At 53.2% G+C, this 115,343-nt stretch carries 99 protein-coding genes, 1 other RNA gene, 1 pseudogene and 1 other annotated feature (1 of these 102 running past the window's edge); of the genes and pseudogenes, 90 read left to right on the top strand and 11 right to left on the bottom strand.

Annotation, left to right across the window (positions count from 1 at the left end; translation table 11 throughout):
* Together AC4G46_RS24610 and AC4G46_RS24605 are read left to right on the top strand one after the other, a co-directional pair.
* Positions 1 to 258: the 3' portion of an ABC transporter ATP-binding protein gene (locus AC4G46_RS24610; protein ID WP_491125020.1), read on the top strand. The gene continues 1,449 nt to the left of window position 1, outside the view; the window shows 258 of its 1,707 coding nt (coding positions 1,450–1,707); its start codon lies beyond the left edge, outside the window; its stop codon occupies positions 256 to 258.
* Complete coding sequence (locus tag AC4G46_RS24605) at positions 255 to 1,082, top strand: energy-coupling factor transporter transmembrane component T family protein (protein WP_491125019.1); 828 nt, start codon at positions 255 to 257, stop codon at positions 1,080 to 1,082. Before AC4G46_RS24610 ends, AC4G46_RS24605 begins: the two co-directional genes overlap by 4 nt.
* Before the next feature lie 95 nt (positions 1,083 to 1,177).
* Here the strand turns inward: AC4G46_RS24605 and AC4G46_RS24600 are convergent, their stop codons facing one another.
* Entirely contained in the window at positions 1,178 to 2,170 is a 993-nt protein-coding gene (locus AC4G46_RS24600; protein WP_491125018.1) for a Na/Pi cotransporter family protein, read from the bottom strand.
* Positions 2,171 to 2,268: 98 nt separating this feature from the next.
* On the opposite strand from AC4G46_RS24600, the gene AC4G46_RS24595 reads away from it, so the two are divergent.
* Positions 2,269 to 3,669 (top strand): class I SAM-dependent rRNA methyltransferase, encoded by a 1,401-nt coding sequence (locus tag AC4G46_RS24595; RefSeq protein WP_491125017.1) that lies wholly within the window; start codon positions 2,269 to 2,271, stop codon positions 3,667 to 3,669.
* 55 nt (positions 3,670 to 3,724) lie between these two features.
* On the opposite strand, the gene AC4G46_RS24590 is transcribed toward AC4G46_RS24595, so the two are convergent.
* Positions 3,725 to 3,880 carry a hypothetical protein gene (locus tag AC4G46_RS24590; protein ID WP_491125016.1) on the bottom strand — a complete coding sequence of 52 codons (156 nt, stop codon included), beginning with the start codon at positions 3,878 to 3,880 and terminating at the stop codon, positions 3,725 to 3,727.
* A gap of 58 nt (positions 3,881 to 3,938) precedes the next feature.
* Here AC4G46_RS24590 and AC4G46_RS24585 point away from each other — a divergent pair.
* The 22 genes and pseudogenes from AC4G46_RS24585 to AC4G46_RS24480 form a co-directional block, all read left to right on the top strand.
* Positions 3,939 to 5,306 (top strand): annotated as a pseudogene (locus tag AC4G46_RS24585) (IS1182 family transposase); the annotation flags it as partial.
* Between the two features lie 284 nt (positions 5,307 to 5,590).
* Positions 5,591 to 6,610 carry a helix-turn-helix transcriptional regulator gene (locus AC4G46_RS24580; protein WP_491125015.1) on the top strand — a complete coding sequence of 340 codons (1,020 nt, stop codon included), beginning with the start codon at positions 5,591 to 5,593 and terminating at the stop codon, positions 6,608 to 6,610.
* A gap of 200 nt (positions 6,611 to 6,810) precedes the next feature.
* Positions 6,811 to 8,604, top strand: coding sequence for an ABC transporter ATP-binding protein (locus tag AC4G46_RS24575; protein ID WP_491128971.1), 1,794 nt, complete (start codon positions 6,811 to 6,813; stop codon positions 8,602 to 8,604).
* Positions 8,588 to 10,327 carry an ABC transporter ATP-binding protein gene (locus tag AC4G46_RS24570; protein ID WP_491125014.1) on the top strand — a complete coding sequence of 580 codons (1,740 nt, stop codon included), beginning with the start codon at positions 8,588 to 8,590 and terminating at the stop codon, positions 10,325 to 10,327. The genes AC4G46_RS24575 and AC4G46_RS24570 overlap by 17 nt, the downstream gene beginning before the upstream one ends.
* Before the next feature lie 21 nt (positions 10,328 to 10,348).
* Positions 10,349 to 10,747: a hypothetical protein gene (locus AC4G46_RS24565; RefSeq protein ID WP_491125013.1), complete on the top strand. Its 399-nt coding sequence runs from the start codon at positions 10,349 to 10,351 to the stop codon at positions 10,745 to 10,747.
* A gap of 211 nt (positions 10,748 to 10,958) precedes the next feature.
* Entirely contained in the window at positions 10,959 to 14,477 is a 3,519-nt protein-coding gene (addB, locus tag AC4G46_RS24560) for a helicase-exonuclease AddAB subunit AddB (RefSeq protein ID WP_491125012.1), read from the top strand.
* Positions 14,474 to 18,565: a helicase-exonuclease AddAB subunit AddA gene (addA, locus tag AC4G46_RS24555; RefSeq protein WP_491125011.1), complete on the top strand. Its 4,092-nt coding sequence runs from the start codon at positions 14,474 to 14,476 to the stop codon at positions 18,563 to 18,565. The genes addB and addA overlap by 4 nt, the downstream gene beginning before the upstream one ends.
* A gap of 66 nt (positions 18,566 to 18,631) precedes the next feature.
* Complete coding sequence (locus tag AC4G46_RS24550; protein WP_491125010.1) at positions 18,632 to 19,816, top strand: exonuclease SbcCD subunit D; 1,185 nt, start codon at positions 18,632 to 18,634, stop codon at positions 19,814 to 19,816.
* Position 19,817: 1 nt separating this feature from the next.
* The gene (locus AC4G46_RS24545; protein ID WP_491125009.1) at positions 19,818 to 23,234 is read left to right on the top strand and encodes an AAA family ATPase; all 3,417 of its coding nucleotides are present in this window, start codon (positions 19,818 to 19,820) and stop codon (positions 23,232 to 23,234) included.
* 1,158 nt (positions 23,235 to 24,392) lie between these two features.
* Positions 24,393 to 24,752, top strand: a complete 360-nt coding sequence (locus AC4G46_RS24540; RefSeq protein WP_491125008.1) for a histidine triad nucleotide-binding protein — start codon at positions 24,393 to 24,395, stop codon at positions 24,750 to 24,752.
* 139 nt (positions 24,753 to 24,891) lie between these two features.
* The gene (rpsU, locus tag AC4G46_RS24535; RefSeq protein ID WP_005547957.1) at positions 24,892 to 25,065 is read left to right on the top strand and encodes a 30S ribosomal protein S21; all 174 of its coding nucleotides are present in this window, start codon (positions 24,892 to 24,894) and stop codon (positions 25,063 to 25,065) included.
* Between the two features lie 15 nt (positions 25,066 to 25,080).
* Positions 25,081 to 25,524, top strand: a complete 444-nt coding sequence (locus AC4G46_RS24530; RefSeq protein ID WP_039876079.1) for a GatB/YqeY domain-containing protein — start codon at positions 25,081 to 25,083, stop codon at positions 25,522 to 25,524.
* Positions 25,525 to 25,872: 348 nt separating this feature from the next.
* A complete protein-coding gene (locus AC4G46_RS24525) occupies positions 25,873 to 27,195 on the top strand; it encodes an NfeD family protein (protein WP_491128970.1) in 1,323 nt (440 codons plus the stop codon).
* 52 nt (positions 27,196 to 27,247) lie between these two features.
* The gene (floA, locus tag AC4G46_RS24520) at positions 27,248 to 28,249 is read left to right on the top strand and encodes a flotillin-like protein FloA (RefSeq protein ID WP_068729313.1); all 1,002 of its coding nucleotides are present in this window, start codon (positions 27,248 to 27,250) and stop codon (positions 28,247 to 28,249) included.
* A 16-nt stretch (positions 28,250 to 28,265) separates the two neighbouring features.
* Positions 28,266 to 28,877 (top strand): YqfB family membrane protein, encoded by a 612-nt coding sequence (locus tag AC4G46_RS24515; RefSeq protein WP_491125007.1) that lies wholly within the window; start codon positions 28,266 to 28,268, stop codon positions 28,875 to 28,877.
* A gap of 224 nt (positions 28,878 to 29,101) precedes the next feature.
* Positions 29,102 to 29,395 carry a sporulation protein YqfC gene (gene yqfC / locus AC4G46_RS24510; protein WP_068729309.1) on the top strand — a complete coding sequence of 98 codons (294 nt, stop codon included), beginning with the start codon at positions 29,102 to 29,104 and terminating at the stop codon, positions 29,393 to 29,395.
* Positions 29,392 to 30,573 carry a sporulation protein YqfD gene (yqfD, locus tag AC4G46_RS24505; RefSeq protein ID WP_491125006.1) on the top strand — a complete coding sequence of 394 codons (1,182 nt, stop codon included), beginning with the start codon at positions 29,392 to 29,394 and terminating at the stop codon, positions 30,571 to 30,573. The genes yqfC and yqfD overlap by 4 nt, the downstream gene beginning before the upstream one ends.
* Positions 30,574 to 30,588: 15 nt before the next feature.
* On the top strand, positions 30,589 to 31,560 hold the full coding sequence (locus AC4G46_RS24500) for a PhoH family protein (RefSeq protein ID WP_277471147.1): 972 nt from the start codon (positions 30,589 to 30,591) through the stop codon (positions 31,558 to 31,560).
* A 17-nt stretch (positions 31,561 to 31,577) separates the two neighbouring features.
* Positions 31,578 to 33,839: an HD family phosphohydrolase gene (locus tag AC4G46_RS24495; RefSeq protein WP_491125005.1), complete on the top strand. Its 2,262-nt coding sequence runs from the start codon at positions 31,578 to 31,580 to the stop codon at positions 33,837 to 33,839.
* Positions 33,836 to 34,333, top strand: coding sequence for an rRNA maturation RNase YbeY (gene ybeY, locus AC4G46_RS24490; protein ID WP_491125004.1), 498 nt, complete (start codon positions 33,836 to 33,838; stop codon positions 34,331 to 34,333). The genes AC4G46_RS24495 and ybeY overlap by 4 nt, the downstream gene beginning before the upstream one ends.
* On the top strand, positions 34,333 to 34,728 hold the full coding sequence (locus AC4G46_RS24485) for a diacylglycerol kinase family protein (protein WP_491125003.1): 396 nt from the start codon (positions 34,333 to 34,335) through the stop codon (positions 34,726 to 34,728). Before ybeY ends, AC4G46_RS24485 begins: the two co-directional genes overlap by 1 nt.
* Positions 34,729 to 35,107: 379 nt before the next feature.
* Entirely contained in the window at positions 35,108 to 35,599 is a 492-nt protein-coding gene (locus tag AC4G46_RS24480) for a cytidine deaminase (RefSeq protein WP_491125002.1), read from the top strand.
* A gap of 331 nt (positions 35,600 to 35,930) precedes the next feature.
* On the opposite strand, the gene AC4G46_RS24475 is transcribed toward AC4G46_RS24480, so the two are convergent.
* Positions 35,931 to 36,056 carry a hypothetical protein gene (locus tag AC4G46_RS24475; protein ID WP_491125001.1) on the bottom strand — a complete coding sequence of 42 codons (126 nt, stop codon included), beginning with the start codon at positions 36,054 to 36,056 and terminating at the stop codon, positions 35,931 to 35,933.
* A 225-nt stretch (positions 36,057 to 36,281) separates the two neighbouring features.
* On the opposite strand from AC4G46_RS24475, the gene era reads away from it, so the two are divergent.
* The 12 genes from era to rnpB all read left to right on the top strand — a co-directional run bounded on the left by era (position 36,282) and on the right by rnpB (position 48,661).
* Positions 36,282 to 37,175: a GTPase Era gene (gene era / locus AC4G46_RS24470; RefSeq protein WP_491125000.1), complete on the top strand. Its 894-nt coding sequence runs from the start codon at positions 36,282 to 36,284 to the stop codon at positions 37,173 to 37,175.
* A 107-nt stretch (positions 37,176 to 37,282) separates the two neighbouring features.
* On the top strand, positions 37,283 to 37,426 hold the full coding sequence (locus AC4G46_RS24465; protein WP_491124999.1) for a YqzL family protein: 144 nt from the start codon (positions 37,283 to 37,285) through the stop codon (positions 37,424 to 37,426).
* Positions 37,427 to 37,462: 36 nt separating this feature from the next.
* Entirely contained in the window at positions 37,463 to 38,218 is a 756-nt protein-coding gene (gene recO / locus AC4G46_RS24460) for a DNA repair protein RecO (RefSeq protein ID WP_491124998.1), read from the top strand.
* Positions 38,219 to 38,681: 463 nt separating this feature from the next.
* Positions 38,682 to 39,569 (top strand): glycine--tRNA ligase subunit alpha, encoded by an 888-nt coding sequence (gene glyQ, locus AC4G46_RS24455; protein WP_491124997.1) that lies wholly within the window; start codon positions 38,682 to 38,684, stop codon positions 39,567 to 39,569.
* Positions 39,562 to 41,643 carry a glycine--tRNA ligase subunit beta gene (gene glyS, locus AC4G46_RS24450; RefSeq protein ID WP_491124996.1) on the top strand — a complete coding sequence of 694 codons (2,082 nt, stop codon included), beginning with the start codon at positions 39,562 to 39,564 and terminating at the stop codon, positions 41,641 to 41,643. The genes glyQ and glyS overlap by 8 nt, the downstream gene beginning before the upstream one ends.
* 262 nt (positions 41,644 to 41,905) lie before the next feature.
* Positions 41,906 to 42,373 (top strand): YaiI/YqxD family protein, encoded by a 468-nt coding sequence (locus tag AC4G46_RS24445; RefSeq protein WP_491124995.1) that lies wholly within the window; start codon positions 41,906 to 41,908, stop codon positions 42,371 to 42,373.
* Positions 42,374 to 42,413: 40 nt separating this feature from the next.
* Positions 42,414 to 44,234: a DNA primase gene (dnaG, locus tag AC4G46_RS24440; RefSeq protein WP_491124994.1), complete on the top strand. Its 1,821-nt coding sequence runs from the start codon at positions 42,414 to 42,416 to the stop codon at positions 44,232 to 44,234.
* 40 nt (positions 44,235 to 44,274) lie between these two features.
* A complete protein-coding gene (rpoD, locus tag AC4G46_RS24435) occupies positions 44,275 to 45,408 on the top strand; it encodes an RNA polymerase sigma factor RpoD (RefSeq protein ID WP_068729286.1) in 1,134 nt (377 codons plus the stop codon).
* A gap of 93 nt (positions 45,409 to 45,501) precedes the next feature.
* A complete protein-coding gene (locus AC4G46_RS24430; protein WP_491124993.1) occupies positions 45,502 to 46,326 on the top strand; it encodes a hypothetical protein in 825 nt (274 codons plus the stop codon).
* Positions 46,323 to 47,099 carry a tRNA (adenine(22)-N(1))-methyltransferase gene (locus AC4G46_RS24425; RefSeq protein ID WP_491124992.1) on the top strand — a complete coding sequence of 259 codons (777 nt, stop codon included), beginning with the start codon at positions 46,323 to 46,325 and terminating at the stop codon, positions 47,097 to 47,099. The genes AC4G46_RS24430 and AC4G46_RS24425 overlap by 4 nt, the downstream gene beginning before the upstream one ends.
* On the top strand, positions 47,075 to 48,190 hold the full coding sequence (locus tag AC4G46_RS24420; RefSeq protein WP_491124991.1) for a Nif3-like dinuclear metal center hexameric protein: 1,116 nt from the start codon (positions 47,075 to 47,077) through the stop codon (positions 48,188 to 48,190). The genes AC4G46_RS24425 and AC4G46_RS24420 overlap by 25 nt, the downstream gene beginning before the upstream one ends.
* Positions 48,191 to 48,252: 62 nt before the next feature.
* Positions 48,253 to 48,661: RNase P RNA component class A (rnpB, locus tag AC4G46_RS24415), an RNA gene on the top strand.
* A gap of 391 nt (positions 48,662 to 49,052) precedes the next feature.
* On the opposite strand, the gene AC4G46_RS24410 is transcribed toward rnpB, so the two are convergent.
* Positions 49,053 to 49,592, bottom strand: a complete 540-nt coding sequence (locus AC4G46_RS24410; protein WP_491124990.1) for a hypothetical protein — start codon at positions 49,590 to 49,592, stop codon at positions 49,053 to 49,055.
* 24 nt (positions 49,593 to 49,616) lie between these two features.
* Positions 49,617 to 50,846 carry an aminotransferase-like domain-containing protein gene (locus tag AC4G46_RS24405; protein ID WP_491124989.1) on the bottom strand — a complete coding sequence of 410 codons (1,230 nt, stop codon included), beginning with the start codon at positions 50,844 to 50,846 and terminating at the stop codon, positions 49,617 to 49,619.
* Between the two features lie 93 nt (positions 50,847 to 50,939).
* On the opposite strand from AC4G46_RS24405, the gene pdxR reads away from it, so the two are divergent.
* Entirely contained in the window at positions 50,940 to 52,385 is a 1,446-nt protein-coding gene (gene pdxR / locus AC4G46_RS24400; RefSeq protein ID WP_491124988.1) for a MocR-like pyridoxine biosynthesis transcription factor PdxR, read from the top strand.
* 54 nt (positions 52,386 to 52,439) lie between these two features.
* Here pdxR and AC4G46_RS24395 read toward each other — a convergent pair whose 3' ends face one another.
* Positions 52,440 to 54,335, bottom strand: a complete 1,896-nt coding sequence (locus AC4G46_RS24395) for a S8 family peptidase (RefSeq protein WP_491124987.1) — start codon at positions 54,333 to 54,335, stop codon at positions 52,440 to 52,442.
* Positions 54,336 to 54,679: 344 nt separating this feature from the next.
* On the opposite strand from AC4G46_RS24395, the gene AC4G46_RS24390 reads away from it, so the two are divergent.
* From AC4G46_RS24390 to AC4G46_RS24335, 12 genes are all read left to right on the top strand, one after another.
* Entirely contained in the window at positions 54,680 to 55,177 is a 498-nt protein-coding gene (locus AC4G46_RS24390; RefSeq protein ID WP_068726411.1) for a YpuI family protein, read from the top strand.
* 233 nt (positions 55,178 to 55,410) lie between these two features.
* Positions 55,411 to 55,635 carry a DUF1540 domain-containing protein gene (locus tag AC4G46_RS24385; RefSeq protein ID WP_491124986.1) on the top strand — a complete coding sequence of 75 codons (225 nt, stop codon included), beginning with the start codon at positions 55,411 to 55,413 and terminating at the stop codon, positions 55,633 to 55,635.
* A gap of 11 nt (positions 55,636 to 55,646) precedes the next feature.
* Positions 55,647 to 56,054 (top strand): hypothetical protein, encoded by a 408-nt coding sequence (locus tag AC4G46_RS24380; RefSeq protein WP_491124985.1) that lies wholly within the window; start codon positions 55,647 to 55,649, stop codon positions 56,052 to 56,054.
* Positions 56,055 to 56,250: 196 nt separating this feature from the next.
* The gene (locus AC4G46_RS24375) at positions 56,251 to 56,961 is read left to right on the top strand and encodes a lytic transglycosylase domain-containing protein (RefSeq protein WP_491124984.1); all 711 of its coding nucleotides are present in this window, start codon (positions 56,251 to 56,253) and stop codon (positions 56,959 to 56,961) included.
* A gap of 167 nt (positions 56,962 to 57,128) precedes the next feature.
* Entirely contained in the window at positions 57,129 to 58,280 is a 1,152-nt protein-coding gene (locus AC4G46_RS24370; protein ID WP_491124983.1) for a cysteine desulfurase family protein, read from the top strand.
* Between the two features lie 3 nt (positions 58,281 to 58,283).
* Positions 58,284 to 59,570, top strand: a complete 1,287-nt coding sequence (gene thiI, locus AC4G46_RS24365) for a tRNA uracil 4-sulfurtransferase ThiI (RefSeq protein ID WP_491124982.1) — start codon at positions 58,284 to 58,286, stop codon at positions 59,568 to 59,570.
* 101 nt (positions 59,571 to 59,671) lie between these two features.
* Positions 59,672 to 60,334, top strand: coding sequence for a TerC family protein (locus AC4G46_RS24360; RefSeq protein ID WP_491124981.1), 663 nt, complete (start codon positions 59,672 to 59,674; stop codon positions 60,332 to 60,334).
* 187 nt (positions 60,335 to 60,521) lie between these two features.
* Positions 60,522 to 61,034, top strand: coding sequence for a hypothetical protein (locus tag AC4G46_RS24355; RefSeq protein ID WP_491124980.1), 513 nt, complete (start codon positions 60,522 to 60,524; stop codon positions 61,032 to 61,034).
* A gap of 205 nt (positions 61,035 to 61,239) precedes the next feature.
* Positions 61,240 to 63,084, top strand: a complete 1,845-nt coding sequence (typA, locus tag AC4G46_RS24350; protein ID WP_491124979.1) for a translational GTPase TypA — start codon at positions 61,240 to 61,242, stop codon at positions 63,082 to 63,084.
* Positions 63,085 to 63,222: 138 nt separating this feature from the next.
* The gene (locus tag AC4G46_RS24345; RefSeq protein WP_068726396.1) at positions 63,223 to 63,519 is read left to right on the top strand and encodes a YlaH-like family protein; all 297 of its coding nucleotides are present in this window, start codon (positions 63,223 to 63,225) and stop codon (positions 63,517 to 63,519) included.
* 82 nt (positions 63,520 to 63,601) lie between these two features.
* Complete coding sequence (locus AC4G46_RS24340; RefSeq protein WP_491124978.1) at positions 63,602 to 64,681, top strand: LCP family protein; 1,080 nt, start codon at positions 63,602 to 63,604, stop codon at positions 64,679 to 64,681.
* 99 nt (positions 64,682 to 64,780) lie between these two features.
* Positions 64,781 to 65,236, top strand: a complete 456-nt coding sequence (locus AC4G46_RS24335; protein WP_491124977.1) for a PNPOx family protein — start codon at positions 64,781 to 64,783, stop codon at positions 65,234 to 65,236.
* A 67-nt stretch (positions 65,237 to 65,303) separates the two neighbouring features.
* On the opposite strand, the gene AC4G46_RS24330 is transcribed toward AC4G46_RS24335, so the two are convergent.
* A complete protein-coding gene (locus AC4G46_RS24330) occupies positions 65,304 to 65,885 on the bottom strand; it encodes a YhcN/YlaJ family sporulation lipoprotein (protein WP_491124976.1) in 582 nt (193 codons plus the stop codon).
* Between the two features lie 104 nt (positions 65,886 to 65,989).
* Between AC4G46_RS24330 and AC4G46_RS24325 the strand changes: the two genes are divergently transcribed.
* A complete protein-coding gene (locus tag AC4G46_RS24325) occupies positions 65,990 to 67,321 on the top strand; it encodes a PhoH family protein (RefSeq protein WP_068726393.1) in 1,332 nt (443 codons plus the stop codon).
* Positions 67,322 to 67,712: 391 nt separating this feature from the next.
* A complete protein-coding gene (locus tag AC4G46_RS24320; protein ID WP_491124975.1) occupies positions 67,713 to 68,957 on the top strand; it encodes an ABC transporter substrate-binding protein in 1,245 nt (414 codons plus the stop codon).
* On the opposite strand, the gene AC4G46_RS24315 is transcribed toward AC4G46_RS24320, so the two are convergent.
* Both AC4G46_RS24315 and AC4G46_RS24310 read right to left on the bottom strand, forming a co-directional pair.
* Positions 68,949 to 70,079, bottom strand: a complete 1,131-nt coding sequence (locus AC4G46_RS24315; protein ID WP_491124974.1) for a coiled-coil domain-containing protein — start codon at positions 70,077 to 70,079, stop codon at positions 68,949 to 68,951. The two genes, AC4G46_RS24320 and AC4G46_RS24315, sit on opposite strands and share 9 nt — an antisense overlap.
* A 220-nt stretch (positions 70,080 to 70,299) precedes the next feature.
* Positions 70,300 to 70,536, bottom strand: a complete 237-nt coding sequence (locus tag AC4G46_RS24310) for a DUF2626 domain-containing protein (protein WP_068726388.1) — start codon at positions 70,534 to 70,536, stop codon at positions 70,300 to 70,302.
* A 338-nt stretch (positions 70,537 to 70,874) separates the two neighbouring features.
* Here AC4G46_RS24310 and AC4G46_RS24305 point away from each other — a divergent pair, with 338 nt between their 5' ends.
* The 7 genes from AC4G46_RS24305 to AC4G46_RS24275 all read left to right on the top strand — a co-directional run bounded on the left by AC4G46_RS24305 (position 70,875) and on the right by AC4G46_RS24275 (position 77,016).
* Positions 70,875 to 71,525: an RsfA family transcriptional regulator gene (locus tag AC4G46_RS24305; RefSeq protein ID WP_491124973.1), complete on the top strand. Its 651-nt coding sequence runs from the start codon at positions 70,875 to 70,877 to the stop codon at positions 71,523 to 71,525.
* Positions 71,526 to 71,554: 29 nt separating this feature from the next.
* Positions 71,555 to 71,683: a hypothetical protein gene (locus tag AC4G46_RS24300; RefSeq protein WP_491124972.1), complete on the top strand. Its 129-nt coding sequence runs from the start codon at positions 71,555 to 71,557 to the stop codon at positions 71,681 to 71,683.
* 6 nt (positions 71,684 to 71,689) lie between these two features.
* Complete coding sequence (locus AC4G46_RS24295) at positions 71,690 to 72,664, top strand: ketopantoate reductase family protein (RefSeq protein ID WP_491124971.1); 975 nt, start codon at positions 71,690 to 71,692, stop codon at positions 72,662 to 72,664.
* 6 nt (positions 72,665 to 72,670) lie between these two features.
* Positions 72,671 to 73,057, top strand: a complete 387-nt coding sequence (locus AC4G46_RS24290; protein WP_491124970.1) for a DUF3397 domain-containing protein — start codon at positions 72,671 to 72,673, stop codon at positions 73,055 to 73,057.
* A 150-nt stretch (positions 73,058 to 73,207) separates the two neighbouring features.
* Entirely contained in the window at positions 73,208 to 74,920 is a 1,713-nt protein-coding gene (locus AC4G46_RS24285) for a peptide ABC transporter substrate-binding protein (protein ID WP_491124969.1), read from the top strand.
* Positions 74,921 to 75,136: 216 nt separating this feature from the next.
* A complete protein-coding gene (locus AC4G46_RS24280) occupies positions 75,137 to 76,069 on the top strand; it encodes an ABC transporter permease (protein WP_068726379.1) in 933 nt (310 codons plus the stop codon).
* 2 nt (positions 76,070 to 76,071) lie between these two features.
* Positions 76,072 to 77,016, top strand: a complete 945-nt coding sequence (locus AC4G46_RS24275) for an ABC transporter permease (protein WP_277471108.1) — start codon at positions 76,072 to 76,074, stop codon at positions 77,014 to 77,016.
* A 301-nt stretch (positions 77,017 to 77,317) separates the two neighbouring features.
* Here the strand turns inward: AC4G46_RS24275 and AC4G46_RS24270 are convergent, their stop codons facing one another.
* Positions 77,318 to 77,485 (bottom strand): hypothetical protein, encoded by a 168-nt coding sequence (locus AC4G46_RS24270; protein ID WP_491124968.1) that lies wholly within the window; start codon positions 77,483 to 77,485, stop codon positions 77,318 to 77,320.
* 26 nt (positions 77,486 to 77,511) lie between these two features.
* Between AC4G46_RS24270 and AC4G46_RS24265 the strand changes: the two genes are divergently transcribed.
* The 31 genes from AC4G46_RS24265 to AC4G46_RS24115 all read left to right on the top strand — a co-directional run bounded on the left by AC4G46_RS24265 (position 77,512) and on the right by AC4G46_RS24115 (position 114,404).
* Positions 77,512 to 78,432, top strand: a complete 921-nt coding sequence (locus AC4G46_RS24265; protein ID WP_491124967.1) for an ABC transporter ATP-binding protein — start codon at positions 77,512 to 77,514, stop codon at positions 78,430 to 78,432.
* 167 nt (positions 78,433 to 78,599) lie between these two features.
* Entirely contained in the window at positions 78,600 to 80,231 is a 1,632-nt protein-coding gene (bshC, locus tag AC4G46_RS24260) for a bacillithiol biosynthesis cysteine-adding enzyme BshC (protein ID WP_491124966.1), read from the top strand.
* A gap of 37 nt (positions 80,232 to 80,268) precedes the next feature.
* Entirely contained in the window at positions 80,269 to 81,540 is a 1,272-nt protein-coding gene (locus tag AC4G46_RS24255) for an adenosylhomocysteinase (protein ID WP_491124965.1), read from the top strand.
* Between the two features lie 424 nt (positions 81,541 to 81,964).
* A complete protein-coding gene (gene mraZ / locus AC4G46_RS24250; RefSeq protein ID WP_068726372.1) occupies positions 81,965 to 82,402 on the top strand; it encodes a division/cell wall cluster transcriptional repressor MraZ in 438 nt (145 codons plus the stop codon).
* 41 nt (positions 82,403 to 82,443) lie between these two features.
* A complete protein-coding gene (rsmH, locus tag AC4G46_RS24245; RefSeq protein WP_090712281.1) occupies positions 82,444 to 83,397 on the top strand; it encodes a 16S rRNA (cytosine(1402)-N(4))-methyltransferase RsmH in 954 nt (317 codons plus the stop codon).
* Between the two features lie 27 nt (positions 83,398 to 83,424).
* The gene (locus tag AC4G46_RS24240; RefSeq protein ID WP_491124964.1) at positions 83,425 to 83,820 is read left to right on the top strand and encodes a hypothetical protein; all 396 of its coding nucleotides are present in this window, start codon (positions 83,425 to 83,427) and stop codon (positions 83,818 to 83,820) included.
* Positions 83,821 to 83,863: 43 nt separating this feature from the next.
* The gene (locus tag AC4G46_RS24235; protein WP_491124963.1) at positions 83,864 to 86,086 is read left to right on the top strand and encodes a penicillin-binding transpeptidase domain-containing protein; all 2,223 of its coding nucleotides are present in this window, start codon (positions 83,864 to 83,866) and stop codon (positions 86,084 to 86,086) included.
* A gap of 142 nt (positions 86,087 to 86,228) precedes the next feature.
* Positions 86,229 to 88,154: a stage V sporulation protein D gene (locus AC4G46_RS24230; RefSeq protein ID WP_491124962.1), complete on the top strand. Its 1,926-nt coding sequence runs from the start codon at positions 86,229 to 86,231 to the stop codon at positions 88,152 to 88,154.
* A gap of 51 nt (positions 88,155 to 88,205) precedes the next feature.
* Positions 88,206 to 89,693, top strand: coding sequence for a UDP-N-acetylmuramoyl-L-alanyl-D-glutamate--2,6-diaminopimelate ligase (locus AC4G46_RS24225; RefSeq protein ID WP_491124961.1), 1,488 nt, complete (start codon positions 88,206 to 88,208; stop codon positions 89,691 to 89,693).
* Positions 89,690 to 91,096: a UDP-N-acetylmuramoyl-tripeptide--D-alanyl-D-alanine ligase gene (locus tag AC4G46_RS24220; protein ID WP_491124960.1), complete on the top strand. Its 1,407-nt coding sequence runs from the start codon at positions 89,690 to 89,692 to the stop codon at positions 91,094 to 91,096. The genes AC4G46_RS24225 and AC4G46_RS24220 overlap by 4 nt, the downstream gene beginning before the upstream one ends.
* Before the next feature lie 20 nt (positions 91,097 to 91,116).
* Positions 91,117 to 92,082, top strand: coding sequence for a phospho-N-acetylmuramoyl-pentapeptide-transferase (gene mraY / locus AC4G46_RS24215; protein WP_491124959.1), 966 nt, complete (start codon positions 91,117 to 91,119; stop codon positions 92,080 to 92,082).
* A 3-nt stretch (positions 92,083 to 92,085) separates the two neighbouring features.
* On the top strand, positions 92,086 to 93,504 hold the full coding sequence (murD, locus tag AC4G46_RS24210) for a UDP-N-acetylmuramoyl-L-alanine--D-glutamate ligase (protein WP_491124958.1): 1,419 nt from the start codon (positions 92,086 to 92,088) through the stop codon (positions 93,502 to 93,504).
* Between the two features lie 49 nt (positions 93,505 to 93,553).
* Positions 93,554 to 94,651: a stage V sporulation protein E gene (spoVE, locus tag AC4G46_RS24205; protein WP_491124957.1), complete on the top strand. Its 1,098-nt coding sequence runs from the start codon at positions 93,554 to 93,556 to the stop codon at positions 94,649 to 94,651.
* A gap of 5 nt (positions 94,652 to 94,656) precedes the next feature.
* On the top strand, positions 94,657 to 95,772 hold the full coding sequence (gene murG, locus AC4G46_RS24200) for an undecaprenyldiphospho-muramoylpentapeptide beta-N-acetylglucosaminyltransferase (RefSeq protein WP_491124956.1): 1,116 nt from the start codon (positions 94,657 to 94,659) through the stop codon (positions 95,770 to 95,772).
* Positions 95,773 to 95,994: 222 nt separating this feature from the next.
* Positions 95,995 to 97,278: a UDP-N-acetylglucosamine 1-carboxyvinyltransferase gene (murA, locus tag AC4G46_RS24195; protein WP_491124955.1), complete on the top strand. Its 1,284-nt coding sequence runs from the start codon at positions 95,995 to 95,997 to the stop codon at positions 97,276 to 97,278.
* Between the two features lie 64 nt (positions 97,279 to 97,342).
* Positions 97,343 to 98,098, top strand: coding sequence for a cell division protein FtsQ/DivIB (locus tag AC4G46_RS24190; RefSeq protein WP_491124954.1), 756 nt, complete (start codon positions 97,343 to 97,345; stop codon positions 98,096 to 98,098).
* A gap of 340 nt (positions 98,099 to 98,438) precedes the next feature.
* Complete coding sequence (gene ftsA, locus AC4G46_RS24185) at positions 98,439 to 99,704, top strand: cell division protein FtsA (RefSeq protein WP_221802360.1); 1,266 nt, start codon at positions 98,439 to 98,441, stop codon at positions 99,702 to 99,704.
* A gap of 64 nt (positions 99,705 to 99,768) precedes the next feature.
* Positions 99,769 to 100,890, top strand: a complete 1,122-nt coding sequence (ftsZ, locus tag AC4G46_RS24180; protein ID WP_068726354.1) for a cell division protein FtsZ — start codon at positions 99,769 to 99,771, stop codon at positions 100,888 to 100,890.
* A 118-nt stretch (positions 100,891 to 101,008) separates the two neighbouring features.
* On the top strand, positions 101,009 to 101,950 hold the full coding sequence (locus AC4G46_RS24175; protein WP_491124953.1) for an Rpn family recombination-promoting nuclease/putative transposase: 942 nt from the start codon (positions 101,009 to 101,011) through the stop codon (positions 101,948 to 101,950).
* Between the two features lie 210 nt (positions 101,951 to 102,160).
* Positions 102,161 to 103,108 carry a sigma-E processing peptidase SpoIIGA gene (spoIIGA, locus tag AC4G46_RS24170; RefSeq protein ID WP_491128969.1) on the top strand — a complete coding sequence of 316 codons (948 nt, stop codon included), beginning with the start codon at positions 102,161 to 102,163 and terminating at the stop codon, positions 103,106 to 103,108.
* A gap of 263 nt (positions 103,109 to 103,371) precedes the next feature.
* On the top strand, positions 103,372 to 104,094 hold the full coding sequence (gene sigE, locus AC4G46_RS24165; RefSeq protein WP_068726422.1) for an RNA polymerase sporulation sigma factor SigE: 723 nt from the start codon (positions 103,372 to 103,374) through the stop codon (positions 104,092 to 104,094).
* A gap of 76 nt (positions 104,095 to 104,170) precedes the next feature.
* Positions 104,171 to 104,953, top strand: coding sequence for an RNA polymerase sporulation sigma factor SigG (gene sigG, locus AC4G46_RS24160; protein ID WP_039875939.1), 783 nt, complete (start codon positions 104,171 to 104,173; stop codon positions 104,951 to 104,953).
* A 156-nt stretch (positions 104,954 to 105,109) separates the two neighbouring features.
* Complete coding sequence (locus AC4G46_RS24155) at positions 105,110 to 105,454, top strand: YlmC/YmxH family sporulation protein (protein WP_491124952.1); 345 nt, start codon at positions 105,110 to 105,112, stop codon at positions 105,452 to 105,454.
* 119 nt (positions 105,455 to 105,573) lie between these two features.
* The gene (gene pgeF, locus AC4G46_RS24150; protein WP_491124951.1) at positions 105,574 to 106,428 is read left to right on the top strand and encodes a peptidoglycan editing factor PgeF; all 855 of its coding nucleotides are present in this window, start codon (positions 105,574 to 105,576) and stop codon (positions 106,426 to 106,428) included.
* A 2-nt stretch (positions 106,429 to 106,430) separates the two neighbouring features.
* Positions 106,431 to 107,129 (top strand): YggS family pyridoxal phosphate-dependent enzyme, encoded by a 699-nt coding sequence (locus AC4G46_RS24145; protein ID WP_491124950.1) that lies wholly within the window; start codon positions 106,431 to 106,433, stop codon positions 107,127 to 107,129.
* Positions 107,129 to 107,572: a cell division protein SepF gene (locus AC4G46_RS24140; protein WP_068726348.1), complete on the top strand. Its 444-nt coding sequence runs from the start codon at positions 107,129 to 107,131 to the stop codon at positions 107,570 to 107,572. The genes AC4G46_RS24145 and AC4G46_RS24140 overlap by 1 nt, the downstream gene beginning before the upstream one ends.
* Positions 107,573 to 107,579: 7 nt before the next feature.
* Entirely contained in the window at positions 107,580 to 107,849 is a 270-nt protein-coding gene (locus AC4G46_RS24135; RefSeq protein ID WP_082708007.1) for a YggT family protein, read from the top strand.
* A 4-nt stretch (positions 107,850 to 107,853) separates the two neighbouring features.
* Positions 107,854 to 108,636 (top strand): YlmH family RNA-binding protein, encoded by a 783-nt coding sequence (locus AC4G46_RS24130; RefSeq protein ID WP_491128968.1) that lies wholly within the window; start codon positions 107,854 to 107,856, stop codon positions 108,634 to 108,636.
* Between the two features lie 265 nt (positions 108,637 to 108,901).
* Positions 108,902 to 109,387: a DivIVA domain-containing protein gene (locus AC4G46_RS24125; RefSeq protein WP_068726346.1), complete on the top strand. Its 486-nt coding sequence runs from the start codon at positions 108,902 to 108,904 to the stop codon at positions 109,385 to 109,387.
* 120 nt (positions 109,388 to 109,507) lie between these two features.
* Positions 109,508 to 109,785 (top strand) — a binding site (T-box leader).
* Between the two features lie 764 nt (positions 109,786 to 110,549).
* On the top strand, positions 110,550 to 113,642 hold the full coding sequence (ileS, locus tag AC4G46_RS24120) for an isoleucine--tRNA ligase (protein ID WP_491124949.1): 3,093 nt from the start codon (positions 110,550 to 110,552) through the stop codon (positions 113,640 to 113,642).
* Between the two features lie 420 nt (positions 113,643 to 114,062).
* Positions 114,063 to 114,404: a DUF5665 domain-containing protein gene (locus AC4G46_RS24115; RefSeq protein ID WP_491128967.1), complete on the top strand. Its 342-nt coding sequence runs from the start codon at positions 114,063 to 114,065 to the stop codon at positions 114,402 to 114,404.
* 37 nt (positions 114,405 to 114,441) lie between these two features.
* On the opposite strand, the gene AC4G46_RS24110 is transcribed toward AC4G46_RS24115, so the two are convergent.
* Complete coding sequence (locus AC4G46_RS24110) at positions 114,442 to 115,173, bottom strand: TraR/DksA C4-type zinc finger protein (RefSeq protein ID WP_491124948.1); 732 nt, start codon at positions 115,171 to 115,173, stop codon at positions 114,442 to 114,444.
* Positions 115,174 to 115,343: the final 170 nt, after the last annotated feature.

Raw genomic sequence — 115,343 nt, 5'->3', positions numbered from 1 at the left:
CGGGGAATCACGGTAATCATGATCACGCATGATATGCACCTGATGCTGGAGTATGCCCAGCGGGCGATTGTACTGGCGGACGGAAAGAAGGCGGGCGATGACCGGCCGGAACGGATTTTGACGGACCGTTCTATTGTAGAGAAGGCTAACCTGAGAGAAACCTCGCTCTATACGCTTGCGCTAAGGGCGGGAGTACGCCAGCCGCAGGAGCTGGTCCGCACGTTTATCGCTTTTGACCGGGGGGTGCGCCGCGGATGAGAGCCAGAATGCTGACCTATACGAAGCAGGACTCGCCGGTTCACCGTCTGAGCGGAGCAGCCAAGCTGATTGTGTTCATTGTCTGGTCGCTGTCGGCCATGATTACTTACGATACAAGATGCCTGGTTGTCATGCTGCTCATCAGTCTGGTCCTGTTCAAAGTTTCAAAAGTGAGGTTTCAGGACTACGCTTTTGTGCTGTATTTTATCCTGTTCTTTTTTCTGCTTAATCATCTGGCGATTTTTCTGTTCTCTCCTCTGGAGGGTACAAGGATTTACGGCACCCGTCACGATCTGTTTCACTTGGCCGGACGGTATACCGTTACAGCTGAACAGCTGTTCTACCAGCTTAATATCGCACTGAAGTATGCCGTAGTCATCCCGGTAGCGCTGCTGTTTCTGCTGACGACAGATCCGAGCGAATTTGCCGCATCGCTGAACCGGATCGGGGTTAACTACAAAATCGCTTATTCGGTGTCGCTTGCGCTGCGTTATATTCCCGATATTCAGCGGGATTACGAGAATATCTCCTTTTCAGCACAGGCCAGGGGCATTGATCTTTCCCGCAAGGAGAAGCTGCCCCGGCGTCTCAAAAATATCGTATCCATTCTGTTGCCGCTGATCCTGTCGAGCATTGAGCGGATCGAGAAAATCAGCACAGCGATGGAGCTGCGCGGCTTCGGCAGCGGCCGGAAGCGGACGTGGTACATGGGCCGCCCCTTTACGGGCAGGGACTATATTGCTTTGGGTCTGATGCTGTCGCTGGCTGCGGCAGCGCTGATCATTACATTTTATGACGGCTCAAGATTCTACAGCATCTTCTAAATGTAAAGAATAGATTAGTATCACAGGGCAGATTGAAGTATAATAGTACAGCGATTCTCCCGGTTAAGGAGAACCGCTGCGCGGGCTGGGACAGATCAAATGCGGCTGAGCCGCTGCTCTACTCTGGACCAGAGCGGCAGATAGCACAGCGGCAGCACGGCCAGTGAGCATACGACGTTAAAGATCGTCTGGGCATGGGCAAGCTGGGAGGCGGGTCCGCCGCCGAACAGGGCGGACAGGTCCTGCAGCGGGCCGATGAACGGCAGGAACAGCACGGCGCCGCCGACGTTGAGCGCCACATGCGAGCCGGCGACGAACTTGCCGGAGGCTGAGCCGCCGATTGAAGCGATGACGGCGGTGACACAGGTGCCGACATTGGCGCCGAGCACAATGGCGATGCCGATTTCCGGCGGCATGGTGCCTGCGGACGCAAGGCCCATTGCCATCCCGATGACCGCAGCGCTGCTGTGCAGCATCGCGGTCAGGCAGGCCCCGGCGGCCAGCCCCCACAGGGCGCTGGTGGCCGCATGGTCCAGGAACCAGCGGAACATGCCGCTGGCTTCAAGCGCGTTGCCGACCGACTGCATGACGGCGATGCCCCACAGCACCAGGGCAAAGCCGGCCACTGCCAGGCTGATGAACTGGAGCGGGCCGGACACCTTGCGGCAGGCCTCGGCTGACCGCCAGGTGAAGGGCGGCAGCTCGCCGAAGATGACGGCTGCGGCCCACAGGCAGAGCGCCGCGGTGAATAGCGGCGCTGCTGCGGAGCTGATCTGCAGTCCGATCAGCTCCGTGGTCAGACAGGTGCCGATGTTGCTGCCCAGGATGATGCCCAGCGTGCGGGCATATGTGAGCAGCCCGGCATTGACCATGCCGATGGTCAGTACAGTCACGGCGGTGCTGCTCTGCAGCAGCGCCGACAGGAGGCTGCTGGCGATCAGGCCCTTCAGCGGCGTAGAGGTCGCTTTATGCAGGCTCCGCGTCAGCAGCGGGCCGGCGAGCTTCGCCAGCGCCGTCTCCATCAGCTTCATGCCGGCGAGAAATATAACAAGGCCGTATATGACAGGGAACAGCAGGTCACGGATCATAAGGACATGCTCCTTTGAACGGGGGTTGTACACCAATATATGAAAGCTATGCAGTGGACATGTATGAAATTAACAATAGGAACAGGGAGTTGAAGTCATTGGCATCGGTTATTCTGGAACGCGGCCGCAAAAAAAGACTGGAGCAGGGCCACCCGTGGGTGTTCGCCAGCGAGGTAGCTTCAGTGGACGGAGAGGCGCAGGCCGGCGGTTTGGTGGATGTGCTTAATCATCAGGGGAGATATCTGGCGACCGGATATTACAATCCGGCCTCGCAGATCCGGGTAAGAATTGTATCGGAGTCCCCGCTCGCCGGGATGGATACGGCATTTTTTGTAGAACGGTTTACAAGCTGCCTGCGGCACCGGGAACGGTTTCTGCCGGGAGCGGACGCATACCGATTCGTATACGGCGAGGCGGATTTTTTGCCGGGGCTGATTATCGACCGGTTCGGCGAGGTGCTGGTTGTGCAGCTGCTGACACTGGGCATGGACAAATGCCGGGACGCTATCGTGGAGGCGCTCGTACAGGTGATGGCACCGCAGGGCATTTATGAGCGCAGCGATGTTTCCGTCCGTGAGCTGGAAGGCCTGGAGCAGAGAACCGGCGTATTGTTCGGCGAATGCCCGCGCCATATTACAGTCACCGAGAACGGCCTGAAGGTGATCGTCGATATCGAAGAAGGCCAGAAGACCGGCTATTTCTTCGACCAGCGCGAGAACCGGGCATCGATCGCTCCGCTGATGAAGGGCTGGGGCGGTCGCAGCGGCATTACGCTGCAGGAAGTGGAGACGGAAGACGGATCTGTGCAGACCCTTCCGGTTAACAAAAGCGGCAAGCCGGTCACATTCCCTTACTGGGATGGCGCAACCGTGCTGGAGTGCTTCGCGCATACGGGCAGCTTCACGCTGCATGCCTGCAAATACGGCGCGAAAAAGGTGACCTGTCTTGACGTGTCCGCCCATGCGATCGAAAGCGCTAAAGCGAATGTCGAGATTAACGGATTTACAGACCGTGTAGAGTTTGTTGTGGACGATGCGTTTGCCTTCCTGCGCAATCAGGTAAAAGGGCTGGAGGAGCGCTCGGAGCGGGCCACCAGTAAAGCAGACGTTAATCCGGGCGGCAAGCCGGCAGCCAAGACAGACACAGCCAAGCCGATGACCGCCGGCGGCGGACGCACCTGGGATGTTGTCATCCTGGACCCTCCTGCTTTTGCCAAAACCAAAAGCGCAGTAGCGGGGGCCGTCCGCGGCTATAAGGACATCAATCTGCACGGCATGAAGCTGGTTAACGAGGGCGGCTATCTGGTGACTGCAAGCTGCTCGTACCATATGCAGCCGCAGCTGTTCCTGGACACCATCGCCGAAGCGGCCAAGGATGCCGGCAAGGTGCTGCGCCTGATCGAATGGCGGGCAGCCGGCAAGGACCACCCGCAGATTCTCGGCGTGGACGAGGGCCACTACCTGAAATTTGCCGTGTTCGAGGTGCGCAGCAAGAAATAATGAGCTGATGCGGCCAGCGCTGACTTCTGGCGCGCGCGTATAGGCGAATCAAAGGCTAAAGGACGAAATCAAAGGCACAAATGCCCTTGATTCCGGCTGCCGCGGGCAAAAGGGCGAAATCAAAGGCACAAATGCCCTTGATTCCAGCCGCCACGGGCAAAAGGGCGAAATCAAAGGCAAAAATCAGACTGTTGAAAAAGCAGACATTCACACGACACTGTGTTAATTCGGTATAATATAGGTAACTCTGGTGGAAAGCGCGGTGTCCTATGCTTAACGAAAAAGATCATGGCAATAGCGGCAGTTCTCAAATGGAATTGGTTTCTCTAGACCAATTGGTCCCTTCCGATCACCTTCTGCGTCAAATCGATAAGCACGTGGATTTTTCATTTATTACTGAAACGGTTCGTCCATTTTATGGCTCCGGTATGGGGAGACCCTCTATTCCAGCCATCCGTTTATTTAAAATGATGCTAATCGGCTACTTATTCGGCATCCGCTCGGAACGCCAGCTAGAAAAAGAGATTCATGTAAACCTGGCCTACCGCTGGTTTTTAGGTCTGTCCTTGACCGACCGGGTTCCCGACCATTCCACCATTAGCTGGAACCGGAATAACCGGTTTGAGGGAACCTCGGTTTTCCAGGATGTTTTTGACGAAGTTGTGCGGCTGGCGATCTCCCATCACATGATTGCCGGGCGTCTGCTCATTACCGATTCTACCCATATTCAGGCCAGTGCCAGTAATAATCGCTACACACTTGAGGTTCCAAACGAGTCGCCGCAATCCTATCTCCATGAGCTCGAACAAGCGGTTACGGAAAGCCGTAAGAATCACGGAAAAAAGCCTCTACCTCCTCAGTCAAAGGCGACTGAGGAGGCGGAAGGGAAGAAGCAAAAACGAAGTGTGACGGATCCGGAAAGCGGCTTTATGAAGCGTAAAGGTAAACCGGAGGGCTTTTTCTACTTGGACCACCGCACCGTTGACCACAAATTCAATATGATTACCGATGTCCATGTGACTGCAGGAAATGTGAATGATGCGACCGTCTATATGGAGCGTTTGAACCGGCAGCTGGCGACGTTTGGATTTGCAGACACGCTGGAGGCAATCGCCCTGGATTCCGGGTATATGGTGCCACATATTTGTAAACAAACGTCGTCCTGGATGACCGTGATTGCAGAGCGGAAAGGCCCGTCTAAACCCGGTTTTATTTCCAAAAAAGAGTTTGTTTTTGACTCGGAAAAAGAAGTCTATGTGTGTCCTGAAGGACAGTTGTTAACGTACCGGACCACCAGCCGGAATGGTTATGAAGAGTATGCCTCCCCTAAAACGTATTGCAACGCTTGTCCACGACTGCCCTATTGCACCGAAAACCAAAGCTGCCAGCGCGTCATCCGGCGGCATGTGTGGGAGAGCTACAAAGAGCAGGTGAGCCGAAATAAGAACAGCGCCGAAGGCGAAAAGCTCTACAAGTACCGCGCTCAAACCATTGAGCGTAGCTTTGCTGATGCCAAAAATCTGCATGGATACCGCCGATGCCGGATGCGGGGCAGAGATAAAGTACAAGAACAGGCACTAATGACCGCAATTGCTCAAAATCTAAAGAAGATAGCCCGGCATCTAGCCCAACAGGGGACTGTGCCTCTCCTTATGCACACAAATAAGAGTAACTTTTCTCCGTTTGCGTATTCTGCAAGCAGATACACGCTTTTTGCGGCTTAATAAGGGACTTTCTCAACGGTCTGAAAAATGCCCTTGATTCCGGCTCACCCCTGTAATAGGGCGGGACGCCGCAATATAGCTACATTCCAGAGAGTACCCCCCGGGTACTCTTTTTCTTTTGCAATCCTTTCATTCTTCAATTGATAATCATTCTCACTACATATATAATTAGCCCTAATTAATAGGGGGCGAACCATATGCTGAACCAAACTGACGGCCGCAGCAGCGGCCATGAAGTGATAGATGCGCACAAAACACTGGTCTGTGAAGGATTTCAATTTACGTACCATCTGGATGGGAGCCACTTCGAGATTATACCGCCGGAAGAGCTGGGGAGCGGAAGCTGCAAAAGCCTGCTGACCCAGGGGCATATCCAGATGACCGATTTTAACCTGATGTTCAACCGCGACATTGAGGCAAACGGCGAATTTAGGACCCCGCGGACGGAGCTGGTCTTTTGCCTGGGGGACGGGATTGAGTGGGGCACGACGCTTGCCGGGGACGCTTTTGCGGTGGAGCGGGATGAGGTGGTGCTGCTGCAGGGGGGCGGGAGGAGAGAGAATTGCCGGTATGTGCAGAATGCCCGCTACCGCTTCCTCAGCATCGACATGAGCCCGGAGCATTTTGGCCGGATGACGGAGGAGCTCAGCGGGGATGAACGGCTGTGTCTTTCGGGCGGCGGGGAGGTCTGGTTTGCCAGAAATAAAATCACACCCGCGATCCGCCAGATTCTGGCGCAGATTGCCGACTGTACGTATAGCGGCGGCGTGCGGAACCTGTATCTGGAAAGTAAAATGCTGGAGCTGTTCGCCGTCTATCTCAATGAGTCGCTCTATGAAGCGCAGCGGATTTCTCCGGGTGTCAAATTGTCGAAAGAAGACATCCAGAGTCTTCAACTGGCAAAAGAGCTGCTGCAGCGTGATTACGCCCAGCCGCCCACACTGGCTGGCCTGTCCCGCCTGATCTGCCTCAATGAATTCAAGCTCAAAAAAGGCTTCAAGGAAATGTTCGGCACAACCGTCCATGCCTATGTGATTGAGCAGCGGCTGGAGCATGCCAGACAGATGCTGGAGCAGGGCAGAATGAGTGTCAGCGAGGTGGCGGCGCAGGTCGGGTATGGAAATATAAGCCATTTTGCAGCGGCTTTCCGTAAAAAGTATGCAGCGAGTCCCGGGGAGTATGCGGTTTACAACCGTAGTAAATCCGCCCGGGGATAGAAGGCGATTTAACATGATCGATCAAACGAAGGCCGTGAAAGGCTCCTGATTTGAGCGTTAATGCTCCCGTAACGGGTAGAGGCAGGTGAGAAAGATCACCTACAATTGTTCACAGAGAATCATTCTCAATGCACGTTCGTTGTGTGTATTCCGGAGGAATGGGGGAAAAAGCTGTGAGCAAGACCAAAACCAAAACAGGCATGGCACGGCTGCTGGAGATTGCCGGCGAGAAAAAAGGGCTGCTGCTCTGCTCCGGCCTGCTCTCATCGGCCAGCGCTGTCCTGATGCTTGTACCTTTTATATCGGTATATTTCATACTCGCCGAGCTCTTGCGGCATGCCGCCGCTCCAGGCGGTGTGGACAGCAAGCTGATGATGACATGGGGAGTCACCGCGCTGTCGGCGCTTTTTCTGGGCCTGATTACTTCCTACGGCGGGATTATGTGCTCGCATCTGGCGGCCTTTCGCATCCAGTACAATTTACGCATCCGGATGACAGAGCATCTGGGCAGGCTGCCGCTGGGTTATCTGAACGGCACTTCCACCGGTGCTGTCAAAAAAAAACTGGAGCAGAACGTGGAAAAGGTGGAGAACTTTATCGCCCACCAGCTGCCTGATCTGATCAGCGCAGCCGTGACTACGGTGCTGATGATCGGCATCATGTTCTGGCTGAGTCCGCTGCTGGCTCTGGCCTGCCTGCTGCCGATCCTGCTGGGCTTTGCTGTTCAGGCCTCGCTGATGGTGGGCGGCAAAGGCCAGGACAGGGCCAAAGAGTATCATGGAGCGCTGGAGCAGATCAATACGTCTGCTGTACAGTATGTGCGGGGGATGCCTGCGGTCAAAGTGTTCGGCCAGACGGTGCACTCCTTCCGTAAATTTTATGCTGATATGCTCAACTACCGCGATAACTGTTTAGCTTTTACAGACCGTTTTCAGAATGGCTATATTGTCCTCAAAACGCTGCTGGCCTCAACGTTCGTCTTTATTCTGCCGGTGGGCATTCTGCTGCTGCGGCGGGAGCCGGATTCGCTGTCCGTAACACTGCTGCTGCTGTTCTTCCTGGTGATGGCGCCTGGCGTATCCGGTCCGCTCTACAAGCTGCTGATGCTGGCCTCCAGTACCCGTGACATTGGGGAGGGGGTCCGGCGGATGGATGACCTGCTGTCCCGCCAGCCTGTGCCGGAAACTACAGTGCCGCAGTCGCCCCGCAGCTATAACATTGAATTTGCCGGCGTGGGCTTCTCATACCATGAGAACGGGGAGGGAAGCGATGCGCTTAAGCAGATCTCTTTTGTGGCGGAGCAGGGGACGGTCACCGCGCTGGTCGGACCTTCAGGATCTGGTAAATCTACTGTTGCCAGCCTTGTCCCCCGGTTCTGGGATCCCCATTCAGGAGCGATCCTTATCGGGGGTGTGGATATCCGCGACATGGCCATCAGTGAACTCATGGATACCGTAGCCTTCGTGTTCCAGGAAACCTTTCTTTTCTACGATACTTTGTATGAAAATATCGCCGTAGGCAAGCCGGGTGCTACACAGGCCGAGGTCGAGGCTGCGGCGAGAGCGGCCCAATGCGACGATTTTATCACCCGGCTGCCTCAGGGCTATCAGACGCTGATCGGTGAAGGCGGCGTCTATCTGTCCGGCGGCGAGGAGCAGCGGGTTGCTGTGGCCCGGGCCATTCTCCGGAATGCGCCGGTGCTGGTGCTTGATGAGGCGACTGCTTTTGCCGATCCGGAAAATGAGCATAAAATGCAGCTGGCCCTGACCGAGCTGATGCGCGGCAAAACCGTGCTGGTCATCGCCCACCGGCTTGCGTCCATCCGTGAAGCGGAGCAGATTCTTGTGCTGCGGGACGGCGAAATCGCCGAGCGCGGCAAGCATGAAGAGCTGGTTGCGCAAAGCGGTCTCTATGCCGGAATGTGGCAGGCCTACCTTGGTACCGATGACTGGAAAATGGAGCGGGGAGGGGTGCAGCATGAAGGTACTGCGTAATATTACAGCCGGCAAGCCGGAGCAGCTGCTGAAGCCGGTGCTGTTTTCCCTGCTGAGCAATCTGGTAGCCGCCTTTCCGTTCGCGCTTGTCATTGAAGCGGTCCGGCTGATATTCGAGCCTTATGTCACGCCGGGGGCCGTGCTGCAGACGGAGCGGCTGTGGTGGCTATGTGCAGGTCTGGCTGCTACGGCAGTATTGATGTTCGTGAGTGAAATTCCGGCTTACCGCGCTGCTTACCGGGGCGCGTACAATGTAGCTGCCGAGGGCAGGGCTGAGCTGGCCGAGCATCTGCGCAAGCTGCCGCTCGGGTACCTGTACCGCCGTGATCCCGGTGATCTGGCCAATATGATGATGGGCGATTTCACGCTGGTAGAAACGGGGATCTCCCATCTGCTGCCGCAGCTTGCCGGGGCATTCGTCCTGCCGGTCTTCGCACTGGCCGGCATGCTGTTTCTGGACTGGCGCATGGCGCTCGCCATGTTCGCAGCGCTGCCGGTTGCCCTGCTGCTGATGCTGCTGTCTACCGGACTGCAGCGCAGACTCGGCAGCCAGCATATGCGGGCCAAGCTGAATGCCGCCAACCGGCTGCAGGAATATTTGAACGGCATCCGGGTTATGAAGGCGTACAATCTGACCGGTGAGCGGTTTGCCCGTCTGGATCTTGCCTTCCGCACACTGATGAAGGAGAGCATCCGGCTGGAGGGCATTTTCGGGCCGGTGGTTCTGACAGCGGTGGGGCTCTTACGTGCCGGGCTGCCGCTAATGGTTTATATCGGTGCCCAGCTCCTGCTGGGCGGAGAGCTCGGCGTCCTGCAATTTGCTGTATTCCTCATTGTAGGTACACGCATTTATGATCCGCTTACCGCCGCGCTGACCAATTACGCGGAGTTCCGTTATAACGAGCAGGCCGGGGAGCGGATCGTCAAGCTGCTGCAGGAGCCGGTCATGACCGGCGGTACGCAGCCGCTGCCGCAGGACAGTACGGTTAGTTTTAAAAATGTCTCTTTTGGCTACGGGGAGACGAGGGTGCTGAACAATTTGAGCTTTGTCCTGCCGCAAGGGTCTCTTACTGCTATTGTCGGGCCGTCCGGCAGCGGGAAGAGTACAGTTCTGCGTCTGATTTCCAGGTTTTACGATCCTGATCAGGGTGACGTATATCTGGGCGGCTGCAAGCTGAGCGGGATCGACCCCGAGCATCTGCTGAAGGCGGTGTCGGTTGTATTCCAGGACGTATACCTGTTCCAGGACACGATTGGCAACAATATCGCGTTCGGACGGCCTGGCGCATCACGGGAAGAGATTATCCGGGCTGCCACAACGGCGCGCTGCCACGATTTCATCAGCAGGCTGCCGCAGGGCTATGATACGCCGGTCGGCGAGGGAGGCAGCACGCTTTCCGGCGGGGAAAAGCAGCGCCTGTCGATCGCCCGGGCGATTCTGAAGGATGCGCCGATCGTCCTGCTGGATGAGGCGACGGCTTCGCTTGATCCGCAGAATGAAGCGGAAATCCAGAAGGCGATTGATTCGCTGATTGCAGGGCGGACAGTGATTGTCATTGCCCACCGCCTGAAGACGATCCGCGGTGCGGATAATATCATCGTGCTGGAGAACGGACAGGTCGCGCAGCAGGGCACACATAAGGAGCTGCTGGCTGCAGACGGGCTGTATGCCCGGCTGTGGAGGCTGCAGCAGAACACGGCCGGGTTCCGGATTTCATCTTGATTAAGTAAGGAGGACGACATAATGGCAATTTCTGCAGATGAATCCAAATGGCCGCTGGTTACGATTCATATGGGAGAGCAATTCGACCGGGATACGGTGAACGATTATATCGCTTATTGGGAGAAGCTGCTTGCGGATGGTTCGGCATTCGGGCTGATCATGATCCAGAAGGGGGAGCGCGGGGAACGGCCGGACCGCGAGGTTACGAAGCTGTACATGGACTGGTGCAAATCGCATAAGGAGCAGATTGCCCGCAGCTGCGGCGGAATCGCTGTTGTAACCGCCAGTTCCAAGCTGCTTGCCTTGTATAAACCGGTAACGGCCCTGTCCACCAAAAAAGTATATGGCTGCCCGGGCAATGTATTCTCCGGAGAAGCCGAGGCGCAGGAGTGGCTTAAAGTGCTGCTGCAAAAAAAATAGAGCAGTTTGGATGATGTCAAAACAAGGAGACAGCCGCAGGTATTGCGGCTGTTTTCTTTGCGTTCCTTACAGGTAAATATTGAGATTTGAAAACAATGGCAAACGTACGTTCTATTAAGAGATTTGCAGATATGCTATAATGTTGGGACGAATGAAACAAGGGTGCCGGGGTTTACGCACCCCATCTGCACCACGGAAGGAGTCTACTGCAATGACGGTGAACTTTTTGCTAGGCCGCTCGGGCAGCGGCAAAACTACGAAAATTTGGGAGGAAGTCTCCTCCCGGCTGGAATCAGCGCCGCTGGGCGCACCGCTGATTGTGCTTGTGCCGGAGCAAGGCTCGTTCAGTGCGGAACGGGGGCTGCTGAGTACGGCAAAAGCCAAGGGCAGCATCAGGGCCCAGACGCTCAGCTTCTCCCGGCTGGCTTACCGGGTGAAGCAGGAGACGGGAGGCAGCGCGGGGCTTCCGATCAGCGAGGAAGGCAAGAAAATGCTGCTCTACAAAATTATCAGCCGCCGCAAGGATGAGCTGAAGCTGTTCGGCGCCTCTGGTGACCGGCCCGGCTTCGTTGAACGGCTGAGCAGCCTGCATACTGAGCTGAAGCGCTGCTGCATCGGGACAAATGATTTGGAGGAGCAGCTGTCCAGAATGCGGGACTCTTCGGGCAGCCCGATTCTGGCCGGGAAGCTGGATGATCTGCAGCTTGTATTCAGCGACCTGGAGCAGTCAATGTCGGGATTATATATCGATGAAGAGGACCGGCTGGCCGAGCTGGCCGCCCATATTCCCGATTCTTCCTATATACGAGGCGCCGAAGTCTGGGTTGACGGCTTCCACGGCTTTACTCCCCAGGAATTCATGGTGCTGCGCGAGATTATGCTGCATGCCTCGAGGGTAACGGTGGCACTGACCCTGGACAACATTTATCCGCCGGGGCTTCAGCCGCATGAGCTGGAGCTCTTTCATCCGCCGGCTGTTACTTATATCAAGCTGCGCGGAATGGCGGAAGAGGCGGGGCTTGAGGTCTGGGATGAGCTGCTTGCTCCTCCTGTGCCGCCGCGGTTTGAAGACAGTCCCGTCCTTGCTCATCTGGAACGCAGCTATGGGCGCAGATGGAAGTGGGCCGGAGAAGCCGGTCAGGTTGGCAGGGAGCTGTCGGTAACGGCAGCCTCCTCCCGCAGGACGGAGGTTGAGGGCGCACTGCGGGAAATGCTCCGGCTGGCCCGCGAGGAAGGGGCCAGATACGGCGAAATGGCCGTATTTGTGCGGAATATCGGCGACTACGAGGCACTGGTTGCCCCGTTATTCGAAGACTACGGCATTCCTTTTTTCCTTGACCGCAAAGCAAGTGAGCTGCATCATCCGCTGGCGGAATTTATCCGCTCTGCGCTGGATACCGTGCGCCGGCGCTGGCGTTACGAGGATGTGTTCCGCTGTGTGAAGACCGATCTGCTGCTGCCGCTGGACGGCAGCATGACCCGTGAGGATATGGATCAGCTCGAGAACTATGTGCTGGCCTGCGGCATCCAGGGCTACCGCTGGACGAACGGTAAGCCGTGGAAGGGGATACCTAGTCTGTCGCTCGAAGGGGCGAGAGTTGTGGATGAGGCGCTGCTGGCGAAGATGGAAGCCTGCCGTGAAGCAATTACCGGGCCTCTCTATGCCTTTGAGAAGCGGGTCAAGCGGAGCCGTACCGGTCTTGAGCTGTGTACGGCCGTTTATCAGCTTCTGCAGGAAACGGATATCGCGCGCAAGCTGGAGCGGCGCAGTAGGGCAGCCCTTGAGCAGGGTGAGCCGGCGGCTGCCCGTGAGAACAGCCAGCTGTGGGATGCAGTGCTTGACCTGCTGGACCAGATTGCCGAAATGATGGGCGAAGAACGGCTGGAGTTTGAGTTGTTCGCCGGAGTGCTGGAAACCGGCCTTACCGAGCTCAGAATGGGGCTTGTTCCGCCGTCCCTCGATCAGGTGCTGGTCGGAACGATGGACCGGACCCGGACAACTGGCGTGAAATATGCCTTTTTGCTCGGCTTTAATGAAGGAGTTGTGCCTGCACAGTTCAAGGAGGACGGAATTCTCTCCGAAGGCGAGCGGCTGGTGCTGGAGAATGCCGGCATGGAGCTTGCGCCGGGAGCGGCGCGTAAGCTGCTGGACGAGCGTTTCCTGGTCTATAATGCGCTCACGACAGCCAGCTGCAGACTGTGGATCAGCTATGCGAGTGCGGATGATGAAGGCAAGGCACTGCTGCCTTCCGAGATTATCCGCCAGCTGCACATTATGTTCCCTGAGGGGTTGTCCGAGCATATCACGTCCGGGTTCCCTTCGGCGATCCAGCCGGATGATAGCGAAGGGGAAGCCCGGCATCTCGGCTTCATCGGCCAGCCTGAACAGACGCTGCGCATGCTGATTATGCAGCTGCGGCAATGGAAGCAAGGCGTTGACATACCCGGCATCTGGTGGGATGCCTACAACTGGTACATCAGCGGGGGCCGGGAACGCCGGTTGCCGCTCCTGCGTCTGCTCGGATCGCTGTTCTACCGCAACAGCGGGATTCCGCTGCGGCGGGAGACCAGCCTGCGGCTGTACGGCGGTTCAACGCTGCGGGGCAGCGTCTCGCGGATGGAGAAATTCGTGGCCTGCTCGTTTTCCCATTTTGCCTCGTACGGCTTAAGACTCAAGGAGCGCCAGCTCTACAAGCTCCAGGCACCGGATATCGGCCAGCTGTTCCATGCGGCACTGAGCGACATGGCCAAGCGTCTGCAGGATCAAGGGAAGGGCTGGGGCAGCCTGTCGGCCGAGGAATGCCGGAAGGAAGCGGGAGCGACGGTGGACAAGCTTGCCCCGCTGCTGCAGGGAGAAATCCTCATGAGCACCAAACGGTACGGATATATTTCCCGCAAGCTCAAGAATATTGTCGGGCGCGCCTCGATTATTCTCGGTGAGCATGCCCGCCGGGGCAGCTTTGAGCCGGCGGGGCTGGAGCTGGATTTTGGACCGGGCAAGGATCTGCCGCCGCTGATAATCAATCTGCCTAACGGCTGTGTGATGGAAGTAGTCGGCCGGATTGACCGGGTAGATAAAGCTGAAAGCGAGCAGGGCGTGCTGCTGCGGGTGATCGATTACAAATCAAGCCAGAAGGATCTGAAGCTGCATGAGGTGTATTACGGCTTGTCGCTGCAGATGCTGACCTATCTCGATGTGCTGCTTACCTATTCGGAGCAGTGGCTGGGCAGAGCGGCGCTTCCGGCCGGAACGTTATATTTTCACGTACATGATCCTTTGCTGACTTCACCGAACGGCCTTAACCGTGAACAGGCGGCGCAGGAGCTGCTCAAGCGGTTCAAAATGAAAGGGCTGCTGACTGCCGACCGTGAGGTAGTCTCGCTGATGGATACGACGCTGGATAAGGGGTATTCCTCCATTGTACCGGTGGCGCTAAAAAGTGACGGGAGCTTCTACAGCAGCGCATCCGTGGCTACACCTGAGCAGTGGGGACAGCTGCTGTCCTCAGTACGCAGCAATATTACAGAGATCGGGACGCGGATTACCGAAGGGGATGTGGCTATTCAGCCTTACCGGATTCAGCAGGAGACAGCTTGTACCTTCTGTTCATTCCGGCCGGTCTGCCAGTTCGATGAAGCGGTGGAAGGTAACGGCTATAACAATCTGGGCAAACCGGGCAAGGATGCCGTCTGGGAGCTGCTGTCGAATAAAGGAGGAGAGAAGCCGTGAGGATCAGAGCGGAAATAGAAGCGAAGCCGGAAGGCAGCTTCTGGAGTGACGACCAGTGGAGGGCGATCGCCGAAAGCGGTGACGATATACTGGTTGCGGCTGCGGCAGGGTCAGGCAAAACGGCAGTACTGGTAGAGCGGATTATCCGCAAAATCAGCCGTGCGGAAACCGGCTTTAGTGTGGACCGGCTGCTCGTCGCCACGTTCACTAAAGCAGCTGCATCGGAGATGCGCCAGCGGATCCGTGAGGCGCTGGAACAGAAGCTGGAGGAGGCGGAAGGCGCCGGAGGCGGGCAGAGCCCTGAGGTGGATCATCTGCGCCGCCAGCTCGCCCTGCTGGGCAGAGCTTCCATTACCACGCTGCATTCCTTTTGTCTGGAAGTCATCCGCAGATATTATCAGATCATCCCGATTGATCCGGGCTTCCGGATTCTGAATGAGCATGAAGCGGAAATGATGCGCCAGGAGCTGCTGGAAGAGCTGCTGGAGGAAAAATACGGGGAAATGAATGATGAAGAGGAAGACCCTGTATTTGTGCAGCTGGCAGACTGGTTCAGCGGGGAACGCAGCGATGATGCCGTGCATGCGCTAATACAGCGTCTGCATGACTTTTCGCGCAGTCATCCGTGGCCCGATCAGTGGCTGCGGGATACTGCGGCTGATTTTGCCCTGCCGGACACGGAGAGTCTGGGAGAGACCCCCTGGGTACAGAGCATTCTGGCTGAAGCGAAGCTGACGCTGGACGGAGCTGCCAGCCAGCTAATGCAGGCCAGAGAAATTGCCCTGCAGCCGGGCGGGCCTGCCCCGTATGCGGATAATCTGGCCGAGGATCTGGCCATGGTACACGGAATGCAGGAGGCTTTGGTCTCGCGGCCCTGGGCTGAGCTGTATGAGGTGTTTGTGGAAATCTATTTCGGCAAGCTGAAGGCCTGCCGGAAGGATTCGACAGATCCCGGGCTGCAGGAAATGGTCAAGGAACTGCGTGATAACGTGAAGAAGAGCCTGCTTGAGCTGCAGAAATCACTGTTCGGGCGTCCTGCAGAAGCTTTTCTGGCAGAGCTGCATGAGGCGGCTCCGCTGATGCATGAGCTGGAGGAGACTGTTATCGCCTTCGGTGAGCGTTACCGCCAGGAGAAGGCCGGCCGGGGGCTGGTCGACTTCAGTGATCTGGAGCATTACTGCCTGCAGATTCTGCGTCGTCCTGATTCACAGCCCGGCCATTCACTTCCCTCGGATGCGGCGGTGGAATACCGTGAGCAGTTCGATGAGGTGCTACTCGATGAATATCAGGATACGAACAGTGTGCAGGAGGAGATTGTCCGGCTGATCGCGCGCGAAGCGCCGGGCAACCGGTTCATGGTCGGCGACATGAAGCAGAGCATCTACCGGTTCCGGCTTGCCGAACCGGGGCTGTTCCTGGACAAATACAACAGCTTCAGCTCTGCAGGTGCAACGGAAGCAGGGGATGAGGCTGCTGCAGGCGCGGAAGACGGAGCCGCTGGCAGCGGCATGGTTATCGACTTGGCCCGCAATTTCCGCAGCCGGATGGAAGTCGTCAATGCCGTTAATATGGTGTTCCGGCAGATTATGGACAAGACGGTTGCGGAGATCAGTTATGATGAACGGGCAGAGCTGGTCTACGGAGCGAACTTTCCCGGAGCGGCCGAGAAGGGGCCGGATATTTCTTTTGCCCCTGAGCTGCTGCTGATCGACAAGGGAGCTTCCTCCGGAAGAGGGGCAGAAGAAGCCGGGGAAGACGGCGAGCTCCCGGCTCAGGAGAATGAGGCCATTGAGAGCGAAACGGCGCAGCTGGAAGCGCGGGCCATCGCCCGGCGCATCTCCCAGATGACCGGGATGACCGGCGGCGAGCCGCTGCTGATCTACGATAAGTCACAGAAGCTGATGCGTCCGGTCGTTTATGGGGACATCGTCATTCTGCTGCGCTCAGCGCGGATCTGGACACCGCTGATGATCGAAGAGCTGCGCCTGGAGGGCATCCCGGCCTTCGGAGATCAGAACAAAGGTTATTTTCAGGCTACCGAAGTGGAAATTGCCCTCTCGCTTCTACAGATTACAGATAACCCAAGCCAGGATATTCCACTGGCTGGTGTGCTCCGCTCGCCGGTTGTCGGCTTGACCGAGGAGGAGCTGGCTGCTGTTCGCCTGTGCAGCAACGGTACTTTTTATGATGCTCTCACAGCGGCAGCTGGAGAGCAAACCGCTGGTACCGGGACAGACTCGGATTTGGCTCAAGCCGAGATTGCGGCAGCACTGGAACAATCCGATTCTGCAGATTCCGGCGCGGATTCTGCAATACAGATTCAGCCGCAGCTGCGTGAGAAGCTGCAGCATTTCCTTAACCTGCTTGAGGGCTGGAGAGATGCCGCAAGGCAGGGCAGCCTGAGCACGCTGATATGGCGCATTTACGGGGAAAGCGGGTATCTGGAATGGGCCGGCGGTCTGCCGGGCGGCTTCCAGCGCCAGAACAATCTCAAAGCCCTGTATGACCGGGCAGTCCAGTTCGAAAATGATACCACGGCCCGCGGCCTGTTCCGCTTTCTCGTCTTTATCAACCGGCTCCGTGAAAACGGGGGTGACCTCGGGTTTGCCGCAGGAACCGGGGAAGAAACCGGCGGGGTAAATATCATGACGATCCATAAGTCCAAAGGTCTGGAATTCCCGGTTGTCTTCATCGCCGGGATGGCGAAGCAATTCAACCGCCAGGACCTGCATTCCCCGTTCCTGATGCATAAGGAGCTGGGCTTCGGCCCGCGGTTTGTGGAGCGGGAGACACGGGTCAGCTATCCGACCCTTCCGTATCTGGCAATCAACCGGCGCTCCCGGCTGGAGCTGCTGGCTGAGGAAATGCGTGTACTGTACGTAGCCTTAACCCGGCCGCGCGACAAAATGATTCTCGTCGGCACGCTGCGCGATGTGCCGCGCACCGTAACCGCCTGGGCAGGCACACAGAGCCGTGAGGAGCTGCTGCTTGCCGATCATCTGCTGGCCAGGGGCCGCAGCTATCTGGATTGGGTGGGCCCGGCGCTGATCCGTCATCCCGCCGCAGCCATTCTGCGCAAGCTGGCCGGTATTGAGGGAACGGGATCAACGGTGCTGCACGGCGACAGCTCCAACTGGAGTATTTCCGTGCATAATGCCGCTGCGTTAAGCTCAAGCACTCCTTTTGCCGCGGAAGACGATGCAGCCAAAAACGAAGAAAAGCGCCAGGTGCTCGAAGCACTGCGCAAAGGCAAGGCGGTAACCGCCTATTCCACAGCAGCAGCCGGGGAAATTGCCGGGAGACTCGAATGGCAGTATCCGCTGGCTGCAGCCTCCGCTATTCCGGCGAAGACATCGGTTACGGAGCTGAAATCGATGCTCTCGCTGCAGGATCAGCCTTCCTTTGATCTGCTGGAGGAACGGGCTGTAGCCGGCGGACGTAAAGGCCAGCCGGGCACAGCACAAGCTTCGCGTGCGGACAGCCTTCATCTTCGCCGTCCCAAATTCATGGAGAAGCGCGGCCTGACAGGTGCGGAGCGCGGTACCGCCTACCATACGGTAATGCAGCATGTTCCACTGGAAGGCCCGGTTGACCGTGCCGTGCTGGAAGCGACGCTGGCGCATCTTGCCAGGGTTGCCATCCTGAGCGGTGAGCAGGCTGAGGCGGTTGAACTGGATGAGGTGGAGGCTTTTTATAGAAGTGAACTGGGACGCAGACTGCTGGATGCCGAATGGAAGCAGAGAGAGCAGCCGTTCAGTTATATGGTTCCGGCCGCCGAGGCTTATGAAGGACTGGATTATTATGATCAGGCGGCAGCGGAGCCTCCGGTGGCAGGCGGGGGGGCGCTTGCAGAAGCCGTGCTGATCCAGGGGGTTATCGACTGTCTGTTCCGCGAGAACGGGCGGTTGATCCTGGTCGATTACAAGACAGATGCCGTGCTGGAGCATACAGGCGGGCTGGACGGGCTGAGGGAGAAATACCGTTTTCAGCTTGAGCTGTACAGCAAGGCGCTTCAGGATATTACAGGCGAGCCGGTCAGCGAGATCTGGCTGTACTTTTTTGACGGCGGGCATGCTGTAAGTCTCTAAGTCTATTAAATGAACTGACATATTAGATCAACGAATACCGCAGGTGGCGGGGAAAAGAGGGCGGAAATGCGCATATTGCATACAGGCGACTGGCACTTGGGCCGTACGCTGGAAGGCCGGAGCCGGCAGAAGGAGCAGGAGCAGTTCATTGACGAACTGGTGGAAATTGCCGACGCCGGTCAGGCGGATCTTATTTTGATGGCGGGGGATGTCTATGATTCGGTCAATCCTCCTGCGGCGGCGGAGCAGCTGTTCTATGATGCGGCTGCCAGGCTGACTGCGGGCGGCAGGCCGCTTGTGGTCATCTCGGGTAACCATGACCAGCCGGAACGTGTGGCGTCCGTCTCCCCGCTGGTGCGCAGACAGGGCATTACACTGGTTGGTATGCCTACTTCAGAGCCGGTAACGGTACATGCGGTGCGGACTGGCGAAATCGCCAAAATTGCTGCCCTCCCCTATCCCTCGGAAGCCCGTCTGGGCGAGCTGCTTGCCGGTGAGAGCGGGGAAGATGAGCTGCGGCTGGCATACAGTGCGAGAGTCGGCAGGCTGATGAAGCTGCTGGGCCGGGAGTTTACGCCGCAGACGGTAAATCTGGCGATGAGCCACATTTATGTGCTGGGCGGTGTGGAGAGTGATTCCGAGCGTCCGATTCAGGTCGGCGGCGCTTATACGGTAGATCCGTCTGCCTTGTCCTGCGGCGCCCAGTATACAGCGCTCGGGCATCTGCACCGCGCCCAGCGTGTTAAAGGCGAAGGGATGATCCGTTACAGCGGATCGCCGCTGGCCTACAGCTTTTCTGAAGCGGGTCAGGCCAAGTCTGTAACGATGGTGGATGTTGCCCCTGGAGGCGAGCCGGTGTTTGAGGAGATTTACCTCAGCTGCGGCCGTCCGCTGGTGAACTGGAAATCCTCCGGCGGGCTGCAGGAGGTCTACAGCTGGCTTGATGAGGGGCGTGACGCCAATGCTTTTATCGATCTGGAGCTGAGGCTGACGGAAGCGATGTCGCTGAATGATATCCAGCGTCTGCGCAAGGCGCGGGAAGGGATTATTCATATCCGACCGGTCTATCCGCAGATGGAGCTGGAGCTCGAACAGACTGCCCGTTCGCGCATGCCGGTCCAGGAGCTGTTCCGCAAATTTTACCAGCGGCAGACCGGCGGCGCGGAACCGGAGGATGAATTGATCCGGCTGTTCCTGGAGCTGGCGGAAGAAGAGGACCGGCGCCAGCCGGAGGAAGGGGAGGTGGGCTGACGTGAAGCCGATTCTATTAAAATTGTCCGGATTGCAGAGCTACAGGGAGCAGCAGGAGATAGATTTTTCCAGTCTGACCGAGACAGGACTGTTCGGGATTTTTGGCCCGACAGGCAGCGGCAAGTCCAGTCTGCTGGATGCCATAACGCTGGCGATGTACGGCAAGGTGGAGCGTGCGGTGAACGGTACGCAGGGAATCATGAACCATTCCGAGGATCAGCTTAGCGTAGCCTTCACCTTCGAGCTTGTCTCCTCGGCAGGTCCCCGCCGCTTCAGGGTGGAACGGAAATTCAAACGTACCGGCGAGCAGTCGATCAGCAATACGATCAGCCGTTTTATCGAACTGACGGAAGACGGCGATCATGTCCTGGCGGATAAGCTGGCTGATGTTACCCGCTGTGTGGAGGAGCATATCGGGCTCAAGATGGATGACTTTACCCGGGCGGTCGTGCTGCCCCAGGGCAAATTCGCCGAGTTCCTGTCGCTGCGGGGTGTCGACCGCAGACAGATGCTCCAGCGGCTGTTCCACCTGGAGCAGTACGGGGACCAGCTGGCGCTGAAGCTCAGCCGCAGGATCAAGGACAATGAGGCCGCGCTGCGGGCACTGGAGGCTGAGCAGCAGGGGCTTGGCAGCGCTGGCAAAGCGGATGTCGAAGCGGCGGAGGTCCGGCTGCAGGAAGCGGTTAGCCGCGCGGAGGAGTGCCGCAAGCTGCTGGAGGAAGCCCAGCAGCGCTCCGACCGCTTCGCGAAGATCCGCGAGCTGCAGGAGGAGCGCACCCGCCGCGAGGCCAAGCGGCAGGCGCTGCTTGCCCAGGAGGAAGGCATCCTCCTCCTGGAGCGTAAGCTCGGCCAGGCTGACGAGGCTGAGCAGCGGCTGCCTGTGCTGACCGCCTGGCGCAGCGCGGAAGCCGCCTGGAAGAGCCGGCTGGCCCGCGCGGAGGGCCAGGAGGTGAACGCCGCATCCGCTGAGCGGGAAGCGGCGGGGCTTGCCGCAGCCGAAGCTGCGGCGCAGGCTGCGCTGCTGGCGGAGGAGCCTGCGCTGCGCGAAGGCGCAGACACCTACCGCCGCGCGCTTGAGCTCGAAGCCGAGCTCGCCGGGCTGCGGCAGGAGCGCGCCGCTGTGCTGGAGCGCAGCGGGACCCTCTCCGGCGCGCTGGGCGCCGCGCAGGAGAAGATGGCCCGGGAGCGGGAGCTTTTGGCCCGCGGCCAAAAGAAGCAGCAGGAGCTGCAGCAGAGCCTGCTGCCGCTGGCGGTCCGCTCCCAGGAGCGGCAGTCTCTGCAGGAAGCCATGCAGAGACTGCAGGGGCTGCGCTCGGCCGAGACCCAGCGGGACTCGGCCGAGCGCGAGCGCCAGGGCCGCGCGGCGGTGCTCGCCGCGGCGCAGGCGCGCCTTGCCGCTGCCGAGGGCTGGCGGCAGGAGCTGGCGGCGCAGCGCAGCGGGCAGGTCGCCTCGGCGGCGCTGCACCTGGAGGACCTGCGGGCTGCGGAAGCCGCCGCAGGGGAAGCTGCCGTGCGCCTGGAGCAGCACGGCAGCGCGCTGGAGGCCGCGCTCAAAGAGCAGGAGGTTCACCGGCTCTCGCTGGCGCTCGCCGGCGAACTCCGTGACGGGCTGCCTTGCCCGGTCTGCGGCAGCGAGCATCATCCCGCGCCTGCGTCCGCCCAGGACGGCGGCGCGGAGGAAGAGCCTGCCGGCCGGCTTCAGCAGGTGCGCCAGCTGGCGAGACAGGCGCTCGATACACGCCACCTGCTGCACAGCCTGCTGGAACAGGACGGGGCCTGGCTCGAGCAGGTGTATGGCGCCGGCGTGGCGGACAGCACGGCTGCTGCGGGTCTGGAGCAGGCCGTTGCTGCTGTTGCACAGGCCGGGCAGACGCAGGCGGAAGCTCCGGATGCTGGTCTGCTTGCAGAGCTTGAGGCTAGACTGGCCTCCGGCAAGTCCCGCTCCGCAGCGCTGCGCAGCACTGCGGCCCGGTGGCAGCAGTCCATGCAGGAGCAGCAGCAGCTATGCCATAAGGAAGCAGCTGCCGTAGAGGCAGAGACAGCCTGGCTGCAGGGATTGGCCGCCAAAGCCGAGGAGCTGTCAGGCCAGTTAGCCGGACTGCGCGGAGAGTGGGCAGTGCTGTTCCCGGAACTGGCGGTGAACGAGGCGGAGGCCGCTTACCGGGCCATGCAGCTTAAGGACGAGCAGTCGGAAGAAATCCGGGGACGTCTGGAGATCAGCGTGAAATTCCTGGAGGACAAAAACGCCGCCGTTCAGGCGCTGCAGGAGGAAATTACCGGTCTGGACAAGGAGCTGGCACAGCTGCATGCCCAGCTGGAGGGCAAGGAAGCGCTGGAGCGCGAGAAGGCGCAGCGTCTGCAGCAGTGGACAGGCGGACGGGCCGCTGCCGAGCTGCTTGCTGATTGCGAGCGGCAGCTGCGCAGCCTGCAGGCTGCGCTAGAGAGCAGCAGGCTAAGCCACCGCCAGGCTGCCGAGAAGGCGCAGCATGAGCTGAAGGAAGCGGCCATTGCCCGCCAGGCGGCTGAATCGGCCCGCGAGCATTACACCGAAGCTGCTGCGCGCTGGGAAGAGAGCCTGCAGTCGTCTCCGTTTGCTTCAGCGGCCGAAATTGAAGCTGCAGCACTGCCGCCGGAAGAACGGACGGCGGCAGCCCTCCGTGTGCGGAGTCACCGTGAGGAGGAGGCTGAAGTGAACCTGCAGCTGCGGAGCATCGCCGATAAGCTGCAGGGTGAAGTGCTCAGCGACGAGGACTGGCTGGCCAGTCAGGCCGGGCTCAAGCAATGCAAGGAGGACGATGAGGAATCGCTGCGCAGCCGGGCCCGTGCCGAGCGCGATCTGGAGGATCTCCAGCAGCGCCATGTCCGCTGGATGGAGCTGGAGGAGCAGCGGGCCGGTCATGCGGCGCTGCAGGACCAGTTGTCCAAGCTGCAGACGGTGCTGCGCGGCAATGCCTTTGTCGAGTATATCGCCGAAGAGCAGCTGATGCAGGTCTGCCAGGCTGCTTCGCAGCGTCTGCGTTTTCTGTCCAAGCAGCGTTATGCGCTGGAGGTGGACTCCGGCGGCGGCTTTGTGATCCGCGATGACGGTAACGGCGGCGTCCGCCGTCCGGTTTCTACCTTGTCCGGCGGGGAGACGTTCCTGACCTCCCTGTCACTGGCGCTCGCCCTGTCGGCACAGATCCAGCTGCGCGGACAATACCCGCTGCAGTTCTTTTTCCTGGATGAAGGGTTCGGCACTCTGGATACAGAGCTGCTGGATACCGTAATCACTTCCCTGGAAAAGCTGCACAATGACCAGCTGTCGGTCGGCATTATCAGCCATGTTCCCGAGCTCCGGGCCAGGCTGCCGCGCAAGCTGATTGTCGTTCCTGCCGAGCAGGGGGGCGGGGGATCGCACATTCTTTTGGAAAAAATGTGAAACTTGGGGCTTGATGTGATGTCAATCACAGAGACACCATCATGCCCCTGTTATAATACAGCTAAGCCGACATCTTTTAGAAACACCTCGGCGGACGTATGACCGGGATGCACTCCTTTTCATACGTTCGCCGCCGAATCAGCCTTTCAGCTGATAGGGTGTTTCTTTTTTTTGTCTATTTTTATGTATCCATATTTATACATCTGGTTTTATGTACGTGAATGAAGAATTGCTGTGGTGTTTGACTGTACTGAGATAGCTGCACTTTGTTCAACAAAAAGCACCGGAATTCGTTGTCAGCGCCATATAGCTGTATTTAGTTCAACTAAAGCGGGCTAAATATCTAAATAGTTGTCCGGATACACTTAAAAAAGAAAATTGAAGAAAAAGCGTCGTTTCAGTTGTATAAAGTGTAGTCAGGTACAAAGTGAAATTTTAATGCATTGCTAACATGCCCCAGATTTTAACTAAAAGTTAACGAACTCATTCCAGCTGTTACTGATACAGTTTGATTTTGCCCCTTGCTGATGACTGTACTACAACACAGGAATATTGATACCCCGCTCATTTTTAACACCTGCCAATGCCCATGCGCTCATCACCACATACGTACACCCAGTTCTCACTACATTTCCGCCACAGCCGCAGCCATGCCCAATATTGTCTTCCCGCCTCTTGGCCGGTACCGGCCCGCCGTAAGTGCCTTTTTCTACTGTCAGCTATGTCCTAAACCCTTTCCCGTGTCCTGTACCTGCACCGTCCCTCAGCGAGGTTTCCATCCCCCTTAGCCACATTTCCCTTTTTTACAAATGGCCCTCCCGCCCCGGCTTTCGTATTCCGTAAAAATCCTGTATGATTAGACACATAAAAAACAATGGCGGGAAGGCCGGGCAATCGGTGGGGCAGACAGGCGATCTACGGGTCATATGTCTTTCCAGGCAGCAAGCTGCTGCGAAGAGCACCTAACATTTAGGCTTCACAAACCAGTTCAGCACCAGTATTAGGGCTTTTACGCTTTACAAAATCAGTTAGACTTTCGCTCTGCAAGTTAGTTCAGCGCTTTCGCTCCACACATTCGGTCCAGCGCTACGTAGCAAGTCTGATTCCGGAGCACACTTAGCAGTATCGCACCACAAAACGTTCAGGAGGAAGTGTTGTATGGAAACCGTTTTTAGCAAAATTATTGAGGGCACAATTCCTTCAAAAAAGGTGTTCGAGAACGAGCGGATTCTGGCGTTCCATGATATTCAGCCTGCGGCACCGGTGCATGTGCTGATTATTCCCAAGAAATTCATCTCCTCGATGAACGATGTTACGGCAGAGGATCTGCCGCTGATCGCCGAGATCCATGCTGTAGCCCAGCAGATTGCTGCCGAGCTCGGTGTCGCTGAAACAGGATACCGGCTGATTAACAACTGCGGACCGGACAGCGGACAAGCCGTTCCACACCTGCATTACCACCTGATTGGCGGTGCCAAGCTGGGCGCCCTCGTGGGCATATCTGATTCACACGCTTAGCGTATTATTCCAAATTCAGAATACCTGCCGGAAAAAAGAATAACACGAAGGTTGACACCTTATTTCGGTTTGACCTATAATGAAAGTTGATGAACCGTGTTATGCTCTTGGACGGTCTGGTCGGAGGGAGGGAAAACTGGTGTCTGAAACGAAAGTTCGTAAAAACGAGACAATTGATGCTGCACTTCGTCGCTTTAAACGTTCCATCGCTAAAGATGGTGTCTTGGCTGAGGTGAAGAAACGCAAGCATTATGAGAAGCCAAGCGTTAAGCGCAAGAAGAAGTCTGAGGCTGCTCGTAAGAGAAAGTTTTAGGAGGATTACCGAGTCATGAATCTTAGCGAACGATTGAACGAAGATATGAAGCAAGCGATGAAGAGTAAGGACAAGTTCACACTCTCCACCATTCGAATGGTTCGTTCTACGATAAATTATTCTGAAATAGAATTAAAGAGAACATTAGACGACAACGAAGTGCTTGATATCCTTAGTCGTGAAATCAAACAGCGCAAAGATGCCCTCCAAGAATTTGAATCAGCGGGTCGTGAAGAGCTTGCCGCGAATACGAAGGCAGAAATCGAGATTATCATTAAGTATCTTCCTGCGCAGCTTTCCGAAGAAGAAATTAAAGTAATTGTACAGCAGACCATCCAGGAAACCGGTGCTTCTTCGAAAAGTGATATGGGTAAGGTCATGAGCGCACTGATGCCTAAGGTCAAAGGTCGCGCCGATGGTAAACTTGTGAACCAGGCGGTTCTGCAATTTCTGCAATAATATAGCGCTAACACCCCTTTTTATAAGGGGTGTTTTTCGTTATATAAGGGACAAATGATAAGCATCTGCTTATCTTTGTCCCTTTTTCAAAATAAAAGAATTTATATGTTTTACGTTATCAATAATCCTTCTATTTCTCGCAGAAACAGGTACCGCCTTATCTGAAGGACGGCATAGCCGTTTCTACTTGTTGGGCTAAAAGCCGTCAGCCCGGTTAATGTTTTGAAACGGATTGACGGATAAAGGCGTACTAGGAGTATGAAATGGGTTATCATGAAGAGGGGAGGTTCTATTGTGAGCAGATTCAGGAAAGGGCTTGTTTCCTTTACCGCTGCTATTCTGCTGCTGATGCTGTGCATACCGGTACTGGCAGGTGCAGCCGCATCATCCGGGTCAACAGGCCGGCCGGCCGGAGAAGTCAAAAGCGGCCCTGTGTTTATCATTCCGGTTGAACATGAGATTGAACGCGGGCTGCAGAGCTTTCTGGAGCGCGGATTTGCAGAGGCGGCTAACTACGGGGCGGTTCTGATTGTACTGGAGATTGATACACCCGGGGGACTGGTGGATTCTGCAGAGCAGATTGGTTCACTGATCAGGGACAGCGACATTCCGGTTACAGCTTTTATTAAGGGCGACGCTGCATCGGCAGGCAGTTACATAGCGTTGAATGCAGACAACATTATTATGAAGCCCGGAAGCATGATCGGCGCGGCATCGCTCGTAGACAGGGAAGGGAACAGTGTGGATGACGCCAAAATCGTCTCTTACTGGAAATCCAAAATGGTCGGGGCAGCCATGCTCAACGGCCGTGATCCTGACATTGCTGCAGGAATGATGGATGTGAACCTGGTTGTGAACAAGCCTGAGCTTGGGGTGAATAAGGCGGCAGGGCAGATCATTGCGCTGACCAGCGACGAGGCGCTGAAGGCGGGCTATGCTGAGCATTTGGCGGCTACACCGGAGGAAGCCGTTACCTTGCTGGGCTACTCTAATGACGACATTTTTCACGTTAAGCAGACCGGGGCCGAGAAAGTGTCGCATTTTCTCACTAATCCGGTAGTCATGACGATTCTGCTCTTTATCGGGATTGCCGGGATTGTCATTGAACTGCTGGTACCGGGCTTCGGGGCTCCGGGCATCATCGGTACGCTGGCCTTTGCCCTGTATTTCTTCGGCAACTACGTGGCCGGCTTCGCCGGAGCGGAGACATGGCTGCTGTTCATTCTGGGGCTTGTCATGCTGGTGCTGGAGCTCTTTGTGCCAAGCTTCGGCATACTCGGCCTGCTTGGTTCAGTCTGTCTGATCGCAGGTGTTGTTCGTGCAGCCTTCAGCTACACCCACGCCCTGCTTAATCTCGGGATCGCATTTGCTGCTGCGGCGGTAGTCATTGCTGTCGTTGTGGTTACTTTTAAGGAACGCGGCATCTGGAACCGGTTCATTCTCCAGGAGAGTCTGACCAAAGAGGAGGGCTTTGTGCCTGCACTGGAACAGCTCAGCCTCATTGGTGCAGCGGGAATGAGCATTACTCCGCTCCGTCCTGCGGGAACAGCCATGATCGGCGGAGAACGGGTGGATGTGGTTACTGAAGGCAGCTTTATCAATCCTGACAGGCCGATAGCCGTGGTGAAGGTGGAAGGCGGCCGTGTGGTGGTAAAGGAAGCGGCGGAATGAGCTGCGAATGTAGAATGATTTTTAATTAAAGTAACGGAGGTTGGGAACAGGTATGGGCGAAGCATCTTTGATTCCTATTTTGCTGATTGCGGTTGTCGTGATCATTGTATTGAGTGTGTTCTTCAGCTTCTTCCCGGTTATGCTGTGGATTTCCGCATGGGCATCCGGTGTAAGAATCAGCATTATTACGCTGGTGGCGATGAGACTGCGCCGGGTAACGCCAAGCCGGATTGTTAATCCGCTGATCAAGGCTACCAAAGCCGGACTTGGTCTTAACATCAACCAGCTGGAAAGCCATTATCTCGCCGGCGGTAACGTGGACCGGGTTGTCAATGCGCTGATCGCGGCGCAGCGGGCCAATATTCCGCTTGAATTTACCCGTGCGGCGGCAATTGACCTGGCAGGGCGTGACGTGCTGCTGGCGGTGCAGATGAGTGTTAACCCGCGTGTCATTGAAACACCGATTGTAGCTGCAGTTGCCAGAAACGGGATTGAAGTTAAGGTAAAAGCCCGCGTGACTGTCCGCGCCAATATCGACCGGCTGGTCGGCGGTGCGGGTGAAGAAACCATTATTGCCCGTGTCGGCGAAGGGATTGTTACCACGGTAGGTTCCAGTAATTCGCATAAAGACGTACTGGAGAATCCGGATTCGATTTCCCGGACTGTTTTGTCCAAGGGGCTTGACTCCGGTACAGCCTTTGAAATTCTCTCCATTGATATTGCGGACGTCGATGTCGGCAAAAATATCGGCGCTTACCTGCAGACTGAGCAGGCCGAAGCGGATAAGCGCATCGCCCAGGCGAAAGCCGAGGAGCGCAGAGCGATGGCCGTTGCCCATGAGCAGGAGATGAAGGCTCGAGTTGTCGAAATGAAGGCGCTGGTTGTCGAATCCGAATCCCAGGTTCCGCTGGCTATGGCCGAAGCACTGCGCTCCGGACAGCTGGGTGTGATGGATTACATGAATCTCAAAAATATCGAGGCCGACACGCAGATGCGCGGATCGCTCGGTAAAGTGAACGACGGGGATGATCCGAACCGTCCGACCAATAAATAAGGGGATGTGAGATCCCATGGGCAGTCTGATTTATATTGCCGTGATTATTCTGATTGCAATCTTTACCAATGTGAATAAAGCGGCCAAGAATAAGAAAAAGCCTAACGCCCGGGGCGGAATGCCGACCTTTGGCGGGGGCGGGGATAACCCGCTGCGCCGGATTGAACGGCCGGACGCTGACGAAGATAAAGCACGTTCTTCTGGAACCGGCAGCGGCTTCCCTGCACCCGAAGGCAGCATGTCCTCCCGGGACAGCTCATCCTATGAGCGGCATGAGCATGAACTGGCCCCTGCCTGGGATGAGCCGCCGCAGATCCCGACTCCCGACTATGAGACGGGTGAGGGTATGTCCTACGAGCAGCCTGCGGATCAGGAGGACAGTGTGCAGGCCCGCACAGAACGGATGCAGCGTGAGCTGGAGCGCCTGCAGGCTGCATATGACGGGATGGCAGCCTATGGTCTTGAGAAAGCAGCAGACGGGCCATCAGCCGCCCGTGTGCAGGGCTCTGCTTCCTCCTCACTTACCGGCGGAGCTGCAGACAGCCGCCAGGCGCTGCGGAACGGGATCATCTGGGCGGAAATTCTCGGTCCGCCGCGTTCACGGCGGCCGCACTCAACGAGAAGATAGCAGCTTTACTGCAGCTGCCGTGTTGAGACGACCAGAACTGGATTACAGAGTATGCAATACAAGCCTTTGGAACCTTCTTGAAGGGTCCGGAGGCTTTTTGCGTTTTCAGCAGGCCTTGCGGAGGAACCGTAGCCGCATTCTCTAACCCTGTGTGAGTATTTCTCATAAAAGCCTGCAGCGCCGCATAAGGTGTAAAGAAGGCAGGAAGGGGGAGAAGTCTACATATGACCCGTATCGGCCGCAGGCTGCGGGGATGGACAAACGGGGTACTGGATCTTCCGCAGGATGTGCTGCAGGAGCTGCCCCGGATCACCCTGATCGGCAATAAGGAACTGTATATCGAGAACCACCGCGGTGTGCTGCATTTTTCGTCCGGCCAGCTTACCATCGCGTTAGCCAAGGGTTCGCTTGAAATCTCCGGGCAGGAGCTAATGATCCGCAATATCCTCGGCCAGGAGCTGGCTGTTGAAGGTATTATCGGGGAAATCAGATACAAGGGAAGCGAGGAGAAACCATGAAAGAGCCGCCTCTGTCATCACTGCGGGGGTTCGTTACACTGCATGTGACGGGACCTGCGGTGGAAAAGTTTATCAACGCCGTAACCGAAGCCGGCATCGTCATCTGGGAGGTGAAGCCTGCAGGCAGCGGCGCTTCCCTGAACCTGCTGCTGGACGACTTCTTCAGCCTCCGGCCGCTTTTAAAAAAGACAGGCTGCCGCATGCACGTCACTGCGAGGAGCGGCCTTCCTTTCCGGATGGCCAGGCTGTGGAGACGCAAGCTTTTTTCAGGAGGCATCCTGCTGTTCGGGGTAATGCTTCTGCTATTCTGCTCCATGGTCTGGACAGTCCGGATCGAAGGCAACCAGCGCATCGCCTCGGATGATCTGCTGGCTGCCGCCCGCCAGGAGGGGATTTATCCGTTTCAGTGGATCTGGCGCATGGACGAGCCGGACAAGCTCTCCAAAAGGCTGACCTCCCGCGTGCCGGGGCTTTCCTGGGTGGGGGTAGAACGGACAGGGACACGCATCACAATCCAGGTTGTCGAGGCAGACCAGCCGGAGAAGCGGCCCCTCCTGAGCCAGCGCCATCTGGTCAGCAGAACGGATGCGGTCGTTACCGGTATTTATGCTGAGCAGGGCCGGCCCGTGGTGGGCATCAATTCCCGGGTTAAAAAAGGACAGATCCTCATATCAGGGTCACTGGGTGATGAGGAAAATATAGAATATGTGGTAGCCAAGGGCGAAGTAAGGGGACTTGTCTGGCATGAATACAATATCGAGGTTCCGCTGAAGACGACAAGCAGCTCTTATACCGGGGAACGAAAAGACCGGACCTATCTTGTAATCGGAGACTGGGCAATACAGCTGTGGGGTTACGGTAAATCCGGCTTCAGCAAAACGCGCACACTCACGGAAAATAATATGTTATCCTGGCGCTCCCTTCAGCTGCCGCTGGGGGTTATGACGGAGAAGGAGCTGGAGATCAGCTATGCGTCTTCGGTGAAGACGGCGGAAGAGGCGAGGGAGGAAGGGATTGCCCGCGCAAAAAGCGATATTTTGGCCCGTTACGGCACGGACAGCACCATTAAAAGTCAAAAAATTTTGCATGAGAAGAAAGACAATGGTAAAGTTTATATGAAAGTGCTGTTTGAGGTGGAAGAGAGAATCGCGGAAGAACTTCCGATAGTAAACAACTGAGGAGAATGAGGCTACTTGTCAGAACAGACTGCAAGCATTCGTATATCTTTGCAAAATGCGGGAGAAGCGCAATCCCTGTTCGGCCCGCAGGATGGATTTCTGAAAATCATTGAAAGTGAAATTCCGGCAGTGATTGACTCGCGTGAAGCAGAAATTACAATACGCGGGGCGGAGCGCGAGGTGGACATGCTGGAGCAGCTGTTCAATGTGCTGCTGTCCCTGATCCGCAGCGGTTACATTCTCAGCGAGCGCGATGTCCAGTATGCAGTGGAGCTGGCCAAGGAGTTCCGTTCTGATCAGCTGCTGGACCTGTTCAAGGGCGAAATTACGACTACGTTCCGCGGTAAGCCAATCCGCGTCAAAACCATCGGCCAGAAGCATTATGTGACCACGATCAAGAAACGCGACATCGTCTTCGGTATCGGGCCTGCAGGAACGGGAAAAACCTACCTCGCTGTTGTGCTCGCCGTTGCTGCCCTCAAGGAGGGTTCCGTGAAGCGGATCGTGCTTACCCGGCCTGCTGTCGAAGCAGGTGAAAGCCTGGGCTTTCTGCCGGGCGATCTGCAGGAGAAGGTTGATCCGTATCTGCGCCCGCTCTACGATGCCCTGTACGACGTTATGGGGCCGGATCAGGTAGCTAAGGCGCTGGAGCGGGGACTGATTGAGATTGCACCGCTTGCCTATATGCGCGGGCGTACGCTGGATGATTCTTTTATTATCCTGGATGAAGCCCAGAATACGACCCCGGAACAGATGAAGATGTTTCTGACCCGGCTTGGCTTCGGCTCCAAGATGGTCATCACCGGTGATGTTACCCAGATTGACCTGCCGCGCGGCAAAAAATCGGGATTGATCGAAGCTAAGGCGATTTTATCCGGTATTGAGGAAATCGGTTTTGTATATTTTGCAGAACAGGATGTAGTAAGACATTCACTGGTGCAGAAAATTATCGTAGCCTATGACCGCTCTGCCGAAAACCTCGACTAACAAAGGGGACTGTCCTCATGGCTTCAAAGCAACCATCGAAACTAAGCGGATTCGTATACAGCAATACCGGATGGAAGTATAGCGCGGCGACGCGCTATGCTCTTTTCCTGTTCCTGGGGCTGGTCTTCTACTTCAGCCTCTCATCCGACCTGCTGCCGAAACGCTATGATATTAAAGTGAATACGACCAGCGCCAAGGAGATTACGGCGCCGAAGCAGATTCTTGATAACAAGGCGAAGCTGAAGGCCCAGGAAGCTGCGGCGGAGGCTGTACAGAACAAATATGCAATTATACCGATCAGGGCGGACAGTCTCATTACCCTGCTGCTGGACCGGATTGACAGTCTGAATCAGGATGATCTGATCTCGCAAAGCGACAAAATCGGCATTTATAAGGATGTTATCCCGCAGCGGGCCAATGATTTTGTACAGAGTTTTATCAATTCCAGCCGCAGTGCCGGTACATATTCAGATACGCTTCTGGAGGAGATCCAGTCCGGCATTGCTGAACAGGCCTACACCATTCCGGAAGAGACCTATATCAAAATTCCGCGGCTCACCTCCCAGGATATTATCGAAATGAAGCAGGTTGCCCGGGAAATTGTCATCAAGCTGATGAATGACCAGATTGTTGACGCCCAGACCGCCCGCGCGAAGGTGGCGGAGCAGGTCAGCGTCAGCTCCCTCAGCCAGCGGACAGCCCGTGAGGTGACTCAGGAGCTGGTCCGGCTGGTCATTATGCCTAATAAATTTTTTGACGAGGAAGCTACCAAGGAAGCGAAGGTTGAAGCACGCGAGAATACGCCGGATGTGTTCATTGAGCAGGGCGATGTGCTTGTTGCCAAGGGTGATGTCATCACGCCTGAGCTGTACACGCTCCTGGATGAGAACGGGCTGCTCAGCAACGAGGTTAACTACTGGCCGCAATTCGGCCTGCTGCTGCTGTCGGTAATGCTCTCGGCAGGGCTGATGGTGTTCATCCGTTATTCCGGAGGCACAGGCGGATCAGGGTTCAAGTACAATAATTCGCAGCTTCTGATGCTGGTGCTCGTCTTTGTTATCACTATTATCACGATGAAGCTGGCTGCCTTCCTGCAGACCGATGTCCGTTATTATGTCGGATTCCTGGCTCCGGTCGCGATCGGGGCGATGCTGATTGCCATGCTGCTGGATATGACTCTGGCGTACTTTTGCTCGATCCTGTTCAGTGTGCTCGCCAGCATTATTCTGAACGTGCAGCAGAACACGGTATTTGATTTTACCTTCGGTTTCTTTGCGCTGGTGGTATCGTATGTAGCGATTTTTGCCACCCACCGCGCCGGCCAGCGTTCCACGCTCCTCAAGGGCGGGATTATGGTCTCCTTATTCGGTACAGTGACCGTCTTTATGCTGAAGCTGCTTGGAGGCGGAGTCTGGAATGATACGCAGACCTTATATTCAGTCGGGTTTGCTTTTGCCGGCGGTCTGCTGACAGCGGTGCTTGTCATCGGGCTGATGCCGTTCTTCGAAGCTACCTTCGGTATCCTGTCCGCGCTGAAGCTGGTTGAGCTGTCCAACCCGAATCATCCGCTGCTGCGCAAGCTGCTCACGGAAACACCGGGGACCTATCATCACAGCGTAATGGTCGGCAATCTGTCAGAAGCGGCGGCGGAGGCGATTGGTGCGGACGGGCTGCTCTGCCGGGTAGGCTCCTACTATCACGACATCGGCAAGACGAAGCGGCCATTTTATTTCATTGAGAACCAGAACAATATGGAGAATCCGCATGATTCGATTGAGCCGGCGCTCAGCAAGTCTATCATTGTAGCGCACGCCCGGGACGGGGTGGAGATGCAGAAGGAGTACAAGCTGCCCAAGCCGATCCGCGACATTGCCGAGCAGCATCACGGCACGACGTTCCTGCATTATTTTTATCATAAGGCGCTGAAAATAGCGGAAGAAAAGGGTGTTACGCCTGATTTCACAGAAGAGGATTTCCGTTATCCGGGGCCCAAAGCGCAGTCCAAGGAAGCGGCCGTGGTCGGGATCGCAGACAGTGTGGAAGCAGCGGTCCGCTCACTCCGCAAGCCAACCGTAGTACAGGTAGAGACGATGATTGAAAAAATTATTAAAAGCAGGCTGGATGACCACCAGTTTGATGAATGTGACCTGACGATCAAGGAGCTGGACATCATTGCCCGGACGCTCAAAGAGACGGTCATGGGGATTTTTCACTCGCGGATCGAATATCCTGAAGAAGTGAAGAAACCGAAGAAAGAGGAAGGAGCGGCAACAACATGAGTCTAGCCATCAATTGGAATAACGAGCAGGAAGAATACGAAATTACGGACGCGCTGATCACGCTCCTGGACAGCATCCTGCAAAAAGCGGGTGCCGCTGAAGGGATTGACAAGGGTGAGGTAGACCTTACCTTTGTTGATAACGACCGCATTCACGAGCTGAACCGCGAATACCGGGGTATCGACCGTCCGACGGATGTGCTGTCCTTTGCCATGAATGAGGCCGGGGAGGATGAGCCGGAGATTATATATGCGTCTGAAGAGGCTGAAGAATACGGGGAGGTTCCAAACACGCTGGGGGATATCATTATCTCTGTTACACGTGCTAAGGAGCAGGCTGAAGAATACGGCCATTCCCTGGAGCGGGAGCTTGGCTTCCTGTTTGTACACGGCTTCCTGCATTTGCTGGGCTACGACCATCAGGATGCGGAATCAGAGGCTGAGATGATGTCCAAGCAGGAGCAGGTATTAGCACAGGTTGGGCTGACCCGCTAATGGTCAAGAATACGGCGGTGGGCCACAAAAAATTCTGGCATTCATTCCGGTTTGCTGCGCAGGGCATTGCCGCTGCGTTCAAATCCGAGCTGAATATGAAGGTGCACAGCGTACTGGCTGTGGCGGTGCTGGCCGCCGCGGCGTTTTTCAGGCTGCCGCCTTCAAGCTGGATGCTGCTGCTGCTGGCAATAACGCTTGTACTGAGTACAGAACTGCTGAACACAGCGATTGAAGCGACGATTGATCTGGTGTCGCCGGATATTCATCCCCTGGCCAAGACTGCCAAAGATACCGCCGCAGGAGCTGTGCTGCTTACGGCGGTTTTTGCCGTTATTGTGGGAATCTACGTTTTTTATCATCCGGTGATGGACTGGATTGCCGGGTTTATGTCATAATCAGTTTACAAATTCAGCGGAACGGGAAGGCGGACCGGCGTTTGAGCCCTCCGCCATCTTCTATTAAGCGGCTTTGCAGCATTCATGCAGGATTGCCGGAATCTAATGGTGTGTAAACTGGCAATTATGATTGCTCACGAAGTGAATGCTGTGCAGCAAGCTTGCTGAAGTGAAAAAAAGTAGAATCTGCTGAACATAGTCAATGCTAACGCAACGGGTTTTGCAAGTAGTCAACTCATGGAGTACGTGCGGAGCGTTTGCGAAGATTGTTTTGTACGAATACACCCAGGCAGTATATGCTGAACTAACTTGGGTACATGCTTATGAAGTGAGTTTGCCAAAGTAAAGCCATGATGAAGATGCTAAACAAACTAAGTGAATGCTTACGAAGATCGTTTTGTGCGAAGTCACTCAGGTAGCATATGCTGACAAAACTTTTAGGAGGACCACTATGGAATCTGCTCAACTTCTTCAGGAAGCGATCAAGGCCAGAGCCAATGCCTATATACCGTATTCCCGTTTCGGCGTCGGTGCAGCGCTGCTGGATCAGGACGGTCATGTCCACTACGGCTGCAATATCGAAAATGCTGCTTACGGCCCGACGAACTGCGGTGAACGTACCGCCTTGTTCCGCGCTATTGCCGACGGCCATAAACCGGGAACCTTCAAGGCGATTGCCGTTGTTGCTGACACAGACGGGCCTGTATCTCCTTGCGGCGTCTGCCGGCAGGTAATGGTTGAGCTGTGCGGACCTGAAATGAAGGTAATCCTCGGCAACCTGAAAGGTGATATCGTAGAGACCACCGTAGGCGATTTACTGCCCGGCGCGTTTACGACTGCGGATCTGGAGCAGGGGCAGGCGCCGGAGTAGATTGTCTTGCTTAGGAGCAGCTGTTATAACGCTGGGTCTTTGATTTTTGGTGTTGGGGGCTTTCTATTGTATTATGTGCAATAGAACGGCCGATTTTTCATTAAAGTGGCAATCTATTGTATTTTATACAACAGATTGTGGAGAAATGCTTGATTTTTGCCTGTTGTGAGCAGATCTATTGCACAAAATACAACAGATCTTGAAATTGGTTTGTTATTTGTGGATTCTGTTGTATAAAATACAACAGAATGTTAATTTAGCCCTCACAATATTCCAGATGAGCTAACGGGATGGCTGTAGCGAGAAAAGCTTTGAAGTGGTTTTCCGTCTGTTAACCATCCCTGCGCGCGCTCTGTGCTGAAATCCGCCAATAAGCCATTTCGAGCGCTGCTGTCCAGCGTGTTCCCGCAGGGAACGAAAGCGTTCCTAGCACTAATGTCTGCTCTAAGATAGTCACTCGTAAGCCATCCCGAGCGCCGCCGTCCAGCGTGCTCCCGCAGGGAACGAAAGCGCTCATTGGATCAAATACCTGCTCGAAGCACCGGCAACCACTCACACGCCCATTTCCGGGTGTCCAGAGGGCCGGGGCCCTTGGGGTCCCCCTTGGCTAAGGGGGATTTAGGGGGATCGAAAAAAGGTTTTAAGCTTTTAATTTTTGTTTTAACACGAAAGGGAAGATCATATGAAATTCAAATCAGGGTTTGTCGCCATTATCGGCAGACCGAATGTTGGCAAATCGACGCTCATGAACCAGGTGATCGGCCAGAAAATCGCCATCATGTCGGACAAGCCGCAGACCACAAGAAACAAAATCCATGGGGTGTATACGGCAAACAACTCGCAGATCGTATTCCTGGACACGCCGGGTATCCATAAAAGACAGTCCAAGCTGGGCGATTACATGAACATGACAGCGTTAAGCACACTGCATGAAGTGGAAGCCGTGCTGTTCCTGGTAGATGCTTCGGAAGGGATGGGCGGCGGCGACCGGTTCATCGCGGAGCAGCTGAAAGAGGTCAAGACACCGGTCATTCTGGTAATGAACAAGATCGACAAAATCGAGCCGGAAGCGCTGCTTCCGCTGATTACGGAATACAACAAGCTGCACACGTTTGCCGAGATCATTCCGATTTCCGCCAAGCTGGGCAGCAACGTCAATACGCTGCTGGAGCAGATTTCCAAATACCTGCCGGAAGGGCCGCAGTATTATCCGGAGGATCAGGTAACGGACCATCCGGAGCAATTCGTCTGCGCCGAGCTGATCCGCGAGAAGATTTTGCATATGACCCGCGAAGAAGTGCCGCATTCCATTGCCGTAGGGATCGAGGATATGCGTGTTGAGTCCAACGGTGTGGTGCATATTAGCGCAGTTATTTTTGTTGAGCGCGATTCCCAGAAGGGGATTATTATCGGCAAGCAGGGGGCCATGCTGAAGGAAGTCGGCAGACGGGCCCGCACCGATATCGAGAACCTGCTGGGATCGAAGATTTTCCTGGAGCTATGGGTAAAAGTGAAAAAAGACTGGCGCAACCAGGACCGCGTTCTGCGCGATCTGGGCTTCCACAAGGACGTTTAAAGCCTGGCTCCGCTGCTTTCTGGCAGGAATTGCAAGGATAAACCTCCGCTCAGCGCACATCCTATTTCTGAAGAGACATCGTGTTTCCGAAGAAAGGATGAATACGAATGCGAGACTTTTCGTGGAAGTATTTTGCAATGACTGGAGATGTCGATGCATATCTGCTGTACAGGCAAGCCGGAGATCCGCTGGAATCAGGCGGACCGCTGTCTGCGGAGGAAGAGCAGGTTCTTGATGAAGAAGCTGAGTAAAGACTGGTTGCTTGCCGGATGGTTGGGGGAAGAGGCATGCTACACAGGGTGGAAGGGATCGTCATCCGCAGTATGGATTACGGCGAAGGGAACGCCATCATTACGATTTGCACCGAGAACGCCGGTAAAGTAGGTGTCCTCGTCCGCGGCGCGAAAAAGGTCAAGAGCCGTCATGCTGCGCTGATCCAGCTGTTTACAACCGGGGAATTTGTATTTTTCCGCAACAACGGGGGACTGGGAACGCTGAACGCGGGTGAGATCATACAGTCGCGTCACGCGTTACGGACAGACTTGATTAAAGCGGCATATGCTTCATACGCCTGCGAGCTGCTTGACCGTGTATTGCATGATGAGGAGACCGGCAGCTTCTGGTTCCGCCAGCTGTCGGCATGTCTCAGTGCACTGGAGGAAGACAAGGAACCCGGCATCATTATTAATGTGTTTGAGATGAAAATACTACAGGCTGCAGGGTACGGGCCGGAACTGGACCAGTGTATCGCCTGCGGACTGGAGAAGCCCGCTGAAGAGCTGCGGATCAGCCCGCGGCTCGGCGGTGTGTTATGCCGAAGCTGCAGGCACAACGATCCCCCGGCGATGGAAATCTCTCCGCGTGCCCTGAAGCTGATGCGGCTGTTTGCGGCCCTGGATCTGACACGCCTCGGCAATGTTGATGTCAAGGAAGCTACCCGCAGCGAGCTCAAAAAGATTATGCGCGCCTTCATGGATGCCCAGCTCGGGCTGAAATTGAAGTCACAGGGCTTCCTCGACCAGCTGGATAAATACAATATTTGACGAATCCCGAAATTTCCGTTACTATGGGAACAGTTTCTTTTTAATTTTACAGCCGTGTATTACTCTGAAGCCTCAGAGACGTGCAGTGATCGGGAAAGTAATGAACAAGATGCCGCTTAAGCGAGTCGGGGAGAGTGGAAGCCTGGCAGCGCATGGTTCATGAACAGGGCACCCGGGAGTGCGGAAACGGCAGAATGAAAAGTGGATTTCGTCAATTCGTGTTGCAGCGGTGCAATAAGCAGAAGCCGGCAATACAGGGCGTAATCAAGTAGGGTGGAACCGCGGGAGTATATGTCAAGCTCTCGTCCCTATGTCTGGATATCAGGCATGGGGGCGGGAGCTTTTTTGCATTGCAGGCGCTTGTAACGGCTGCAGCATAGAAGAACGCCGCCTCCATCGCGGCACAGTAAGATGCTTCACGGCAGCGATGCCAATACACTTGTAAAGCGAAGGAGTCGGTAGTATGAACTTTCAGCAGATGATTTTGACGCTGCAGCAGTTCTGGGCAGAGCAGAACTGTATTCTCGTCAACCCGTACGATACGGAAAAAGGGGCCGGAACGATGAACCCGATGACGTTCTTGCGTTCACTGGGACCCGAGCCGTGGAAGGTAGCTTATGTGGAGCCTTCCCGCCGCCCGTCAGACGGCCGTTATGGAGAGAACCCGAACCGTCTGTACCAGCATCACCAGTTCCAGGTTATCATCAAGCCGTCGCCGGACAACATTCAAGAGCTGTATCTGGACAGTCTGAAGGCGCTGGGCGTGGACCCGCTGCTGCATGACATCCGCTTTGTAGAAGATAACTGGGAGAATCCGTCGCTGGGCTGTGCGGGCCTCGGCTGGGAAGTATGGCTGGACGGGATGGAAATCACGCAGTTTACTTATTTCCAGCAGGTCGGCGGAATTGAGACCAGTCCGGTAGCAGTAGAAATTACTTACGGTATGGAGCGGCTGGCTTCCTACATTCAGGAGAAAGAAAATGTGTTCGATCTGGAGTGGGTGGACGGCGTGACTTACGGTGACGTTTTCCATCAGCCTGAGGTTGAGCATTCCACGTATACCTTTGAAGTATCCGATGTGCAGATGCTGTTCACCCTGTTTAACACCTACGAGCAGGAAGCACGCAGAGCGATGGAGAGCCATCTGGTATTCCCGGCCTACGATTATGTGCTGAAATGCTCGCATACCTTCAACCTTTTGGATGCGCGCGGTGCGATCAGTGTGACGGAACGGACCGGCTTTATTACAAGAGTACGTAATCTGGCCCGTACCGTGGCTGCGACCTATATGGAGGAACGCGAGAAGCTGGGCTTCCCGCTGCTGAAGAAAGAAGGTGCTGAGCATGTCTAAAGATATTTTGTTCGAGATCGGACTTGAGGAAATTCCGGCCCGCTTTATCCGGGCGGCGATGGAGCAGCTTCAGGACAGAACAGCCAAATGGCTGGAGGCTTCACGCATTGAGCACAGCGGAGTAACAGCTTATGCTACCCCGCGCAGACTGGCTGTACTGGTAAAAGAGGCTGCCGAGCGGCAGTCCGATGTAAGTGAAGAAGTAAAGGGTCCATCCCGCAAAATCGCGCTGGATGCTAACGGTGACTGGAGCAAGGCAGCGCTTGGTTTTGCCCGCAGCCAGGGTGTTGATCCCGGGCAGTTCACATTCAAGGAGCTGGCAGGTGTTGAATACATCTATGTGACCAAAAACAGCGACGGCGTTGAGACTTCCTCCCTGCTTGCTGAAGGTCTGACTGGAATCGTGAATGCGATGACCTTCCCTAAAAATATGCGCTGGGGCGCTTATGATTTCAAATTCGTCCGCCCGATCCGCTGGCTGGTGGCTTTGTTCGGCCAGGAAATTGTTAATCTCGAAATCACCGGTGTCAAAGCAGGTAATGTGAGCCGCGGCCACCGTTTCCTGGGTACGGATGCTGTTATTGCCCAGCCGGCAGATTATGTTGAAGCGCTGCGGGCACAGCATGTGCTGGTCGATGTACAGGAACGCGAGGAACTGATCCTGAACCAGATCAACAAGCTGGCTGCAGACAAAGAATGGACGATCGCGATTAAGGAAGATTTGCTGGAAGAGGTCCTGTTCCTGGTGGAGACGCCGACTGTGCTGTTCGGTACCTTTGATCCTTCCTTCCTGGATATTCCGCAGGATGTGCTGATCACTTCGATGCGTGAGCATCAGCGTTACTTCCCTGTTCTGGACAGCGCAGGCAAGCTGCTGCCGTTCTTCGTAACCGTGCGTAACGGTAATGCAGAATCGCTTGATGTGATTGCCAAAGGGAACGAGAAGGTTCTTCGCGCCCGCCTGTCGGATGCCAAGTTCTTTTACGAGGAAGACCAGAAGCTGCAGATCAGCGATGCCCTTGCCAAGCTGGAAACCATTGTTTATCAGGTGGAACTGGGCAGCGTAGGCGACAAAGTGCGCAGAATCCGGGCGATTGCCGATTCTTTGGCATCCAAGCTTGGACTGTCTGCAGCTGCAGCAGCTGAAGTAAGCCGTACTGCCGATATCTGCAAATTCGATCTGGTGACCCAGATGGTCGGTGAGTTCCCTGAGCTGCAGGGCACAATGGGTGAAGATTACGCCCGCAAAGCCGGAGAAGCCGAGAATGTGGCAAAAGGGATCTTTGAGCATTACCAGCCGCGTTTTGCCGGAGATAGCGTGCCTTCGACCGAAGCGGGTCTGGTTGTCAGCCTTGCCGATAAAATTGATACGATCGTCGGAAGCTTTTCCATCGGAATCATCCCGACCGGTTCTCAGGACCCTTACGCGCTGCGCCGTCAGGCGGCAGGCATTGTGCAGATGCTCCTGGAGCATAAGCTGTCTATCACCTTGCAGGAAATTTTCGCAGCGGCCGTGGAAGTGCATGAAAATTTACGTAAAGAGAAACATTTTGCCCCTGAACTGCGTAATAACCTGTACGAGTTCTTCGGTCTGCGTGTAAAACGCCTGCTGGCTGATGACAATATTCGCTATGATGTTGTAGAAGCAGCAACCGCTGCCGGTTTTGACGACATCGTTGATGTTGTCGGCAGAAGCCGGGCACTTACCGAAGCTGTAAGTACTCAGGATGATTTTAAAGTTACCGTAGATTCCTTAACCCGCGTCAGCAATCTGGCTGCCAAAGCCGCAGAGGGTACTGTTATCGAGCCTTCCCTGCTGAAGGAAGAAGCCGAAATCAAGCTGTATGAGACATGGCAGAGTATTCATGCGCCATATCAGGAGGCTATTGCTGCCCGCAATGCTGCTGAAGCGCTGCGCATTCTGTCCGGCTTGAAGGATGCCGTTACCGGGTTCTTCGATTCCGTAATGGTTATGGCCGAGGACGAGCAGATCCGCACGAACCGTCTTGCGCTTTTGGCAGGGGTGGATGCAGACTCCAGAGTCTTTGCCGATTTTGGCAAGCTGGTGTGGTAATTACCCTGCCGGATACAGGAGCGGCTTGGCGCAAGTAGAGCTTGGCTATAGGAAGCACTCACCGGTTTTTGGGCAGCAGCCCTGAAAAAGTTGTGATTTTGTGTGAACTATGGTATAGATCGATGCTTTGGGGTATAAATATACGGAACGGTGCCAATGCGTAAGTTGACATCCGTTCCGTATTTATGCTTTATCGAAAGAAGGATTTCGGTTTGCGTAAAGCGTATATATATTACACAGGAATCTGGTGATGGCGATGGAAATGCCCCGCGGAAGGAAAATTGTTGTCGACGGGGATGCTTGTCCGGTGAAAAAAGAGATTACGGCTTGTGCGCGTGCCTTTGAAGTTCCTGTGCTGATGGTTTCTTCTTACGATCATGTGCTTCAGGCGGATGAAGGGGTTACAGTGGTTCAGGTTGACCGCGGAGCAGACAGTGCCGATCTTTACATCGCCAATCATATTGCTGCCGGGGATATCGTTATTACCCAGGACTACGGCCTGGCTGCACTGGCGCTTGGCAAACGCTGCAGAGTACTGTCGAACCGCGGGCAGGAGTATGAGGATTCCAAGATGGATTTTATGCTGGAAGGCAGGCATGCCAGAGCGGTGGAACGCCGGCGCGGGCACTATTCCAAAGGGCCTAAGGCGATTACCGCCGAAGAAAAAAATCTTTTTCAACATAAACTGACAAAACTTTTAACCCTTTTGCAGGAGAATGTGCAGCAATAGCGAATTATATTTATTTGTTAAGAGATGAAGGTGGCTAAAAGTGGCAAGCGGACACGGTAATATTCCGGAAGAAGTTATCGAAAGCGTGCTGGCGCGGCATGATATTGTCGAAACAGTCGGCAAGGTTGTCCATCTGACCAAGCAGGGTAAATATCTATGGGGCCTCTGCCCGTTCCACTCGGAGAAATCCCCTTCCTTCACAGTAACCCCCGACCGGGGAGTGTTTCATTGCTTTGGCTGCGGTATGGGCGGAAATGCCATCAAATTCAGGATGGAAATCGAAGGACTATCCTTCCCCGAAGCAGTCAGAATAATGGCTGAAGAAAGTGATATTGCAATTCCCGAGGGCAAGGGCGGACCGTTATCTCCCCCTGATCCTGAGCGGGACCGGCTGCTTTCAGCCTATGAATTGTCGGCGAAGTTTTATCATTTTCTGCTGAAGAACACGGAATACGGCACGGCCGCGATGAACTATTTAAGATCCCGGAACTTCAGCGACAAAATGATTGACCAGTTCCAGATCGGTTTTGCCCCGGACCGCTGGGATACACTGCTGCAATTTCTGGAGAAGCGCGGGTTTGATCTTGCTGAAATGGAAAAAGGCGGGCTGCTGTCTGCCAGAGGAGAAGGGAAGGGCTATATTGACCGTTTCCGCGGGCGCATCATCTTTCCGATAGCGAACCGGACGGGCAAGGTGGTTGCTTTTGCCGGAAGAATCCTCGGAGACGGACAGCCGAAATACCTGAATTCTGCGGAGAGCAGAATATTTAACAAAAGCCGGATTCTGTACAATCTGCACCAGTCCAAAGCATCTATCCGCAAAATGCGGCAAATTGTCCTGTTTGAAGGATACGGCGATGTCATTTCGGCCTGGGAAGCAGGGGTGCATAACGGTGTTGCCACTATGGGCACGTCGCTGACGGAAAGCCATGTGGCGCTAATGAAAAGTCTGGCGGATGAGATTGTTCTCTCCTATGACGGTGACAAGGCTGGACAAGCTGCAGCGCTGAAAGCAATCCCGATGCTGGAGGAAAGCGGGCTGCGGGTTAAAGTGGCCGTACTGCCGGGCGGAATGGACCCAGATGAATTTATCTCCCGTCACGGTGCAGAGAGCTTCATGGAGCGGATCATTGATTCTGCGGTCTCAGCCATAAAATTTAAGCTTATATATCTGAAAAAAAACCATATACTCCTAGAGGAAGACGGCAAAATTGCCTATGTCAAGGAGGCGCTGCAGATTATCGCCACCCTGCATTCCTCGACCGAGCGGGAAGTATATTTGCGGGAAATATCCTCCGAACTGGAGCTGTCCTATGACAGCCTGAAGCAGGACTGTAATTTACTCCGGGCGTCTATGCAAAAAAACATGCCCGAAGGGGATAATAACGATAAAAGGTGGAATAATGGTAGGCATAAAAAAGGGCAGGTGCAGACACCCACTTTACTGCCAGCTTATCATGCTGCGGAACGGAGACTGCTGTCTCTAATGATACAGGACCCGGAAGCAGCCGCTTATGTGGGCGAACGCCTCGGAGAAGAGTTCAACATCGATGATCATGCGGCAATTGCTGCTTATCTATATGCCTATTACGCGCAAGGCAAACCACCCGGCATCAGCCGGTTTCTATCATCGCTTCAGGATGACCGTCTGGAGAAAACCGCTACGGCGATATCCATGATGGACACCCCTCCGGACTGGAACACCCAGGTTCTGGATGACTGCATCCGTGAAGTGAGGAAATACCCTACACAGCGCAAGATGGAGCAAAAGCGTGAAGAGATGATTCAAGCGGAGAAATCCGGCGACTTTTTGCGTGCGGCACAAATAGCAAGTGAGATTATAACCCTAGAGAGACAATGAGGAACTGACAGGATGTACCTAGGGAGGAGGGAGTCGAATTATGGCGAACGATCAGCATACTGAACTGGAAGCAGAATTTACTCTGGATCAGGTTAAGGACCAGCTTATTGAACAAGGTAAAAAAAGATCATCACTGAACTACAAAGATATCATGGAGAAACTGTCGCCGTTTGATCAGGACCCCGAGCAGATGGAGGAGTTCTACGAGCAGCTCAGTGATCACGGGATTGAAGTGGTTAATGATAACGAGGATGAAGGCTCTCCGCTCCGGCAAGGGGATGACAGTGACGGCAACGACAATGATGACTTCAGCTTTGACGATGATTTGTCGCTTCCGCCGGGAATCAAGATCAACGACCCTGTCCGGATGTATCTGAAGGAAATCGGCCGCGTGCCCCTGCTGTCGGCTGATGATGAAGTCGAGCTGGCTATGCGGATCAAGAACGGTGACGAAGAAGCCAAACGCCGCCTGGCTGAAGCCAACCTGCGTCTCGTTGTAAGTATCGCCAAACGTTATGTCGGACGCGGCATGCTGTTCCTGGATCTGATCCAGGAGGGTAACATGGGTCTGATCAAAGCGGTCGAGAAGTTCGACCACAACAAAGGTTTCAAATTCAGTACCTATGCTACGTGGTGGATCCGTCAGGCGATCACCCGTGCGATTGCCGACCAGGCTCGTACCATCCGTATTCCGGTGCACATGGTGGAAACGATCAACAAGCTGATCCGTGTATCCCGCCAGCTGCTGCAGGAACTGGGACGCGAGCCGTCGCCGGAGGAAATTGCCGCTGAGATGGAGCTGACTGTCGAGAAGGTCAGAGAAATCATGAAGATTGCCCAGGAGCCGGTATCGCTGGAAACGCCTATCGGGGAAGAGGATGACTCGCATCTGGGAGATTTCATTGAGGATCAGGAGGCTCTGGCCCCTGCGGATGCAGCTGCCTATGAGCTGCTGAAGGAACAGCTGGAGGATGTGCTGGACACGCTCACTGAGCGTGAAGAGAACGTACTCAGACTCCGTTTCGGTCTGGATGACGGACGGACAAGAACCCTTGAGGAAGTTGGCAAGGTATTCGGCGTGACCCGTGAGCGGATTCGTCAGATTGAAGCCAAGGCGCTGCGCAAGCTGCGTCATCCGAGCCGCAGCAAACGGCTCAAGGATTTCCTCGAATAGTTGTACTATACCGGACCTTCTGCTGCACGGCGGCAGGGGGTCCTTTGCGCTTGAAAACAGCCTATGCCCCAGGGGGAAATGAGGGATCGGACGTTGAATCTGGAAAAACGTGAGACCATTATCAAAGAGATTCAATACTGGAGAAGAAGCAAGCTGCTGCCGGAGCAATACTGTGATTTCCTGACAAACCTTTATAATGATGAAGACAAAATCAAAGACAGCAATCCGGTATCCTTGCAAAATCTGCAGCAGGGAAGCATCAAAATTTGGTTGTTTGGTTTTGGAATAATTTCCTTGATTTTCATGATTAGTCTTTATTTTAGCGTTTTTCCCTGGCCTTTGCAAATTGCAACGGCACTCTGTGTCCTGGTCGTCTGTTACGGTTATTCAGCAATTTACAGGGACCGGAACCAGACAATCAGTCTTCTGCTGGCCGGGGTCGGCAGCGTGCTGACGATGGGCTTTGGCCTGTGGATGATTGCGCTGCATGGTCTTGATCCTGATTTCTGGCAGCCTGTGCTGATTGCCGGCTGCGGGCTGCTCTGGAGTGTGCTCGGATTCACTCTTCGGATCGGGCTGCTCCACTACTGCGGGATTGCCTTCTGGGCACTCCTCTATGCCGGATTCTCCGGGCAGATGCGTCCGGAAGCATCCATGCTGGAGCTGGAGCTGCTCTGGCTTCCGCTCTGTGTACTTATGGTGTGGTTAAGCTGGCTGCTCTATCACAAGGTCAGCGGTGTGTCAGGGGTCTATCTGGGAGTCGGGGTTTCACTGTGGTTAATGCCGGAGGTCGATGCGCTGTGGCTTAGACAAGGCTTTCCTGACTGGGTTTCGCTGTTACTGATTGTGAAGATAGCGGCGGGGCTGGCTCTGCTGTTTATTTTCCGAAAAAAATGGATAACGTGGGTGGGATCATGAACAAAGTAAAATTATCAGACCGGCTGCAGCTTCTGCTGGAACAGGTGCCGGAGGGAAGCAGGCTTGCTGATATCGGCTCCGATCATGCGCTGCTTCCTGTAGCTGCCGTTGAGAGCGGCAAAGCAGTCTCTGCAATTGCCGGTGAAGTAAACCCGGGCCCGTATGAAGCAGCTCGCAAAGGCGTTGCGGAAGCCGGACTGGGCGCCAAAATTGCTGTGCGGCGCGGCGACGGCCTTGAAGTGCTGGAACCGGGCGAAGCGGACTGTATCTCGATCGCCGGCATGGGCGGATCGCTGATCGCCGCTATTCTTGAACGCGGCCGTGTGCTTGGCAAGCTGGAGGGGGTCAAAACCCTGGCGCTGCAGCCGAATGTCGGCGAGGATATCTTACGCCGCTGGCTGTTGAATAACGGCTGGGTGGTCATCACCGAGCATATTCTCGAAGAAGACGGCAAAACGTATGAAGTGCTCACTGCGCTGCCGGAGGGACAAGCCTTCGGGCTGACAAATGAGCAACTCTACCTTGAGCGTATGCTGCCGGGCGGTGTTGTATTAAGTCCGGAGACTCTTCTGCAGATGGGGCCTTGGCTGCTGGAGAAGCCGAATGCGGTATTCTTTGCCAAGTGGCAGGGGGAGATCGCCAAGCTGGAAGGGATACTGTCTTCACTGTCCCGTTCGGAGCTGGAATCGGCAGAAGAGAAGCGGACTGCAATCCGGGCGCAGATCAAGAAAATTTCGGAGGTGCTGGAATGTTTGCCAAAGGACAGACTGTAATCAGCTACATGGAGCAGCTTGCCCCGAAACATCTGGCCGAGGAATGGGACAATGTGGGCTTGCAGCTTGGCAGCCTGCAGAAGGAAATTACCGGCGTACTGGTTGCGCTTGATGTAAACGATGAGGTTGTAGACGAAGCGATTTCCAAAGGCTGCAATCTGATCATCGCGCATCATGCGATTATTTTCCGGCCGATCAAAGGCATTCAGACCGATACTCCGATGGGCAAGCTATATGAGAAGCTGATCAAGAACGATATCGCCGTCTATATCAGCCATACCAACCTTGATGTGGCAGAAGGCGGAATGAATGACTGGATGGCTGAAGCGCTGGGTATTGAAAATGGTGCTCCGATCAAGGACATTCACACGGATCAGCTGTCCAAGCTGGTAGTGTTCGTGCCTAAAGATCACCATCAGAAGGTGCTGGATGCGATCCTGAACGCAGGTGCCGGCTGGATCGGTAATTACAGTCACTGCAGCTTCAACATTGAGGGCTACGGTACATTTGTGCCGCGCGAGGGCTCTGATCCTTATATTGGTGAAGCCGGCAAAATGGAGCGTGCCGAGGAAATCCGGATCGAAACCATCGTTCCGCTGTCTGTCCGCAATAAAGTGGTGCAGGCGATGCTGAAGGCTCATCCTTATGAGGAGGTCGCGTACGACCTCTACTCCATGGACCTCAAGGGCCGCAGCTTCGGCTTGGGCCGGGTAGGCAAGCTTAAAGAGCCGGTGACACTCGGCGAATTCATCGAAACAGTCAAAAAGGGACTGGACGTGGAACATGTCCGTGTCGTCGGAGACTTGAACCGTAAGATCCGCAAGGCTGCTGTGATGGGGGGCTCCGGGGCCAAGTATTATAACAGCGCTATTTTTAAAGGTGCCGATGTGCTTGTAACGGGTGACATTGATTACCATACCGCACAGGATGCATATCTGGCCGGCATTACGCTCATTGACCCGGGCCATAATGCCGAGAAGATTATGAAGGTCAAGGTAGCCGAGTGGATGTCCGGCAAGCTGACCGAGCATAAATACGATACGGCAGTCTATGCTTCGGATATCGGCACAGAGCCGTTCAAATTCCTGTAAAATCCCTTTATTTACACTTGTGCAGACTGGTGCAAGTCTGTATAATATACAATGTTGTTCGGGAAGTTTGACAGACAATCGCCGGCGGCTTGTCCGCGGGAGGAAAGTCCGGGCTCCACAAGGCAGGGTGCTGGATAACGTCCAGTCGGCGCGAGCCGAAGGATAGTGCCACAGAAATGGACCGCCGATGGCCGCTTTCGGGCGGCACAGGCAAGGATGGAACCGAGGTGTAAGAGACCCCGAGGAACGCTGGTGACTTCGTTCCTGGTAAACCCCATCTGGAGCAAGACCTAATGAGACACAGCACTTCCTTTACCGGAAGGGCAGCCTTCGCCTGAGGCGTGTCTAGGTTGGTCGCTGGAGCCGTGCAGTAATGTACGGCCTAGATAGATGATTGTCGCTTATGGTGGGAGGGTAGTTCCCGTATGAACCACGACGAGCACAGAACCCGGCTTACGGCAAACTTTCCTAACTGACAACCAGTTGTAACTGATAAAGCTCGATTATGCAGCTTATATACGACGAGATAGCGGCCCTCCAATGGAGGGCCGCCTTTTTTTGTGTGTTATTGCAGGCATGTTGATTAACTCATTTAGTAAAATTGTTTTTTAGAACGGGTGCGCATCAGGCTAAGTGGGAATTCAGCATCTAATTCTCATCGACGCTCATAATAAAGGGAAATAGATGGAAAAACGCCACTTAATTTCTTCGATTTCCCTCTCAAAGGGCAGTCTGGCTCGAAATAGATGCCTTTTTTCCAACTAAAGACCCCCGCATGATGATAAGAGGTGAATCTAAGTGGCAAAAATCCAACTAGGCGTAGGTGGATAAAATGAAGGGCAAAAATGCCCTTGAATTGCCCCTACGCGGCAAAACGGACGGAATGAAGGGCAAAAATGCCCTTGATTTGCCCCTGCGTGGCAAAATGGACGGAATGAAGGGCAAAAATGCCTTTGATTTGCCCCTGCGCGGCAAAATGGACGGAATGAAGGGCAAAAATGCCCTTGAATTGCCCCTGCGCAGCTAAATGGGCGGAATGAAGGGCAAAAATGCCCTTGAATTGCCCCTGCGCAGCTAAATGGGCGGAATGAAGGGCAAAAATGCCTTTGAATTGTCCCTGCGCGGCAAAACGGACGGAATGAAGGGCAAAAATGCCCTTGAATTGCCCCTGCGTGGCAAAATGGACAGAATGAAGGGCAAAAATGCCCTTGATTTGCCCCTGCGCGGCAAAATGGACGGAATGAAGGGCAAAAATGCCCTTGATTTGCCCTTGCGCGGCAAAATGGACGGAATGAAGGGCAAAAATGCCCTTGAATTGCCCCTGCAGCTCTTCACTCTGGTACGAGCAGCCAAATATAAGCACTGCAGGGAATTGCTTGCCTCCGGTCAGCCTTGCGTACACGGAAGCAGCCCCTCCACGGCCTGCTTAAGCGAGTGTGTCCACTGCCCCAGCCAACGTCCGCCCGTAGCGCTCCAGCGCCGCTTCCAGACGCCGAACAGCGACGGGCAGCAGCTCAGGCGTCGTGTGGGTGAAGTTCAGGCGCATGGCATTTTTCAGCGGCTTGGCTGCGTAGAAGACTTCGCCTGGTACGAAGGCGACGCCCTGTTCAACCGCAAAAGGCAGCAGCTTGGCGGAATCTATGCCTGCAGGCAGCTTCAGCCACAGGAACATTCCGCCGCGCGGCTCCAGGAAGCTGGCGCCCTTCCAGCGTTCTCCGCTGAGCTCTCCGGCCAGCAGCTTCATCCGGGAGTGATATTCCCGCGAGATGAGGCGGATATGGCTATCGATGTCAAAGCTCTGAAGCAATTCATGAAGCGCCCGCTGGTCAATGGCGCTGGAATGAAGATCAGCCGCCTGCTTGGCCTTAGCCATGACGCTGATCAGCCCGGATGGGCCGATAATCCAGCCGGTGCGCAGGGCAGGAGCGACGATTTTGGAAAAGGTTCCGGTGTATACCACACACTGGTCTTCACCGGAGCTTCTGTCGATGGCTGCCATTGAAGGGGGATAGGCGCCGGGGGAATCATCAAATGCGATCTCGCCATAAGGATTATCCTCCAGGATCAGCACATTGTACCGGCGGCATAATTCAACGGTCCGCTCACGGCGTTCCTTGCTCCAGCTTCCCCCGGAAGGATTGTTGAAGGTGGGGACGGTATAGAGCACCTTGGGACGGTGCAGCTTGAGCTGCTCCTCCAGATGCTCCGGCAGCATGCCGAATGCGTCGCTATCCACGGTGATGATATCTGCTCTGTAAGAGTTCAGCACCTGAAGGGCAGCAAGATAGGTCGGTGCTTCAACCAGCACCTTATCCCCCGGGTCTAGCAGTACCTTGCAGAACAGATCGATTGCCTGCTGGGAGCCTGTGGTGAGCAGCATATCACCGGCCTGCACCGGGATACCCTGGCGCGTAAGTCTAGCGGCTACCGCCTCACGCAGCGGAGTATAGCCCTCGGTAAGCCCGTACTGCAGCGAAGAGGCGCTGCCTGAAAGTGCGCGGTTATAAGCATCCCGCACCGCTTCCAGCGGAAAAAGCTCTTCCCCGGGCAGGCCGCCGGCCAGCGAGATAATGTCTTTGCCCTGTGTAACTTTAAGTATATCGCGAACGGCTGATGAGCCAAGATGGTTCGTCATTTCAGCATAATGAATTTTCATAAAAAATCTCCCCGCAGTTGAATTTTGTTGTATCATAACGGCATAGCGGTATAACAGTAAAGCGGTGAATATAACAGTTGGGAGGATGGTCAGATGCACATTGATTTAAACCGCGGGAGCAGCAAGTCTCTGCCCCAGCAGATCAGCGATACGCTGGCTCAGCGCATCACCTCCGGACTGCTGCAGCCGGGGACACGCCTTCCTTCCGTACGCGGTCTGGCCTCCTCGCTGAAGGTCAGCCAGGTCACGGTAAGCAAAGCCTATGAGGAGCTGGAAAGCCACGGCCATATCATCTGCAGTCAGGGAAAAGGCTGCTTCGTCGCCCGGAGGCCGCTCACCCCGGTAGAGGCGGGAAGCGGTTGGCAGGACGGGTATGACGATTTTTTACCGCGGGCCCAGCTTTGGCGCAATTTTGACTATTCTTCCGTACAGTATCCCTTTCATCTTGCAGCGATTCACAGCGAGCTTTTGCCGCTGCAATTTATCGGGGCCACAATGTCTTCGCTGGTAACCGGCCAGCCTGAGCTGATGGCTTCCTACGGTAATTTTCAAGGAGATGCCGAGCTGCGTGAAGTGATGTGTAGGCATCTGCACAGCCGCGGAGTGGAGGTCCAGTCTTCCGGTGTGATGATTACGAGCGGTTCTCAGCAGGGGATTGATCTTGTAGCCCGGACCTTTGTGGGGCCGGGAGATACCGTGTACCTGGAGGCACCCAGCTATACAGGAGCCATTGATGTTTTTGCAGGACGGGGGGCGGAGATGATCTTTGTCCCCATGGACAGCGAAGGAATGAGAATCGATGTGCTTACCAGACTCTGCGACAAGCGTCCACCAAAGCTAATCTATACCAACCCTACCTTCCAGAATCCGAGCGGTGTAACGATGAGCATGACAAGAAGACAGCGGCTGCTGGAACTGGCCAGAAGCTACCGCTGCCTGATTGTGGAGGATGATCCGTTCAGCGATCTCTATTTTCATAAGCCGCCCCCGCCGCCGATCAAATCAATGGACGAGGAAGGCCATGTGGTCTATATGAAAAGCTTCAGCAAAGTTATCGCGCCGGGCTGCCGGATCGCCTGCGTAGCCGCCGGAGACAATATCCTGTCCAGACTGATCGCTGCCAAGTCGGCGAGCGATCTCGGCAGCCCGCTGCTGAACCAGCGGGCAGTCCTGCCGTTTATCACACGCAGGTATGATGCTTATACCAGGCAGCTGCGCACGGCACTGCGGGTGCGTATGGAGACAGCAGTGAAGCTGCTGAAAAGATACGCTCCCCCGGGAGTCACCTGGAATGTTCCGGAAGGCGGGCTGAACCTGTGGCTGCAGCTGCCGGGTGCAGAAGGAATCAGTAAGCTTCATGCACGGGCTGAGCAGGCGGGCATTTCTTTTCTACCGGGCGATGTCTGCTACTCCGGCGAGGTTCCTTCCCGGCATATCCGCCTCTGCTATTCGCAAATGAAAGAAGCCGATATGGAAGAGGGGCTCAGGCTGTTCCTGCAGCTGCTGACAGAGCATCTGCGCACGGACCGTTTAACATGAGCTGTATACACCAGCAATCCTGCGCTGCCTGCCGTCCATTTTCCTGCTAGCCTTTTAATGAGAACCCGATTTCTCGCGCATACTCTTCAGCTGCTGCCCGACATGCTGCGGAAACAGCTGCAGCGGCACATCACTTCCGCCTGCGGCCCGCAGTGTCTTGTAAATATCTACCTGGCCCCAGCCGTAATACTTGTCATGACCGGCTTCGCCCAGATCAACGGCATTTGCCGTCATCAGCTCCATAACCTCTTTGTTGGTCAAATCCGGATTGAGTGAGCGGACCAGCCCGGCAAGCGCAGCAACATGCGGACTGGCCATGGATGTTCCTGAAAGGGCGGCATACTGGTTATCCGGATAGGTGCTGGCAATGCTCTCACCGGGAGCGGCGACATCAATATAATCCCCGTAATTGGAAAAGGAAGCTCTTTCCCCGGCAGAGTTTGTTGCGGCCACAGCCAGAACTTCCTCATAAGCAGCCGGGTAACCGGGCCGTTCCGTGTTGTCATTGCCTGATGCGGAGACGATAACGACATCCCGGTCATAAGCGTATTTAATCGCATCGTGCAAAAACTGCGAGTCCGCATAGTTGCCCAGGCTTAGGTTGATAACCTTTGCCCCGTTGTCGGCAGCCCAGATAATGCCTTCGGCAACGGAATAGGTGGTTCCCGCCCCGGAGTTGTCGAGCGCTTTTACCGGAAGGATCTTGTTGTACCAGCTGATGCCGGCCACACCTTCCTCGTTGTTGGTTATAGCCCCGATAATCCCGGCCACATGCGTTCCATGCCCTACGTCATCATCGGGTGCAGACCCGCTGCTAATGGCGTTATATCCAGCCAGCAGCTGGCCCTGCAGATCAGGATGGGAGGCTTGAACTCCCGTGTCTACAACAGCGACGATCACTTCATTGCTGCCCTTGGATAAATTCCAGCCCTGTTCCGTTTCAATAGCCGGGAGGTTCCACTGGTAGGTGGAGAACAGCAGATCATTTGGTGTAACGGCTCCAGTTCCGGTATTTTCGTAAGAGGTATCATTGGTTAAATACATATAGTGAGGCTCTGTATATTCAGGACTCCACTTGTTCTCGAAGTAGGTTTTGAGCTGGGAGTAATTCAGCTTGTCCGAGCGGAAAATATAGGCATACCCCAGTTTGCGCGGCTGCTTGCAGCGGATATCAGCAGTTATCGTCTGGAGCTGGCCGGGTGTAGGGTGGACGTTTTTGAAGCGGACGACAATTTCATTTTCGTAAAAATGGCTGGCATTCTCGTTGTCATGGCCTGTTTTGACCGTAATATCCTTAAGGGTATCGGCATGAACCGATTCAATCCGGTATTTGCCCTCCTTAGGATAAGGGATCAGGCGCAGGTTCTTGAGCTGATGATCGGCAACGCGCTCCAGAATGTTCTGGCTGATTAAGGCGATCACGCCGATATGACCTTCCTGGTCACGCTGGGCCATAAAGTAATACTTTTTATCTCCGATTATAAAAGAAGGCGATTCATACGACTGGTGGCCTTTAATCGCGGCTTTTGCCGTATTAAGGTACTTCAGCAGCTGCTTGTTCTCCTGGTCTGTCCCTTCGGGAAGCGAGGATTTGAAGGTGTCTGTTTTATGGGTCCGGTAATCGATCCACATCAGCATAGTGATATGCCCGTGTCCCTGCTGCAGGCGCTTGGCATATGTTGATATATCCCGCGGGGCGGCACCGTGCGTTTCGGCGAGCAGGGTACGCAGGTGTCTGCTGACATCAGTCCGGTTCAGGCGGTCGGTCGCGCTGACATCCTGCACAAGAGAGGTCTTTTTAATTGTTTTCTCCTGGTGGGGACCCGGTACGGCGGGAAGAGCTGCCTGCTTCAGCTTCGCTTCTTCGGCAGGGCGAAGCAGAAAAGTAAGCAGGATCACGGTGAACGCAGCGGTCATCAGACCGGCGACGGTTAGATTTTTTCGGGACATATTCTCCGCTCCTTCTAGGTATCGTATAGCTGTAGGTTTAGAAGAGAACGCCGCTTTTATGCATCACAGAAAAGGGTACCGTGTCCCCTGTTTTTGTGATAATATCAAACTGATTAAACAGCTTGTTCAGCCTCTTGATATTGCAACAAAATCATCCGCGATATCAAACTGATTAAACAGCCAGTCCAGGCTGCGTATCAATCGAATGAAGTTTTTGTTATACTGTTTTTAAGAAATAAACCGCTTGCACCGTCTTTTTGAGGCCGGGATGAGATCAAGTATTCCTGGCAATACCTGTCTTTACCAACACTAAGAGCAAGGACTAATAAGGGGGAGCAACCGCCATGTCAGCAGCTAATGTGCAGAAACTATGTGAAACGACGAGAGAAAAACTGAAATCCGTAATCGGAAAAATGGAACTATTCCTGAACACCCATGCGCTGCCTCAGCTGGTAACAGAAGAGGATGAGGAAACAGCAGCATTTTATCAAGGTTTTCTGTCCGATCTCCGCCATCTGCTGGTCTTCTCAGAAATGTCTTACGAGAAGCTCGGGGTTGCGCTGCGCCGTGCCACGTTTGATCAGGATTTCGCGCAAAAAGCGCTTTACAACGTATATCATTACGGAGTGAATAACTTCTTTTATCCAAAAAACGAAAGCTATTCCGAAGACGGACGTTACGCCTATACAGGCCAGGATGCCATCCGTTTCCGCAAAAAGCCGGTCCGTCCGGCACGCGACATTATTATGGAAATTACCAAGGTGTACGAAGAGCTGCGGGATGATCTCAGCTACTACGAAAACGATTATCTGACTGAAAAACGGATGCAGAATCAGGTTTAGCCTGTACTGGACCGCCAGCTCCATAGCTACAATTGCTCAAGGGATCGTGCTTGCCATGGCATATGGCAGGTACGGTCTCTTTTTGCTGTATCACATCGGTCATCCGTAGCGTAACCTGAACGGCGCATGGTTGTTTTGATGCTTTACATTGCCTGCCCCGCCAGCAGGTGGCATTCCCTATCCGCATACACACGCAGGAGCAGGGACATAATGATACCGAGGTGATGATAATCATGTCAAACGCCAAACCGCTTGTAAGATGCAGTGTCAGCAATTGCCATTATTGGGGTTCACAAAATGTATGCCGGGCTGAAGAAATCGTTATTGAAATCGACAAGCATGCGGGCAGCGCCTTCAAGGAAGAATTCGCCGAAGAGATGACTAGCCTCGGCAATCATCATGATCATGCGGGCACTTCATCCGCAACCTGTTGTCTGACCTTTAAGCCGGGCGAGTAGGGGGATGACCAATGGAGTCTAATGATGAGGGAACAAAGATTGACCCGTCACGGCGCAGAAAAGTAATCCTGCGTCCTCGAAGCCGTGTGGATTATCCAAGACGCGACCCGGCACACCGTGAGGAATATGCTGCCGAGGTGAGTCCGCCGCTGGTGCGTCAACCGGGATCCAGCGACAGTAACGGTTCAGAGGTCCGGCAGACGGCCGGCGAGCATAATGACAGCAGGACAATGGGCTATATTGCTCTGGGGTTCGGAGTCGTTTCGTTATTTATCTGGTCCATTATTACCGGAACCGTAGCGGTTGTTCTTGGTTACAATGCCTATTCCCGCGGGCAGAAAACAGCGGGGGCCTGGGCGATGGGACTGGGGATCGTGTCCACATTAAGTTATTTTGTAATGATACCCTTTGCCAGGTAATGCCGGGAATAAGAAAAGCAGAACGAAACAGGCTTTTAGACCTATCTATGAGGGTCGGAAGTCTGTTTTTTCTTGTCGATATATAGCATTTATGATGAATGAATTGTAAAATAAAGGCGTATCTCAAATTTTAATTAGAGCTTCTTCCTACCAGGATATTTATATAAAGATTAAACCAGAGAGAAGGATGTCCAAAATGAGTATCGATCCAGCATCAGCAAGCGGACTTGGGCAGCTGAAGTGGGTGAACCTGCGTTCAAGCAGCGGACTGCCGGCAGCAGCAGGCGCCGCTGAAGCTCAGAGCTCGTCCAGAGCTGAGTTCGCCGCTGTCCTGCAGCAGCTCTCTGCACAGCCTGCGGACGGGAGCAGTCATTCGGGAGCGGCTACACTTGCAAAAGACAGTACAGCGCTGAGCAGCCTGATCTGGCAGCAGCTTGGTGCAGCAAATGTGGCTTACGGCAGTATATCCGGAGGAACCGTGGAGAGTGTACCGGCAGATTACGAAGAGCTGATTCAGACGGCAAGTGCAAAATACGGCGTACCGGTTGAACTGATCAAGGCAGTGATCGATACGGAATCCTCGTTTAATCCGAATGTGGTTTCGTCGGCGGGAGCCAAAGGGCTGATGCAGCTGATGGATGGAACAGCGAACGGGCTTGGCGTATCGGATCCGTTCGATCCGGCCCAGAATATCGACGGCGGTGTACGCTACTTATCCTATCAGCTGAAGCGTTATGACGGGGAAGAGAAGATGGCACTCGCTGCATATAATGCCGGGCCCGGACGGGTGAACAAGCTGGGCGTCAGCAATGACGAAGAGCTGATGCAGAACCTGAGCCTTCTTCCCAAAGAAACACAGGCCTATATTACCAAAATAGAACGCGCCCGCGCCGAATACGCGCTATAATAACAAGATCAAACGGTGTACCCGCATCTTTGCAGCGGGATATGACCGTTTGGTCTTTTTTTTCGGTCCGGACTTTATATGGCCTATACAATAAGGTATTCTATAAGTCTTGATAGAATCATTGTGTAATCCTGATTAGTCAACAAGATAAAGGAGAACTTAAATATATGCTGTATTGGGATTATGCCGCAGCAACCCCGCCGTATGAGGAAGTAGTTCAGACGATGGGTCAGATTATGAGGCTGCATTATGCCAACCCTTCCTCGCTGCACCGTGCAGGGAGAGAAGCGGAACGGCTGCTTGTACGCTCCAGAGAAGTATGTGCCGCCGCGCTTGGTGCAGCACCTCATGAAATCCTGTTCACATCAGGAGCCACGGAGAGCAATAACCTGGCGGTTAAAGGCGCAGCCCTGCAATATCAGGGCAGGGGACGCCATATTGTTACCACGCAGATCGAGCACCCTTCAGTATATGAGAGCTGCCAGCAGCTGCAGTCCCTGGGCTGGGAGGTGACGTTTGTGGCACCTGACTCCACGGGAGTGGTAGATCCGGCCGGAATTGCTGCAGCAGTCCGGCGGGATACGGTGCTGGTCAGCGTCATGCATGTCAACAATGAGACTGGCGCGGTGCAGCCGCTTAAAGAAATCGGACAGATCGTCAAGGCAGCCAATCACCGTACGCTGTTTCATGTGGACGGTGTACAGGGCTTCGGAAAGCTGGTCACGGAACTGAAGGAGTGGCAGGCAGATCTATACAGCCTGTCTGCCCATAAACTCCGCGGTCCGCGCGGTGTAGGTATTCTTTATGTGCGGGAGGGGGTTGCGCTGTTCCCGCTGCTTACCGGCGGGTCGCAGGAGCAGGGGGGCAGGGCAGGCACGGAGAACGTAGCTGCGATCGTCGCTTCTGCCAAAGCGGTCCGTATGGGTGCAGAAAACAGGGAAGCCTATTATAAGCAGATTACACCGCTGCGGGACCGGCTGCTGGCGTTTTTGTCAGGTGTTCCCGAGTTTACAGTGAACAGCAGCAGGGACGGAGCGCCGCATATTGTGCATTTTTCCTATCCGGCCGTAAACGGAGAGGTGATGGCCCGCAAGCTGGAGGAGCTGGGGATGACGGTTTCTACCCGCTCCGCCTGTTCCTCCAGGCTGGCTGAACCCAGCCGGATTCTGCTGGCCATGGGCAGGGATGCTGCAGCAGCGCTTGGCGGTGTGCGCATCAGTCTGGGGGATGCTCATACGCAGGCTGATATTGCGGCCTTGGAGCAGGCGCTGCTATCTGCTGTACAAGCTTTGAAGATTGTGGAGAGAGGCAGGAAATGATTAATGAGAGAGAATAGAACTGAAGCCGCGGCAGGCCGCGGAAGCAGCATTGAATATGCCGATATGCTGCTGCTGCGCTTCGGGGAGTTTACGTTGAAGGGCAAGAACCGCAACCGGTTCGAGAAGACCGTGCTGCGCCATGTCAAGGAAATGGTAAAGCCTTATCCGAAAGCGGTGCTTAGCAAGGAATTCGGGCGGATTTATGTGACGCTGAACGGCGAGCCTGCAAGTGAGCTGGCGGAGGCGCTGAAGAATGTATTCGGCATTGCTTCAATCAGTCCGGTCAAGGTTTCACGCTCGGAATTTGACGATATTCTGGCAGCCAGCCGGAGATTCCTGGAGATCATCGCCCCGCCGCAGGGGACAACCTTCAAGGTTAACGCGCGCCGGGTGTGGAAAGACTTCCCGCATGGCTCGATTGAGATGAATAAGCTGATTTCCACCCCGCTGCTGCAGGGCTACCCGGGGCTGCTGGTCGATGTAAAGTCGCCTGAGCTTGAGCTGAAGCTGGAAATCCGCGAGGGGTCAACGTATATTTTTTGCGACCAGATTGAAGGTGTAGGCGGATTTCCTCTGGGTACGAACGGGAAGGCAATGCTGCTTCTGTCCGGCGGCATCGACAGCCCGGTAGCAGCCTGGTCCTCCATGCGCCGGGGGCTTGAGGTGGAGTGTGTCCATTTCTACAGCTACCCTTATACAAGCGAGCTTGCCCGCCAAAAGGTTGTTGATCTGGCGCGTGTGCTGTCGCGTTATGCAGGGGGAATCAAGCTGCATCTGGTTCCGTTTACGGAGGTGCAGACCTCTTTTACCGGAATCGGGCAGGATAACCTGATCATTACGCTGATGCGCCGGGCGATGCTGAGAATCACCACCCGGCTGGCTGAGCGGGAAGGTGCGCTTGCTGTCGTTACGGGAGACAGTCTGGGGCAGGTGGCCAGCCAGACCTTGTCCAGCATGAACGTCATAGGCCGCGCCACTGCTCTTCCGCTGCTCCGCCCGCTGGTGATGATGGATAAGAGTGAGATTGTGGAGCTTTCCCAGAGAATCGGAACGTACGACCTGTCGATTCTGCCTTATGAGGATTGCTGCACCCTGTTTGTTCCGAAATCGCCCACAACCAACCCGAACCTGCGGATCATTGAAAAGATTGAAGCGACTCTGCCCGGATATTCTGCACGGCTGGATGAGGCGGTCGCAGGTACGGAGACGATTACCATTACACCTTACGGTGAAGAGAAGCCGCAAGATCTGGTGCCAGTCCAGTCCGGGCTGCAGGAGGAATGGTTCTAGGTCAGCCGATGCCTGATCCTTATAAATAATTGGACAGGAAGCATAGCTTGCCCGCTGTGGACATACATGTAATACATGTAGCCCGGGGAGGTAAGAAACCTATGGATTCGATAGTTCTGCTTGGTGAAATACTGATGATCAACCTAGTGCTGAGCGGGGACAACGCGATGGTAATCGCGATGGCCAGCAAAAACCTGCCGGAGAAGCACCGGAAACTGGCGGTCTGGTGGGGGGCGGCTGGTGCAGTGGCCCTGCGGTGCGTGCTGACCTTTGCCGCAGTGCTGCTGCTCCAGATCCCGTATATTCAAGCCGGCGGAGGAATTTTGCTGCTGTGGATTGCGTTCAAGCTGCTGCTGGAGGACGAGGACGAGGTTACAGTCCGTGATGAGGGCTCGAGCTTGTGGAGATCCATCCGCACCATTCTGCTGGCCGACTTCGTTATGAGCCTTGACAATGTTCTGGCCATTGCCGGAGTAGCCAAAGGGGATCTCGCCCTGATTGTTATAGGCATTATGCTCAGTATTCCGATTGTCGTGTGGGGAAGCGGTATTATTGTAGGCTGGTTGCACCGTTATCCAATTCTTGTCTACATCGGCGCGTTCATACTTGCCCATACGGCAGGGGATATGCTGCTGCAGGATGCCAAGTTCGGGCTCGTGATCTCGTTCTTCCTGCCTTCCCATCACACCTTCCTGCCGATAGCTCTGGGCATCATTGTTATCCTGACAGGCGTGTTCAGGAAACGGCTGGTATCAGCCAGTTAAGAAGCGGTAATAATGAGGGCTGTGCCGGAAGCTGTAAAAGCTCCGGTGCAGCCTTTTTGCAGCTCTGCAGGAAGGTGCAGATTTCAATGAGAAATAACTGCTGAATGATGGCGTTTTATGGCAGTTTCAGCTAAAATATAAAAGAAATCCAGCGAAAAGAAGTGAACGATGAAGGGATAGGTGAATAATGTCATCAAATAAAGACATGAAACTGGGGATATTCATTGCCGCCGCCGGCCTTATCATTTTATTGGGGAAGCTGGGGGTATTCGGATTTCTCGGACGGGCTTTGTGGCCGCTCGTAATTCTGATTCCAGGCCTGTTCCTGCATGTGCTTTTTTTCAGCAAGAGGGCTTCGGCAGTTGTGCTGGTTCCGGCAGGCATACTGACGGTTTACGGCCTGCTGTTCGGCTTCTGTAATACCTGGGGCTGGGGTTATATGCGCCATCTGTGGCCGGTGCTGCTGCTTGGTGTTGCTGTCGGCCTGTATGAATATGCCTTTTATTCTCCGGCAAGGACGGGAGGTCTCACAGCTTTTGCTGTCATTCTCGGGGTAGTGAGCGTTGTTCTGCTGGTGTTCAGCATGATCGGTACGGGTGCGCTATATCTGCTTGGTATTGTGCTGGTAGCTGCGGGAATCTGGCTGATGTCTGGCCGAAAAAAACGGGGAAGCCGTAAAAAGTGGAACGGCGGCTGGTAAAGAGGCTATACGAACTAGAAAATTTACACGGAGCTGGAAATCGTTTTTTCATAAAAAGACTTGCTTTTCATGGTGCTTTCACTATAGAATTAAGAAATGTTGGAGCGTCGGCTTTCTGCCAGGCGCTTCTTTTGTGAGATTGCCGTGACATGCTAAGAATTTAAACATTTTTAATTTGATAAATGAGAGGATTTGGATACAAATCATGCATTCAAGAACAGAAATCCGCAATATCGCGATTATTGCCCACGTTGACCATGGTAAAACAACACTTGTCGATCAGCTGCTGCAGCAATCCGGTATTTTCAGCGCCCACGAAACCCTTCAGGAACGTGCAATGGACTCCAATGATCTGGAGCGGGAACGCGGAATCACTATCCTTGCCAAAAATACAGCAATTACCTATAAAGAATTCCTGATCAACATCGTAGATACTCCGGGCCATGCTGACTTCGGCGGCGAAGTGGAACGGATCATGAAGATGGTTGACGGCGTACTGCTCGTTGTCGATGCTTATGAAGGCTGCATGCCGCAGACGAAGTTCGTTCTGCGCAAAGCGCTGGAGCAGAACCTGACTCCTATCGTTGTTGTGAACAAGATTGACCGTCCGGCTGCCCGTCCGAAGGAAGTTATCGATGAAGTGCTTGATCTGTTTATTGAGCTTGAAGCTAATGACGATCAGCTGGAATTCCCGGTTGTCTATGCTTCCGCGCTTAACGGCACATCGAGCCTTGATCCTGAGAAGCAGGACGACAACATGCAGGCACTGTATGACACCATTACTGAGTACATCCCTTCTCCAACTGAAAAAGTTGACGAGCCGCTGCAGTTCCTGGTAACGCTGATGGACTACAACGAATATCTGGGCCGTATTGCTGTCGGACGCGTTAACCGCGGCGTAATCAAGCAAGGCCAATCCGTAACGGTAATTATGCGTGACGGTAAGAGCAAAACCGCCCGTATTGAGAAGCTGTTTGGCTTCCAGGGTCTGAAGCGTGTTGAAACCGAAGAAGCCGGTGCAGGCGACATCGTTGCAATTGCCGGAATCAAGGACATCAACATTGGCGAAACAATTGCCGATCCGGCTAACCCTGAAGCGCTGCCGGTTCTGAAGATCGATGAGCCTACTATGCAAATGACGTTCCTCGTGAACAACAGCCCGTTTGCTGGTAAAGAAGGGAAATGGGTAACTTCCCGTAAACTTCGTGAGCGTCTGTTCAAAGAGCTTGAAACAGATGTCAGCCTGCGTGTAGACGAAACAGACAGCCCTGACGCCTTTATCGTATCCGGCCGCGGTGAGCTTCACCTGGGTATCCTGATCGAAAATATGCGCCGTGAAGGCTATGAGCTGCAGGTTTCCAAGCCTGAGGTTATCGTGAAGGAAATTGACGGAGCCAAGATGGAGCCGCTTGAGCGTCTGCTGATCGATATTCCTGAAGAAAGCATGGGTTCTGTTATGGAGAGCCTGGGAACACGCAAAGCTGAAATGGTTAACATGATCAATAACGGTACTGGCCAGGTACGTCTGGAATTCCTGATTCCGGCACGCGGCCTGATCGGTTACAATACACACTTCCTGACACTGACACGCGGCTATGGCGTAATGAACCACGCGTTTGATAGCTATGCTCCGCTGATCGGCGGCCAGGTTGGCGGACGCCACCAGGGCGTATTGGTATCCAGCGAAACCGGAACCACTACATTTTACGGCATGATGGGTGTTGAAGACCGCGGTATCCTGTTCCTGGAGCCGGGTACTGATATTTACGAAGGTATGATCGTCGGTGAACACACTCGTGACAACGACATTATCGTTAACATCTGTAAGGAAAAAGCACTGACTAACGTGCGTTCCGCCACAAAGGATGAAACGGTAAAAATGAAAACTCCGCGTATGTTCTCACTGGAAGGTGCCCTTGAGTACCTGAATGATGATGAATATTGCGAAATCACGCCTAAATCCGTACGTCTGCGCAAGAAGATCCTGAACAAGGGCGAACGCGAACGTGCAGAGAAGCAGCGTAAGCAGGCTCAAGCCAGCCAGGCTTAAGCTGACAGCCATAAGCCGCCGGATGTGAAATCCGGCGGTTTTTTTGTGTCCTGCGGTGCTTTGCTTAAATTTAAAGATTAATGACGGCAGGAATGATATAATGGATGCGACATCTATTTCCGGGAGGAGTGACGGGCTGTGCAGAGCTGGTTCGCTGATCATCCGATAGTCGCTTATATCGTCATTTTTGTTCTGCTGACATATGTGTATAACCGTGTCTTCCGTGTCAATCAGAAGCTGTCAATCGGCAAGGAGATTGTACTGTATCTGATGATGGCGCTCGGCTCCGGTATGCTGCTAATCTTTCAGCATGACAAGCTGCCGATTATCCAATGCCTGCTGGTTGCAGTAGGGCTTATGCTGCTGGTGCGGGTCCGCTATCTGGTGGAAGCCCGGCAGAGACGGAAGGCTGCAGCGGCGGACAAACACCGGTAAACGCAACTTTTGCTTCCGGTTTTCGTCTAAGCTTGTAGCTTGAACCAAAATCCATGTGAACTGAAAAGGACTTTATTCCATTATGAGTAATAGCAAGGGAAGCCTGCCACCAAGATCAAACGGACCACAGGGAGGCAGAGGACAACAGAACCGTACTGCCCCGCAGACCAAAACGAAGAAGAAAAAAGTTAAAAAGCGCAGCTTTTTTGCCAGGCTGACCAGAATGCTGCTGATGCTGGTGCTGATCGCCGTGCTTGCCGGACTGGGATATGCCGGTTATCTGTACTATAAATTCGAGAAGGGCGGCTTTGGTACCGATCAGGCAGTGGACAGCGGACAGCTTGCTTCTGCGAAGCCGCTGACCATGCTGCTGCTGGGAACCGATAACCGTCCTAAGCATCCCTCCAATCTGACAGATGTCATTATGGTGGCTGCGCTGAACCCGGATACGAAATCGGCAACGGTCGTTTCACTGCCCCGTGATACGTATGTGGAGCTTAGCGGTTATAAGAAGAATAAGATCAATGCCTATTACGCAAGATTCAAAGGCAAAGAAGACACCTCCGGCCTTTCCGCCGAGGATGAGATGAAGACGATGATGGGCAAATACCTTGGTATTGACATTGATTATGTTACGGTACTTGATTTTCAGGGCTTCCGTGACATTGTCGATGAGCTGGGCGGGGTAGATGTGAATATCAGCGCCGATATGTGCTATACGGACAGTGTGGACGGAACCGATATTAATCTAAAAAAAGGTCCGGCACAGCTGAACGGGGATGATGCACTTGATTATGTGCGGTACCGCAAGTCCAACTGCAGCCCGAAAACGGAGGGCTCGGATGACTTTGACCGCAACAAACGCCAGAATGAGGTGCTGAATGCGCTGGTCGGGCAGATGCAGTCACTGGGCGGTGTGCTCAAAATCGGGAATGTAATGGATGCTGTCGGCAAGAATCTGGAAACCGATATTGAGAATGAGCAGATTAAAAGCATGATTGCTACCTACTGGAAGATTTCCAAAGAGAATATTGCTTTTGTGCCGGTAACAGGAACTTGGCGCAGCCCGTATGTGTATATTAACGATACAGAGCTGGAGAATGCCAAACAAAGCCTTCAGGCAACACTTGCCGGTTCAGCAGCTGCCTCTGAAACTCCTTGAGCTGCTTCATGAAAGCATCTCTAAATTGAATGCAAGTTTACGCGTGTGCTATAATATAATAAATTGAATGCACATTTGCCGCATAGGGGGCCTGTACTTATGTCCGAAGCCGTTGCTCAGCTCAATGAATCCCTGCTATCGATGCTGCAATCGGAAACCTTTGTTCTTCTTAATACGGTGGATGCGGAATCCGGAGGCCCAACGTCTACAGCCATTTCCTGGGTCTATGCCGTGAGTCCTTCTGTCGTACGTCTTGCGGTTGACCACCGGTCGAGGCTGGTGAACAATATGAAGGTTAATCCGCTGGTGACCATTACGGTTTTCGGCGAGGGAACCGTTCATGCCATTAACGGGCGCGCTGCAGTTAAGCTGGATCCGCTCCCCGATGTGCCTTTTAAGATGTGCTGTTTTGATATTGAAATTGAAGCGGTCCGCAATGCGCTTTTCTATGGCGCACAGCTTGAGTCCGCCCCTAAATATGCGAAGGTATACGATGTACGTGCGGCTGAGAAGCTGGACGGACAAGTGTTTGCCGCCATGCAAAAAGCCCAGTGATACTGTCACTAGGCTTTTTTTGTCTACCCGGTATACCAATATAAGGGAGTGATCAGCGGCAGAGCTTTTATTGATTATTGCCTTGAGGCTTTGTATCTTCAGGCAGCTGAGGGATGATCCGGCCGATAATATCTGCCATTTCGGAGGCAAATCCGGAAACCGGGTTACCTTGCGACATATGGCGGCTCATATCATCCAGCCGGCCTGAGAGATCCATATCGGCCGTGACCAGTGCTTTTACCCCGCGGGGGTCCTTACGGATTGCTTCGGCTACCGAATATTTAATGCTTCCGACCCGCGAGCGCTCAAGCGACCCGTCTACATCAATGCCGACTACGGCCAGGTTGTTCATGACGACACAGTGGGCTCCGTTTACACCGGGTACTCTTTTGGCCAGCTGCTCAAAATGATCCTTCAGTGCAACATCACTGTTGTCCTGAACGTCATAAGGTTGTCCGGTTCCGGACCCCCTGTTGTTATCGATGGCGGCAGTGTTGTCATCAGACAGCTGCTGCACTCCATGCTCCCCCTGGCTGCTTAACACTTCAGGCGATTGTTTACTCTGAGGAGAGGGTGATGACTCTTTATTGGCGATACCGCAGCTTGTCAGCAGCAGCAGTACCAGCAACAGACACATTGATTTTCTCATATGAAATACTCCTTTCAGTCAAAAATCAGTACTTTACCTTATGTTGCCCTTGCTGAAAAGAGTTATGTATGATCAATCAAACCAGGCGCTGTGGAGGGGATATCATGAAAAAGATATTTGTACTAGACACTAACGTGCTCTTGCACGACCCCAATTCGATCTTTGCGTTTAAGGAGAATGAAGTAGTCATTCCGGCTGTAGTCCTGGAAGAAATCGACTCCAAGAAGCGCAACGCCGACGAAATCGGCCGCAACGCCCGCACCGTGTCACGCTTGTTAGACGGACTCCGTGAGCTGGGCCACCTGCATAGCGGGGTGGAGCTGGAGCATGGAGGCACGCTGAAGGTGGAACTGAACCACCGCAGCTTCGTAAAGGTACAGGAAATGTTCGGGGAAGTCTCCAACGACAACCGGATATTGGCTGTAGCGCTTAATTATCTCCTTGAGGAGAACGAAAAAGCTGAACCGCGCCCTGTGGTACTCGTAAGTAAAGACGTGCTCGTCCGCATCAAAGCGGATGTGCTTGGCATAACGCCGGAGGACTATCTGTCCGACCGTACCGGCGACCTGAACGAGCTGTATACTGGCTATCAGTCACTGCTGGTTCATCCGTCGCTGATTGATGAATATTACAGCAACCGTTCCTTGTCCGTGAAGCAGCTGAACCTCTCTTTCAAGCTGTATCCGCATGAGTTTGTTATTCTGAAGGATGAAATCGGCAGCGGTAAGTCGGCCCTGCTCAAAGTGAACAGTGATGCGTCCCGCCTTGAGCCGCTTTACCTCGGCAATGACGCAGTCTGGGGCATCAGCGCCCGCAACGCCCAGCAGCGGATGGCGCTTGAGCTGCTGCTGAATGAGGATATCCCGCTTGTTACCATCACCGGCAAGGCGGGTACAGGCAAGACACTGCTGGCCCTGGCAGCGGGACTGTTCAAGGTGGAGGATGAGCACCGCTACAAAAAGCTGCTGATTGCCCGGCCCGTAGTTCCGATGGGTAAGGATATCGGCTATCTCCCCGGCGAAAAGGATGAAAAGCTCCGTCCATGGATGCAGCCGATCTACGATAACCTGGAGTTCCTGTTCGATACCAAAAAAGCCGGCGATATTGATAAAATATTGATGGGCCTGGGCAGCATCCAGGTCGAAGCGCTCACCTATATCCGCGGACGTTCCATTCCGTCGCAGTTCATCATTATCGATGAAGCGCAGAATCTGTCCCGCCATGAGGTGAAGACGATTGTCTCCCGTGCCGGGGAGGGAAGCAAGGTCATCCTCATGGGCGACCCCGAGCAGATTGACCATCCTTACCTGGATGCGGCAAGCAACGGTCTCAGCTATATTGTTGAGAAATTCAAGCAGGAGGGCATCAGCGGCCATATCACTCTGGAAAAAGGCGAGCGTTCGCGCCTGGCCCAGCTGGCAGCGGATCTGCTGTAAATACATGCAGCCCCCGGACAAAGTCCGGGACTGCATACAAAGCCGGGAGATTTTCCTCCCGGCTTTTTGCCTGCCCGCCCCACAGCGGAGCGGAGATTATTTTTCTGTTCCCCGAGAGTAGTGTAGCGGAGTGAGCGGAATTGTTCTGGAGAAGCGATAGCGTTCGCCTTTGTCCCCGGATTGCTACCATAAATTCTATTCGAATACAATCCGGGGACAACAGCGATCGGAAGAACAATCCGCACGCGGAGCGGCCTAGCTCTCAATACAGATTTTAATCCCCGCGCCGCTACATATATAATAGAAAGAGAACGTTTTCAAAGCCCCAAAGACATAGGCGCCGACATCTGGTAAAATAGGGAAGGAATCAATAGACGGGAGGGACAGAACCATGCTGAAACGCAAAAACTATTGGCTGCTGTTCGCGGTACTGCTGCTGGCGCTGACAAGCTTGTCGCCGAGCATGGAGCTGGATACCACGGAAGGGACGGATCCGCCAAGACAGCCGCAGAGCCAGTCTGAACAGCCGGATTCAAGAGCTAAGGACAGTGTAACCAGCCTGAATATCCGTGTGTCCATGAGCGGTGCGGAACTGAAGGAGCTGCAGCGGATCAGCAGTAACTATACATTGTCGACCGGAATCCAGGTGCTGATCAGCAATGCAGACAATGAAGAAAATGCCGAGAAGCTCAAACAGGAGCTGACGACCGGGGAGAGCCCGGATATTATTATGACCGATGGCCGGAATATCCGCGACCTGGCGACACGGGGATATCTGCTGCCGGTGGATGTCTACCAGAGTGTGCCGGGCAGTGCACCGCTGACGGTGCTGATTCCGCAGATGCAATGGAACGGCTATGATTGGGGGATTCCGCTCGACGTAGATCCTTATGTACTGGTCTATTCCCCGCAGCACTTAGCTGAACTGGGCTTTGCTGAAGCACCGGCAAGTCTGGAGGAATGGAGCCTGCTGCTGAACCAGCTTCGTGAACAGCAGCAGAAAGAGCCCGGCAAAGAGCAGTACCTGCTTGCCATGGACAGCCGTAATCCATATGGCTTCTCTGCATTGCTGGAAAGTATGGGACATAGCATGACCGGGGATTATTCTTCTGTTCTGGAGTGGGTACAGGTTGCCCGCAGCTATTTTTATCTGAGCAGCCGCTTTAATCCGGAGATGTGGGACATGCTCCAGAGCGGCAGACTTGCACTCGCTGCGCTTCCGCTATCCGAATGGAGACTGCACGGGAATGCTTCACTGTCCGCCAAAGCTCCGGGAGGTACAGAAGGAAATGCAGGTTATGAAGCGATGCATAGCAGATTTTTTGCGCTTCCTGCGGGCTCAGCCCACCCGGAAACTGCAGTCAACTGGCTGGCCTACATCACTTCTCCTACAGCACAGATGGAATGGCTGGAGAATACACGGCGACTGCCGGCGCTGGAGGAGCTGTACCGTTCAGGTCTGCCGGAGATTGCGGGTCTTCCGTTTGACGGAAATCTGCTGTTAACGGAAGAGGAGATCACTGAGCAGGCGGCGGGTGGCAGCTGGGATGCCGTTTCCGCGGCCGTTACCCTGCTGCTGACCGGCAAGCTTGATGCAGCAGGGTACAAGTCCTCTATCGGCCTGGAGTCAGAATGAAATGCCCAGCTTCACATAGAGCACGCCATCTTTACTCTCTACCTCAGTCGCATGCAGGAATGAGACGATTTTACCCGGATAGAAGCCAAGGTCGAATTCATCCTCCAGATCCTGGCGCGTCGATTCCGGGAGCTCCAGTCCGTTGAATACGACGTTATCAATATGGAACATCAGACCATTTACAGGTTCTTCCTGGATCGAGTAGTGCCCGGTTAAGGTCAATGTCAAACCGCCGCTTGAGCCTGTGGCAATAACACTGCCGTCGTTAAACCGGAAGCCGAAATCTTTAAACAGCTTATTCTGTGACACCAGAAATTCATTTAAATCCGCTTCCTTCAGCATAAGGTTATAAGTCATACCTTTGCGGGTCAGAACACCCTCGCGGCCCTGGATAAACTGGGGCAGCCGGTTCATGGCTGAGGACAGCGCCTTGAAGTAGATCTTTACCTCATGCAGTCCGATGTTCTCCCAATATTTCGTGAACTCATTCAAAAGGGCACTCATGCTTTCAGGATCACTGCTGGCCCGAATGCCGCCCTCAATCTCCTCGTTCAACGCCGCTACCCGCTTTTTTTGCTCCTGTAGTGCACTTTTTAGCTCCGCAAGCTCTCTTGAACTGCGTTCAGCAGCCATCAGCGTCGCCTTCAGAGCTTTATAATCCTCTTCATACTCCCTTAGAATATCATGGTCCCGCCTGATAATAATTTCATAATAATCATATAGGGCGAGCACCCGGCTGATGCTTCTGGCAGAAAGAACGGCAGCGAGCAGCCCGTCCCTTTCACCCGTATAATATGAACGGATAATGGCACCTGCACGCTCCTGCCGGTCAGCGATAGCCGTTTGTTTGACAGCAGCCTGAGTCTTCAGCTCTTCTGCTTTTCGCTCAAGATCAGCTTGCTGGGCAGTAATGCGGGCAATTTCTTTTTCAATTTCAGCAGAAGACAGCGTCTGCTCCAGCAGTCTGCGCGTCTCTTCATTATCCGGGAAGGAAGGCGGCGGGGAGACGGCCGCAGGGCCGCCTGCAGATAAATAGGCTGTTGACGCTGGCGGAAGTATAGTAAGCAGTAGAAGAATGATGAGAATGACAAACCTTCGGATTGATTTGTTGCGGATGAGCACTACACCACCACCTTTTGCAGAATAGACTGGTATGTACTAATACTATGTTTTGTCCTGTTAAAATATCATACCCTGTTTCCTTATAAGAGCACACACAAAATAACCCCACAAAGTGGAGCCTTGACGATAGAAGCCGAATCCGTTACTTTGCAGGTCATTCAAAAAAAGGAGGCTGTTCCTTGAATCAAGGAGCACCTCCGTTTTGATCTGATTATTAATGTTACAGCGGCAGCCCCATCTGAAAGACTGTCCAGTAGCTGAATCCCGTGAACGTTACGATCATATAGCCCCAGAAGAGCAGGATATACGTTTTTTCGGTAAATTTCATATAGCCCAGCACCACAAAAAAAGCGGTCTGCAAAAAGAAGAGTAAAGCCATTTCAGTCAAACCGCCAGCGAAGGCCATAAGCCCGATGACGAGTGTGAAGAATCCCAATACGCGGAACATACGGTCCAAGAGAGTATCCCCCTTCTTAGAAATGATTCCCGAAAAGCACTTCTTTGGATCTATTATACCTGTTCGTCAAAAAACTGTAAACGAATTCATTGAAAAAATTATGCAATTATATAATAAATATGATTTTTGATGTTGACATATTCTTTAGCGGGAAAATGTAACGCTTCGCGTATGATGTGGAGACAAAATGGAAATACAATTTAGTATCAAATAGATTCTATGAACTCTAGCAGAGGCATAGAAATGGAGTAAGCAGCTTTTATCCCTATTCACTATCCGGCGGAGCTGCCGGTTATGAAGATGGTTATTTCAAGATGTTGTTAGGAGGGTTAGGCTTTATGACAGCCGTTAGACAGGATGCTTGGAGTGCGGAAGATGATTTGATATTGGCCGAAATAACACTGCGTCATATCCGGGAAGGCAGTACCCAGCTTGCCGCTTTTGAAGAGGTGGGGGAAAAAATCGGTAGAACCTCGGCAGCATGCGGATTCCGCTGGAACAGTTGTGTCCGTAAAAGCTATGAGGATGCCATCGGCATCGCCAAAGGCCAGCGCCAGAAGCGGAGTTATCTGAAAAAACAGCCGGTAAACAGGGGAGCTCAGGTAGCCGGCCTGATTCTTGGTGACATCGACGAGGAGTACGGCCGAAGTGACAACCTGAATGAAAGCTCCTTATCTATTGATGCGGTCATCCGGTTTCTAAGGCAGTGGAAAGGGACATTTCAGGAGGCGGGTCGTCAGCTGAAAATGCTGGAACGCGATCTCCGGGATAAGGAAGATGAACTGACGGAGCTCCGGGCGGAGAACGAGCGGCTGTCCAAAGAGGTGAACCTCGCTCAAAGCGATTACCGTGTCGTAAATGATGATTATAAGGCTCTGATCCAGATCATGGACCGGGCACGCAGACTGGCCTTTTTGAATGAAGAAGAAGAAGAAATGAAAACAAGATTTAAAATGGATGCAAACGGAAACCTGGAACGGATGGAATAGTCATCTTTCCCGTGAAAAGCTGCTGACGAGTGCCGGATGGCAAACGTTTTGCGGCTTTTTATTGTTTTACTCAAAAGAATTTATTTGTTTACGCTGGTGTTTTGCATTTCCGGGCAGCAGCAGGCTATAATGAGGGAAATTATTGGAAGGATGCGTAAGCGCTCATGAAAATAGATATTATCGGAGCGGGATCAATAGGACTGCTGCTGGCTGGCAGACTTATACATGCCGGTCAAGACGTCAGAATATGGTGCAGGAGTAAGGAACAGGCCGATGCTCTCATTAAAGACGGATTAACGGTCAGCTGCCTGGACGGGGCTGCGCCCATCGTAATTCCGGGAACGGCGTTTTTTGCTTCCGCCGCAAATACCTTTGCCGGTACTTATCTGCATGAGCCCGGGGACTGGGTGGTACTAACAATCAAACAGCAGGCTCTTCATCAGGAGCTGCCGGAAATACTGGCCCCTTTGTATAGCAGAAGCATGAATGTTGTCTGCTTTCAAAACGGGTACGGCCATCTGCAGAAGCTCCGGCAGCTGCTGCCGGATGCCTCCGTATGGGCTGCGGTGACTACTGATGGAGCCAAGAGAGAAACATCTACAGAAGTAATTCATACCGGAAGAGGAGAAATATACATAGGGCAGGAAGACGTTGGTCATACTAGTGCTGAAACGGACGGGCTGTCATACGCAGCAGCAAGAAGTTTCACGGATGCCCTCCTGACAGCAGGATTTTCTGCCTCTATGTCGAACAATGTGAATACCCTGATTTACCGGAAGCTCTTGATCAATGCTGTGATCAATCCGCTGACCGCGATATGGCGCATACAGAACGGCGAGCTGCTGGCCTCCAGTCAGCGGGTTCAGCTGATGAAGGATCTATATGCTGAAGCGGTTGCCGTTTATGATGTCTGCGGCGTTACCTATGAGGAGGATGCCTGGGAGCATATCCTTGAGGTATGCCGGGCAACATCGGACAATATCTCCTCCATGCTGGCCGATGTCATTGCCTCAAGGGAGACGGAAATCCGCTGGATTAACGGCAGTATTGTGGAGATGGCAGAGCGCCGGGGAATTGAGGTTCCACTGCACCGCTGGATTTGCCGGCTTGTTGAAGGCATGAGTGCGAGAGAGAGGTGACGCTGTTTGGAGCTGCTGCAAAATTCATTTGTCACACTGGGTGTTATTCCGGTTGTTCCTTTTTTAATTGTCTATTTTATCGGAACCGGGCTCAGGAAGGATAAAAAAAAGACTTTGATGCTGGCAATGGATGTGACGACTTTATTTTTATTGCTTTCGGTTTCGGCCTTATTTAATATACTCTTCAATGCTAAATTCGGGTTTTATTTTATACTGCTTATTGTATTAATATCCGCCGGACTGATTGGCGGAGCCCAGAACCGGATCAAGGGCAAGGTTGATGGAAGGCGGTTATTCCGGGCGGTTTGGCGTTTGGCGTTCTTTTTTTTGGGTGCCCTTTATGTGCTTTTTTTGTTCATAGTCCTTATTCAATACATATCACAAGCGATGTAATGTTCCACTGCTCCGGTGAAGCGTCACTGTCACAAAATTTTTAAGTTTTAAAAAAAATGTGTTTTCAGAAAATATTGCTCTAGATTTTTTTGACCACTGGTTGTATAATCATAAACCATATACCACATTCTATTTAGGGGGAACTGCTAGATGAAAAAGAGTAAAAGTCTTTTGCTCATGATTGCATTGGTTCTCGTAATCGGCACAGTGCTTGCCGGCTGCGGCGGTAACAACAATGCAAGCAGCGGCAACAACACAGCGGCGACTAATGCGCCGGCGAGTGACAATGCAGGCACGAACACAGGTGAAGAGAAATTGGCTGCTGACCAGACGCTTAAAATTAACTTGAGCTCTGAGCCTCCTACTTTTGATCCGCAACAAGCTCAAGATAGCACATCTAATGCTATTCTGAAGTTGATGTATGAAGGACTTACCCGTCAAAATGCAGAAACAGGACAAGCTGAAGAAGGCGTTGCAGAATCCTGGGATATTTCCGCTGACGGCCTCGTGTACACTTTCCATCTTCGTGATTCCAAATGGAGCAACGGTGACGCTGTAACTGCTAACGACTTCGCTTTCGCTTGGCAACGCGTCCTTGATCCAAATGCTGAACAAGCAGCCCCTTATGCTTACCAGCTGTATTACATCAAAGGTGCTGAAGATTTCAACACTGGCAAGATCACTGATTTCAGCCAGGTTGGTATCAAAGTAATTGATGAAAAAACGCTTGAAGTAACACTGGCTAACCCAACACCTTATTTCTTGGGTCTGCTGTCTTTCTATACGTACTACCCAGTACACAGCTCTGTTAAGGACAATGCAAAATGGGCAACTACAGTGGATACACAAATCACTAACGGTCCTTTCACATTGACTGAATGGACTACTGGTCAATCCTTGGCAGTAACTAAGAATCCATCTTACTACGCTGCTGATGATATCAAAGCACAACAAATCAACTTCTCCATCGTAAACAGCGGCGCAACTGAGCTGCTGAGCTACAAGAACGGTGAGCTTGACCGTGCAGGCGGTCCAATTGGTGAAATTCCAACTGAACAGCTGCCAATCGTTGAAAAAGAGCTTCCTAACGAATTTGCAAGAAAAGGTATCGCGAGCGTTTACTACTACCAGTTCAACGTAACCGAAAAACCTTTCACTAATGCTAAAATCCGTAAAGCATTGGCAATGGCGATTGAACGTCAGCCAATCATCGATAACATCACTCTGGGTGGACAACTGCCGGCATTCGGCTTCGTACCTCCAGGTATCCAAAGTAATGAGCAAGAATTCCGTGCTCAAGTTGCTGATTCCCAATACTTCACTGAAGATCTTACAGAAGCTAAGAAACTGCTTGATGAAGGTCTGAAAGAAGAAGGTCTGGATAAACTTGAATTCACAATTACCTACAACACAAGTGAAGGCCATCAGAAAATTGCTGTAGCCATCGCTGACCAATGGAAAAAAGCACTCGGCGTTGAAGTTAAGCTGGAAAACAAAGAGTGGGGTGTCTTCATCGAAGACAGACACAACCTGAACTACCAAGTAGCACGTGCCGGCTGGTCCGCGGATTACAATGATCCAATGACTTACCTGGATATGTGGGTAACTGGCGGCGGTAATAACGATAGCGGTTATTCCAATGCTGACTACGATAAACTGATCCAAGAAGCTAAGACTTCTGCAGACAATACAGTTCGTCAAGAGAAGTTCGCAGCTGCTGAAAAAATCCTGATGGATGACATGGTTGTCATTCCAATCTACTACTACACAAACAACTCCCTGACTAAAGAGTATCTCAAAGGTGTTACTCTCGACTTCAGCGGTGCAATCGATCTGTCCCGTGCTTATCTTCTTGAGCACTAGGATAAATTAAAATTAACCTAATACAGTAATATAATAGTCTGAAGTTCTTATATTACTTCGGGATATATATGTGGAATTCCATATATATCCCTTTTTTTTGTATAAGGTGCTAAATGTGATTATTTGGAAAAAATGGATATTTGGTCAAATAGACAAATCGATGTTTTTTCCTTACAATAGGTAAGTAAAAAAATGTCGAAGGAGGTGATGACGGGCATGTTTCGTTATATTTTCAACAGATTTCTCCACATGGTTGTTTCGCTGTTTGTATTGATTTCTGCAACCTTTTTCCTAATGAAAGCAATTCCGGGCGATCCGTTTACATCCGAGAAAAAAATTCCTGAACAAATTCTGCAGCGCTTGTATGCGCAGTATAATTTGGACAAGCCCGTCTTGGAGCAGTACGTGCTTTATCTGAAAAACATTCTGAAGGGTGACCTGGGCATTTCAATGAAAATGCTGAATCAGGATGTAACACACATTATCGGACAGACCTTTTCCTCATCACTTAAGCTTGGGGTTGTTGCTATTATTGTAGCAATAATCGTAGGTGTAGCATTGGGGATGCTTGCGGCGCTGTATCACCGGAAGCTGATTGATAATGTCGCTATGGTATTAGCTGTTCTCGGTATTGCGGTACCGAGCTTTGTTGTGGCTTCTTTGCTTCAATACTTGCTGGCTTATCACTGGAAAATATTCCCTGTAATGGGCTTCAAAGGACCGATGAACTATTTCCTGCCGGTAATGGCGCTCACCGCATCCCCGATAGCCGTTATAGCCCGTCTTACCCGTTCCAGTATGCTGGAGGTATTGCATTCCGATTATATCAAGACAGCAAAGGCAAAGGGCCTCAGCTGGTTTTCGATTGTATCCCGCCATGTATTGCGTAATGGTATTTTGCCGGTAATCACTTATGTGGGACCAATGACTGCGAACATTATTACCGGATCGGTCGTTATTGAACAGATCTTCGGTATCGGCGGTATCGGTAAACAGTTCGTTCAAGCTATTAATACCCGTGATTATCCGATTATTATGGGCATCACCATTTTCTACGGCGTTATTTTGATGGTTGCACGTTTCCTTACGGACGTTGCTTATGTTGCCATTGATCCGCGAATCAAACTTGCTGGCAGAAAGGGGGACTAACGTTGGCTGTTAATGACAATATGGTTAAACAGGTTGAACTGAAGCCTGAGGACTTTCGTAAAATTGACATTAATGATAAAGAAGCAGAAGTAATTCAGCGTGAAAGCCTTTCCGCCTGGCAGGATGCGTGGGAGCGTCTGCGTCAGAATAAAATGGCAATGACAGCGTTGATTATTATGCTCGTGATTATTATTATGGCCATTGTAGCACCACACCTGGTTCCTTATACGTACGACTCGAATGATCTGATGAGTACGAACAAGCCGCCGTCCCTGGAGCACTTATTCGGTACAGATGATTTCGGCCGTGACGTATTTGTCCGTACCTGGATGGGGGCCCGTATCTCCCTCATCGTTGGTCTTGCTGCTGCATGTATTGACTTGATCTTCGGTGTTATTTACGGTGGTATTATGGGCTTCTTCGGCGGACGTGTCGACACCATTATGAATAAGTTCTCCGAAATCCTGTACTCGATCCCTTACTTGCTTGTAGTAATTATGCTGCTCGTAGTATTTGAGCCAAGCTTGTGGACTATCATCCTGGCGCTTACCATTACAGGCTGGATTAACATGTCATGGATTGTGCGTGGCGAAATTATGCAGCTGAAGAGCCGGGAATTCATTCTGGCTTCCCGTTCCATGGGGGCTGACTGGAAACGCCTGCTGTTCAAACATCTGCTTCCTAACGCAATGGGGCCGATCATCGTTACCGTTACCCTTTCCGTTCCAAGTGCAATTTTCTCTGAAGCGTTCCTGAGCTTCCTTGGATTGGGTGTACAGGCACCGGTTGCCTCTTTGGGTTCTATGATTAATGACTCGTTGACTGGATGGTTGTACTATCCGTGGCGGATGATTTTCCCGGCGCTGGTAATAAGCTTGACCATGCTTTCCTTTAACATTTTTGGTGATGGACTGCGCGATGCGCTCGACCCTAAGCTGAAAAAATAGTTGGATCAGGATACGGCCCGTGGAATAGATTTTGAAAGAAATCAAAAGTATTCGCGGTGAAGATATTGGCATGATATTTCAAGACCCGGTGACTTCTTGAACCTGACGATCAATTTGGGCAAACAGATAAACGAAGTTTTGATCTAACATCAGAAAAGTCAGCGGCCGAAGCGAAAAAGGTATTGAGATTCTTGAAATAGCCGGCATCATTATGCTGAGGCTCGCTTTAACCAATATCCCCACGAATTCTTCAGTGGTATGAGCCAATCATGAATATCATGAATGAACTGCCGCAAAAGAACTAAATGCAGGGCGAGCTGCTGATTTCATTCATCGGTTCCCCGATCTGATTATGCCGCCGGCGGCTGTCCGTACTCTTCGCGTTGCAGCAATGCATATGGGCAGACGGTTTGGTCCCGGCGTCACAGAAATCAGCGGAACGCATATGGAGCACCGCTGAAATATTCATTCGATGGCCAAGGAGGTGCAGTACGTTTGAGTAAGAACCTTATTGAAGTTGAAGGTCTTAAGAAATATTTTAATGTGGGCAAGGGTAAAGTTCTTAAGGCTGTTGATAATATTAATTTCTCCATCCGTGAAGGCGAAACCCTTGGGATGGTAGGCGAATCCGGTTGCGGTAAAACTACTGCTGGCCGTACGGTTCTCCGTCTGTATGAACCGACTGCCGGAAGCGTGAAATACAATGGCACGGATATTTACAAGCTGTCGCCTGGTAAGATGAAAGCTATGCGGCGCGATATGCAGATGATCTTTCAGGATCCATACGCATCGCTCAACCCGCGCTTTACGATTTCTGATATTATCGGTGAAGCACTGGATATTCACGGCATGGGCGGAAGCCGCGCCGAGCGTAAAAAACGGATTGAAGAGCTGCTGGATATGGTTGGTCTCAATCATGACCATGCTACCCGTTATCCGCATGAATTCTCCGGCGGACAACGCCAGCGTATCGGGATTGCCCGTGCACTTGCGGTAAACCCTAAATTCATCGTCTGTGACGAGCCGATCTCTGCACTTGACGTGTCGATTCAGGCACAGGTTGTCAACCTGCTCAAGGAACTGCAGGACCGTCTGGGCCTGACATATCTGTTTATCGCGCATGACCTGTCCATGGTTAAGCATATCAGTGACCGTGTAGCGGTTATGTACCTGGGCAGAATGGTGGAACTGGCAGAGAGTGAAGAGCTATATGCCAACCCTCTCCATCCGTACACCAAATCGTTGCTTTCAGCCATTCCTGAGCCGGATCCAGAAGCGGAAGCAAACAAAAAACGGATTCACTTACATGATGAGCTGGGCAGCCCGATTTATTCGGCCAGCGACAAATCAAATGACAGTGACTTTGAGCTTGTTGAAGTTTCCAAAGGTCATTTTGTTGCCAAAGGATTTGCTTAAATCATACAGCTGTACTGATGCAGGCGGGAGCGTTGAGCTCCCGCCTGTTATGCGTCAGACGGATTTCTTTGACGCGCGCCGTTACTTTGGATACAATCATATAGAGTTTATGGACTAGATGTATGTTTACATATAGCAGGCAGAGTAGAACAGGAGGGCAATTGCACATGAATGTAGTACCGGAACCGTTACCGGGCGGGTCAAAGCTCGCACGCGACTATATAGGGCATTATGAAGCGGTGGATAAGCTGTACGGAGGGGATTTCCGAAGCGAGCAGAGCCGGAGGATGCGGGCAGAATGGCTGGACAGTACGGAGCTTCAGCGTGCCGACCGCATGGAGGTTGCTTCAGTTCTGCGGAGCTATAATCAGCAGCATAATAATTATCCGGAAGTGATGGCGGCATTAGCTCTGCTGGAACAGCCCGGAACACTGGCCATTACAGGAGGACAGCAAAGCGGCCTGTTTACCGGACCGCTCTTTGTTATATATAAGGCGGCAACGGCAATTCTCGCGGCGAAAGAAGCTGCGGCACAGCTTGGCCGGCCTGTGATTCCGTTATTCTGGATTGCCGGTGAGGATCATGACTGGGATGAGGTTAATCACACTTTTGTATTAAACAGGACCGGAGAGCTTGCCAAACTAAAAGTAAACAAGCCCGAAGGACCGCGGGCTTCAGTCAGTGCGATTCAAGTTGGACAGGATAGCTGGCAACAAGTGACTGAGCTGCTGGACGGTATGCTGCAGGAAAGTGAATTTAAACCGCAGATTATGGAGTTTATCCGCAAATCAGCAGATACAGCCTGCTGTATGAGCGATGCTTTTGCCAAGCTGATAGGTTCACTGTTCGGCAAATTCGGACTGGTTCTGCTGGATTCCGCAGATCCTGCTCTGCGTGCTCTGGAACGCCCGTTCTTCGCTACATTGATTGAACGGAACGATGAGCTGGAATCAGCTTATAAGCAGGCCGCTGAGAACATTACAGCTGCAGGTTACGAGCTGCAGGCTGATGTAACGCCGGGCAACGCGAATCTCTTTTATATCCATGAGGGTGCGCGGCTCCTGCTGCATAAGACAGATGACGGATTCAATGACCGTAAAGGAACGGTTTCTTTTACTCGGGACGAGCTGCTGTCCGTGCTGAAAGAACATCCCGAACGGTTCAGCAACAACGTCTTAACCCGCCCGCTGATGCAGAATTATGTTCTGCCGGTGCTGGCCACTGTACTGGGGCAGGGGGAGATTGCGTATTGGGCAATACCGCATGAGGCCTTTGGCGTTGTAGGAGACCGGATGCCGCTGATTATGCCGCGCATGTCCTTTACGATCATCGAGGGCACACTGCATAAGCATATGAATAAATACGGGCTTTCCTTCAATGATGTGTATGCCGGCCTTGAGGGCAGACGCAAGGAATGGCTGGCTGCCCAGGATGAGCTGGAGCTTGAACGCCGGTTCAACGAGGTCAAGGAGACCTTTGCAGCGATGTATGAGCCGCTGATTGAACAGCTCGGGACTATTCAGGCGGGGCTGCTCAAGCTGGGCCAGAACAACAAAGAGAAAATTGTCGACCAGATTTCCTTTTTGCAGGCTAAAGCCCAGGATGCGATGGAGAAGCAGAATGAAGCCGCCCTGCGGCAGTGGGAACGGATTGAGCTCTCGCTGATGCCTGCTGGCAAGCTGCAGGAAAGAGTGTACAACGTGATGTACTACCTGAACCGCTATGGTCTGTCCTGGCTGGATGAGCTGATGGAGATGCCCGCCGACTTCAGTGGAACGCACCGTATTATATATATGTAGGGAAATGTTCTAATCCAACTTTTTAGGAGGTTTTCAAATGAGTTCATTGTCGAAACAAAACAGTATCGTAGCAGATATGTCGCTGGCACCTGAGGGCCATCTCAAAATCGACTGGGTACGCCAGCATATGCCGGTTCTGAACCGTATCCGTGAGCAATTCGAAGCTGAGCAGCCGTTCAAGGGACTGAAGGTGTCGATTACACTGCATCTGGAAGCGAAGACCGCATATCTTGCAAAGGTAGTCCAGGCCGGCGGGGCAGAAGTGACAATTACCGGCTCCAATCCCCTTTCTACGCAGGACGATGTCTGTGCAGCGCTTGTCGAAGACGGGATTACAGTATTCGCCAAATACAATCCGACTCCTGAGGAATTCAAGGCCCTGAACATCAGGGCGCTTGAAAGCAAGCCGGACCTGATTATTGATGACGGCGGAGACTTCGCCACTCTGCTGCATTCGGAGCGCCCGGACCTGATGGAGAATATCCGCGGCGGTGCCGAAGAAACAACTACCGGTATTATCCGGTTGAAAGCACTGCAGAAGCAGGGTATCCTGAAGTTCCCGATGGTTGCGGTTAATGATGCCTACTGCAAATATCTTTTTGACAACCGTTACGGTACGGGCCAGTCAGCCTGGGACGGCATTGTCCGCACAACCAATCTGATTGTAGCCGGCAAAACGGTGGTTGTAGTCGGATACGGCTGGTGTGGTAAAGGTGTAGCCATGCGTGCCAAGGGCCTTGGCGCGAATGTAATTGTAACAGAGGTAGATGCGATCAAGGCTGTTGAAGCGCATATGGACGGATTCCACGTCATGCCAATGCTGGAAGCGGCCAAACATGGTGATTTCTTCGTTACCGTAACCGGTAACCGTTATGTCATCCGCGGCGAGCACTATGATGTGATGAAGGATGGAGCGACTCTCTGCAACGCCGGGCATTTCGATGTAGAAGTGAACAAACCTGAATTGTCCGAGCGGTCCGTATCCCAGCGTACAGTGCGCAAAAACATCGAAGAATATAAGCTTAAGGACGGACGCAAGCTTTATCTGCTGGCTGAAGGCAGACTGGTTAATCTCGGCGCAGCGGACGGCCATCCGGCAGAAATTATGGATACGACTTTTGCCTTGCAGGCACTGTCGCTCAAATATGTAAATGACAATTACAAAAACATCGGTGTCAAAGTGGAAAATGTTCCTTACGAGCTGGATGAGCAGGTAGCCCGCTACAAGCTGGAGAGCCTGGGAATAGCGATTGACAGTCTGACTCCTGCTCAAGTTGACTATCTCGACAGCTGGAACCTGAATGATTAATTAAAAGTTGTATGGATCTGCAGAATGCCCGGAAGCCATGCGAATGGCCCGGGTATTTTGCTGTCTAATGGGTGTTATGCCGGTAAATCATTACTGGCTGTCTGCAAAATGCTGTGCCCTATATATAAGTACCCATGCTTTTTCTCCTGCGATTATCCTTCTTTAGTCCAGGATTAATAAAATTCATGATAATATGTACCCTGTTTTAAACAGATTTACACTTTACTATTTCAATATGCAACATTCAATTATGTAAAAGGGCCGAATAATGCTGCAAAGATTTGTATGAATGATGACTTGACAAATAAGAAAAAATTACCTCGGCTATGAAAAAGGTTTTTGATTTTTAATGGCGAATCTATTATGCTTAGGTGGTGTAAAGTGGGGCAAAGTGGGGAATCGGTAACAAGGAGTGGGTAAAACGATGTTTATGGGGGAGTTCCAGCATAGCATTGACGACAAAGGCCGGATCATTATCCCGGCTAAATTCCGTGAATTGCTCGGAGCCTCATTCGTCGCGACCCGCGGCCTCGATTCCTGCATATTTGTTTATCCCATGGAAGAATGGGGAATCATGGAGCAAAAGCTCAAAAGCCTTTCACTGATGAAATCGGATGCCCGTGCCTTCAGCCGCTTCTTTTTCTCGGGAGCGACGGAATGTGTATGGGACAAGCAAGGCAGGGTTAATCTGCCGGGGAATTTGCGGCAATATGCCAAGCTGGAAAAGGACTGTGTTATTCTGGGCGTTTCGAACCGGGTGGAAATCTGGAACAAAGAGCTATGGGAACAGTACTTCGAACAATCAGAGGAATCGTTCAACGAAATTGCCGAGAAATTGGTGGATTTCAATTTTGACTTATAACACACATACACAATTCGAATACTGCCCTGGAGGGATGCAGCTTGTTTCACCACATCACGGTGCTTAAGGAAGAAGCGACAGAGGGGCTGCACATCAAAGAGGATGGCATATATGTCGACTGTACACTTGGAGGAGCCGGACACAGTTCTTTGATCGCATCCAAGCTTAGCGGCAACGGCCGGCTGATCTGTCTGGATCAGGACGACTGGGCTCTGGAGAATGCAAAAGAACGGCTGGCAGCATACGGGGAGAAAGTGGTGCTTGTTAAGACCAACTTCCGTGACCTTGAACAGGTCTTGAAGAGTCTCCCTTTTGTTCCGCAAAAGGACGGTGTTCCGCAGGTAGACGGCATACTGTATGATCTAGGCGTATCTTCGCCCCAGTTTGACGAAGGGGAGCGGGGATTCAGCTATAATCATGATGCCCCGCTTGATATGCGGATGGACCAGTCCGCAGAGCTGACCGCAGCCGAAATTATCAACACATGGCCTGAACAGGAAATTGCCCGGGTGCTTTTCCAGTATGGGGAAGAGAAATTCTCACGGCGGATTGCCCGCAAGATTGTGGAAAGACGCGAGGAACAGCCGGTTACAGGCACCGGCGAACTGGCGGAGCTGATCAAGGAAGGCATTCCGGCAGCGGCGCGCAGAACAGGCGGACATCCGGCAAAACGCAGCTTTCAGGCCCTTAGAATTGCCGTGAATGACGAGCTGGGCGCTTTTGAAGAAGGCCTGCATGCAGCTGTACGCTGTCTGGCGCCTGAAGGAAGAGTCTCTGTTATTACGTTCCATTCGCTGGAGGACAGGATCTGCAAGCAGATTTTCAGCAGCTATTTAAGCAGATGCACCTGCCCGCCTGACTTTCCGTTTTGCGTATGCGGCGCTGAAGGCACATTAAAGCTGGTTAACCGTAAGCCGCTGGTGCCTTCCGAGGAAGAGCTTGAGCAGAACCCGCGTGCCCGTTCAGCAAAACTGCGCGTTGCAGAGAAGTTATAAAAACGACGATGAAGGAGAGTCAGAGAGATGGCCTATACCCGCGGCAATTTAGCAGTTCAACCTAAGAGAAAACAAGAGGTAAACCCGCTTTACCGCGAGAAGACGAAAGTCGTCACCAGACGGATGGTGCTGCCGACGCTGGAAAAGCTGGTTTATATGCTGACGCTGGCAGCTTTTGTACTGGTGGCTGTCGCCCTGATTTGGCGTTACGTCCATATTTATGATTTGAATTTGCAGGCTCAGAAGCTGGATAGCACCATTGCCGAGACACAGAAGCAAATTGCCACCTATCAGATGGAAAAGCAGACGCTGGAACAGCTGGTTGCCGAGAAAGCCAAGAAGCTGGGCTATATCCAGCCTCCGGAAGACTCTGCAATCTATGTGTCTGCAAACGGTAAGGCAGCTGACGAAAACGACAATTAGCAGCCTGGTGAGGCTGCAATAATAGAGTTTGTGAGGTTACCTTATGGTCAAGAGAATAAAACTTCGCACGCTGTTTATAGGAGGGTGTATTACCCTCTTTTTTCTTGTTTTAGTCGTCCGGGTATTCTGGATTCAGGTCATGCAGAATGATTTCTGGCATGAAAAGGCCGTTAACCTATGGGCACATACCTCGGTTATCAAAGCGAAGCGTGGTACCATTGAAGACCGAAACGGTAGTGTTATGGCCAGTGATGTACCGGCGTATACAGTCGTTGTAAACCCTCAGGTCATCGCTGAAAAGGAAATCGGGGAAGAGGTCATCAAGGGACTCCATGACCTGCTGGGCAAGCCAGAGGCCGAACTGAAGAAATTGGTGGAGGCCAAGGATGACAGCGGCAATTACCTGAAGAACCGCGAAATCCGCAATGAAGGCTGGAAAATTGATAAAGAGCTAGCGGATAAAGTGAGAGAGTTCAACAAAGAGCTGGAGGAGAAATATAGTACGCTCGAAACCGGAATCGGTCTGATCACAGAGCAGAAACGCTATTATCCCAAAGACTCTTTGGCTGCGCATATTTTGGGCTACACGAACCGCGACGGCGAAGCCATTATGGGGCTGGAAAGTTATTTTAACAAGCAGCTTCAAGGAACGAACGGCAAGCTCTATTATCAGAGTGACGGTAAAGGGATAAAGCTTCCGGACTCCAATGACACCTACCAGCCGGCTGTGAACGGCAGCAATATCAAGCTGACCATTGACAGTACCATTCAGCGTTACATTGAAGAAGCCATGCAGAAGGCCTATGACCAGTACAAGCCCAAGAGTATGACGGTTATTGCCGCCGATCCGAACACAATGGAAATCCTTGGCTTGGCCAACCTGCCAACTTTTAACCCGAATGAATTCTGGAAATATGCAGGCGATCAGCAAAATTTCCTTAATCATGCCATCAAGTCGATTTATGAGCCAGGCTCCACCTTCAAAATTGTCACGCTGGCCGGGGCGGTGGAGGAGAATCTGTTCAACCCTGAGGCCACCTTTAAATCAGGCTCGATCCGGATTAAAGGATATAGCCAGCCGCTCCATGATATCAACCGTGCCGGCTGGGGTGAAATTTCATTCCTTGAAGGTGTGAAGCGCTCCAGTAACGTGGCTTTTGTAAAGCTGGGCTTTGAAATGCTCGGGCAGGACCGGCTGATGCAGTATATTCACGATTTCGGGTTTGAAGAGCAGACGGGCATCGATCTTCCCGGAGAAGTCTCAGGCCGGGTTACACCGAAGTATTCTGTCGAGTATGCAACACTAGCTTACGGTCACGGTAAAGTGCAGGTTACCCCGATTGAACAGCTCACAGCTGTCGCAGCTATTGCCAATGGCGGGAAGCTGATGGTACCGCATGTCATAAAGGAAATCAGCGATCCGAACACGGGGAAAACGGCAGTTACCGAACCGGAGGTTGTCCGCCAGGTTATATCTGAAGAAAGCGCCAGGGAAACCGGCAGTTATCTGGAGCAGGTTGTGTCAGACCAGAGTATAGGTACCGGTAAACATGCTTACATTGAAGGCTACCGGGTAGCCGGTAAGACCGGGACCGCGATTAAGGTAGAAGGCCAGGACTACGTAAAATCTAAGGTTCTGGTATCCTTCATCGGCTATGCTCCGGTGAATGATCCGAAAATTGCAGTGATCGTCATTATCGATGAGCCGAATGTTGAGGTTGGCGGCGGAACGGCAGCTGCCCCGGTGTTCAAAGAAATTGTATCACAGTCCCTGCAGTATATGGGGGTGCCAAAGACAGCCCTTGGCACGGGAACAAGCGCAAAGGTTAACAAAGCGGCTCCAGTCCAGCGCTCCACGCCTGATCTGGAGGGTAAATCCGTTAAGGAAGCCAGAGAGCTGCTGCTCGATCAGGGCTACGATTTTGAGGCGGTCGGCAGCGGAAACAGTGTGGTCAGCCAGTATCCGGAAGCGGGGACTTTGCTGGCTTCGGGACAGCGGATCTATTTGTTAAGCCAGCAGGGCGACCAGGCTTCTATCCCTGATCTTAAGGGACAGTCGCTGCGGGATGCGCTGGAGGTGCTCAATCTGCTGAAGGTCCAGATTTCCGTCGAAGGCGAAGGATATGTCACCGAGCAGACAGAATCAAGCCAGAACGGCAAAAAGCTTGTACAGCTGAAGCTCAATCCGCTTAATGAATACGGTGAGGATATTCCGGTAGCTGCGGCAGGAGAAGAGAACGAAGATACCGGGGATAGCGGAGAGTAGTCTGCTGCTTCTCCCTGATGGGCCGGTCTTTGCATACGGCAGGCTGCACAGGCTGTCAGGCTTGTTCTAACCCCTGTTTGTCCCGAATAGTCATGGAGATAAGAGATCATGTCTATTACGAGGGAAAGCGGGGGAACGCGGTATGAAGGTTTCAAAGGTTGTAACCCGGCGGAGAATGCTGTGGACACTGCTGGGACTGGCTGTGTTATTCGGTTCACTGGCTGTACGTCTTGCCTATGTGCAGCTCTATCAGGGCGAGAAGCTAAGCGCCAAGGCGGAGGAGTCGTGGCGCCGCAATATTCCTTACACCGCCAAGCGCGGAGAGATACTGGACCGTGAAGGTGTTGCACTGGCTTATAATGTCAGCTCGCCTACGGTTTATGCCGTTCCCGTGCAGGTTAAGGATAAGCAAAAGACGGCACAGCAGCTGGCTCCGCTCCTTGGAATGACTGAGGAAAAGCTGGTCACTTTGATGTCCAAACGTGAGTCATCGGTTAAGCTACAGCCCGGCGGCCGCAAAATTACGATGGAGCTTGCCGCGAGCATCCGTGATTTGCAGCTGCCGGGCATCGTTGTGGCTGAGGACAACAAACGGTACTATCCTTATGGTGATCTGGCAGCACATATTCTCGGGTTTACCGGAATCGACAACCAGGGGATTACGGGCATAGAGAGCATTTATGATAAGCTGCTCAAAGGAATTGCCGGCAATGTCTCCTATCTGTCCGATGCGGGAGGAAGGCTGATGCCGGGCTCCTCCGAGAAATATTACGAACCCCAGGAGGGGCTCAGCCTGCAGCTGACCATTGATAAGCAGATCCAGTCGATTATGGAGCGTGAGCTGGATCAGGCGATGGTGAAGTATCAGGCACAGGGTGCATGGTCGATTGCAATGAATCCCAAAAACGGCGAGATCCTGGCGATGGCCAGCCGGCCGGGCTATGAGCCGGGCTCTTACAAGGAATACGACGCTGAGGTGTATAACCGCAACCTGCCTATCTGGATGACCTACGAACCGGGGTCCACCTTCAAGATCATTACTCTTGCTGCCGCGCTGGAGGAGAATAAGGTGGATCTGCAGAATGAGCGGTTTTTTGATCCGGGTTATGCCGAGGTCGGGGGCGCCAGGCTCCGCTGCTGGAAAAAGGGCGGGCACGGCAGCCAGACCTTCCTTGAAGTGGTCGAGAATTCCTGCAACCCCGGGTTCGTCGCCCTGGGCCAGCGGCTCGGCAAGGAAACCCTGTTCAAATATATCCGTGATTTCGGGTTCGGGACGAAAACAGGTATAGATTTGAACGGCGAGGCCAGCGGTATTTTGTTCAAGCTGTCCCAGGTTGGACCGGTGGAGCTTGCCACTACCGCTTTCGGCCAAGGCGTCTCGGTAACGCCGATTCAGCAGATTGCTGCAGTATCAGCAGCCATTAACGGCGGTAAGCTGTATACTCCGCACGTGGCCAAGGCCTGGATCAATCCGGAGACGGGCGAGACCGTATCCGAGGTTCAGCCCAAGGAAGTCCGGCAGGTCATTTCGGAGGAAACATCGAAGAAGGTGCGGGCTGCCCTTGAGAGCGTGGTTGCCAAAGGCACCGGCCGGCCGGCTTTTATTGACGGCTACCGGGTGGGAGGCAAAACAGGGACGGCACAAAAGGTAGTTAACGGCCGCTATTCTCCGACCGAGCACATTGTTTCATTCATCGGCTTTGCTCCTGCGGATGATCCGCAGATTGTAGTTTACACTGCGGTTGATAATCCTAAGGGAATACAGTTCGGGGGGGTTGTAGCTGCTCCGATCGTACAGAACATTCTGGAGGATTCCCTGCATTACCTGAAAGTACCTGAACGAACAGACCAGCTTCCCAAAACCTATAAATTAGGTGAAACTCCGATTGTTACGGTTCCCGATCTAACAGGGGCTACAGTCCAGGACATTTACGAGGACCTGAACATGAACTTTACGTTAGCCCGTTCAGGCACCGGCAATACTGTCATTAATCAGGCTCCGAAAGCGGGAGCGAGGGTTGAACAAGGCTCAACCATCAGGATTTATATGGGGAATTCCAGTCAATGATAGAGGTAGGGCCAGTCTTCTTATCCGAAATTGCAGAGTGAGGGATTAGTTATGAAATTAAAAGAATTATCTTCTTGTCTTGCGGCTTCGCGCCTGTATGGAGACGGGGAAACCGAGATTGTAAATCTTCAGGCAGATTCCCGGAAGGTTAAGCCCGGCGATTTGTTTATCTGCCTGCCTGGTTTTACGGTGGATGGCCACGATTATGCACCCCAGGCGGCAGCCGGAGGCGCTGCAGCGCTGGTAGTTGAACGGAAGCTGGATCTGGATCTGCCGCAGCTGATCGTCGATGACTGCCGGTTTGCCATGTCTGTACTCGGAAATGCCTTCTTCGGTTCACCGAGCAGCCGCATGAAAATGATCGGCGTGACCGGAACGAACGGCAAAACGACGACCACCTATCTGATTGAGCGGATTATGTCCGATCACGGGCTGAAAACCGGGCTGATCGGCACGATCCAGCTCCAATATGACGGCCAGATCTATCCGGCTTCCGGCACGACGCAGGAGTCGCTTGAGCTGCAGCGTACACTGAACGATATGGCGCTGAAAGGGGTGGAGTGCTGTGTCATGGAAGTATCCTCACATGCGCTTGAGCAGGGGCGGGTAAAAGGCACGGATTACCGTACAGCGATTTTTACAAACCTGACCCAGGATCATCTGGATTACCATCATACGATGGAGGAGTACCGTGCGGCCAAAGGGCTGTTCTTCTCCCGTCTGGGCAACGTCATTTCACCCTGGAAAGAAGAGCGTAAGTACGCCGTGCTGAATGCCGATGATGAAGCGAGCGCTTATTTTGCCGCCCAGACTGCAGCGGAAGTGATTACATACGGCATTGATAATAACGCCAACGTCAGGGCGTCGCAAATATCGATTACAGCCAAAGGAACATTTTTCCATGTGGATACGTTTAAGGGAGAGACTGACATTTCGCTGCGCATGGTCGGCAAATTTAATGTATATAATGCCCTGGCTGCGATAACCGCCGCACTGCTCGAAGATATCCCGCTGGAAGAGGTTAAATCAAGTCTGGAGTCGGTGGCCGGTGTAGCCGGTCGTGTGGAATCGGTCGACGAAGGGCAGGATTTTGCTGTTATTGTTGACTATGCGCATACGCCGGATGGACTGGAGAATGTGCTGAAGGCCGTTTGCGAGTTCGCGGGCGGCAAGGTGCTGACCGTGTTCGGATGCGGCGGGGACCGGGATAAGACAAAACGCCCGCTTATGGGCAAAATTGCCGCGAAATACAGCGACCATGTATTTGTGACTTCGGATAACCCGCGGACAGAGGACCCCCTGATGATTCTTCAGGATATTGAAGCCGGCCTGATCGGGGACGGGGTTCCGCAGGAGCGTTATGAGATGATTCCGGACCGCCGGGAGGCAATCAGAAATGCTATTGAAATGGCAAGCCCCGGCGATGTAGTATTGATTGCGGGGAAAGGTCATGAGACCTACCAGCTGATCGGCGGAGTGGTTCATGATTTCGATGACCGCCTTGTCGCCAAAGAAGTTATAAGGGGCCGAAGCTATTGATTACAAGAACGCTGCAAAAAATCGCTGACATGTGCGGAGGAACATTAGGTTCTGCTGCAGATCCGGAACTGGAGATAGCGGGAGTCATTACCGACTCCCGCAAAATTACATCAGGCTGCCTGTTTGTCCCGCTTACGGGAGACAATTTCGACGGGCATGATTACAGTGCGGCGGCACTCACTGCCGGGGCTGGCGCTACACTCTGGCAGCGGGATAAGGGTGCTGCACCGGAAGGTGCGGTCATTCTGGTTGAGGATACACTGGCTGCCCTGCAGAGACTGGCTGCCGCTTATTTAAGCGAAACAGGCGCGCAGGTTGTGGGTATAACGGGCAGTAACGGCAAAACGACAACCAAGGATATCGTTACCTCCCTGCTGGAGGGACAATACAGGGTTCATAAAACTCAGGGAAACTTTAACAACCACATCGGATTGCCGCTTACGGTGCTTTCGATGAGCGAGGATACCGAGATAGCCGTACTCGAGATGGGCATGAGCTCACGGGGAGAAATTGCCCTGCTGGCTTCGCTTGCCGCTCCTGACGTTGCGGTTATTACAAACATAGGGGAGTCGCATCTGCTGCAGCTGGGCTCCCGCAAGGAAATTGCCCGGGCCAAGCTGGAAATTGCTGAAGGACTAAAGCCTGGCGGGCTGCTTATCTATAATGGCGATGAACCGCTGCTCGCGGAAGTTATGGCAGAATCTGCTTTCCATGCGCCGGAAGGTCTGCAATCTGTCCGTTTCGGGTTTACTGCAGATAACGATGTTTATCCGACAGGGATGATGACGCATATCGGGGGAATGACGTTTACAACCGTCTACCTTGCTGAGGAGCGCGCTTTTACACTGCCGCTTCCGGGCCGCCACAATGTCAGTAATGCACTGGCTGCATTTGCGGTTGCCCGGCATTACGGGGTTAGCGAGGCGAATATTGAAGAAGGGCTGAAACGGCTCAAGCTGACCGGCATGCGGATTGAAGTGATCGTAACGGCCTCCGGACTGACGCTGCTGAACGATGCCTATAATGCCAGTCCTACCTCGATGAAGGCGGCTATTGATGTGCTCCAGTCTATGAAAACAGACGGCAAGCGGGTTGCTGTGCTGGGGGACATGCTGGAACTTGGGCCTAAGGAAGCTGATTTCCACCGGGAAATCGGCGGATATCTGGATCCGGCTTTGACGGATCTGGTCTTTACTTATGGACCGCTATCAGCCTTTTTGGCTGAAGCCGCAGCCCGGAGCTTCGGGCCTGAGCGGGTGTTGGCCTTTACCGATAAGGCAGAGCTGTCTGCTGCCCTGAACGGCAAATGCAGCTCCAAGGACATTGTGCTGTTCAAAGCATCAAGAGGCATGCGTCTGGAAGAGACGCTGAACAGCCTTAACGAACATTTTAAACAGACATAAATACTGGAGGGGGTGTACCCATGGATTATCAACTTCTGCTGCTGACTATTGCTGTATCCTTTATCCTTGCGGTCATTGCCGCTCCGCTGTTCATTCCGCTGCTGCGCAGAATGAAATTCGGACAGCAGGTACGGGACGACGGACCGCAATCCCATTTGAAAAAAGCGGGAACACCGACGATGGGCGGTATTATCATTATGGTGGCGTTCACGCTATCCTTCTTAAAGTTTTCTGTAGTGAATTCGGATTTTTATGTTCTTTTGGTGGCTACGCTCGGCTACGGGCTGATCGGGTTCCTGGATGACTATATCAAAATTGCCTTTAAACGCTCTTTGGGGCTCACGGCACGCCAAAAGCTGGCGGGCCAGCTTCTGGTAGGCATAGCGCTGAGTATTCTGCTGTTTAATGCCGGCCACAATACCGGAATCAGCATACCGGGCACGGATATCAGCTTTGACTGGGGCGCCTGGTTCTATTATCCGTTCATCGTCATCATGATGATGGCGGTTACCAATGCCGTAAACTTCACGGATGGAGTTGACGGACTATTGTCTGGAGTCAGTGCAATTGCCCTTGCCGCCTTTGCAGTCGTCGCCATGCAGGCAACCTCAATTGCCGCAGGAGTGTGTGCGGCTGCAATGATCGGTGCAGTGCTAGGGTTTCTGGTGTTTAATGCCCATCCTGCCAAAGTATTCATGGGGGATTTCGGTTCCTTCGGGATTGGCGGCGCAATCGGGGCCATTGCCATTGTGACCAAAAGCGAGCTGCTCTTTGTGGTGATCGGCGGTGTGTTTGTAATTGAAATGCTGTCCGTCGTGCTACAGGTGGCATCTTTTAAAACACGCGGCAAGCGCATCTTCCGCATGAGCCCGATTCACCATCATTTTGAGCTTGGAGGCTGGTCGGAGTGGCGTGTTGTTACGACTTTCTGGGCGGTAAGCCTGCTGCTTGCGGCTGTAGGACTAATCTTGAGCAAGGGGTTGTAAGGAATGAAGCATCCAGATGAATACAAAGGCAGGGAGGTGGTCGTCCTGGGGCTCGCCAAAAGCGGAGTCCAGGTGGCCAAAGTACTGCATGAACGCGGAGCGGTTGTCACGGTCAACGATAAAAAAGAAAGAGAGCAAAGTCCCGAAGCTTCCGAACTGGAATCTTTGGGAATTTCTGTTATATGCGGAGGGCATCCGGACGGCCTGATTCATGAAGGCGTAAGCCTTGTGGTGAAGAATCCGGGAATCCCGTATTCCGTGCCCCCGGTACAAAAGGCACTGGAGCTCGGCATCGAAATCGTAACCGAGGTGGAGGTGGCCTACCGTATCTGTGCAGCGCCGATGATCGGCATTACCGGCTCCAACGGCAAGACAACTACGACCACCTGGGTGGGCAAAATGCTGGACGCTGCCGGAATGAACCCGATTGTCGCCGGAAATATCGGCACACCGCTATCTCAGGCTGCGCAAGAGGCACACGATAATAATTGGATGGTAGTAGAGCTGAGCAGCTTCCAGCTTAAAGGAACGGAGACATTCCGCCCGAAGGTGGGCGCGCTGCTGAACGTGGCGGAGACCCATCTCGACTATCACGGGGGCATGGAGGACTATGTGGCCTCCAAAGCGAAGCTCTTTGCCAACCAGAAGCCCGAAGACACTGCGGTGCTGAACTGGGATGATCCGGTCTGCCGTGAACTTGTTCCTTACATCAAGGCAGGCATTCTGCCCTTCTCAATGACCGAGGAGCTGGTCCAGGGAATCTTCGTCCGGCCTTCTTATGTGCAGGACGCAGAGGATGATCTGGAGCGGGTGATCATTTACCGCGATTACAGTGAGAGTGAAACCGAGATAGCCAAGGTCAGCTCAATCGGCCTGCCCGGCCGCTTCAATGTGGAGAACGCGCTGGCAGCCTGCGGCATTGCCATTGCCGCAGGGGCAGATCCCGCTGTGCTTGGCGGCGTACTGGCATCGTTCCGCGGTGTTGAGCACCGGCTGGAGTATGTGGCAGAGAAGGCGGGTACCGCCTACTATAACAATTCCAAAGCTACCAATTCCAAAGCGACAACCATGGCGCTGGGCTCCTTCAAACAGCCGCTGGTGCTGATTGCCGGAGGTCTTGACCGCGGCTCCGACTACATGGAGCTGCTCCCTGTCCTGGACGGCCTGAAAGGTATCGTGGTCCTGGGTGAGACCCGGGACAAGCTGGCAAAGGTTGCCGCAATGGCAGGAGTAAAGCATATCATCTCCGTCGATAATGGGGAGAGTGCCGCCGCCGTGCTGCAGCAGGCTGTGCGGGAGGCTTCCGCTCTTGCGGAACCGGGAGAGGTCGTTCTCCTGTCTCCTGCATGCGCCAGCTGGGATATGTTTACATCCTATGAGGAGCGCGGGCGTATTTTTAAAGAGGCGGTGCATAACCTTTAAGTAGGGGGGTGGATAAGCCCCTACTACGGATGCAAGAGGTGTGCTCCTGATGAACAAATCGCGTCATGCGCCTGACATCTGGCTGCTGATTCCCATACTTGCCCTGCTGGTCATCGGCATGGTGATGGTTTACAGCGCCGGATCTGTCCTGGGCTTCCGCAATTATGGCGATTCGTTTTATTTTGTCAAAAGACAGCTGCTGTTCGCCGGACTTGGCCTTGCTGCAATGTTCGTAACCGCCAACACGGATTATCTGGTGCTCAAGAAGTTTGCACGGCCTGCACTGATCCTCTGCTTCATCCTGCTTGTCCTGGTTTTAATTCCGGGCATTGGGGTAGTCCGCGGCGGTGCACGGAGCTGGCTGGGGATCAGCAGCTTCGGCATTCAGCCCTCTGAGTTTATGAAGATGGGAATGATTCTGTTCCTGGCCAACTGGCTGGGCAAGGACGATTATGACATCTCCGCCTTCACGCGCGGCCTGCTGCCGCCGCTCGCCCTGATCGGCTCAGCGTTCGCGCTGATTATGCTCCAGCCGGACCTCGGCACAGGCACCGTGATGTTCGGTGCGGCGCTTATGATGGTCTTCACGGCAGGCGCCCGGATGAAACACCTGCTCTCACTCGGGGGACTGGGAGTGCTCGGCTTTGCCGGGCTGATTGCCGCTGCACCTTACCGGCTGAAGCGGATTACAGCCTTTCTTGACCCCTGGTCCGATCCGCTTGGCGCCGGATATCAGATTATCCAGTCCCTTTATGCGATTGGCCCCGGAGGGCTGGGCGGTCTCGGGCTGGGGATGAGCCGGCAGAAATACAGCTATGTGCCGGAGCCGCAGACTGATTTTATTTTTTCTATACTTACTGAGGAGCTGGGATTCATCGGGGGAATTGCGGTGCTGATTCTCTTCCTGATCCTGATCTGGCGGGGAATGAAAGTGGCGATGAGCCTGCCTGACCGGTTCGGCAGCTATCTGGCGGTAGGGATTGTCAGTATGGTGGCAGTTCAGGTCATCATCAATATTGGTGTGGTTATCGGAATGATGCCGGTAACCGGTATTACCCTTCCGCTGATCAGCTATGGGGGATCTTCGCTGACTCTGATGCTCACGGCACTCGGCATTTTACTGAATCTATCCCGTTATGCGAGGTGAAAGAGATGCGTATCGTATTAAGCGGCGGTGGCACGGGGGGGCATATTTATCCCGCCGTTGCCGTCGCCAGGCAGCTTGAAGCGGAAGAGGGAGGATCGGCCTTTCTCTATATCGGCGGCAAACGCGGTCTGGAGAGCAGGCTCGTTCCACAGGAGAATCTTCCTTTTAAAGCTATTGATATTACCGGCTTCCGCCGGAAGATTTCGATGGACAATGTAAAGACGATAATGCGTTTTCTGAAGGGGGTTAAGGCCTCCAAGGAAATGCTGCGTGAGTTCAAGCCGGATGTCGTTATCGGTACAGGAGGGTATGTTTGCGGTCCTGTAGTATACGCGGCCTCCCGTCTCGGGATTCCGACGCTTATCCATGAACAGAATGCGATTCCCGGACTGACGAATAAATTTCTGAGCAGGTATGCCGATACGGTAGCCGTAAGCTTTGAAGGCACAGAATCCGCTTTTCCGGGTGGCAAAAACGTCATCTATACCGGTAATCCAAGAGCCACAACGGTGACAGCTGCAAGCCCGCAGCGCGGTTATGCGTCCCTTGGCATACCTGAAGGAAGTACGGTTGTGCTTGTGGTCGGCGGCAGCGGCGGAGCCAAGGCGATTAACCGGGCAATGATTGAGATGGTGCCGTTTGTGGGTAAGGGTAATGGAGTTCATTATGTTTATGTTACAGGCGAGTCTTATTTTGATGAAACCCGCAAGGCCCTGCGTCAAAAGCTCGGGGGAGAGCCAAGCTGGCTGCATGTCCTCCCCTATGTCCACAATATGCCCGAGGTGCTGGCCTGTACCTCGCTGATTGTGAACCGGGCGGGCGCCTCCTTTTTGGCCGAGATTACGGCTCTGGGCATTCCCTCCGTCCTCATTCCGTCCCCTAATGTGACGAACAATCACCAGGAAGCGAATGCAAGGCAGCTGGAACGTGAAGGTGCGGCAGTTGTACTGCTGGAGAAGGATTTGAGCGGCAAGGCGCTGTATGAAGCCGTTCAGCGGATCATCGGGGCAGAGTCACTGCGGAGCAGCATGGCGGAATCGTCCAGACGTCTGGGCAAACGGGATTCCGCTGCGCTGGTCGTCAGCGAACTGCGGCGGCTTGCCGCCATACGGAAGAAATAAGGTTAGGCTGCCGGCAGGCTGCAGCTCCAGAGCCGCTCTTATTCTCCTGCTGTCACACACCCGGGGTTATGAACATAGGATAATCCTATAATCGTGACAATCACCCATGGTTCTTCCCTCAGGGTGAGATGCCTACGCGTATACTGTAGTACCAAGGGCGTTTCACAGGTTTTGGTCGGGAGAAACAGGTTGTGGGTGAGCGGTAATCTCGGAGGTGATACATTGGACAAATTGGTGATTGAGGGTGGAAGTCCCCTGTCAGGCACCATACGTATCCATGGAGCAAAAAATGCGGCCCTGCCAATCCTGGCGGCTAGCCTGCTGGCCGAAGGAGTTCACTCACTGCATAATGTGCCGAAGCTGCTGGACATCGAGACTATGCTGAACATTTTGGGACGGCTGGGCTGCAGGGCTGTGCATGAGGAAGAAACGGTAACAATGGATACGTCAACCTTAAGCACTTCCCATGTTCCGGAGGATTTAATGCGGCAGATGCGGTCTTCCATTTTTTTAATGGGACCCTTACTGGCCAGATTTGGTGAGGTGACGATCTATCAGCCGGGCGGCTGTGCGATCGGGGAACGCAAGATTGACCTTCACCTGCAGGGCCTAAAGCTGCTGGGGGCTGAGATTGAGGAGGTTAGCGGGAGGATTTCCTGCCGGGCCGGCAGGCTGACAGGGAGCGACATTCATCTTGATTATCCCAGTGTCGGTGCCACAGAGAATATTATGATGGCGGCGGCAATGGCTGAGGGCACGACTACGATATCAGGTGCGGCCAGAGAGCCGGAAATCCAGGATCTACAGAATTTCCTGAATGCGATGGGTGCCCAGATTATCGGCGCGGGCACCGATACCATCACTATCCGGGGTGTCGAGAAGCTCTATCCCTGTACGTATGAGGTCATCCCTGACCGGATCGTTGCCGGCACGGTCATGATCGCTGCTGCTGCAACGCGCGGAAGTGTCACACTGACCCACACCAATGCCGGACATTTAACCTCGCTCATCCATGTGCTGAGGCGGGCAGGTGTTCAAATTACAGTCTGCAATGATATAATAAATGTCAGCTGTATGGGGCGTCCGCGGGCGGTAGAACGGATTGTGACATCGCCGTATCCCTCCTTTCCTACGGATCTGCAGTCTCAGGTGATGGTGCTGCTGTCGCTGGCCGACGGTTTCAGTGTCATTAAAGAGACGGTATTCGAGGGCCGCTTCAAGCATGTGGAGGAGATGGCCCGGATGGGTGCGGATATTTCCACTGACCTGAACCGGGCATTTATCCGCGGTGTCCAGAGATTGTACGGGGCAACAGTGGAAGCAACGGACCTGCGGGCCGGAGCCGCCCTGGTGATCGCCGGTCTCGCAGCACAGGGAACTACTATTGTTGAGCAGGCGCACCACATCGACCGCGGCTATGACGGCATCGAGCTGCTGTTTCAGAAGCTGGGTGCACGCATCAGCCGCAAAGTACCTGTACCGGGTCCCTTTGATTTGGCCAATTAAAGCTCCCTGTCTCCTTCGGCTTCGGCCAGGGAAGGAGACAGGGCCTTATTACGGAGATATGAGAATGCCTAAAACCCGACTGCCTCGTCTAAAAGAGGACAAGCCTGTAAAAAAAATGAGCCGTAAAATCACTGTCATTCTGCTGCTGCTTTTCATAGCGCTGCTGGCCGTAATCTTTTTCCGTTCCTCCGTCAGCCGCATCACGGAAATCAACTTTCAGGGTAATAAGTACACTACCCGTGAGGAACTGCTGGAGAGAAGTGGCCTGGTAATCGGCGGACAGTTTTTCGCAGCCTCAGCTGATTCTGTGGAAGATTCGCTGAAGGGGCTTAAAACCGTCAAGGAGGCCACCGTGGTCAAGAATTTTCCGGGGGTCGTCAACATTACCATTGAAGAGTTTCCGGCTGTAGCCTATGAGCTGGATCAGCAGGGCATTCTTGAAGCCATACTGTCCAGTGGAGCTGCCGTTAAGGTGAATGACACCGGGATAGCGGTAGAGAAGCCGATTCTGACCGGCTGGAAGGAAGAAGATCCTAATAAGGCCAAGCTCTCCCAGGCTTTAGCCGGTATTCCCAATGAATTGACCAGTGACATCTCCGAGATCGTCCCTTCACCGACTCTATCTTTTCCGGACCGCATCAAGCTGTACACCCGTTCACATTTCGAGGTGATTACAGCAATCTCTCTATTGAAGGATAAGGTGGAATACCTGAACCAGGTGATTGAGACCGAGGAGCCCGGACTGATCAAGATGCTGGAAGCTGATACGTATGTGCCTTTCGTGGCAGAAACCCAGGATACAAATGACATACAAGAGTAAATAGTCCCTACTAATGATACGGAAAAAATGCTACAATCGGAGTTACGGGCAATAAGGTGTATCCCTCTTTTTTCTGCGGATTTTTTGAGAATAAGGCCTGGAAGTGGTTGCTTTTTTCTTTTTATCCTTATATTTCTTGCGGGGATAAAGGGCAACTCCGGACTATTAAAAGATACTCACTATAAAACCCGGTATTCCATATTATCCCATTCAAAAAAATTGTAGAAAAAAGAGGGAAAGGAATCGTGATGTTGAATATGTACAGAGAAGCTTCCCGGCTAGGGAAACCGTGTGTTTCTTCAGCATCAACTTTTAATTATAACAGGAGGTGCCATAGGGCTTGAGCAACAATGACATCATTGTTAGTTTGGACATCGGTACATCCAAAGTGCGGGCAATTATCGGGGAAGTTACTAATGGAACCTTTAATATTATTGGCGTTGGATCTGCTGATTCGGAAGGGATACGCAAGGGTGCGATTGTAGATATCGATCAGACTGTGCAATCGATCAGAAGCGCCGTGGAACATGCGGAGCAGATGGTCGGTATTCAAATATCCGAGGTATATGTCGGGATTTCCGGCAACCATATCGGTCTGCAATCCAGCCATGGCGTCGTGGCCGTCCAGAATGAAGACCGGGAGATCGGCGAAGAGGACATCGATCGCGTGATCAAAGCGGCAGAAGTTATTGCAATGCCGCCTGAGCGTGAAGTTATCGATGTTGTCGCCAAACAGTATATCGTTGACGGTCTGGAAGGAATCCAGGACCCCCGCGGCATGATCGGTGTGCGCCTGGAGGTTGAGGCGACGATTATAACCGGGGCGAAAACGCCGATACATAATCTGCTTCGTTGTGTAGAGAAATCAGGGCTGAAGGTGAAGGATCTTGTGCTGATGTCTCTTGGAGCCGGCGGATTGGCGCTGTCCAAAGATGAGAAGTCGATGGGTGCGGTGCTCGTCGATATCGGTGCAGGCTCCACGACGATAGCCGTATATGAAGAAGGTTCCCTTTGTGCCACTTCCACGATCCCCATCGGCGGAGAATTTGTAACGAATGATATTGCCTACGGACTCCGTACACTTACTGATCAGGCGGAGAAGGTTAAGCTGAAGTACGGCTGTGCCTGGATCGATGATGCCGCCTCAGATGTCGTGTTCAAAGTGCTCCGTATCGGCAGCAATGTGGAAAAGGAATTTAACCAGGAGGATCTGGCAGCGATTATCGAGCCGAGAGTCCAGGAAATATTTCAACTGATCCGCCAGGAAGTTAAGCGGCTGGGTTACAATGAGCTCCCCGGAGGTTATATACTTACGGGTGGTACTGTATCGATGCCGGGTGTCCTGAAGGCGGCACAGTCTGAATTATCGGCTTCGGTACGTATTGCTGTTCCTGACTATATCGGAGTGCGCGACCCGGGCTTCACCGGGGGTGTAGGTATTCTGCATAATGTCGTCCGCCGTTTCCGCGTTCGCGGCAATACCGGCGGAAGCGCGAATAAGAAAACGGTCAACCGAAGCAAGCAAAGCGCTGCTCCAACCCAGGAGATCGACAAGAAGCCGGGGCTGATGGAGCGTATTAAGAACATGTTTAGCGAATTCATATAAGTGTAAGTCCAGATATACTTGGACCGGCCATCCAAGCACTATTCAAGGGGGAGATGGAATCAATATGTTGGAATTTGATTTTGAAATGGAGAGCTTGGCGCAAATTAAGGTCATCGGCGTAGGCGGCGGCGGAAGCAATGCTGTCAACCGGATGATTGAAAACGGCGTTCAGGGTGTTGAGTTCATCACAGTTAATACAGATGCCCAAGCGCTGCATATGGCCAAATCGGAGCATAAACTGCAAATCGGGGACAAGCTTACCCGGGGACTTGGCGCAGGTGCCAATCCTGAAGTAGGCAAGAAAGCGGCCGAGGAGTCCCGCGATCTGATTTCAAATACGCTTAAAGGTGCAGATATGGTTTTCGTAACCGCAGGAATGGGCGGCGGTACAGGTACCGGAGCAGCGCCTGTTATTGCCGAGATCGCCAGAGAATGCGGAGCATTGACCGTAGGCGTCGTGACCCGCCCGTTCACCTTTGAAGGCAGAAAACGTGCTAATCAGGCAGAACTTGGAATTGAAGCACTCAAGGAAAAGGTCGATACGCTGATTGTTATTCCGAATGACCGGCTCCTGGAAATTGTAGACAAGAAAACGCCGATGCTGGAGGCATTCCGTGAAGCGGATAATGTGCTCCGCCAGGCTGTACAAGGGATATCTGACCTTATTCAGGTTCCCGGCCTGATTAACCTTGACTTTGCTGATGTGAAGACGATCATGACTGAACGTGGTTCTGCGCTTATGGGGATCGGTATTGCCACCGGCGAGAACCGTGCTTCTGAAGCAGCCCGCAAAGCGATTATGAGCCCGCTGCTTGAGACTTCAATCGAAGGTGCCCGCGGTGTAATTATGAATATTACAGGCGGCTCCAACCTCTCATTGTATGAGGTGAATGAAGCGGCTGAGATCGTTACCGCTGCCTCCGACCCTGAAGTTAATATGATCTTTGGTGCCATTATTGAGGAAAGCATGAAGGACGAAATCAAGGTCACGGTTATCGCTACCGGGTTCGAACACAAGCCTTCACCGGTTTCACAGACCCGCCGTCCAGCGGTCAGCAGTGAACCTGCTCCTGCTGCTGATAAGAACAACAGCAACAATCTGCGTCCGTTCGGTAATCAGACAGCCTCTGACCAGCTTGATATTCCGACCTTTCTGCGCAACCGCACACGCGGCAGCAACGATTAGACAACTGTAAATATTTCATACGGAAGCACCGTATCCCCCGGCTGGAAAGTCGGGAAGGATGCGGTGTTTTTTTGCTTTTTCAGCTGATATAATACGGATAACGGGAGCGGATGAACAAATGGAACTGCTTGATCCCCGGGTGGATTTTGTGTTTAAACGAATTTTTGCAAGTGAAGGCAATAAGGATGTTCTGCTGGCTTTTCTGAACCGTGTACTGCAGGATGCGGGTGCACCGCCGCTTGAGGAAGTCGTGCTGCTGAATCCCTACACGGATAAGGATGATCCTCAGGACAAGCAGTCAATCTTTGATATCTGGGCAAGGACGGTCGACGGCAGGCTTATTAACATTGAAATGCAGCTGTTTAACCAGTATGACATGGAGAAGCGGACCCTGTACTACTGGAGTAAACGTTATTCAAGCCAGCTGCAGACCGGCGGCCGGTATATAGAGCTCAAGAAATGTATAACGATAAATATATTAAATTATAATGTGCTGCCGAATGCACACACCCATAGTGTATTTCATCTGCGGGAGGACAGCAGCGGTGTATCGCTCATTGATGATATAGAAATTCATTTTCTTGAATTGCCGAAGCTGAAGAAGGCTGCTGTTCCCGGTGAAGAAGGACTGGTCAACTGGCTGCTGTTTCTAAAGGGAGATACTGATAACTGGGAGGTACTGAAGATGAATGAACCGGCACTGCAAAAAGCGATTGAAACGCTGGAATACCTGAGTCAGAATCCCGAAGCCCGGCGCAGATATGAAGACCGACAGAAGTTCCTGCATGATGAGGCCTCGCAAAGGGACGGCGCGCAAAGGGAAGGCTTTGCCAAGGGTCTGGAGGAAGGCAAGAAGGAAGGCATCAAGGAGGGCAAGAAGGAAGGCATCAAGGAAGGCATGAAAGAAGGTATGAAAGAAGGTAAGTCAGAAGGAAGGAAAGAAGGCATGGAGCAGGCTAAGCTGGAAATTGCCAGGAATTTACTCCGGATGGGAATGGATCAGCAGGCCGTTCAAGCCGCAACCGGACTTACGGAAGCCGAAATCAGGTCTTTGAATTAAATAAGGTCACCTCTGAACCAGCCTTCCCGGGCTGGTTATTTGTTTTTGAATACATTCACGGACCGCACCTATATCTCGACAAAAAAACCTTTGGAGTGCCCCCCATGTTTAGACAGACTTTGAAAGCGGGAGTTTCTATACTAATCTTATCGTCAAAAAAGAGAGCCTGCTTCCGTTCGCAAGACAGCAGCTCTTAGGCAGGTGAAAGTGCTGGTAGTTTATATTGATTTGATTTTCGCCGCCAATCTGCTGATCGACGGAGTGCTTATATGGCTGACCGCGTGGCAGATGAAAGTCAAGGTTTCATGGTGGAGGCTGGCCCTCTCCGCTCTGGTCGGCGCGTTATATGTAGTGATGATGTTTGTGCCAGAGCTGTCTTTTCTTTACACCTTTCTGATTAAGTTCGGATTGTCCGTGCTGATGCTGCTGATAGCCTTCGGGTATAACAGCCTGCAGCGCTTTCTGCGTGCATTGGGAGCGTTTTATGTCATCAATTTCGCGGCGGCCGGCGGCATACTGGGCATCCACTATCTACTGCAGAGCTCCGGGGATATCTGGAACGGTATTCTGTTTACAAGTACAGGGGGCCAAGCCCACCGGCTGAAAATCGGATTCTGGTTCGTGCTTGGAGTGCTTCCGGTGGTACTGCTGCTCTTTAAGCTAATCCATTCCTCACGGGTCCGCAGGGAGCAACTGGACTCCTATATCGGTGAAGTCACTGTGGAAATTGAGGGTATCAGCGTCAGCTGTCCCGGACTGCTTGATACAGGCAACCGGCTAAATGATCCTCTGACCCGGATTCCGGTCATGGTGATGGAGGCATCACTGTGGGAAGGACATCTGCCGGCCTCCTGGAAAGGAAAGCTGACACAAATGGGCGCAGACCAGCTTCTGCTGGAAACGGACGGGCAGTCTTTTGCATGGCAGGACCGGATGCGGCTGGTACCGTACCGGGGCATTAACCGCGGGGCGGCATTCATGCTCGCACTGAAGCCGGACCTGGTGAAGATAAAGCTTGGTGAGGAAATCTTCTGCAGTAAAAGAGTGCTCATCGGGCTGGATGGCGGGACACTGTCGGGAGACGGCGCGTACCGGGCGGTCATACATCCTGACCTGGCCCAAAGAGAGCACGCGGCTGAAGCTGTAGTGCCTTGCTGAAAAGATAAGAACGTGTAAATTTGGGGTTACACAGGATTCTTATCTTTCTCACAGAACCGGATACCGTCCTGTTCGGGACGGCGAAGCCGTGTCTACTTGAAATGTAAGAATTGATATGTTTTACGCTATCAATAATCCTTATATTTCTCGCAGAAACGGTTACCGCCTTCTTTGAAGGACGGCATAGCCGTTTCTACTTGGATCACCCCAAGAGGATGGTTAAGGACATCCGGGGTAACTGAGCACTTCTTGGAGGAGGAACAATAATGGTCAAATGGAAGCTTGCGCTGCAGCTGCAGTACTATCGGATGCTGTTTCTGCTGGGGCTGAAAAGCCAGGAAATTTATTATATCGGGGGAAGCGAAGCTCTGCCTCCGCCCTTGACAAGGGAAGAAGAGGAATACCTGCTGCAAAGGCTGTCGACTGGTGACGCGGCGGTGAGGGCCATGCTGATTGAGCGCAATCTGCGGCTGGTTGTCTACATCGCCCGCAAATTCGAGAACACAGGCATTAACATCGAGGATCTGGTCTCCATTGGCGCCATTGGCCTGATCAAGGCCGTTAACACGTTCGATCCCGACAAGAAGATCAAGCTGGCCACTTATGCCTCGCGCTGCATCGAGAATGAGATCCTGATGTATCTGCGGCGCAACAGCAAGACACGCAGTGAGGTATCCTTTGATGAGCCGCTGAATATTGACTGGGACGGAAATGAGCTGCTTCTGTCAGATGTGCTGGGAACGGAAAATGACACCATTTACCGCAATATAGAGGAGCAGGTGGACCGTAAGCTGCTGCAGAAGGCGCTGGAAAAGCTGAGTGAGCGGGAGCGGCTGATCATGGAGCTGCGGTTCGGACTGCGCGGCGGAGAGGAAAAAACGCAGAAGGATGTTGCCGACCTGCTGGGAATCTCGCAATCTTATATCTCACGTCTGGAAAAGAGAATCATCAAGCGGCTGCGCAAGGAATTCAACAAGATGGTGTGAGCAAAAAACCAAGGAATAAAATGCCGGACCGGGGAGATAATGTACAGTAATGTTTCTCCTTGGGAGGTAAATCATCATGACCCGAAACAAAGTCGAGATTTGCGGTGTGGATACTTCCAAACTGCCCGTTCTGACGAACGTGGAAATGCGGGAGCTGTTCACTTCGCTGCAGCAGCAGGGCGAGCGATCCGCCAGAGAGAAATTGGTTAACGGTAACCTTAGACTCGTTCTTAGCGTTATTCAAAGGTTCAACAATCGGGGAGAGTTCGTAGACGATCTGTTCCAGGTAGGCTGCATCGGTCTGATGAAAGCCATCGATAATTTTGATTTATCGCAAAATGTGAAGTTCTCCACCTACGCGGTTCCGATGATTATCGGAGAAATCCGCAGGTATCTCAGAGACAACAATCCGATCAGAGTCTCGCGTTCGCTGCGGGATATCGCCTACAAAGCCCTTCAGGTCCGTGACAGCCTGACCAACCAGAATTCGCGGGAGCCGACGATTTTTGAAATCTCCCAGGCGCTTGGCGTTCCGAAAGAGGATGTTGTATTCGCACTGGATGCCATCCAGGATCCCGTTTCTTTGTTTGAGCCAATCTACCATGACGGCGGAGATCCGATCTATGTGATGGACCAGATCAGCGACGACAAAAATAAGGATGTCTCGTGGATTGAGGAAATTGCCCTGCGTGAAGCGATGCGGAAGCTGGGCCAGCGCGAGAAGCGGATTCTGTCCATGCGTTTCTTCGAAGGGAAAACCCAGATGGAAGTGGCGGATGAAATCGGCATTTCACAGGCCCAGGTTTCGAGGCTTGAGAAGTCGGCCATCCAGCAGATGCAGAAACATGTGAAGTCTTAAAGCTGACGATAAAAAGCAGGGGTATCCATAAGGCGTGTTCAAGCCGGCGGATACCCTTTTGTATGTTATGCGGCAGCTTCTGCAATTAATTCTGCATGTTGCCAAGCCTGAAGGACATATAATCAGCTATAGGTCTGATTGTACAGGAGTGGTGGGATGAACGAGGATTCCTTTAATTCAGGCAAAAAAATGAAAATTTCCGATTTTCAGACGAAGGATGTCATCAATATCGTGGATGGAAAACGGCTGGGGCAGATCAGCGATCTGGAGCTGGACCTGCGCCGGGGAGTGATCGATGCAGTAATTGTGCCTGGCTTCACCCGCTTTATGGGGCTGTTTGGGGGCGGCAGTGATCTGATTATCCCCTGGCGGAATATCGTCAAGATCGGTGCGGACGTTGTGCTTGTCAAAATAGAAGAGGCCAGGCTGCCGCAGGGCCAGGAAGAGCGTGAAACGATGTATCTGGAGCGGGGGGACCGCAGCGAACGGCGCACTTATTAATCGGGTGCGTCTTTTTTAACCGTTTGTGGTAAAGGAAAGGATGCATCTGCGTGAGCGTTTGAGCAAGCCTCGTAGACCTGGCCTCACATTGTAGGGTACACTTAAGCAGAGGTGAGAGAATGGAACCGTTTATTCAAAGCAAAGGGCTGCCTGTGCGGCTGGAGCTGGAGCCATGGCAGGTGCATACAAAGATTACCGCCGGGTTCACAGGAAGAGCGGGCGGAGCCGGAAAGGCGCCGTATGACAGCTTTAATTGTGCTTTTCATGTTGGCGATGATCCGGCGGATGTGCTGAGCAACCGGAGAATGCTTGCGGAGAGTCTCGGATTTAGCCTGGCTGACTGGACCTGCGGAGAGCAGACTCACGGAAAACATATAGCTGCTGTAACTGCTGAAGACCGCGGACGCGGCAGCACGGACAGGGAGTCGGCATTTCCGTCTACGGACGGACTGGTGACCAATGTGCCGGGTGTGCTGCTTACTTCTTTTTATGCCGATTGTGTGCCTTTGTACTTTTATGATCCTGTGCAGCGTGCGGTTGGACTGGCTCATGCCGGATGGAAGGGAACCGTAGCGGAAATTGCCGGGGCGATGGTTGCAGCAATGTCCGGGCTGTACGGAAGCCGGCCTGAGGAGATTATAGCGGCTATAGGCCCGTCAATCGGGGACTGCTGCTATGAGGTTGATGATTATGTCATGAATCATGTGCGCGCGCTTGAGCCGACATTGCCTGATCCGGCATCATTGGAGGCTGCGCCGCCGTTGTACAGCGTTTCACAGAGTGATAAGGACAAAAATATGCTGAACTTGAAAGAAATGAACCGACGCATTATGATTAAAGCAGGAATTTTGCCGACTCATATCGAATGTACAACATGGTGTACAAGCTGTAATCCTGATGTGTTCTTTTCATACCGTAAGGAACAGGGAGTAACAGGAAGAATGACGAGCTGGATCGGAATAAAGGAGAGTTGAAGTTGGCTTTAACACTGCAGGAAAGAATAGTTGCTGTCGGGGAACGTGTAGCACGGGCCTGCGCGGCAAGCGGCCGGGATGTACATGACGTCAAGGTTATCGCAGTGACAAAATATGTGTCGCTGAAGACGGTGGCGGAGGTTTTGGAGGCAGGCCTTGAGGAAATTGCCGAGAGCCGCTGGCAGGATGCCGAGCATAAATGGAACCTGCTTGGGGACAAAGGGACCTGGCATTTTATCGGTCATCTGCAGACCAATAAGGTTAAGGATGTTATCGGCAAATTTGAATATATACATTCATTAGACCGGCTGTCGCTGGCACGGGAACTGCAGAAAAAAGCCGAAGCCGCCGGCATTGATGTGAAGGTATTTCTCCAGGTGAATATCTCCGGAGAAGATACGAAGTTTGGACTGCCGCCGGAGGCTGTGCCGGATTTCCTCCGGGAAATCGCTCCGCTGCACCGGATTAAAGTAGTCGGACTGATGACGATGGCACCACATGAAGAGGATCCGGAGCTTACCCGTCCGGTGTTCCGCGGACTGCGCGAGCTGCGTGATGAGCTGAATCTGCTGGCTTTGACACCTGAGCCTATACAAGAGCTGTCGATGGGAATGTCGAATGATTTTGAAGTGGCGATAGAGGAAGGAGCCACCCGGGTGCGCCTGGGTACGGTATTAGTAGGTCACGAGGAGGGAGCTTGATGGGCGTGATGAACCGGTTTATGAATTTTTTGGGCTTGCAGGAGGAAGAGGAAGTTGTTGAACGGGAACAAATCACCCGTGATGAAGAGGAGTATGAGCCGGCCCCTGTAGAAACCCGCAAGAACCAGCGGGCTAACGTCGTCAGTATCCATTCGCAAAAAAATGTGAAGGTCGTACTTTATGAGCCTCGCTCTTATGAAGAGGCCCAGGAAATTGCCGATCACCTGCGTTCCCACCGTACCGTTGTCATTAATCTGCAGCGTGTGCGCAACGACCAGGCGATGCGGATCATTGATTTTCTCAGCGGAACAGTTTATGCCCTGGGTGGAGGAATATCCAAGATTGGGGGCAATATATTTATGTGCACACCGGACACCGTTGAGATTCAGGGGTCGATTACAGAAATCCTGGGAGACGAACAAGATTACAACAGAATGAGGTGAACAGGTTTTGAACGAAATATCTTCCATTATTAACATTCTATTTCAGATTTACTATTACATGATTATTATATACATTCTCATGTCCTGGCTGCCGAACCTGCGCGAAAATTTCATCGGCGAGCTGCTGGGCAAGCTTGTTGAACCTTACCTGAGCCCTTTCCGGCGGATCATTCCACCGCTGTTCGGGACGCTGGATATTTCCCCGATCATTGCACTGTTCGTATTGCGCTTTGCAGTAGTCGGTCTTCATTCCATCGTGGCAATGCTCTTCGGCTAGCATGATGAGAAATGAAATTTACGGGCATTTTCATCCTGACGAACGGCAGTTTGTGGATAAAGCCTGGGAATGGGTCAGCCATGCCGGGGAGTATCATGAAGTAAAGCTGACAGAGTTCCTTGATCCCCGCCAGGGCTATATTCTGCAGACGCTGGTGAACCGTCATCCCGATGTGGAAGTTCGCTGGGAGGGCGGCTCAGAGAGCGCTGAGCGGAGAAGGGCGCTGGTTGCACCCGATTACCGTGATCTTTCTGAAGAAGATATGGAGCTGAAGGTGCTTAGTATCTCCTCAGGGGAACAGAAATTTCTCAACCTGGAGCATGGCGACTATATGGGCGCAATTCTGGGACTTGGGGTCAAAAGAGGAAAGATTGGCGATATACACGTGCTGGAGGACGGATGCCATGTAGTAGTAGCATCAGACATCGCCGACTATCTGGCGATGAATCTGACCGGTGTGCACCGGGTTAATGTTACCACGGAGATTCTGCCGGTTTCCGGCTTGCGCGAAGCAACGGTCAAGCTGGAAACGGTGGAGCTTACAGTCGCGTCCTTACGGCTCGATGGAATTGCTGCGGATGTAACCCGGCTTAGCCGGAGCAAAATACTGGTTCCGATTAAAGCGGGACGCGTGCGGGTCAACTGGAAAGTGGAAGAAGATCCTTCCTGCGGATTAGAAGACGGGGATATAGTATCCATTCAAGGATTTGGCCGGTTTAAGGTTCTGGAGATTGGCAGTCTGACCAAAAAAGGCCGTTACCGGGTCAAGGTCGGTAAATTTGTCTGAATCTCCAGCAGGAATCTGCAGGCGCTTGTCGAAATTCATTACTCCTAAGGAAGCAAATGTTTTGAAAGCCGGACGCCGATCATTGTATCCAAGGTGCTCCTAGAGCTTCATCCGGAATGAAATCCCGGCAGCACTACCGGCTGCCTCCTTCAAAACGGGACGAAGCATTCGATTCTTTTTGCAGTATAGTCTTTCTTCTGCGCCATCCGGATACCACAACGTCGGAGAAGCGCACAAGGTCCGAAATTTCTAGGAGGTGCACAGCATGCCATTAACGCCGCTCGATATACATAACAAGGAGTTCTCCCGGAGAATCCGTGGTTATGATGAGGACGAGGTCAATGAATTCCTTGATCAGGTCATCAAGGATTACGAAAGCGTCATTCGCGAAAATAAGGAGCTGCAGAACCAGCTTCTGTCCATTCAGGAGCGTCTCGATCATTTTGTGAACATTGAGGAAAGCTTATCCAAAACCATCATTGTTGCCCAGGAAGCGGCCGATGATGTAAAGAACAATTCCAAAAAGGAATCTCAGCTGATCATCAAGGAAGCGGAAAAAAATGCCGACCGGATCATCAATGAGGCGTTGTCCAAATCCCGTAAGATCGCCATTGAAACGGAAGAGCTCCGCAAGCAGGCCTCCATTTACCGCACCCGGTTCCGGACGCTGGTGGAAGCACAGCTGGAACTGCTCTCCCAGGATGACTGGAATGCGCTTGAAAGCCGTGAGACCAGCGACAACCTGCTCTGATTGTGATATCCGGTATCAGTAACCTGATAACGGATGGATTTTTATAACAGTTGGGCGTCTTTACTGTTGACATTTTTTCTTAAAACGTCTATAACTAGAACATATCTGTGTAAAGTTTATATGTATTCGATGACGGGACAAAGTACGATAAGGTTATGTTCTCCAGAGAGTCGGCGGTGCTGCGAGCCGATTGTTCAGGCCTTACCGGAAGATCTTCCCCTAGAAGCTGAGCCGAAGCGACTTCGTCGTGTGTAGGTTTACGCCGTCTGCCGGACGTTATCCCGGACCCGCATACAGCAGTATGTGCGGAACTGAGATTGTGCTGTATTCACTCCCCTTAAGGATGTGCGTCAGGCACAGAATTAGGGTGGTATCGCGAGCGTCGTCTCGCCCCTTTGGGGGCGGGGGGACGCTCCTTTTGTTGTGTGGCGATCCCCCTAAATCCCCCTTCCGAAGGGGGACCCCAAGGGCTGGCCGCCCTCTGGACACCCGCAACAAGGGCTCCGAGTGTTTAAGTTTACTGTGGCAGACGGGAAGGATTACTGCGGCGGGGGAGCGGCCCTTCTTAGGCTCCCCTGGCGGGGACGCCTGCGGGGCCTTCACTTAAGGTCAAGAGCAAGGCGTCCCGCCCAGCGCTGCCCTACGGGAACGCGGGGCGGGCGCCCCAACAAGAGCAAGGCGTCCCGCCCAGCGCTGCCCTAACGGGAACGCGGAGCGGGTGCCCCAACAAGAGCAAGGCGACCCGCCCAGCGCTGCCCTAGGGGAACGCGGGGCGGGTGCCCAACAAGAGCAAGGCGACCCGCCCAGTGCTGCCCTACGGGATCGCGGAGCGGGTGCCCAACAAGAGCAAGGCGACCCGCCCAGTGCTGCCCTACGGGATCGCGGAGCGGGTGCCCAACAAGAGCAAGGCGACCCGCCCAGCGCTGCCCTAACGGGATCGCGGAGTGGGTGCCCTACATTAAAGCGGGCCGCTTGCGGCGATAAGCGGGAATTACAACCAAACTAACAACCATACCGCCGCTGTCCCGGAACTAGACAACTTTCCGAGTGTCCAGAGGGCCGGGGCCCTTGGGGTCCCCCTTGGCTAAGGGGGATTTAGGGGGATCGAAAAAGCAGTTGATACTGGTTTCAAGATTACATCATTGAAAGGATTGACCCTCATATGCAAAAAGTAGATGTCAAAGAGAAGGCGCGGGCGAGAGATGTCCGCATCCTGAAGAAATGGAGCGACGAAGATACGTTCCGCAAATCGATGGAGAACCGGGCGGGCCGTCCGAACTATGTGTTCTATGAAGGACCGCCGACAGCGAACGGCGTGCCGCACATCGGGCACGTGCTGGGCCGCGTAATCAAGGACTTTATCGGCCGTTACCAGACGATGAAGGGCTTCCGCGTCGTGCGCAAAGCGGGCTGGGATACCCACGGCCTGCCGGTTGAGCTCGGCGTACAGAAGAAACTCGGCATCTCCGGCAAGCAGGAGATCGAAGAGTACGGCATCGAGAAATTCATCAAGGAATGCAAAGATAGCGTCTTTGGCTATGAGAAGCAGTGGCGTGAATTTACGGAAGCGATCGGTTACTGGACCGACCTGGATAATCCGTATGTAACGCTGGATAACACGTACATCGAGAGCGTGTGGAACATCCTGGCGACTGTGCATGACAAAGGTCTGATGTACCGCGGACACCGCGTTAGCCCGTACTGCCCTAGCTGTCAGACAACGCTGAGCTCCCATGAAGTGGCGCAGGGCTACAAGACTGTTAAGGATCTGAGTGCTACAGCCAAGTTCAAGCTCGAAGGCAGTGGAGATTATGTGCTGGCCTGGACGACTACACCTTGGACGCTTCCGGCGCATATGGCACTGGCCATGAACCCTGAAATGGAATATGTTCGTGCAGAGCAGGAAGACGGCGTGTACATCCTGGCGAAGAACCTGGTGGATGAAGTGCTGAAGGGCGAATACACCATCCTGTCCACCCACACAGGTGCTGACTTTATCGGCCAGAGCTATACTCCGCCGTTCAGCTACATCCAGGCTGAGAAGCACAATGTCATCGTGGGCGCATCCTTTGTTACGGATTCCAGCGGTACAGGGATCGTACACATGGCTCCGGCACATGGTGAAGATGACTACAAGAGCTGCCGCGAGAACGGCATCAGCTTCGTGAATGTAGTGGACACTTCCGGTAAGTATACTGCTGTAGTGAGCGATTTTGCCGGGCGGTTCGTGAAGGACGTCGATCTGGACATCATCAAAGTGCTGTCCGAAAAAGGGCTGCTCTACAACAAAGAAAAATACGAGCACAGCTATCCGTTCTGCTGGCGCTGCGATACACCGCTGCTCTATTATGCAACAGACAGCTGGTTCATCCAGACAACAGCAATCAAGGATCAGCTGATTGCAAACAATAACACAGTGGACTGGTACCCTGACCATGTGCGTGAAGGCCGCTTCGGCAAGTTCCTGGAGGAGCTGGTTGACTGGAATATCAGCCGTAACCGCTACTGGGGAACTCCGCTGAACGTCTGGGTCTGCCAGGATACAGGCAAGGAATTTGCACCGCACAGCATCGCTGAGCTGCGTTCAATGGCGATCGGCGAGGTGCCTGAGGACATCGAGCTGCACAAGCCGTATGTGGACAACATCAAGCTGCGCAGCCCGTTCAGTGAAGGCGGCGTGATGGTGCGTACACCGGAAGTAATCGACGTCTGGTTCGACAGCGGATCGATGCCTTTCGCACAGAGCCACTACCCGTTCGAGAACAATGAGACCTTTGAAGACCAGTATCCGGCGGATATGATCTGCGAAGGGATCGACCAGACACGCGGCTGGTTCTACAGTCTGCTGGCGGTATCGACGCTGTTCAAGGGCAAGGCACCTTACAAGGCGGTTATCGCCCACGGCCACATCTTCGATGAGAACGGCCAAAAAATGTCCAAATCCAAAGGCAACGTAATCGACCCGTGGGAAATCATGAACGAATACGGCACCGATGCGTTCCGCTGGGCGATCCTGTCCGACAGTGCGCCTTGGAATAACAAACGCTTTTCGCGCGGCCTCGTTGGTGAGACTAAATCGAAGGTAGTGGATACGCTCGTTAACACGCATGCGTTCCTGACGCTGTATGCCGGTATCGACGGCTACGATCCTGCCGAACATCCGTTCAAGGTTTCTGAGCATAAGCTGGACCGCTGGATTCTCTCCCGCCTGAACAGCCTGATTCTGCTGGTGGATAAAGGCCTGGCCGTTAACGACTTCGTTAACACCTCCAAAGCGGTTGAGAACTTCGTCGATGAGCTGAGCAACTGGTACATCCGCCGTTCCCGTGACCGTTTCTGGGGCAGCGGGCTGGGCGAAGAGAAGCTGGATGCTTACCGCACCCTGACTCACGTTCTGCTCAAGACAGCTACGCTGATGGCTCCGTTCACACCGATGCTGTCCGAGGATATCTTTACGAACCTGGGCGGGGGGGAAAGCGTGCATCTGGCTGACTATCCAAAAGCGGACGAAAGCCTGATCGACCTTGAGCTTGAACGTGACATGGAAAGCGCCAGAGGCATTGTCGAGCTGGCCCGCAACGTGCGTAACGAGACTGGCATCAAGAACCGTCAGCCGCTGTCCGAGCTGATCGTGTCCCTGGACCGTGACTTTGCTATCGCCGACTATGAAGAGATCATCAAGGATGAGATCAATGTTAAGCATATTGTCCTGGAGAACAGCGACAGCGGCTTTGTTGACTTCACCCTGAAGCTGAACCTCAAAGTGGCAGGCAAAAAATACGGCAAAAACGTCGGCTTCATCCAAGGCTTCCTGAAGGGCATGGATAGCGATGCTACCCGTAAGGCTGTTACTGATGGTGTTGTAAATGTTGTGTCACCTGAAGGCGAAGAGCTGCAGATTACGGCAGAAGAGCTGCTGGTTGAAAAGCAAGCCAAATCCGGCTTTGCCGCAGCTTCCGGCTACGGGCTGACCGTAGCGCTGAACACCGAAATTACGCCTGAGCTGGAGCAGGAGGGCTGGGTGCGTGAGATCATCCGTGCGGTGCAGGATTACCGCAAACGCCTGGATCTCGCGATTGAAAAGCGGATCGACCTGACCCTGCAGCTGGATGATGAGCTGAAAGCGGCAGTAACTGCTTTTGAACATGTGCTGCGTGACAACGTACTGGTTGCTGAGCTTGCTTTTGACGGTGACCATAGCTTTGAAGCAGTGGATGTCAGCGGCAAATCGATCGGCATCTTTATCAAGGGCTAAGCCCTGCCAGCAGGTGCATTACCTGTCCCGAATTGGCATATACTAGCGGCATAAGAAGAAACGTCCAGATGGCCCTGATTGCAGGGGCATGTACTTTCTTGGGTATGCGCCGCATGAGCAGTCCGTGTCCCTGGAGAGCCTTTCTCCGGGGGGGCGGACTTTTTATGTAAATATAAGAATTTATATGTTTTACGCTATCAATGATCCTTATATTTCTCGCAGAAACGGTTACCGCCTTCTCTGAAGGACGGCATAGCCGTTTCTGCTTGTCAGGTAATGCAGTTATGCTGGGTGAAGGAGCTGATGAGGGTGACGGACAGGCAGGAGGAGCACGGGCGGTCTGTACAGGGCAGGAGAATTACGGTGAAGACATCCGGGGATGGGAGCGGGCCTTCCGGGCAGAAACCGCAGAAAGCGGATCTGGAGACGGGGCGGGCTGGAGCAGGGCAGGAACAAGAGATTAGCCAGGAGGAAAAGCTGAATGCCGTCTTCCGGCTGACTACCGGACTGGCCCAGCAGATGGAGAAGGCGCGGATTGCCGAGTACACCGAGCTTTTGCATAGCCCCTTCCGCCTGATCTGGCTGAACATTTTATCGGGAACGGCACGCGGAGTGGGAATTGCGCTCGGCTTTACCTTTTTTGCGGCGACGATTATTTATGTTCTGCAGGTGCTGGGTGCGCTCAATCTGCCGATTATCGGGGACTATATCGCCGACATTGTGCGGATCGTACAGCATCAGCTGGAGCTGAAGACGTTTTAGCGTGCATTTTATTTTTGAAAAAAAGGAGCAGCCGCAGCTACTCCTGTGATCTTTTTCCATTCGGGTCAAGCAAGTAATCGCCTTCCTCGCTGTCCATATAATGACGGTAGCTGTTGCCTCTGATGATGGTAAGATGATTGCCGGCAATGTCAGTCGCGACAAAATTTTCCCACGGCTCTACGAAGCCCTCGGTTTCGTCCGCCTCAATCTCCATATCATTATAGGAGCGGATTTCATTGTCTTCGGCCATGGCCGGTGAATTCGAGCTGCCCCAGCTTTCAACAATCTGCCAGGCATCCTCCCCGTCGAAGCCGTTCTGTTCTTCGCGTTCGTCCAGGCTTGTCCGCCCGAACGGCGGAGACAGAAATTCTTCTTCCGCAGGCCGTGTAAAAGGCGAGAACTGGCGCGGATTATGCTCTTTACAGTACCGGGTTGAGGGGACAACGGACAAACGTTCATAAGGGATATCTCCGCCGCAGACGGCACAGCTGCCATAACTGCCTTCTTCCATTGCGGCCAGGGCATCATCGATTTCCTCCAGCTCATGCTCATCGCGTTCTACGAGGGAGATATCCATCGAACGGTGGTACAGCTCTGTTGCCGCATCTCCGGGATGATTGTCGATGACGGACAGCTCGCCGGTATTATCGCGCAGTGATTCCTGCAGCCCGTAGTGCTCATTATTTTGCAGACGGTGGCGTATGTCCTCCTGCTGCTGAAGCAGTGCTTGATGCAGGCGGGCCAGCTGCTCTGATGTCAGGTGACTCATGGACGATGCTCCTCTCAGGTGCTTTTATCGAAACGGTTCCTTCAAGGATAGCTTGGCCGGAGAGGCACGGTTTTACCGCTGGAAAATGTTTTTAGCCTGAGGCTTTTTGCCCAAGCCATGAATAGACGGGTTCTTGAGGCCTGTGCTACAATATACAAGTCTTTATTCAG

This window comes from Paenibacillus sp. fava2 (assembly GCF_058313675.1).
Note: the sequence above shows the minus strand (reverse complement) of the source record. Positions and strands in the feature narration are given on the sequence as shown.

Excerpts from the sequence above, each read along its gene's own strand:
- AC4G46_RS24605 (WP_491125019.1), top strand. The coding sequence starts at position 255 with ATGAGAGCCAGAATGCTGACCTATACGAAGCAGGACTCGCCGGTTCAC.
- AC4G46_RS24600 (WP_491125018.1), bottom strand. The coding sequence starts at position 2,170 with ATGATCCGTGACCTGCTGTTCCCTGTCATATACGGCCTTGTTATATTT.
- AC4G46_RS24580 (WP_491125015.1), top strand. The coding sequence starts at position 5,591 with ATGCTGAACCAAACTGACGGCCGCAGCAGCGGCCATGAAGTGATAGAT.
- AC4G46_RS24575 (WP_491128971.1), top strand. The coding sequence starts at position 6,811 with ATGGCACGGCTGCTGGAGATTGCCGGCGAGAAAAAAGGGCTGCTGCTC.
- AC4G46_RS24570 (WP_491125014.1), top strand. The coding sequence starts at position 8,588 with ATGAAGGTACTGCGTAATATTACAGCCGGCAAGCCGGAGCAGCTGCTG.
- AC4G46_RS24565 (WP_491125013.1), top strand. The coding sequence starts at position 10,349 with ATGGCAATTTCTGCAGATGAATCCAAATGGCCGCTGGTTACGATTCAT.
- addB (WP_491125012.1), top strand. The coding sequence starts at position 10,959 with ATGACGGTGAACTTTTTGCTAGGCCGCTCGGGCAGCGGCAAAACTACG.
- AC4G46_RS24550 (WP_491125010.1), top strand. The coding sequence starts at position 18,632 with ATGCGCATATTGCATACAGGCGACTGGCACTTGGGCCGTACGCTGGAA.
- AC4G46_RS24540 (WP_491125008.1), top strand. The coding sequence starts at position 24,393 with ATGGAAACCGTTTTTAGCAAAATTATTGAGGGCACAATTCCTTCAAAA.
- AC4G46_RS24530 (WP_039876079.1), top strand. The coding sequence starts at position 25,081 with ATGAATCTTAGCGAACGATTGAACGAAGATATGAAGCAAGCGATGAAG.
- AC4G46_RS24525 (WP_491128970.1), top strand. The coding sequence starts at position 25,873 with ATGCTGTGCATACCGGTACTGGCAGGTGCAGCCGCATCATCCGGGTCA.
- floA (WP_068729313.1), top strand. The coding sequence starts at position 27,248 with ATGGGCGAAGCATCTTTGATTCCTATTTTGCTGATTGCGGTTGTCGTG.
- AC4G46_RS24515 (WP_491125007.1), top strand. The coding sequence starts at position 28,266 with ATGGGCAGTCTGATTTATATTGCCGTGATTATTCTGATTGCAATCTTT.
- yqfC (WP_068729309.1), top strand. The coding sequence starts at position 29,102 with ATGACCCGTATCGGCCGCAGGCTGCGGGGATGGACAAACGGGGTACTG.
- yqfD (WP_491125006.1), top strand. The coding sequence starts at position 29,392 with ATGAAAGAGCCGCCTCTGTCATCACTGCGGGGGTTCGTTACACTGCAT.
- AC4G46_RS24495 (WP_491125005.1), top strand. The coding sequence starts at position 31,578 with ATGGCTTCAAAGCAACCATCGAAACTAAGCGGATTCGTATACAGCAAT.
- ybeY (WP_491125004.1), top strand. The coding sequence starts at position 33,836 with ATGAGTCTAGCCATCAATTGGAATAACGAGCAGGAAGAATACGAAATT.
- AC4G46_RS24485 (WP_491125003.1), top strand. The coding sequence starts at position 34,333 with ATGGTCAAGAATACGGCGGTGGGCCACAAAAAATTCTGGCATTCATTC.
- AC4G46_RS24480 (WP_491125002.1), top strand. The coding sequence starts at position 35,108 with ATGCTTACGAAGATCGTTTTGTGCGAAGTCACTCAGGTAGCATATGCT.
- era (WP_491125000.1), top strand. The coding sequence starts at position 36,282 with ATGAAATTCAAATCAGGGTTTGTCGCCATTATCGGCAGACCGAATGTT.
- AC4G46_RS24465 (WP_491124999.1), top strand. The coding sequence starts at position 37,283 with ATGCGAGACTTTTCGTGGAAGTATTTTGCAATGACTGGAGATGTCGAT.
- recO (WP_491124998.1), top strand. The coding sequence starts at position 37,463 with ATGCTACACAGGGTGGAAGGGATCGTCATCCGCAGTATGGATTACGGC.
- glyQ (WP_491124997.1), top strand. The coding sequence starts at position 38,682 with ATGAACTTTCAGCAGATGATTTTGACGCTGCAGCAGTTCTGGGCAGAG.
- glyS (WP_491124996.1), top strand. The coding sequence starts at position 39,562 with ATGTCTAAAGATATTTTGTTCGAGATCGGACTTGAGGAAATTCCGGCC.
- AC4G46_RS24445 (WP_491124995.1), top strand. The coding sequence starts at position 41,906 with ATGCCCCGCGGAAGGAAAATTGTTGTCGACGGGGATGCTTGTCCGGTG.
- rpoD (WP_068729286.1), top strand. The coding sequence starts at position 44,275 with ATGGCGAACGATCAGCATACTGAACTGGAAGCAGAATTTACTCTGGAT.
- AC4G46_RS24425 (WP_491124992.1), top strand. The coding sequence starts at position 46,323 with ATGAACAAAGTAAAATTATCAGACCGGCTGCAGCTTCTGCTGGAACAG.
- AC4G46_RS24420 (WP_491124991.1), top strand. The coding sequence starts at position 47,075 with ATGTTTGCCAAAGGACAGACTGTAATCAGCTACATGGAGCAGCTTGCC.
- AC4G46_RS24405 (WP_491124989.1), bottom strand. The coding sequence starts at position 50,846 with ATGAAAATTCATTATGCTGAAATGACGAACCATCTTGGCTCATCAGCC.
- pdxR (WP_491124988.1), top strand. The coding sequence starts at position 50,940 with ATGCACATTGATTTAAACCGCGGGAGCAGCAAGTCTCTGCCCCAGCAG.
- AC4G46_RS24395 (WP_491124987.1), bottom strand. The coding sequence starts at position 54,335 with ATGTCCCGAAAAAATCTAACCGTCGCCGGTCTGATGACCGCTGCGTTC.
- AC4G46_RS24390 (WP_068726411.1), top strand. The coding sequence starts at position 54,680 with ATGTCAGCAGCTAATGTGCAGAAACTATGTGAAACGACGAGAGAAAAA.
- AC4G46_RS24385 (WP_491124986.1), top strand. The coding sequence starts at position 55,411 with ATGTCAAACGCCAAACCGCTTGTAAGATGCAGTGTCAGCAATTGCCAT.
- AC4G46_RS24380 (WP_491124985.1), top strand. The coding sequence starts at position 55,647 with ATGGAGTCTAATGATGAGGGAACAAAGATTGACCCGTCACGGCGCAGA.
- AC4G46_RS24375 (WP_491124984.1), top strand. The coding sequence starts at position 56,251 with ATGAGTATCGATCCAGCATCAGCAAGCGGACTTGGGCAGCTGAAGTGG.
- AC4G46_RS24370 (WP_491124983.1), top strand. The coding sequence starts at position 57,129 with ATGCTGTATTGGGATTATGCCGCAGCAACCCCGCCGTATGAGGAAGTA.
- thiI (WP_491124982.1), top strand. The coding sequence starts at position 58,284 with ATGAGAGAGAATAGAACTGAAGCCGCGGCAGGCCGCGGAAGCAGCATT.
- AC4G46_RS24360 (WP_491124981.1), top strand. The coding sequence starts at position 59,672 with ATGGATTCGATAGTTCTGCTTGGTGAAATACTGATGATCAACCTAGTG.
- AC4G46_RS24355 (WP_491124980.1), top strand. The coding sequence starts at position 60,522 with ATGTCATCAAATAAAGACATGAAACTGGGGATATTCATTGCCGCCGCC.
- typA (WP_491124979.1), top strand. The coding sequence starts at position 61,240 with ATGCATTCAAGAACAGAAATCCGCAATATCGCGATTATTGCCCACGTT.
- AC4G46_RS24340 (WP_491124978.1), top strand. The coding sequence starts at position 63,602 with ATGAGTAATAGCAAGGGAAGCCTGCCACCAAGATCAAACGGACCACAG.
- AC4G46_RS24335 (WP_491124977.1), top strand. The coding sequence starts at position 64,781 with ATGTCCGAAGCCGTTGCTCAGCTCAATGAATCCCTGCTATCGATGCTG.
- AC4G46_RS24330 (WP_491124976.1), bottom strand. The coding sequence starts at position 65,885 with ATGAGAAAATCAATGTGTCTGTTGCTGGTACTGCTGCTGCTGACAAGC.
- AC4G46_RS24325 (WP_068726393.1), top strand. The coding sequence starts at position 65,990 with ATGAAAAAGATATTTGTACTAGACACTAACGTGCTCTTGCACGACCCC.
- AC4G46_RS24320 (WP_491124975.1), top strand. The coding sequence starts at position 67,713 with ATGCTGAAACGCAAAAACTATTGGCTGCTGTTCGCGGTACTGCTGCTG.
- AC4G46_RS24305 (WP_491124973.1), top strand. The coding sequence starts at position 70,875 with ATGACAGCCGTTAGACAGGATGCTTGGAGTGCGGAAGATGATTTGATA.
- AC4G46_RS24295 (WP_491124971.1), top strand. The coding sequence starts at position 71,690 with ATGAAAATAGATATTATCGGAGCGGGATCAATAGGACTGCTGCTGGCT.
- AC4G46_RS24285 (WP_491124969.1), top strand. The coding sequence starts at position 73,208 with ATGAAAAAGAGTAAAAGTCTTTTGCTCATGATTGCATTGGTTCTCGTA.
- AC4G46_RS24280 (WP_068726379.1), top strand. The coding sequence starts at position 75,137 with ATGTTTCGTTATATTTTCAACAGATTTCTCCACATGGTTGTTTCGCTG.
- AC4G46_RS24270 (WP_491124968.1), bottom strand. The coding sequence starts at position 77,485 with ATGAATATTTCAGCGGTGCTCCATATGCGTTCCGCTGATTTCTGTGAC.
- bshC (WP_491124966.1), top strand. The coding sequence starts at position 78,600 with ATGAATGTAGTACCGGAACCGTTACCGGGCGGGTCAAAGCTCGCACGC.
- AC4G46_RS24255 (WP_491124965.1), top strand. The coding sequence starts at position 80,269 with ATGAGTTCATTGTCGAAACAAAACAGTATCGTAGCAGATATGTCGCTG.
- mraZ (WP_068726372.1), top strand. The coding sequence starts at position 81,965 with ATGTTTATGGGGGAGTTCCAGCATAGCATTGACGACAAAGGCCGGATC.
- AC4G46_RS24240 (WP_491124964.1), top strand. The coding sequence starts at position 83,425 with ATGGCCTATACCCGCGGCAATTTAGCAGTTCAACCTAAGAGAAAACAA.
- AC4G46_RS24235 (WP_491124963.1), top strand. The coding sequence starts at position 83,864 with ATGGTCAAGAGAATAAAACTTCGCACGCTGTTTATAGGAGGGTGTATT.
- AC4G46_RS24230 (WP_491124962.1), top strand. The coding sequence starts at position 86,229 with ATGAAGGTTTCAAAGGTTGTAACCCGGCGGAGAATGCTGTGGACACTG.
- AC4G46_RS24225 (WP_491124961.1), top strand. The coding sequence starts at position 88,206 with ATGAAATTAAAAGAATTATCTTCTTGTCTTGCGGCTTCGCGCCTGTAT.
- mraY (WP_491124959.1), top strand. The coding sequence starts at position 91,117 with ATGGATTATCAACTTCTGCTGCTGACTATTGCTGTATCCTTTATCCTT.
- murD (WP_491124958.1), top strand. The coding sequence starts at position 92,086 with ATGAAGCATCCAGATGAATACAAAGGCAGGGAGGTGGTCGTCCTGGGG.
- spoVE (WP_491124957.1), top strand. The coding sequence starts at position 93,554 with ATGAACAAATCGCGTCATGCGCCTGACATCTGGCTGCTGATTCCCATA.
- murG (WP_491124956.1), top strand. The coding sequence starts at position 94,657 with ATGCGTATCGTATTAAGCGGCGGTGGCACGGGGGGGCATATTTATCCC.
- AC4G46_RS24190 (WP_491124954.1), top strand. The coding sequence starts at position 97,343 with ATGCCTAAAACCCGACTGCCTCGTCTAAAAGAGGACAAGCCTGTAAAA.
- ftsZ (WP_068726354.1), top strand. The coding sequence starts at position 99,769 with ATGTTGGAATTTGATTTTGAAATGGAGAGCTTGGCGCAAATTAAGGTC.
- AC4G46_RS24175 (WP_491124953.1), top strand. The coding sequence starts at position 101,009 with ATGGAACTGCTTGATCCCCGGGTGGATTTTGTGTTTAAACGAATTTTT.
- sigG (WP_039875939.1), top strand. The coding sequence starts at position 104,171 with ATGACCCGAAACAAAGTCGAGATTTGCGGTGTGGATACTTCCAAACTG.
- AC4G46_RS24155 (WP_491124952.1), top strand. The coding sequence starts at position 105,110 with ATGAACGAGGATTCCTTTAATTCAGGCAAAAAAATGAAAATTTCCGAT.
- pgeF (WP_491124951.1), top strand. The coding sequence starts at position 105,574 with ATGGAACCGTTTATTCAAAGCAAAGGGCTGCCTGTGCGGCTGGAGCTG.
- AC4G46_RS24140 (WP_068726348.1), top strand. The coding sequence starts at position 107,129 with ATGGGCGTGATGAACCGGTTTATGAATTTTTTGGGCTTGCAGGAGGAA.
- AC4G46_RS24130 (WP_491128968.1), top strand. The coding sequence starts at position 107,854 with ATGAGAAATGAAATTTACGGGCATTTTCATCCTGACGAACGGCAGTTT.
- AC4G46_RS24125 (WP_068726346.1), top strand. The coding sequence starts at position 108,902 with ATGCCATTAACGCCGCTCGATATACATAACAAGGAGTTCTCCCGGAGA.
- ileS (WP_491124949.1), top strand. The coding sequence starts at position 110,550 with ATGCAAAAAGTAGATGTCAAAGAGAAGGCGCGGGCGAGAGATGTCCGC.
- AC4G46_RS24110 (WP_491124948.1), bottom strand. The coding sequence starts at position 115,173 with ATGAGTCACCTGACATCAGAGCAGCTGGCCCGCCTGCATCAAGCACTG.